Source organism: Catenuloplanes niger, assembly GCF_031458255.1.
Lineage (GTDB): Bacteria > Actinomycetota > Actinomycetes > Mycobacteriales > Micromonosporaceae > Catenuloplanes > Catenuloplanes niger.
In genome coordinates this window covers 3,789,517-3,904,859 of sequence record NZ_JAVDYC010000001.1, presented here as the reverse complement: position 1 = coordinate 3,904,859, position 115,343 = coordinate 3,789,517, and the positions used below count along the sequence as shown (strand labels likewise).

At 72.4% G+C, this 115,343-nt stretch carries 101 protein-coding genes, 1 tRNA gene and 1 pseudogene (2 of these 103 only partly in view); 72 read left to right on the top strand and 31 right to left on the bottom strand.

Annotation, left to right across the window (positions count from 1 at the left end; genetic code table 11):
- Positions 1-690 carry the beginning of a HelD family protein gene (locus tag J2S44_RS17020; RefSeq protein WP_310414635.1) on the bottom strand. Its footprint begins 1,284 nt before the window's first position, so only the first 690 of its 1,974 coding nucleotides appear in the window; the start codon lies at positions 688-690; the stop codon falls past the left edge of the window.
- A gap of 232 nt (positions 691-922) precedes the next feature.
- Here J2S44_RS17020 and J2S44_RS17015 point away from each other — a divergent pair, with 232 nt between their 5' ends.
- The 4 genes from J2S44_RS17015 (at position 923) to J2S44_RS17000 (ending at position 4,660) form a co-directional block, all read left to right on the top strand.
- Positions 923-1,516: an ArsR/SmtB family transcription factor gene (locus J2S44_RS17015; protein WP_310414633.1), complete on the top strand. Its 594-nt coding sequence runs from the start codon at positions 923-925 to the stop codon at positions 1,514-1,516.
- A gap of 131 nt (positions 1,517-1,647) precedes the next feature.
- A complete protein-coding gene (locus J2S44_RS17010; protein WP_310414629.1) occupies positions 1,648-2,880 on the top strand; it encodes an MFS transporter in 1,233 nt (410 codons plus the stop codon).
- Between the two features lie 110 nt (positions 2,881-2,990).
- A complete protein-coding gene (locus J2S44_RS17005) occupies positions 2,991-4,085 on the top strand; it encodes a hypothetical protein (protein WP_310414626.1) in 1,095 nt (364 codons plus the stop codon).
- Positions 4,086-4,213: 128 nt separating this feature from the next.
- Positions 4,214-4,660: a GNAT family N-acetyltransferase gene (locus J2S44_RS17000; protein ID WP_310414620.1), complete on the top strand. Its 447-nt coding sequence runs from the start codon at positions 4,214-4,216 to the stop codon at positions 4,658-4,660.
- Between the two features lie 208 nt (positions 4,661-4,868).
- Here J2S44_RS17000 and J2S44_RS16995 read toward each other — a convergent pair whose 3' ends face one another.
- A complete protein-coding gene (locus J2S44_RS16995; RefSeq protein WP_310414616.1) occupies positions 4,869-5,717 on the bottom strand; it encodes a menaquinone biosynthetic enzyme MqnA/MqnD family protein in 849 nt (282 codons plus the stop codon).
- Positions 5,718-5,780: 63 nt separating this feature from the next.
- Complete coding sequence (locus J2S44_RS16990) at positions 5,781-6,701, bottom strand: hypothetical protein (RefSeq protein WP_310414610.1); 921 nt, start codon at positions 6,699-6,701, stop codon at positions 5,781-5,783.
- A gap of 150 nt (positions 6,702-6,851) precedes the next feature.
- On the opposite strand from J2S44_RS16990, the pseudogene paaA reads away from it, so the two are divergent.
- From paaA to J2S44_RS16965, 5 genes and pseudogenes are all read left to right on the top strand, one after another.
- Positions 6,852-7,733: pseudogene (gene paaA / locus J2S44_RS16985) on the top strand (1,2-phenylacetyl-CoA epoxidase subunit PaaA); the annotation flags it as partial.
- Positions 7,730-7,999: a 1,2-phenylacetyl-CoA epoxidase subunit PaaB gene (paaB, locus tag J2S44_RS16980; protein WP_310414607.1), complete on the top strand. Its 270-nt coding sequence runs from the start codon at positions 7,730-7,732 to the stop codon at positions 7,997-7,999. The pseudogene paaA and the gene paaB, both read left to right, overlap by 4 nt.
- The gene (gene paaC / locus J2S44_RS16975) at positions 7,996-8,736 is read left to right on the top strand and encodes a 1,2-phenylacetyl-CoA epoxidase subunit PaaC (protein ID WP_310414605.1); all 741 of its coding nucleotides are present in this window, start codon (positions 7,996-7,998) and stop codon (positions 8,734-8,736) included. Before paaB ends, paaC begins: the two co-directional genes overlap by 4 nt.
- Positions 8,733-9,185 (top strand): 1,2-phenylacetyl-CoA epoxidase subunit PaaD, encoded by a 453-nt coding sequence (paaD, locus tag J2S44_RS16970; protein ID WP_310414602.1) that lies wholly within the window; start codon positions 8,733-8,735, stop codon positions 9,183-9,185. Before paaC ends, paaD begins: the two co-directional genes overlap by 4 nt.
- Complete coding sequence (locus J2S44_RS16965; protein ID WP_310414599.1) at positions 9,182-10,267, top strand: 2Fe-2S iron-sulfur cluster-binding protein; 1,086 nt, start codon at positions 9,182-9,184, stop codon at positions 10,265-10,267. The genes paaD and J2S44_RS16965 overlap by 4 nt, the downstream gene beginning before the upstream one ends.
- 14 nt (positions 10,268-10,281) lie before the next feature.
- Here the strand turns inward: J2S44_RS16965 and J2S44_RS16960 are convergent, their stop codons facing one another.
- From J2S44_RS16960 to J2S44_RS16950, 3 genes are read right to left on the bottom strand one after another with little or no spacing between them, the layout of a single operon-like run.
- Positions 10,282-11,226, bottom strand: a complete 945-nt coding sequence (locus J2S44_RS16960) for an aldo/keto reductase (protein WP_310429731.1) — start codon at positions 11,224-11,226, stop codon at positions 10,282-10,284.
- A 24-nt stretch (positions 11,227-11,250) separates the two neighbouring features.
- Entirely contained in the window at positions 11,251-12,084 is an 834-nt protein-coding gene (locus J2S44_RS16955) for an SWIM zinc finger family protein (RefSeq protein WP_310414594.1), read from the bottom strand.
- Positions 12,084-15,035 (bottom strand): DEAD/DEAH box helicase, encoded by a 2,952-nt coding sequence (locus J2S44_RS16950; protein WP_310414591.1) that lies wholly within the window; start codon positions 15,033-15,035, stop codon positions 12,084-12,086. The genes J2S44_RS16955 and J2S44_RS16950 overlap by 1 nt, the downstream gene beginning before the upstream one ends.
- A gap of 93 nt (positions 15,036-15,128) precedes the next feature.
- Here J2S44_RS16950 and mqnC point away from each other — a divergent pair, with 93 nt between their 5' ends.
- From mqnC to lysS, 20 genes are all read left to right on the top strand, one after another.
- Positions 15,129-16,319 carry a cyclic dehypoxanthinyl futalosine synthase gene (mqnC, locus tag J2S44_RS16945; protein ID WP_310414588.1) on the top strand — a complete coding sequence of 397 codons (1,191 nt, stop codon included), beginning with the start codon at positions 15,129-15,131 and terminating at the stop codon, positions 16,317-16,319.
- 385 nt (positions 16,320-16,704) lie between these two features.
- Positions 16,705-17,835 (top strand): hypothetical protein, encoded by a 1,131-nt coding sequence (locus J2S44_RS16940; protein WP_310414585.1) that lies wholly within the window; start codon positions 16,705-16,707, stop codon positions 17,833-17,835.
- Positions 17,836-18,154: 319 nt separating this feature from the next.
- Positions 18,155-18,856, top strand: a complete 702-nt coding sequence (locus J2S44_RS16935) for a demethylmenaquinone methyltransferase (protein WP_374727989.1) — start codon at positions 18,155-18,157, stop codon at positions 18,854-18,856.
- Positions 18,857-19,363: 507 nt separating this feature from the next.
- Positions 19,364-20,644 carry a geranylgeranyl reductase family protein gene (locus J2S44_RS16930; protein WP_310414579.1) on the top strand — a complete coding sequence of 427 codons (1,281 nt, stop codon included), beginning with the start codon at positions 19,364-19,366 and terminating at the stop codon, positions 20,642-20,644.
- A 111-nt stretch (positions 20,645-20,755) separates the two neighbouring features.
- On the top strand, positions 20,756-21,121 hold the full coding sequence (locus J2S44_RS16925) for an NADH-quinone oxidoreductase subunit A (RefSeq protein WP_310414576.1): 366 nt from the start codon (positions 20,756-20,758) through the stop codon (positions 21,119-21,121).
- A 63-nt stretch (positions 21,122-21,184) separates the two neighbouring features.
- The gene (locus J2S44_RS16920; RefSeq protein WP_310414573.1) at positions 21,185-21,856 is read left to right on the top strand and encodes a NuoB/complex I 20 kDa subunit family protein; all 672 of its coding nucleotides are present in this window, start codon (positions 21,185-21,187) and stop codon (positions 21,854-21,856) included.
- Complete coding sequence (locus J2S44_RS16915) at positions 21,853-22,575, top strand: NADH-quinone oxidoreductase subunit C (protein WP_310414571.1); 723 nt, start codon at positions 21,853-21,855, stop codon at positions 22,573-22,575. The genes J2S44_RS16920 and J2S44_RS16915 overlap by 4 nt, the downstream gene beginning before the upstream one ends.
- Positions 22,572-23,912 (top strand): NADH-quinone oxidoreductase subunit D, encoded by a 1,341-nt coding sequence (locus J2S44_RS16910; protein ID WP_310414568.1) that lies wholly within the window; start codon positions 22,572-22,574, stop codon positions 23,910-23,912. The genes J2S44_RS16915 and J2S44_RS16910 overlap by 4 nt, the downstream gene beginning before the upstream one ends.
- The gene (nuoE, locus tag J2S44_RS16905) at positions 23,913-24,902 is read left to right on the top strand and encodes an NADH-quinone oxidoreductase subunit NuoE (RefSeq protein ID WP_310414565.1); all 990 of its coding nucleotides are present in this window, start codon (positions 23,913-23,915) and stop codon (positions 24,900-24,902) included.
- 25 nt (positions 24,903-24,927) lie between these two features.
- Complete coding sequence (gene nuoF / locus J2S44_RS16900) at positions 24,928-26,244, top strand: NADH-quinone oxidoreductase subunit NuoF (protein WP_310414561.1); 1,317 nt, start codon at positions 24,928-24,930, stop codon at positions 26,242-26,244.
- 100 nt (positions 26,245-26,344) lie between these two features.
- Positions 26,345-28,828, top strand: a complete 2,484-nt coding sequence (locus J2S44_RS16895; RefSeq protein WP_310414558.1) for an NADH-quinone oxidoreductase subunit G — start codon at positions 26,345-26,347, stop codon at positions 28,826-28,828.
- The gene (nuoH, locus tag J2S44_RS16890; protein ID WP_310414555.1) at positions 28,828-30,177 is read left to right on the top strand and encodes an NADH-quinone oxidoreductase subunit NuoH; all 1,350 of its coding nucleotides are present in this window, start codon (positions 28,828-28,830) and stop codon (positions 30,175-30,177) included. Before J2S44_RS16895 ends, nuoH begins: the two co-directional genes overlap by 1 nt.
- 10 nt (positions 30,178-30,187) lie before the next feature.
- Positions 30,188-30,757: an NADH-quinone oxidoreductase subunit NuoI gene (gene nuoI, locus J2S44_RS16885; protein ID WP_310429729.1), complete on the top strand. Its 570-nt coding sequence runs from the start codon at positions 30,188-30,190 to the stop codon at positions 30,755-30,757.
- Between the two features lie 70 nt (positions 30,758-30,827).
- Positions 30,828-31,574, top strand: a complete 747-nt coding sequence (locus tag J2S44_RS16880; protein ID WP_310414552.1) for an NADH-quinone oxidoreductase subunit J — start codon at positions 30,828-30,830, stop codon at positions 31,572-31,574.
- The gene (nuoK, locus tag J2S44_RS16875; RefSeq protein WP_307241413.1) at positions 31,575-31,874 is read left to right on the top strand and encodes an NADH-quinone oxidoreductase subunit NuoK; all 300 of its coding nucleotides are present in this window, start codon (positions 31,575-31,577) and stop codon (positions 31,872-31,874) included.
- A gap of 61 nt (positions 31,875-31,935) precedes the next feature.
- Positions 31,936-33,804: an NADH-quinone oxidoreductase subunit L gene (gene nuoL, locus J2S44_RS16870; protein WP_310429727.1), complete on the top strand. Its 1,869-nt coding sequence runs from the start codon at positions 31,936-31,938 to the stop codon at positions 33,802-33,804.
- Positions 33,801-35,327, top strand: a complete 1,527-nt coding sequence (locus tag J2S44_RS16865; protein ID WP_310414549.1) for an NADH-quinone oxidoreductase subunit M — start codon at positions 33,801-33,803, stop codon at positions 35,325-35,327. The genes nuoL and J2S44_RS16865 overlap by 4 nt, the downstream gene beginning before the upstream one ends.
- A gap of 2 nt (positions 35,328-35,329) precedes the next feature.
- Entirely contained in the window at positions 35,330-36,862 is a 1,533-nt protein-coding gene (gene nuoN, locus J2S44_RS16860) for an NADH-quinone oxidoreductase subunit NuoN (RefSeq protein WP_310414546.1), read from the top strand.
- Positions 36,863-36,938: 76 nt separating this feature from the next.
- On the top strand, positions 36,939-37,934 hold the full coding sequence (locus J2S44_RS16855) for a polyprenyl synthetase family protein (protein ID WP_310414544.1): 996 nt from the start codon (positions 36,939-36,941) through the stop codon (positions 37,932-37,934).
- Positions 37,935-38,107: 173 nt separating this feature from the next.
- Positions 38,108-39,856 (top strand): lysine--tRNA ligase, encoded by a 1,749-nt coding sequence (gene lysS / locus J2S44_RS16850; protein WP_310414542.1) that lies wholly within the window; start codon positions 38,108-38,110, stop codon positions 39,854-39,856.
- 78 nt (positions 39,857-39,934) lie between these two features.
- Here the strand turns inward: lysS and J2S44_RS16845 are convergent, their stop codons facing one another.
- Positions 39,935-41,095 (bottom strand): MFS transporter, encoded by a 1,161-nt coding sequence (locus J2S44_RS16845; RefSeq protein ID WP_310414539.1) that lies wholly within the window; start codon positions 41,093-41,095, stop codon positions 39,935-39,937.
- 151 nt (positions 41,096-41,246) lie between these two features.
- Between J2S44_RS16845 and J2S44_RS16840 the strand changes: the two genes are divergently transcribed.
- Positions 41,247-42,044, top strand: coding sequence for an IclR family transcriptional regulator (locus J2S44_RS16840; protein ID WP_310429725.1), 798 nt, complete (start codon positions 41,247-41,249; stop codon positions 42,042-42,044).
- 52 nt (positions 42,045-42,096) lie between these two features.
- Here the strand turns inward: J2S44_RS16840 and J2S44_RS16835 are convergent, their stop codons facing one another.
- Entirely contained in the window at positions 42,097-44,211 is a 2,115-nt protein-coding gene (locus J2S44_RS16835) for a PhoX family protein (protein ID WP_310414536.1), read from the bottom strand.
- Between the two features lie 243 nt (positions 44,212-44,454).
- On the opposite strand from J2S44_RS16835, the gene J2S44_RS16830 reads away from it, so the two are divergent.
- Together J2S44_RS16830 and J2S44_RS16825 are read left to right on the top strand one after the other, a co-directional pair.
- A complete protein-coding gene (locus J2S44_RS16830; RefSeq protein ID WP_310373650.1) occupies positions 44,455-44,970 on the top strand; it encodes a sigma-70 family RNA polymerase sigma factor in 516 nt (171 codons plus the stop codon).
- Complete coding sequence (locus J2S44_RS16825; RefSeq protein ID WP_310414532.1) at positions 44,967-45,680, top strand: anti-sigma factor family protein; 714 nt, start codon at positions 44,967-44,969, stop codon at positions 45,678-45,680. Before J2S44_RS16830 ends, J2S44_RS16825 begins: the two co-directional genes overlap by 4 nt.
- A gap of 1 nt (position 45,681) precedes the next feature.
- Here J2S44_RS16825 and rarD read toward each other — a convergent pair whose 3' ends face one another.
- Entirely contained in the window at positions 45,682-46,593 is a 912-nt protein-coding gene (rarD, locus tag J2S44_RS16820) for an EamA family transporter RarD (RefSeq protein ID WP_310414529.1), read from the bottom strand.
- Positions 46,594-46,705: 112 nt separating this feature from the next.
- Positions 46,706-47,083 (bottom strand): phage holin family protein, encoded by a 378-nt coding sequence (locus tag J2S44_RS16815; protein WP_374727855.1) that lies wholly within the window; start codon positions 47,081-47,083, stop codon positions 46,706-46,708.
- A 240-nt stretch (positions 47,084-47,323) separates the two neighbouring features.
- On the opposite strand from J2S44_RS16815, the gene eccB reads away from it, so the two are divergent.
- The 3 genes from eccB (at position 47,324) to J2S44_RS16800 (ending at position 49,522) form a co-directional block, all read left to right on the top strand.
- Positions 47,324-48,640 carry a type VII secretion protein EccB gene (gene eccB / locus J2S44_RS16810; RefSeq protein WP_310414526.1) on the top strand — a complete coding sequence of 439 codons (1,317 nt, stop codon included), beginning with the start codon at positions 47,324-47,326 and terminating at the stop codon, positions 48,638-48,640.
- 283 nt (positions 48,641-48,923) lie between these two features.
- Positions 48,924-49,241, top strand: a complete 318-nt coding sequence (locus J2S44_RS16805) for a WXG100 family type VII secretion target (protein ID WP_310414524.1) — start codon at positions 48,924-48,926, stop codon at positions 49,239-49,241.
- Positions 49,241-49,522, top strand: a complete 282-nt coding sequence (locus J2S44_RS16800) for a WXG100 family type VII secretion target (protein WP_310429721.1) — start codon at positions 49,241-49,243, stop codon at positions 49,520-49,522. The genes J2S44_RS16805 and J2S44_RS16800 overlap by 1 nt, the downstream gene beginning before the upstream one ends.
- Before the next feature lie 377 nt (positions 49,523-49,899).
- On the opposite strand, the gene mycP is transcribed toward J2S44_RS16800, so the two are convergent.
- A complete protein-coding gene (gene mycP / locus J2S44_RS16795) occupies positions 49,900-51,024 on the bottom strand; it encodes a type VII secretion-associated serine protease mycosin (RefSeq protein ID WP_310414521.1) in 1,125 nt (374 codons plus the stop codon).
- A gap of 306 nt (positions 51,025-51,330) precedes the next feature.
- Between mycP and J2S44_RS16790 the strand changes: the two genes are divergently transcribed.
- Together J2S44_RS16790 and J2S44_RS16785 are read left to right on the top strand one after the other, a co-directional pair.
- The gene (locus J2S44_RS16790) at positions 51,331-54,996 is read left to right on the top strand and encodes an SseB family protein (RefSeq protein ID WP_310414518.1); all 3,666 of its coding nucleotides are present in this window, start codon (positions 51,331-51,333) and stop codon (positions 54,994-54,996) included.
- Positions 54,993-55,358, top strand: coding sequence for a UCP033725 family protein (locus J2S44_RS16785; RefSeq protein ID WP_307248873.1), 366 nt, complete (start codon positions 54,993-54,995; stop codon positions 55,356-55,358). Before J2S44_RS16790 ends, J2S44_RS16785 begins: the two co-directional genes overlap by 4 nt.
- A 73-nt stretch (positions 55,359-55,431) precedes the next feature.
- Here the strand turns inward: J2S44_RS16785 and J2S44_RS16780 are convergent, their stop codons facing one another.
- Both J2S44_RS16780 and acs read right to left on the bottom strand, forming a co-directional pair.
- Positions 55,432-56,340 carry an alpha/beta fold hydrolase gene (locus J2S44_RS16780; protein WP_310414515.1) on the bottom strand — a complete coding sequence of 303 codons (909 nt, stop codon included), beginning with the start codon at positions 56,338-56,340 and terminating at the stop codon, positions 55,432-55,434.
- 113 nt (positions 56,341-56,453) lie between these two features.
- Positions 56,454-58,415 (bottom strand): acetate--CoA ligase, encoded by a 1,962-nt coding sequence (gene acs / locus J2S44_RS16775; protein ID WP_310414512.1) that lies wholly within the window; start codon positions 58,413-58,415, stop codon positions 56,454-56,456.
- Between the two features lie 224 nt (positions 58,416-58,639).
- Here acs and J2S44_RS16770 point away from each other — a divergent pair, with 224 nt between their 5' ends.
- Positions 58,640-59,380 (top strand): Fic family protein, encoded by a 741-nt coding sequence (locus tag J2S44_RS16770; RefSeq protein ID WP_374727854.1) that lies wholly within the window; start codon positions 58,640-58,642, stop codon positions 59,378-59,380.
- A gap of 177 nt (positions 59,381-59,557) precedes the next feature.
- Here J2S44_RS16770 and J2S44_RS16765 read toward each other — a convergent pair whose 3' ends face one another.
- The 3 genes from J2S44_RS16765 to J2S44_RS16755 all read right to left on the bottom strand — a co-directional run bounded on the left by J2S44_RS16765 (position 59,558) and on the right by J2S44_RS16755 (position 61,822).
- Positions 59,558-60,043 (bottom strand): PH domain-containing protein, encoded by a 486-nt coding sequence (locus J2S44_RS16765; RefSeq protein WP_310414509.1) that lies wholly within the window; start codon positions 60,041-60,043, stop codon positions 59,558-59,560.
- A gap of 330 nt (positions 60,044-60,373) precedes the next feature.
- Positions 60,374-61,174, bottom strand: coding sequence for an HAD family hydrolase (locus tag J2S44_RS16760; protein WP_310414506.1), 801 nt, complete (start codon positions 61,172-61,174; stop codon positions 60,374-60,376).
- Positions 61,175-61,456: 282 nt separating this feature from the next.
- Positions 61,457-61,822 carry an STAS domain-containing protein gene (locus tag J2S44_RS16755; RefSeq protein WP_310414503.1) on the bottom strand — a complete coding sequence of 122 codons (366 nt, stop codon included), beginning with the start codon at positions 61,820-61,822 and terminating at the stop codon, positions 61,457-61,459.
- 205 nt (positions 61,823-62,027) lie between these two features.
- On the opposite strand from J2S44_RS16755, the gene J2S44_RS16750 reads away from it, so the two are divergent.
- The 8 genes from J2S44_RS16750 (at position 62,028) to J2S44_RS16715 (ending at position 69,527) form a co-directional block, all read left to right on the top strand.
- Positions 62,028-63,056 (top strand): nucleotide-binding protein, encoded by a 1,029-nt coding sequence (locus tag J2S44_RS16750; protein WP_310414499.1) that lies wholly within the window; start codon positions 62,028-62,030, stop codon positions 63,054-63,056.
- Positions 63,053-64,303 carry a TadA family conjugal transfer-associated ATPase gene (locus tag J2S44_RS16745; RefSeq protein WP_310414496.1) on the top strand — a complete coding sequence of 417 codons (1,251 nt, stop codon included), beginning with the start codon at positions 63,053-63,055 and terminating at the stop codon, positions 64,301-64,303. Before J2S44_RS16750 ends, J2S44_RS16745 begins: the two co-directional genes overlap by 4 nt.
- The gene (locus tag J2S44_RS16740) at positions 64,300-65,457 is read left to right on the top strand and encodes a type II secretion system F family protein (protein WP_310414492.1); all 1,158 of its coding nucleotides are present in this window, start codon (positions 64,300-64,302) and stop codon (positions 65,455-65,457) included. The genes J2S44_RS16745 and J2S44_RS16740 overlap by 4 nt, the downstream gene beginning before the upstream one ends.
- Complete coding sequence (locus J2S44_RS16735) at positions 65,454-66,113, top strand: hypothetical protein (protein WP_310414489.1); 660 nt, start codon at positions 65,454-65,456, stop codon at positions 66,111-66,113. Before J2S44_RS16740 ends, J2S44_RS16735 begins: the two co-directional genes overlap by 4 nt.
- Positions 66,114-67,231: 1,118 nt before the next feature.
- Positions 67,232-67,882, top strand: coding sequence for a type II secretion system F family protein (locus J2S44_RS16730; RefSeq protein WP_374727988.1), 651 nt, complete (start codon positions 67,232-67,234; stop codon positions 67,880-67,882).
- Between the two features lie 24 nt (positions 67,883-67,906).
- Complete coding sequence (locus tag J2S44_RS16725) at positions 67,907-68,110, top strand: DUF4244 domain-containing protein (RefSeq protein WP_310414486.1); 204 nt, start codon at positions 67,907-67,909, stop codon at positions 68,108-68,110.
- Positions 68,111-68,250: 140 nt separating this feature from the next.
- On the top strand, positions 68,251-68,691 hold the full coding sequence (locus tag J2S44_RS16720; protein WP_310414484.1) for a TadE family type IV pilus minor pilin: 441 nt from the start codon (positions 68,251-68,253) through the stop codon (positions 68,689-68,691).
- The gene (locus J2S44_RS16715) at positions 68,688-69,527 is read left to right on the top strand and encodes an Rv3654c family TadE-like protein (protein ID WP_310414480.1); all 840 of its coding nucleotides are present in this window, start codon (positions 68,688-68,690) and stop codon (positions 69,525-69,527) included. The genes J2S44_RS16720 and J2S44_RS16715 overlap by 4 nt, the downstream gene beginning before the upstream one ends.
- A gap of 233 nt (positions 69,528-69,760) precedes the next feature.
- Here the strand turns inward: J2S44_RS16715 and J2S44_RS16710 are convergent, their stop codons facing one another.
- Positions 69,761-69,979 carry a hypothetical protein gene (locus J2S44_RS16710; protein ID WP_310414477.1) on the bottom strand — a complete coding sequence of 73 codons (219 nt, stop codon included), beginning with the start codon at positions 69,977-69,979 and terminating at the stop codon, positions 69,761-69,763.
- Between the two features lie 127 nt (positions 69,980-70,106).
- Positions 70,107-72,842, bottom strand: coding sequence for a DNA 3'-5' helicase SftH (sftH, locus tag J2S44_RS16705; protein ID WP_310414474.1), 2,736 nt, complete (start codon positions 72,840-72,842; stop codon positions 70,107-70,109).
- A 133-nt stretch (positions 72,843-72,975) separates the two neighbouring features.
- Here sftH and J2S44_RS16700 point away from each other — a divergent pair, with 133 nt between their 5' ends.
- The 6 genes from J2S44_RS16700 to topA all read left to right on the top strand — a co-directional run bounded on the left by J2S44_RS16700 (position 72,976) and on the right by topA (position 81,299).
- Complete coding sequence (locus J2S44_RS16700) at positions 72,976-73,347, top strand: STAS domain-containing protein (RefSeq protein ID WP_310414471.1); 372 nt, start codon at positions 72,976-72,978, stop codon at positions 73,345-73,347.
- Positions 73,344-73,784, top strand: coding sequence for an ATP-binding protein (locus J2S44_RS16695; protein WP_310414468.1), 441 nt, complete (start codon positions 73,344-73,346; stop codon positions 73,782-73,784). Before J2S44_RS16700 ends, J2S44_RS16695 begins: the two co-directional genes overlap by 4 nt.
- Before the next feature lie 614 nt (positions 73,785-74,398).
- Entirely contained in the window at positions 74,399-76,756 is a 2,358-nt protein-coding gene (locus tag J2S44_RS16690; protein WP_310414465.1) for a sodium-translocating pyrophosphatase, read from the top strand.
- Between the two features lie 79 nt (positions 76,757-76,835).
- A complete protein-coding gene (locus J2S44_RS16685; RefSeq protein WP_310414462.1) occupies positions 76,836-77,369 on the top strand; it encodes a hypothetical protein in 534 nt (177 codons plus the stop codon).
- A 172-nt stretch (positions 77,370-77,541) separates the two neighbouring features.
- Positions 77,542-78,096 (top strand): hypothetical protein, encoded by a 555-nt coding sequence (locus J2S44_RS16680; RefSeq protein ID WP_310414460.1) that lies wholly within the window; start codon positions 77,542-77,544, stop codon positions 78,094-78,096.
- A 341-nt stretch (positions 78,097-78,437) separates the two neighbouring features.
- Positions 78,438-81,299, top strand: a complete 2,862-nt coding sequence (gene topA / locus J2S44_RS16675) for a type I DNA topoisomerase (protein WP_310414457.1) — start codon at positions 78,438-78,440, stop codon at positions 81,297-81,299.
- A gap of 15 nt (positions 81,300-81,314) precedes the next feature.
- Here the strand turns inward: topA and J2S44_RS16670 are convergent, their stop codons facing one another.
- A complete protein-coding gene (locus J2S44_RS16670; RefSeq protein ID WP_310414454.1) occupies positions 81,315-82,634 on the bottom strand; it encodes a D-arabinono-1,4-lactone oxidase in 1,320 nt (439 codons plus the stop codon).
- Between the two features lie 136 nt (positions 82,635-82,770).
- On the opposite strand from J2S44_RS16670, the gene J2S44_RS16665 reads away from it, so the two are divergent.
- Complete coding sequence (locus J2S44_RS16665) at positions 82,771-83,400, top strand: TetR/AcrR family transcriptional regulator (RefSeq protein ID WP_310414452.1); 630 nt, start codon at positions 82,771-82,773, stop codon at positions 83,398-83,400.
- Positions 83,401-83,749: 349 nt separating this feature from the next.
- Here the strand turns inward: J2S44_RS16665 and J2S44_RS16660 are convergent, their stop codons facing one another.
- Entirely contained in the window at positions 83,750-84,964 is a 1,215-nt protein-coding gene (locus J2S44_RS16660; RefSeq protein ID WP_310414449.1) for an amino acid deaminase/aldolase, read from the bottom strand.
- 260 nt (positions 84,965-85,224) lie between these two features.
- Here J2S44_RS16660 and tmk point away from each other — a divergent pair, with 260 nt between their 5' ends.
- The 7 genes from tmk to J2S44_RS16625 all read left to right on the top strand — a co-directional run bounded on the left by tmk (position 85,225) and on the right by J2S44_RS16625 (position 91,583).
- On the top strand, positions 85,225-87,216 hold the full coding sequence (gene tmk, locus J2S44_RS16655) for a dTMP kinase (protein ID WP_310429717.1): 1,992 nt from the start codon (positions 85,225-85,227) through the stop codon (positions 87,214-87,216).
- The gene (locus J2S44_RS16650; RefSeq protein ID WP_310429715.1) at positions 87,213-88,436 is read left to right on the top strand and encodes a DNA polymerase III subunit delta'; all 1,224 of its coding nucleotides are present in this window, start codon (positions 87,213-87,215) and stop codon (positions 88,434-88,436) included. Before tmk ends, J2S44_RS16650 begins: the two co-directional genes overlap by 4 nt.
- A 202-nt stretch (positions 88,437-88,638) precedes the next feature.
- Entirely contained in the window at positions 88,639-88,962 is a 324-nt protein-coding gene (locus J2S44_RS16645) for a YbaB/EbfC family nucleoid-associated protein (RefSeq protein ID WP_310414445.1), read from the top strand.
- 20 nt (positions 88,963-88,982) lie between these two features.
- Positions 88,983-89,282: a type VII secretion target gene (locus tag J2S44_RS16640; protein WP_310414443.1), complete on the top strand. Its 300-nt coding sequence runs from the start codon at positions 88,983-88,985 to the stop codon at positions 89,280-89,282.
- A 25-nt stretch (positions 89,283-89,307) separates the two neighbouring features.
- Positions 89,308-89,976, top strand: coding sequence for a hypothetical protein (locus tag J2S44_RS16635; protein WP_310414440.1), 669 nt, complete (start codon positions 89,308-89,310; stop codon positions 89,974-89,976).
- 54 nt (positions 89,977-90,030) lie between these two features.
- Entirely contained in the window at positions 90,031-90,459 is a 429-nt protein-coding gene (locus J2S44_RS16630) for a DUF1801 domain-containing protein (RefSeq protein ID WP_310414437.1), read from the top strand.
- A 278-nt stretch (positions 90,460-90,737) separates the two neighbouring features.
- Positions 90,738-91,583 carry a PSP1 domain-containing protein gene (locus J2S44_RS16625; protein ID WP_310414434.1) on the top strand — a complete coding sequence of 282 codons (846 nt, stop codon included), beginning with the start codon at positions 90,738-90,740 and terminating at the stop codon, positions 91,581-91,583.
- 10 nt (positions 91,584-91,593) lie between these two features.
- On the opposite strand, the gene J2S44_RS16620 is transcribed toward J2S44_RS16625, so the two are convergent.
- Positions 91,594-93,315 (bottom strand): metallophosphoesterase family protein, encoded by a 1,722-nt coding sequence (locus J2S44_RS16620; RefSeq protein ID WP_310414432.1) that lies wholly within the window; start codon positions 93,313-93,315, stop codon positions 91,594-91,596.
- Between the two features lie 91 nt (positions 93,316-93,406).
- Positions 93,407-93,913, bottom strand: coding sequence for a DUF2231 domain-containing protein (locus J2S44_RS16615; protein WP_310414429.1), 507 nt, complete (start codon positions 93,911-93,913; stop codon positions 93,407-93,409).
- Positions 93,914-94,470: 557 nt separating this feature from the next.
- Here J2S44_RS16615 and J2S44_RS16610 point away from each other — a divergent pair.
- A complete protein-coding gene (locus J2S44_RS16610; RefSeq protein ID WP_310414426.1) occupies positions 94,471-95,151 on the top strand; it encodes a hypothetical protein in 681 nt (226 codons plus the stop codon).
- A gap of 136 nt (positions 95,152-95,287) precedes the next feature.
- On the opposite strand, the gene J2S44_RS16605 is transcribed toward J2S44_RS16610, so the two are convergent.
- Positions 95,288-95,360: transfer RNA gene (locus J2S44_RS16605), tRNA-Thr, on the bottom strand.
- A 157-nt stretch (positions 95,361-95,517) separates the two neighbouring features.
- Between J2S44_RS16605 and J2S44_RS16600 the strand changes: the two genes are divergently transcribed.
- Positions 95,518-96,081 (top strand): type 1 glutamine amidotransferase domain-containing protein, encoded by a 564-nt coding sequence (locus J2S44_RS16600; RefSeq protein ID WP_310414423.1) that lies wholly within the window; start codon positions 95,518-95,520, stop codon positions 96,079-96,081.
- Here J2S44_RS16600 and J2S44_RS16595 read toward each other — a convergent pair whose 3' ends face one another.
- Entirely contained in the window at positions 96,082-97,701 is a 1,620-nt protein-coding gene (locus J2S44_RS16595) for a fatty acid--CoA ligase (RefSeq protein ID WP_310414420.1), read from the bottom strand.
- Between the two features lie 67 nt (positions 97,702-97,768).
- Here J2S44_RS16595 and J2S44_RS16590 point away from each other — a divergent pair, with 67 nt between their 5' ends.
- Both J2S44_RS16590 and J2S44_RS16585 read left to right on the top strand, forming a co-directional pair.
- Positions 97,769-98,263: an NUDIX domain-containing protein gene (locus J2S44_RS16590; protein ID WP_310414417.1), complete on the top strand. Its 495-nt coding sequence runs from the start codon at positions 97,769-97,771 to the stop codon at positions 98,261-98,263.
- A 37-nt stretch (positions 98,264-98,300) separates the two neighbouring features.
- Positions 98,301-99,557 (top strand): MFS transporter, encoded by a 1,257-nt coding sequence (locus J2S44_RS16585; protein WP_310429713.1) that lies wholly within the window; start codon positions 98,301-98,303, stop codon positions 99,555-99,557.
- A gap of 57 nt (positions 99,558-99,614) precedes the next feature.
- Here J2S44_RS16585 and ku read toward each other — a convergent pair whose 3' ends face one another.
- Positions 99,615-100,679 carry a non-homologous end joining protein Ku gene (gene ku, locus J2S44_RS16580; RefSeq protein ID WP_310414414.1) on the bottom strand — a complete coding sequence of 355 codons (1,065 nt, stop codon included), beginning with the start codon at positions 100,677-100,679 and terminating at the stop codon, positions 99,615-99,617.
- Positions 100,680-100,795: 116 nt separating this feature from the next.
- On the opposite strand from ku, the gene ligD (J2S44_RS16575) reads away from it, so the two are divergent.
- Complete coding sequence (gene ligD, locus J2S44_RS16575) at positions 100,796-101,728, top strand: non-homologous end-joining DNA ligase (protein WP_310414412.1); 933 nt, start codon at positions 100,796-100,798, stop codon at positions 101,726-101,728.
- Entirely contained in the window at positions 101,721-102,626 is a 906-nt protein-coding gene (gene ligD / locus J2S44_RS16570) for a non-homologous end-joining DNA ligase (protein ID WP_310414410.1), read from the top strand. The genes ligD (J2S44_RS16575) and ligD (J2S44_RS16570) overlap by 8 nt, the downstream gene beginning before the upstream one ends.
- Before the next feature lie 10 nt (positions 102,627-102,636).
- On the opposite strand, the gene J2S44_RS16565 is transcribed toward ligD (J2S44_RS16570), so the two are convergent.
- On the bottom strand, positions 102,637-104,295 hold the full coding sequence (locus J2S44_RS16565) for a DNA repair helicase XPB (protein ID WP_310414407.1): 1,659 nt from the start codon (positions 104,293-104,295) through the stop codon (positions 102,637-102,639).
- A gap of 214 nt (positions 104,296-104,509) precedes the next feature.
- Here J2S44_RS16565 and J2S44_RS16560 point away from each other — a divergent pair, with 214 nt between their 5' ends.
- Positions 104,510-104,845, top strand: a complete 336-nt coding sequence (locus J2S44_RS16560) for a hypothetical protein (protein ID WP_310414404.1) — start codon at positions 104,510-104,512, stop codon at positions 104,843-104,845.
- Here J2S44_RS16560 and J2S44_RS16555 read toward each other — a convergent pair.
- The gene (locus J2S44_RS16555; protein ID WP_310414401.1) at positions 104,820-107,279 is read right to left on the bottom strand and encodes a helicase-associated domain-containing protein; all 2,460 of its coding nucleotides are present in this window, start codon (positions 107,277-107,279) and stop codon (positions 104,820-104,822) included. The two genes, J2S44_RS16560 and J2S44_RS16555, sit on opposite strands and share 26 nt — an antisense overlap.
- A gap of 121 nt (positions 107,280-107,400) precedes the next feature.
- On the opposite strand from J2S44_RS16555, the gene J2S44_RS16550 reads away from it, so the two are divergent.
- The 3 genes from J2S44_RS16550 (at position 107,401) to J2S44_RS16540 (ending at position 108,692) form a co-directional block, all read left to right on the top strand.
- The gene (locus J2S44_RS16550; RefSeq protein ID WP_310414400.1) at positions 107,401-107,586 is read left to right on the top strand and encodes a hypothetical protein; all 186 of its coding nucleotides are present in this window, start codon (positions 107,401-107,403) and stop codon (positions 107,584-107,586) included.
- A gap of 1 nt (position 107,587) precedes the next feature.
- Positions 107,588-108,202 carry an HAD family hydrolase gene (locus J2S44_RS16545; RefSeq protein ID WP_310414395.1) on the top strand — a complete coding sequence of 205 codons (615 nt, stop codon included), beginning with the start codon at positions 107,588-107,590 and terminating at the stop codon, positions 108,200-108,202.
- Positions 108,203-108,305: 103 nt separating this feature from the next.
- Positions 108,306-108,692 (top strand): cold-shock protein, encoded by a 387-nt coding sequence (locus J2S44_RS16540; protein ID WP_306837240.1) that lies wholly within the window; start codon positions 108,306-108,308, stop codon positions 108,690-108,692.
- A gap of 42 nt (positions 108,693-108,734) precedes the next feature.
- On the opposite strand, the gene J2S44_RS16535 is transcribed toward J2S44_RS16540, so the two are convergent.
- The 3 genes from J2S44_RS16535 to J2S44_RS16525 form a co-directional block, all read right to left on the bottom strand.
- Positions 108,735-109,553: a 1,4-dihydroxy-6-naphtoate synthase gene (locus tag J2S44_RS16535; RefSeq protein WP_310414393.1), complete on the bottom strand. Its 819-nt coding sequence runs from the start codon at positions 109,551-109,553 to the stop codon at positions 108,735-108,737.
- A gap of 325 nt (positions 109,554-109,878) precedes the next feature.
- Positions 109,879-110,637, bottom strand: coding sequence for a futalosine hydrolase (locus J2S44_RS16530; protein WP_374727987.1), 759 nt, complete (start codon positions 110,635-110,637; stop codon positions 109,879-109,881).
- A gap of 13 nt (positions 110,638-110,650) precedes the next feature.
- On the bottom strand, positions 110,651-112,636 hold the full coding sequence (locus tag J2S44_RS16525) for an MFS transporter (RefSeq protein WP_310414385.1): 1,986 nt from the start codon (positions 112,634-112,636) through the stop codon (positions 110,651-110,653).
- Positions 112,637-112,658: 22 nt separating this feature from the next.
- Between J2S44_RS16525 and J2S44_RS16520 the strand changes: the two genes are divergently transcribed.
- Positions 112,659-113,522 carry a DUF3027 domain-containing protein gene (locus tag J2S44_RS16520; RefSeq protein WP_310429711.1) on the top strand — a complete coding sequence of 288 codons (864 nt, stop codon included), beginning with the start codon at positions 112,659-112,661 and terminating at the stop codon, positions 113,520-113,522.
- Here the strand turns inward: J2S44_RS16520 and J2S44_RS16515 are convergent.
- Positions 113,513-113,794, bottom strand: a complete 282-nt coding sequence (locus J2S44_RS16515) for a DUF2530 domain-containing protein (RefSeq protein WP_310429709.1) — start codon at positions 113,792-113,794, stop codon at positions 113,513-113,515. The two genes, J2S44_RS16520 and J2S44_RS16515, sit on opposite strands and share 10 nt — an antisense overlap.
- 171 nt (positions 113,795-113,965) lie before the next feature.
- Here J2S44_RS16515 and J2S44_RS16510 point away from each other — a divergent pair, with 171 nt between their 5' ends.
- On the top strand, positions 113,966-115,343 hold the 5' portion of the coding sequence (locus J2S44_RS16510; protein WP_310414382.1) for an NCS2 family permease. It continues 68 nt past the right edge of the window; the window shows 1,378 of its 1,446 coding nt (coding positions 1-1,378); its start codon is at positions 113,966-113,968; its stop codon lies beyond the right edge, outside the window.

The window sequence follows — 115,343 nt, the reverse complement described above, 5'->3', positions numbered from 1 at the left end:
GACGATCAGCACGCCCGAGCGGCGCAACCGCTCCCGGTGCAGATACAGCAGGTACGCGGCCCGGTGCAGGCCCACCGCGGTCTTTCCGGTGCCGGGCGCGCCCTGCACGCAGAGCGAGTCGGCCAGATCCGCGCGGACCAGCTCGTCCTGCTCCGGCTGGATCGTCGCCACGATGTCCCGCATCGGCCCCACGCGCGGCCGCTCGATCTCCTGCGTCAGGATCTTCGACGCGGTGCCCAGCTCCTCGCCGCGATCCAGGTGCTCGTCCTCGAACGACGTGATCACGCCCTCGACGAAGCCGAACCGCCGCCGCACCGCCACGCCCCGCGGGTCCTTCACGCTGGCCCGGTAGAACGAGCGCGAGATCGGCGCCCGCCAGTCCAGCACCATCGGCTCGCCGGCCTCGTCCGTGACGTGCCGGCGCCCCACGTGGTAGCCGTGCCCGGCGTGCTCGCCGTCGCCGAAGTCCAGCCGGCCGAAGAACAACGGCGTCGACGGGTCGTCGGCCAGCTCCAGCACCCGCCGTGCCATGTGCCGGCCGAGCTGCTCCGCCGTGTACGAATCCCCGGCCACCTTGTCACCGGTGGCGAACAACGCCTCCGCGTGCTCCCGCATCCGCCGCAACGCGGACCGGGACGCGGCCAGGTGCTCCCGTTCGGCCGTCAACTCAATCTCAAGATCTGCGGGCACGCTGCATCCTCACGCATCTTCGCCGCTGCTCGCTCGCGTATCCGCAGCCCGTCACCTCCGGGCCCGGCGCGTGGGACGTCCGCTCCGGTGCCGTGCACCGCGGCCGTCAAGCGGTCATCCACCTTACGCCCCGTCCCTTCCCTTCTCCACCGATTTACGGCTCGACGCGACCCGCCGGGCCGGACACGGGCGGGCGGCTGGGATGATCGGGGTGGCTGAGGGAGGGGTGCTGATGACCGACGCGGAGCGGCGCGGGTCGCAGCGGGTGACGATCTCGGACCCGCGGGTCATGCGGGCACTGGCGCATCCCGCGCGGCTGGCCATCATGGAGCACCTCGGCTCGACCGGGGAGTCGGTGACCGCGACCTCGTGCGCGGAGGTGGCCGGGCTGTCGCCCAGCGCGACCAGTTACCACCTGCGCGCGCTGGCCAAGGCCGGCATGGTCGAGGCCGCGCCGAGCCGGGGCGACGGGCGGGAGCGGCTGTGGCGGGCGGCGGCCCCGTCGTTCAGCATCGACGCCGGACAGGACGCGTCCGACGACACCCGGGCCGCCGAGATCGCGCTGGTCGACGCCTACCTGCAGCGCGACTTCGAGCGGATCCGGGCCTATGTCCGGACCGCGCACCTGGCGCCGCCCGAGTGGTACAACGTCGGCCAGCTCAGCAGCATCGTCTGCACGATGACGGCGGACGAGGCGCTCAAGCTCAACCAGGCCATCATGGACCTGATCGACCCCTACCGCCGCCGCGGCCGCACCGATCCGCCGGCCGACGCCCGCACCGTGGTCATCCACTACGCCGCCACCCCGCAGGACGTCACGGACTGACCGGGCGTCCGGGCCGGCCGCCGCGCGCGGCCGTCCCGGCGTGCCCGCGTCCACGTCCGGCCGGGCCACTGCGTCAACCTCGCGGTCGAACGGCATTGCGCGGGCAAGATATGAAGCGTTACTTTCGAAGCATGTCTTTCACACCTGGGGCGGGCCGGCGGGACGTCTACCTGGCGGCGGGCGCGCGGGGGCTCTCGGTGGCCGGGGACCTGACGGCGGCCACGACGCTGGTGCTGACGTTGCAGTCGGCCGGGGCCGGCGGGTTCGCGGTGTCCGGGCTGATGCTGGCGGGCGTGCTCCCGCTGGTCGCACTGGCGCCGCTCACCGGCCGGGTCGTCGACCGGATGGACAGCCGACGGCTGCTGGTCGGCGTGGGGCTGGCGCAGGCGGCGGTCTGCGCGCTGCTGTCGTTCGTCACCACGCCTCTGCTGATCATCGCGCTGGTGGCGCTGATCGCCTGCGGTCTGGCGCTGACCCACCCGACGCTGGCGGCACTGCTGCCGGCCATGGTGAGCCGCGACGACCTGCCGCGGGCCATGGCGCTCAGCCAGACCGCGACCTCGATCGGCGCGCTCGCCGCGCCGGTGCTGGCCGGCGTGCTGGTCGGCCGGTTCGGCGCGCGGGTGCCGCTGCTGCTGGTCACCGTGGCGTTCCTCGCGCTGGCCGCGACCGGGCTGCTGATCCGCACGCGCCGGGGGCGCACCGGCGACACCGCCGCGGGCCCGGACGGGGCCGGGCAGCGGCAGTTCCGCTACTGGCGCGACCCGCTGCTCGGCGCGATCACGGTCGCGATCGCGGGCGTCGTGCTCGGCGTCGGCGCGATCAACGTGGTGGCCATCTTCTACCTGCGGGAGACGCTGGGCGCCTCCACCACGGCGTACGGGCTGATCGAGGCGCTCTGGGCCGCGGGCCTGCTGGCCGGCACGTGGGTGACGGTCCGGCTGGTCCGCCGGATGCGGGACGACGGCGCGCTGGTCTACGGCACGCTGTGCACGCTCGCCGCCACCTGCCTCGCCGTCGCCGCGATGGCGGTCTTCCCGGCCGTCCTCTGGGTGGCGCCGCTCTACCTGGTCGGCGGCTTCTTCAACGGCGGCCTGAACGTGCAGCAGAACGTGCTGGTCGCACGCCGGGTGCCGGCCGAGTCGCACGGGCGGGCGTTCGCGATCCTGGGCGGCTGGGTGCAGGGCGCGGGCCTGGCCGGGTACGCGCTGGCCGGCTTCCTGCTCGAGGCGCTCGCCCCGCGCACGCTGGTGTTCGCGCTCGGCACGGCCGGCGTCCTGATCTGCGCGCTGGTCGCGGTGCCGATCGTGCGCACGATCCACCGGGAGCGCCGGCCGGCCGCGCCCGCCCTGGTCACGGCCTGACACCCGTACCCAAATGTCGTGCTTCTCGGTTCCTGAAACGGTGGTCGTCGATGACGTGGCCGCCGGGAGACGATCAGGTGCCGTAACGGACGATCGGGGTGGGTGACGGGATGACCGGCAGACGAGGGACCACAGCCCGGGAGGATCTGGTCACCGTGGCGCTGACGACGGTCCTGGTGGCCGGCGGCATCACCGACGGGTGGGCGCACTCCAACCTGCCGTCCACGCTGGAGACGTTCTTCACGCCGTGGCACGGCCTGATCTACGCCGGCTTCGCCGGGCTCGCCGCCTGGACGTTCTGGCTGGCCTACCGGGTCCGGGCCGACGCGCCGCGCTGGTGGCGCGACGGCTGGCCCGCGGGCTATCGCGCCGGCGCGGTCGGCGTGCTCGTCTTCGGGGCGGGCGGTCTCGGCGACATGATCTGGCACGAGACGATCGGCATCGAGGTCGGCCTCAACGCCCAGTTCAGCCCGAGCCACCTGCTACTCGTGATCGGCGCGATCCTGCTGGCCGGCAGCCCGGTGCGCGCCTGGTGGGCCACCGCGGAGCACGGCCTGCGCACGGTCACCGGCGTCGCCGCGCTCGCGCTCGCCACCGCGCTCACCACGATCCTGCTCAGCCACTCCAACGCGTTCCTCACCGACGCGCCGACCCGGGAGTTCGTGCCGGGCAACGCCGCGTCGAACGGTGGCCTGGACGCGGCCGGCGGCTCCGTGGCGCTCCTCGGCGTGGACGCCTACGTCTTCACCACGCCGATCATCGCGATCCCGTTCCTGCTGGCGCACCGCCGCCGGCCCACACTCGGCGCCGGCGCCGCGATCGTCGCGGCCACGGTCCTGTTCGGGATGCTGATGTTCGAGTTCCCGGCCCCGATGGCGTTCGGCTCACTCGTCGCGGTGCTCGCCGCGCTGCTCGCCGACGTGATCGTGGTCTGGCTGGACGCGGTTCGCGGTCCCCGCGCGGCGCTGCGGCTGCCGATCGCGGGCGCGGTCCACGTCGCGCTGGTCTGGTCCGGCATGCTGCTCGGCCTGCACCTCGACGCGGGCCTGCGCTGGCCGCTCGAAATGATCACCGGGATCGTGGTCATCACGGCGGCCCTCGGCGCGCTGCTCGGCGGCCTCGCGACCCCACCCGCGGCACACCGCACGCCGGAACCGCATCGCTCCCCGGTCATGCCGGAGGAAAAGGCGCAGGTCACCACCTGACAGGCAATGATCTGCCCGCTTCCGGCGCGGTCACCTTCCCAGAGCTCCCGCGGGCTCCGGTCCCGCGGCGGTCGCCCGAGGCAACCCCATGGAGATCAACGGGAGGCGGGCCTGGCACCATGCCCCGCATGTCGCAGATCTCCCTCGTGCCGGTCGACTCCGGCAACTGGCGAGCCGTCGCCGGCCTGACCGTGGCCCCGCACCAGCGGGAATGGGTCGCACCACCCACCTACTACCTCGCGCTCTGCCAGTACGGCGACGCCGGCTGGCGCCCGCTCGCGGTGAGCGCGGACGGCGAGATCGTCGGCTTTCTGATGTGGACGATCGACCCGGAGGACGACGCCGCCTGGATCGGCGGCGTGATCATCGACGCGGAGCGGCAGGGCACCGGCCTGGGCCGCGCCGCGATCACGGCGCTGATGGAGAAGGTGCTGGCCGAGGAGCCGCAGGTGACCGGCTTCGCGCTCTCCTACGAGCCGGACAACGAGGCGGCCCGTCGCGCGTACGCCAGCGTGGGCTTCGCCGAGACGGGTGAGACCGAGGACACCGAGGTCGTCGCCCGCCTCAAGCGCTAGGCGCGCTCGGCCCCGACCGTCGCGGCCGCGTCGGGCGGTCCCGGATGACCGAGGCGGTGCCCGTGTCGGGCGGTCCCGGCTGACCGAGGCGGCCCGTGTGGGGCGGTTCCCGGGTGATCGGGACCGCCCGCGTCGTGCGGTTTCGGGTGGTCGAGGCGGTCCGCGCGTCGTTCCTGCGGGCCGGCTCGACCACCGTCGTGGTGCGGCGTCAGCCGGGGAAGAACGCCGGCCCGTCCGCGGGCAGGGCCGGCGCCTCGCCGCGGGCGGTGGCGCGGCGGGCGAACTCGCGCAGCCCCTCCACCTGGCGCTCGCCGAGCGAGAAGTCCAGCGCCCGGAAGTACGTGGCGAGCGTGGCCGCGTCGAACGGCTCCCAGCGCGCCGCCGCCTCCGCCACGTCGTCCAGCTCGGCGAGGCACAGGTCGCGCGAGCGCAGGAACGCCTCGTGCACGTCCTTGACCCGGCCCGGGTGCTGCGCGGCGAAGTCGCGGCGAGCGGCCCAGACCGCGAAGACCATCGGCAGGCCGGTCCACTCCCGCCAGGCCTGGCCCAGATCGGTGACGAACAGGCCGCGGCGCGGTGCCTCGTACATGCCGCGCAGCGCCACGTCGCCGATCACGACCGCGGCGTCCGCCTCCAGCAGCATCGCGGTCAGGTCCGGCGGGCAGGTGAAGTACTCCGGCCGCACGCCCCAGCGCTCGGCGAGCATCATCCGGGCGAGCAGCACGCTGGTGCGGGACGCCGAGCCGAGTGCCACCCGGGCGCCGTCCAGCTCCTCCAGCGGCTTCTTCGACACGATGTTCACGGAGAGCACCGGCCCGTCGCTGCCGACCGCGATGTCCGGCAGGAGCAGCAGCTGGTCCGCGTGCCGCAGGTACTCCAGCAGCGAGATCGGCCCGATGTCCAGGTCACCCGCGACGAGCGCGTCGTTGAGCGCGTCCGGGCTGTCCTTGTGCAGGTCGACGTCGAGGAGCGCGCCGGAGCGCATCAGACCCCAGTAGATCGGGAGGCAGTTGAGAAACTGGATATGGCCGACCCGGGGCCGCTGCGCCACGCTCATGCCCGCCACCGTATCCGTCGTCTCGTGCGGAACGCCCGTGAAGGTGTTTCAGAACGCAATCCCTCAGGCGCGCAGCTGACGGCCGATCCTGCGGCAGATCGAGGCGCCGTAGGCGTACCCGCGGGCGGCCGGGTAGCGGGTCAGCACGCCGATGCTCCAGCCGTCGCCGACCGCGAGGCAGTTCACGTGCCACTCGCCGAGCGCGTCGCGCACCACCCAGCCGTTCTTGATCGCGATGCCGGACCGCGCCGCCGGCGGGAACGCCTTGCGGATGCCGAAGTCGCCGACGCCGCGTACCGCCCGCATCTCGCGCATCAGCCACGGCGTCCAGGTGGCCCCGGCCGCGCGGCCGTCCGCGATGCAGCGGCCGAGCAGCACCACGTCGCGGGCGGAGAGCCGGGTGTTGCTCCACATCTGCCGGTGCGGCCCGCCGTCCATCAGCTGGCAGACGTGCCGCAGCCGGCGGATGGACTCGGCGCGCCCGACCGCGGCCCACAGCGCCTCCGCGGCCTGGTTGTCACTGTCCCGCAGCATGATCCGCAGTTGCCGCATGCGCCGGTCGCCGGGCCGGCGCCCGGCCTCGTCCGCGAGCCGCAGGAAGTCCGCGCCGATCCAGGCCTTGATCAGCGACGCGGTGGTGCTGGTCTCGCCGAGGTTGGGCGAGCCGGAGAGCGTGCCGGTGCGGTGGTCGAGCAGCGCCCAGGACCACCACGCGTCGCCGGGGACGCGCACCGCGGCCGGGCGTACCGGGAACACCGGCCCGGTCTCCAGCACGCGCGGCGACAGCGGCGGGACGCCGCCCTTCTCCAGGATGCGTGGCGGGCTCGACGCGGGCGCGTGCCAGATCGGGGCCGCCGCCCGGGCGTCGTCGGAGGACGCCACCACGCGCGCGATACCGGCGCCGGCCGCGAGCACCGCCAGCACGGCCGCGGGCACGATCATCCGGTTGGCCCGCTGCCGCGATGCGGCCCGTCGCTTCCCCACAGCGAGGGATCTTATCCCACAAAAGGGTCAAACCGCCCAAAGCGCCACGTGTGACAGTCTATTGCGTGGTGCCGTGACCGGTGTAACACTCGGATGATGGACGGCATCGATGAGCTGACCCGTGTGGAACGCTTCGACGCCCTGGTCGCGGCCGAGGAAAAGGTCGAGCCGGCCGACTGGATGCCGGAGGCGTACCGGAAGGGGCTGATCCGCCAGATCGCCCAGCACGCCCACTCCGAGATCATCGGCATGCAGCCGGAGGGCTCCTGGATCACCCGGGCGCCGAGCCTGAAGCGCAAGGCCATCCTGCTGGCGAAGGTGCAGGACGAGGCCGGCCACGGGCTCTACCTCTACGCCGCCGCCGAGACGCTCGGCATCACCCGCGACGAGCTGGTCGACGCGCTGCTGACCAAGCGGCAGAAGTACAGCTCGATCTTCAACTACCCCACGTTGAGCTGGGCCGACATCGGCGCGATCGGCTGGCTGGTGGACGGTGCCGCGATCGTCAACCAGGTGCCGCTCTGCCGTTGCTCCTACGGGCCGTACGCACGGGCCATGGTCCGCATCTGCAAGGAGGAGTCGTTCCACCAGCGCCAGGGCTACGAGCTGCTGCACACGCTGGCGCACGGCACCGCGGCCCAGCACGCGATGGCGCAGGACGCGCTCGACCGGTGGTGGTACCCGTCGCTGGCGATGTTCGGCCCGCCGGACGCGGAATCGACGCACTCCGCCCGCTCGATCCAGTGGAAGATCAAGCGGTTCTCCAACGACGAGCTGCGCCAGCGCTTCGTGGACATGTGCGTGCCGCAGGCGGCGGTGCTCGGCCTGCGCATCCCCGACGACGGCCTGCGCTGGAACCCGGACCGCGGTGCCCACGACTTCACGCCGCCGGACTTCGACGAGCTGACCCGGGTGATCAACGGCGACGGTCCGTGCAACGCGGAGCGGATGGCGCACCGCCGCGCGGCGCACGACGACGGTGCCTGGGTCCGCGAGGCGGCCGCGGCCTACGCCCGGAAGCAGGCGCGGTGAGCGAGGGCTGGCCGCTGTGGGAGGTGTTCGTGCGCCCGCGGCGCGGGCTGTCGCACACGCACGCCGGCAGCCTGCACGCGCCGGACGCCGCGATGGCGCTGCGCAACGCCCGCGACCTCTACACCCGGCGGCAGGAGGGCGTCTCCGTCTGGGTCGTCCCGAGCACCGCGATCGTCGCGTCCGGGGACGAGGTGGACCCGGCGCCGGACAAGCCCTACCGCCATCCCACGTACTACTCGGTCCCGGACGGAGCGCCGCACCTGTGAACGACGTGGCCCGCTACGCGCTGGGGCTGGGCGACGACGCGCTGATCGCGGCCCAGCGGCTCGGGGAGCTCTACGCCGGGAGCCCCGAGATGGAGGAGGACGTGGCGCTGGCCAACATCGCGCTCGACCAGCTCGGCGCGGCCCGGCTGCTGCTGTCCTACGCGGCGGAGCTGACCGGCGACGGTGACGAGGACACGCTGGCGTACCTGCGCGGCCCGGCGGAGTTCCGCAACCACGTGCTGGTCGAGCTGCCCAACGGGGACTTCGCGGTAACCGTCGCCAAGCTGCTGTTCCTCGCGGCCTGGCAGCGCCCGCTCTACGCCCGCCTGGCGGAGTCGCGGGACGAGCGGCTCGCCGGGATCGCGGCCACGGCCGGGCTGGAGACCGCGTACCACCTCGACCACGCGGCACAGTGGACGATCCGGCTGGGCGACGGCACCGAGGAGTCGCACCGGCGCATGCAGGACGCGGTCGACGGGCTCTGGCCGTACGCCCGGGAGCTCTTCGTCCCCGATCCGGTCGCGCGGCGACTGCCGGGCGTCGCGGGCGACCCGACGGCCGCGGAGTGGGCCGGGATCGTCGAGGCCACGCTGACCACGGCCACGCTGCGGATCCCGGCCGGTGTCGAGGCCCCGGCGGCGCTGGACGGCCGGGCCGGGCGGCACACCGCGCACCTCACCGGCCTGCTCGACGAGATGCAGGCGCTGCACCGCGCACACCCGGGAGCACGCTGGTGACCCCGGCCGAGACCGTGGCCGCCGGGGTCGTCGACCCGGAGCTGCCGTTCGTGACCATCGCGGAGCTGGGCATCCTGCGCGCGGTCGAGGAGCGGGACGGCCGAGTCACCGTGACGATCACCCCCACCTACACCGGCTGCCCCGCGGTGTCGGTGATCCGGGACGACGTCCGGGCCGCGCTGGCCGGTGCGGGCTTCCCGGACGCGGTGGTCGAGACCCGGCTGAACCCGCCGTGGAGCACGGAGTGGATCAGCGAGGCCGGGCGCCGCAAGCTGGCCGAGGCCGGTGTCGCGCCGCCGCGCCCGGTGCTGCTGACCATCTCGGTGCGCTGCCCGCGGTGCGGCTCGCCGGAGACGGAGGAACTGAGCCGGTTCGGCTCCACCGCGTGCACCTCGCTGTGGCGCTGCCGGGCCTGCGCCGAGCCGTTTCCCCGGGTCAAGGAGCGATGACCATGACCTCGGTGGTACGGGTGGCGCGCCGCCGCCCGGTCTGGCACCCGCTGCCGGTGGACCGCGTCGAGCGGCTGACCGCGGAGGCGGTGACGATCACGTTCGCGGTCCCGCCGGAGCTGCGCGCGGAGTTCGCGTTCCGGCCGGGCCAGCACCTGACCGTGCGCTACGCCCCGGCCGTCCGCCGCTCCTACTCGATCTGCTCCACCCCACGGGAGCTCGACCGGACCGGGCTGATCCGGATCGGCGTCAAGGAGGTGCCGGGCGGCGCGTTCAGCAGTCAGGGCGTCCGGGGCCTGCGCGCCGGGACCACGCTGGAGGTGCTGCCCCCGCTCGGCACGTTCACCACCGACCTCGACCCGCTGCGCACCCGGCGGTACGGCGCGATCGTGGCCGGTTCCGGCATCACGCCGGTGCTGAGCCTGGTCGCCACCGCGCTCGCCACCGAGCCGCACAGCACGTTCACGCTGCTCTACGGCAACCGGGCGGCCGCGAGCGTGATGTTCGCCGACGAGCTGGGCGCGCTGAAGGACCGGTACCCGTCCCGCCTGCAGATCCTGCACGTGCTGTCCCGCGAGCCCGGCCTGTCGCCCGCGCTCTCCGGCCGCCTCGACCGGGATCGCCTGGCGCTGCTGCTGGACACCGCGGTCCCGGCCGGCGTCGACGAGTGGTTCCTGTGCGGCCCGGCCGCGCTGGTCGAGACGGCCGAGGAGTTGCTGCGCTCGCGCGGCGCGCCGGCCGTGCACACGGAGCTGTTCTACGCCGGCCCGGTCCCGGTCCCCACGCCGCCGGTCGGCAACGCGGACGACGTCGCGCTGACCGTGCGGCTGGACGGCCGGGAGTCCCGCACCACCATGCCGCGCGACGGCCGGGTGCTGGACGCGGCGCTGGCCGTCCGCGCCGAGCTGCCCTACGCCTGCAAGGGCGGCGTGTGCGCGACCTGCCGGGCCCGGGTGGTCACCGGCGAGGTGGCGATGGCCCGCAACTACGCGCTGGAGCCCGACGACGTCGCCGCCGGGTACGTCCTCACCTGCCAGTCCGTCCCGCTCACCCCGGACGTCACGGTCGACTACGACGCCTGACCGGCCCCGCCCGGTCAGGGGTGGATCGCGTCCAGTTTCACCAGGTCGTCGACGGTGAGGCGCCAGGCGCCGGCGGCCGCGTTCGCGCGGATCTGCTCCGGGCTGGTCGCGCCGGTTATCACGCTGGAGACGCCGCGCCGCGAGGTCAGCCCGGCGATCGCCACGTCCAGCAGCGTCCGGCCGCGCACCTGGGCGAAACTCTCGATCGTCTCGATGACGTCCCACGGCGCGGACTTGAGCAGCGTCGCGTACCGCTCGTCGGAGAGCCGGCCACCGGACGGCGGCGGCGTGTCCCGCCGGTACTTGCCGCTGAGCAGGCCGCTGTCCAGCGGGAAGAACGGCAGCAGGCCCAGCCCGAAGTGCTGGCAGGCGGGCAGCAGCTCGGCCTCCGGGTCGCGGTGCAGCAGGCTGTAGCGGTTCTGCGCGCTGATGAACGGCGTCCGGTGGGTGGTGCGCGCGGTCCAGGCCGCGTCCGCGATCTCCCACGCCGAGAAGTTCGAGCAGCCGAGGTAGCGGACCTTGCCGGCCCGGACCAGGTCGTCGAGCGCGGCCAGCGTCTCCTCTATCGGCGTCGCCGGGTCCGGGCGGTGCAGCTGGTAGAGGTCGATGTAGTCGGTGTCCAGCCGGCGCAGCGACGCCTCGACCGCGCGCGTGACGTATCTGCGGGAGGCGCGGGCGCCGAAGTCCTGCCCGTTGGCGCCGGCCATGTCCATGCCGAACTTGGTGGCGATCACGACGTCGTCCCGGCGGCCCTTGAGCGCGGCGCCGAGCAGCTGCTCGGACGTGCCGCGGGGCTCGCCGTAGACGTCCGCGGTGTCGAAGAGGTTGATGCCGGCGTCGAGCGCGGCGTCGACCACCGCACGGCTGCCGTCCGCGTCCAGCCGCCGCCCGAAACTGCTGCACCCGAGGCCGATCGCGGAGACGGTCAGCCCTGAGTCGCCCAGCCGCCGATAACTCATCTCGTCCCGCCCCATTCGCGCAGCTTAAGTCCCCGTTCCCGCCGGGCCGTCGTGGCCGTCAAGCGAACGGTAGGCCGCGCGCAGCAGATCCACCAACGGAATATGACGGACCCGCACATCGGGCGGGTCGAACGCGCGAAGCAGCAGGTCAGAGGGGGCCGTGACGCGGTTCACGCCGTGTTCGCGGAGCTTGGCCGGGGACGCGCCGGGCGCGTAGAAGCCGTCCAGCGCGTCGGCCAGCGGCACGTGCTCGACGGCCAGTGCGTCGAAGACCGGGACGGTGCCCAGCGAACCCAGCAGCTCCTCCCGGGTACGGCCCCGCCACGCCAGAACCAGGAAGGGGTCGTCGTCGAACGCCTCGGCCAGCAGGTAGAGCGCGGCGGACAGGTGCTTGCACGGGAAACCCCAGTCCGGGCAGCTGCACTCCATGTCCAGCTCGGCCGGGAACAGTGGCGCCCCGAGCGCGTCGAAGACCCCGACGATCTCCGTGGGCATCTCGCCGGCCAGCAGCTTCGCGCGGTAGAGCGCCTGCGACGCGATCTCCTTCTCGATCGCGGCCCAGCGCGGCGCGTCGTACCGCTCGATGCCGACGGTGACCTCGTACGGCGTCGGCCGGGAGCCCTGCACCAGGGCGGTGACCGTGCCCGGCGCCACGGACAGGCTGATCACCTGGCCCTTGCGGGCGTAGGCGCGACCGCGCGCCAGCCGGCCCGGGTCGCAGATGTCCTCCAGGATCTCGATGAAGTGCCGCGACCACCACTGCTCGCCGATCTTCCCGCGCTGTGATCTCGCCCGGATGCCGCCGTCCACCGCGATCGGCTTGCCGGCCTCGAAGAACCCGTCCCGGCCGACCGGCATCAGGCCACCGCCGACGGGTCGAGCGCGAACAGGTCGCGCAGCGCGTCCGTGGACAGGTCGGTGATCCAGTCCTCGCCGGTGCCGACCACGGCGTCCGCCAGCGCCTTCTTCCGCTCGATCATCTCGTCGATCCGCTCCTCCAGCGTGCCGGTGCAGATGAACTTGCGGACCTGCACGTTCTTGCGCTGGCCGATCCGGTACGCCCGGTCCGTCGCCTGGTCCTCGACCGCCGGGTTCCACCACCGGTCGACGTGGATCACGTGGTTCGCCGCGGTCAGGTTGAGCCCGGTGCCGGCCGCCTTCAGCGAGAGCAGGAAGATCGTCGGCTCGTCGCCGGTCTGGAACCGCTCGACCAGCTCGTCCCGCCGCGCCTTGGTCAGCCCGCCGTGCAGCCAGAGCACCGGCCGGTCCAGCTTCGCCTGCAGGTACGGCTGGAGCAGCGTGCCGAACTCCGCGTACTGCGTGAAGACCAGGCCCTTCTCGCCGTCCGCGACGATCTCCGCGCACAGCGCTTCGAGCCGGTCCAGCTTGCCGGACCGGCCGGGCAGTGCGGAGCCGTCCTTGAGCAGGTGCGCCGGGTGGTTGCAGACCTGCTTGAGCCGGGTCATCGCGGCCAGCACGTTGCCGCGGCGTTCGATGCCGGTGGTGGACGAGATCGTCGCCATCATCTCCTCGACCACGGCGGCGTACAGCGTGGCCTGCTCCGGGGTGAGCGTGCACCACACCTTGACCTCCAGCTTCTCCGGCAGGTCGGAGATGATCGACTTGTCGGTCTTGAGGCGGCGGAGTATGAACGGGCCGGTCGCGCGCTTGAGCGCGGCGGACGCGTACTCGTCCTGCCGCGCCTCGATCGGTTCCTGGTAGCGGGACCGGAAGTGCTTGACCGTGCCGAGCAGGCCGGGGTTGCAGAACTCGAGCAGCGACCACAGCTCGGCCAGGTGGTTCTCCACCGGCGTGCCGGAGAGCGCCAGCCGGGTCCGGGCCGGGATCGCGCGCGCGGCCTGCGCCTGCCGGGTGCCGCTGTTCTTCAGCGCCTGCGCCTCGTCACAGACCACCCGGTCCCACTCCACCTCCCGCAGCACGTCGAGATCGCGCAGCGCGGTCCCGTAGGTCGTGATCACCAGGTCGTGCTTGTCCAGCGCGGCCGGATCGCGGCCGGCGCCGTGGTGGACGTGGACGGACAGGCCGGGCGCGAAGCGTTCCGCCTCCTTGCGCCAGTTCGACACCAGCGACATCGGGCAGATCAGCAGCGTCGGCCGGTCGGACCGCTCCGCGACCAGCAGCGACAGCGTCTGCGCGGTCTTGCCGAGGCCCATGTCGTCGGCCAGGATCCCGCCCAGGCCCAGCCGGGACAGGAACGACAACCAGGACAGACCCCGTTCCTGGTACGGGCGGAGCCTGCCCACGAAGCCCTCCGGCGTCGGGATCGGGGTCAACCGCTCGGACGCCTCGCCGGACAGCAGGTCGCCCAGTGGGCCGTCCGCGTCCACGTCCACCAGCGGCAGCTCCGGCTCGCCGCCGTCGACGACCCGCGCCAGCACGTCCGCCGCGGTCAGCTCGCCCTCGCGCCGCCGGCCGACCGCCCTCAGCGCGGCCTTGAGCTGCCGGTCGTCCAGTTCCACCCAGCGGCCGCGCACCCGGATCAGCGGCACCTTGCTCAGCGCCAGCTGTTCCAGCTCCGCCGGGTCGATCGTCTCGTCGCCGACCATCAGGTCCAGCCGGTAGTCGACCAGCTCGGACATGCCGAAACCCTGTGCCACCACGGCTTTCGGGCCGGACTTCTTCGTCCGGGTGGTGAGCTTGAGGCCGAGCCCGCGCTTGCCGGCCCACGACGGCAGCTGCACGCCGTACCCGGCCGCCTGCAGCAGCGGCGCCGCCGTGCTGAGGAAGTCGAACGCGCCGGCCGTGTCCAGCTCCATCCCGTCCGGCCGCGGCTTGCGCAACGACTCGTAGAGCGCGGGGAACAGCCGGACCGCGCGGCCCAGGCCGGCCAGCAGCGTCTCGTCCGCGCGCGGCCACTCCGCACCGCCCTCGAAGACGTCCGCCGCGGCCACGTAGTGCGCCGGATCGTCCGTGGACTGCAGCGCGAACTCCAGCCACCACTCGTCCATGCCCTGCACCGGCTCGTCCAGCCGGAAACTCACCCGGGCCGGGCCGTTCGCCGCCTGCGCCGCGTCGTACCACTCGGTCAGCGCCCGGCGCAGCGCGTCGGCCTCGTCCGGCCGCGCGCCGGGCAGCGTGGGGTCGTCGCCGGTGAGCGCCACCATCCAGCGGTCGGCCAACGGCGCGCGTCCGCCGGGCCGGTGGCCGAGCAGCAGCCGCTCCGGGAACGCGCGCCGCGCGGCGGCGTCCACCAGCAGATCGAGGGCCTGCCGCAGTACGTCGTCCGCGCGGTTGTCGGTGTCGCCGAGCGCGCGGCACACCGGCGGCATGGCCTGCGCGAACGTCCGGAACGCCGCCGCGTCGGAGCCGGTCAGCACGGCACGCCAGCGGGCCTCGCCGCGCACCAGCTGCGGCAGCATGCGGCCGCGCCGCACCAGGTCCTCGGCCAGCTCCGCGACCGCGCCCAGGTAGCGCAGCGACTCGGCCGGGGCCCAGGTCCCGTCCGGGGTCGCGCGCAGGAACGGCGACGCGTCCATCGGCGCGACCAGCAGCGCCGGGACGCTCCAGCGGGTCAGCCGGGCGGCGCGGGCCGTGCCGGTCAGGCCGGACTCCGGCGACGGCAGCGGCGCGCGGGTGGAACCGGGGAGCGCGACGGTGAGCACGGCCTCCTCGGCCGGCACGGGCAGCGCCTCCGCCAGACCGGGCGCTCCCGCGGCGTACCGGTGCGGCCTGATCCTGGTCTTGCTCTTGGTTGCGCTCTGTTCCGGGTTCTCGCCGGTCAGACGCTCGGTGTCCTCGGCCCAGAGCGCGAGGCGGCCGTCGTGCCAGCCACCGTGCACCACCAGCATGCGCTTTATCTCCTCCGCGTGGACCGTCCGACGATACCGGCATGGTGACCTGGGACGCGGCAGGCCGTGACCCGATGGACGTACGCTCGTGGGGTGACGGTGAACAGGGAGATCGACGACATCCTGCAGCGTGGCGCGGACGGTGGGCGGATCACGCCCGAGGAGGCGCTGCTCATCTACACCGACGCTCCGCTGCACGCGCTGGGCGAGGCCGCGGACGCGGTGCGCCGGCGACGCTACCCGGACGGGATCGTCACCTACCTGATCGATCGCAACATCAACTACACCAACGTCTGCGTGACCGCGTGCAAGTTCTGCGCGTTCTTCCGCGCGCCGAAGCACAAGGAGGGCTGGTCGCACCCGATGGAGGAGATCCTCCGCCGGTGCGGCGAGGCCGTCGACCTGGGCGCCACCCAGGTGATGTTGCAGGGCGGTCACCACCCGGACTACGGCACTGCCTACTACGAGGAGCTGTTCTCCTCGGTCAAGGCGGCGTACCCGCAGCTGGTGATCCACTCGATCGGCCCGTCCGAGATCCTGCACATGGCGAAGGTCGACGGCATCTCGATCGAGGACGCGATCCTGCGGATCAAGGCGGCCGGGCTGGACTCGATCGCCGGCGCCGGCGCGGAGATGCTGCCGGAGCGGCCGCGCAAGGCGATCGCGCCGCTCAAGGAGTCCGGCGCGCGCTGGCTGGAGGTCATGGAGACCGCGCACCGGCACGGCATCGAGTCGACCGCGACCATGATGATGGGCACCGGCGAGACGCACGCGGAGCGGGTGGAGCACATCGCCATGATCCGGGACGTGCAGGACCGCACCGGCGGTTTCCGGGCGTTCATCCCGTGGACCTACCAGCCGGAGAACAACCACCTCAAGGGCCGCACCCAGGCCACCACGCTGGAGTACCTGCGGTTCGTCGCGATGTCCCGGCTGTTCTTCCACAACGTGGACCACCTGCAGGCGTCCTGGCTGACCACGGGCAAGGAGGTCGGCCAGCTGTCGCTGCACATGGGCGTGGACGACCTGGGCTCGATCATGCTGGAGGAGAACGTGATCTCCTCGGCCGGCGCCCGGCACCGGTCGAACCTGCACGACCTGATCTGGATGATCCGGTCGGCCGGCCGCGTCCCGGCGCAGCGCGACACGCTCTACCGCCACCTGGCCGTGCACCGGACGCCGGCGGAGGACCCGACGGACGACCGGGTGGTCTCGCACTTCTCGTCGATCGCGCTGCCCGGCGGCGGCGCCGGCCGGTCGTTGCCACTCGTCGAGGCACACTGAGCGTATTCATTCCGCAGCGCGGTTCCCTTTCCGGGGACCGCGCTGTTTTCTTTTGCTCGCCGAATGTAGTTGCGGCGCGGACTTTTCTGCTCATAAATGCGTTGGGTGACGGCTCGACTGCTGAGAGCGCTTGTTTTCCTGGGCCGGCCGGCTCTCTCCGTCCCCCGTTCGGCCGATTTTTCTGCTGCCGTTCGGAGAATCTTAGGGAAATACAGGTGATCCAAAGGTCCACTTAAGCCCGATTTAAGATCACCCAAATCCGGACATTTGTGGAACTGCGTGGTATGGCGCACGGCGCAGTGTCCGATTTGTGCAGTAGACGAATTGATATGTCTTCGTTAACGTCCCTCCGTCCCGACCGTCCTCGTACCCGAGGAGTCAAACAATGGCGTTCCGCACGCGGAACTTCGCCCGTCTCTGTGCCGCCACTGCGCTGGCTGCGGGCGCTACCGGGTTCTTCGCGGCCCCGGCCCTCGCCGCCCCGAGCGGTACCGATTTCAGCATCGTCACCGAGGACATCACCGGGCCGGACGGCGCTCCGCTCGCCCCCGGTGCGTCCTCCGAGGTGATCACCACCATCACCAACGTCGGTGACGAGGTCATCACGGGCTTCAAGCTCTCGGTGACGCTGCCGGAGAGCGTGTCCTTCAAGAACCAGGTCGCGGCCGAGTTCTGCGCCTACGAGGGGCAGACGGTCACCTGCACCTTCGACGACGGCTGGGCGCTCGTCCCGATCGGCGCGGAGGACCCGGAGAACGACATCTACTCGGCGTGGGAGGTGCCCTTCGAGGTCACCGTCGCGGCCGACGCCAAGGGCCCGACGCTCAACGGCGGCAAGTCCACCGGTGAGATCTCGTACTACGCGGACCTCGAGACCGGTGTCGAGAAGGACGCCGAGACGAACGCGGTCACCGGCACGTTCCAGCCGGCGGCGTTCTCCGCGGCCGAGGCCGGGACGATCACCACGGTGTCGTACAAGACCGCCGCGAACCTGAAGACGACCGGCGGCAAGGGCCACAAGGGCAAGGACCGCTGGAAGCAGAACGACGACTGGTCGAAGGGCCGCAACTGCGGTCACCCGCCGAAGCCGCCGAAGCCCCCGAAGACGCCGACCCCGCCGCCGGCCACCACGCCGCCGGCCACCACGCCGCCGGCCACCCCGCCGGTGACGACGCCGCCGGCCACCCCGCCGGCCACCACGCCGCCGGCCACCCCGCCGGTGACCACGCCGCCGGCCACCACGCCGCCGGCGACGCCGCCGGTGACCACCCCGCCGGCCTCCCCGTCGCCGCAGCTGCCGACGACGATCCAGCACGAGGACGCGTTCGTGGCGCTGGTCAGCGTGCCGGGCGGCAATGGTGGCGGCGAGCCGGGCCTGCCGGTCACCGGCCCGCAGACCGCGATCATCGGTGGCGTCGGTGCCGCGGTGCTCGTCGGTGGCGCCGTGGTCTTCATGATGGCGCGTCGTCGTAAGGTCGTGACGGTTACCCCGGGCGACGGTAACTCCGCGCTCTGAGGTCACGATAAGGTGGCTTTGAGTCACCGCTAAAGCAACAGAAAGACAACGCCGCGGGCCCTCGGGCTCGCGGCGTTGTCGCTTTCCGGTCATCGGTCGGCGACGTAGTGTCGCAAGTGGGCGAATTACCCCGCTAGCTGCGTGATCGCCGCCGGGAAATGTCGCATGAGCGTCATGATTTCGGGGTCCCGCCGAGTCCGCATCGTTACCGGAGGGCCCCAAGATAATGCTCTGACCCGCCAATGAGGCGTTGACATAGAGAATGAACCGCGGACCCGGTGCGAGCCTGGTCCGCGGCTTTTTTGTGTCCTCTGGCAGAGTGGTCCGGGTGAGCCGCGCAGACTTGGACAAGCAGCCCCACGAGGTCGCCTCGATGTTCGACGGCGTGGCGCGTAACTACGACCTGACCAACACGGTGCTCTCCTTCGGGCAGGACCGTGGCTGGCGCCGGGCCACGCGGGACGCGCTGCAACTCAAGCTGGGCCAGCGGGTGCTCGACGTGGGCGCCGGCACCGGCGTCTCCACGCTGGAGCTGGGCCGGTCCGGCGCGTTCGCGGTCGGCCTCGACCTCTCGATCGGCATGCTGCGCGCGGGCCGCCGAGCCCGCCCGGACGTGCCGCTGCTGGCCGGTGACGCGCTGGCGCTGCCGTTCGCGGACGAGACGTTCGACGCGGCCACCATCTCCTTCGCGCTGCGCAACGTGGTCGACGTGGACGGTGCGCTGGCCGAGCTGGCCCGCGTGGTGCGCCCCGGCGGGCGGCTGGTGGTCTGCGAGTTCAGCCACCCGGTCAACGGCCCGTTCCGGAGCGTCTACCTGCAGTACCTGATGCGCTCCCTGCCGACGGTGGCGCGCGCGGTCTCCAGCAACCCGGAGGCGTACGTCTACCTCGCCGAGTCGATCCGCGCCTGGCCGGACCAGGCCGCGCTGGCGGACCGCATCGGGAAGGCCGGCTGGACCGCGGTGGCCTGGCGCAACCTGACCGGCGGCATCGTCGCGCTGCACCGCGCCACCAAGCCCTGACGTCCCGGCGGCGGGTGCTCACGGAGACTCGCTCCGTCACCGGCCACGGCTCGCTCGAACGAAGAGCGGCCCGCTGTGGCTCGGGCCGGACGGCTGTGGCTCGGGCCGGACGGAAGCGGTGTCGGCCGAGCGGGGCGGGTCGGCCGGGCCGGGCGGGTCGGCCGGGCCGGGCGGGTGGTGCGGGAGCGGTGGGGGCCGAACCGGACGGTGCGGGCCGGGGGAGTGCGGGCGCGGCCGGGGCGGGCGCCGGACGTACCGCCGGTTGATTGTGATCTTGAAAACGGTGAATGTGGCGTGGCCCAACGAGGCGGACTTATCCGCCCAAGTCGGACGGTCGGCGACCGAGTTGGACGTTTTTGTCACCCAGAAGGGTGATCTATCTAGATCTCTTTAACGGGTTGGAAATAATAAGGGTGGCCTAAGCCACACAAAGATCAGCCGTAGGCATACACTGCCCTCGCACATGCTTGTGAAGTCTTTCACTAGCACATGCGAGGAGGTATGGCCGTGACCCAGGTTGTGGCCGAACAGGCCGACGTGATCGTCGTGGGCGCGGGCCCGGGTGGCTCCGCGACCGCATATCACCTTGCCCAGCACGGTGTTCGGGTCCTGCTGCTCGAGAAGACCGAGTTCCCCCGGGAGAAGGTCTGCGGCGACGGGCTCACCCCGCGCGCGACCAAGCAGCTGATCAAGATGGGCGTCGACACCTCCGAAGAGGCCGGCTGGCTGCGCAACAAGGGCCTGCGGGTGATCGGTGGCGGCGTCCGCCTGGAGCTCGACTGGCCGGAGCTGGCCAGCTTCCCCAACTACGGTCTGACCCGCACCCGGCTCGACTTCGACCAGATGCTCGCGAAGCGCGCGGCCGAGGCCGGCGCGATCGTCCGGACCAGCACGAACGTGACCGGTCCGGTGTTCGCCGAGGACGGCCGGATCATCGGCGTGACGGCCGAGTCCGGTCCCGGAAAGGAGCCGGTCGAGTTCCGCGCGCCGCTGGTGGTCGCGGCGGACGGGGTTTCCGGCCGGTTCCCGCTCGCGCTGAACATCCGCAAGCGTGACGACCGGCCGATGGGCGTCGCGGTCCGGCGCTACTACAACTCGCCGGTCAAGCACGACGACGACTACCTGGAGTCCTGGCTGGAGCTTCGCTCCCGGGAAAATCCGGACAAGCTGCTCCCCGGGTACGGATGGATCTTCGGGATGGGCGACGGCCGGGTCAACGTGGGTCTCGGCGTGCTCAACTCGTCCACCGGCTACGGCAAGACCAACTACCGGCACATGCTGCTGGACTGGCTGGCCACCACGCCGGCCGAGTGGGGCACCGCGGACGAGGAGAACGCGGACGGCCCGATCCTCGGCGCCGCGCTGCCGATGGGCTTCAACCGCACGCCGCACTACTCGCGGGGCATGCTGCTGGTCGGCGACTCGGGCGGCATGGTGAACCCGTTCAACGGCGAGGGCATCGCGTACGCGATGGAGTCCGGCGAGCTGGCCGCGGAGATCATCACGCAGGCGCTGGCGCGCGCGGAGGGCGCCGAGCGGGAGCGCGCGCTGCAGGCGTACCCGGCGGAGCTGAAGCTGCGCTACGGCGGCTACTACCGGCTCGGCGGCGTCTTCGTGAAGCTGATCGGCCGGCCCGAGATCATGAAGATGGCCACCCGGTACGGCATGCCCCAGCCGCTGCTCATGCGGTTCGTGCTGAAGCTGCTGGCCAACCTGACCGACCCGCGTGGCGGCGACGCCATGGACAGGGTCATCAATGCGATGACGAGGGTCGCCCCGGCCGTTTGACCACCCCCGGTAGCAAGCCGATTTCAGAGCGCTAATAGTGTCACTGTCACAGAGATCACATAGGTAACACCACGAACCATCCCCCACCCCCGTCCGGACCCAGGAGACGACATGTCGTTCTCGCCGTACGTGCCCATCGTTCTGCTGTTCGTCCTCGGCGCGCTGTTCGCGCTGTTCTCCGTGTCGATCGCGCCGATCGTGGGCCCGCACCGGTACAACCGGGCCAAGCTCGACGCCTACGAGTGCGGCATCGAGCCGACTCCGCAGCCGGTCGGGGGTGGGCGTTTCCCGGTCAAGTTCTACCTGACCGCGATGCTCTTCATCATCTTCGACATCGAGATCATCTTCCTCTACCCGTGGGCCGTCCAGTTCGACGCGCTCGGCCTGTTCGGCCTGGTCGAGATGGTTCTCTTCATCGGCACCGTCTTCATCGCGTACGCCTACGTCTGGCGTCGCGGCGGTCTCAACTGGGACTGAGCCTCACCCCGCACAACCCCTGCACAACCCGCACATGAACGGATTGGGAAGGAGGGCCGGGCAATGGGTATCGAGGAGAAGCTGCCGAGCGGGATTCTGCTGACCAGCGTGGAGAAGCTGTCCAACTGGGCGCGCAAGTCGTCGTTCTGGGGCGCCACCTTTGGCCTGGCATGCTGCGCCATCGAGATGATGGCGGCCGGCGGACCCCACTACGACCTGGGCCGGTGGGGGATGGAGGTGTTCCGCGCCTCGCCCCGGCAGGCCGATCTGATGATCGTCGCGGGCCGGGTCAGCCAGAAGATGGCTCCGGTCGTCCGGCAGATCTACGACCAGATGCCGGAGCCGCGCTCGGTCATCTCGATGGGCGTGTGCGCCTCGTCCGGCGGCATGTTCAACAACTACGCGATCGTGCAGGGCGTCGACCACATCGTGCCGGTCGACATCTACCTGCCCGGCTGCCCCCCGCGGCCGGAGATGCTGATCGACGCGATCCTGAAGATGCGCGAGAAGGTCATGGTCGCGCCGCTCGGGCCGAACGGGCGCAAGATGCTGGAGCAGCGTCGGGCCGACGGCAAGCTGCCGCTGGTCGCGCCGGGTGCGATGCCGTCCTCCTACCGGGCCGACCCGAAGCGGCGCGCCGAGTGGGAGCAGGCCGTGCGCGAGGGCCGCGAGGAGCAGCTGCGCATCGAGAACTGGATGAAGGCGCAGAACCACCTGCGGGAGGGCGCGCGATGACGGCGCCGCAGAACCCGAGTTCGACCGCGGCCACGCCGGCCGGCGCGACCACCACCGCACCGGCGGACTACCCACCGTCCACCCGGGCCGGCAAGGGCCTGTTCGGCGTGGCCGGCACCGGTGACACGTCCGGCTTCGGCGGGCTGGTCCGGCAGCGCCCGGTCACGGACGCGCCGCCGCGCCCGTTCGGTGGCTACCTCGACGAGGTCCACGACGCGCTGGAGGAGGCGTACCCCCAGTTCGGCGAGGCGATCGAGAAGGTCGTCGTGCACCGCGGCGAGCTGACGCTGCACATCGTGCCGGAGCGGATCGCCGAGGTGTGCCGGGTGATGCGCGACGACCCGGCGCTGCGCTTCGAGCTCTGCTCGTCGGTGAACGGGGTGGACTACCTCGGCCAGGACGAGCGGCGGCTGCACGTGGCGTACCAGCTGACGTCGATGACCTTCCGTCGCCGCGTGCGGCTGGAGGTGGCGGTCAGCCCGGCCGCGCCGCAGGTGCCGAGCGTGACCGGCGTCTATCCGACCGCCGACTGGCAGGAGCGGGAGACGTACGACATGTTCGGCGTGATCTTCGTCGGCCATCCCAACCTGACCCGGATCATGATGCCGGACGACTGGGAGGGCCACCCGCAACGCAAGGACTACCCGCTCGGTGGGGTCCCGGTGGAGTACAAGGGCGCCGAGATTCCGCCGCCGGACTCGCGGAGGACCTACCAATGACGCAGTCCAGTCATGCCACCTCGGGGTACGCCACCGAGCGCGAGACCACCGAGGGCAAGGTCTTCACCGTCACCGGTGGGGACTGGGACCAGGTCGTCGCCGGCATCGACCCGCTCACCGACGAGCGGATCGTGGTCAACATGGGGCCGCAGCACCCGTCCACGCACGGCGTGCTCCGCCTGGTGCTGGAGCTGGAGGGCGAGACGGTCACCGAGGCGCGTCCGGTCGTCGGTTACCTGCACACCGGCATCGAGAAGAACCTCGAGTACCGCAACTGGGTGCAGGGCTCGACGTTCGTGACGCGGATGGACTACCTGGCGCCGCTGCACAACGAGACCGGGTACGCGCTGGCCGTGGAGAAGCTGCTCGGCGTCGAGGAGCAGATCACCGAGCGCGCCACCACGATCCGGGTGCTGATGATGGAGCTGAACCGGATCAGTTCGCACCTGGTCTGGCTGGCCACCACCGGCATGGAGCTGGGCGCGATCTCGATGATGCTCTACGGCTTCCGCGAGCGGGAGTACATCCTGGACATCTTCGAGGAGGCCTCCGGCCTGCGGATGAACCACGCGTACATCCGGCCGGGCGGCGTCGCGCAGGACTTCCCGGAGTCCGCGGTGAAGAAGACGCGCGACTTCCTGAAGTACCTGCCGAAGAAGCTCAAAGAGTACGAGGACATGCTCAGCGGCCAGCCCATCTGGCACGAGCGGACCAAGGGCGTCGCGGTGCTGGACGTGACCGGGTGCGTGGCGCTCGGCATCACCGGCCCGGTGCTGCGCTCCGCCGGCCTGGCCTGGGACCTGCGGAAGACCATGCCGTACTGCGGGTACGAGACGTACGAGTTCGACGTCCCGACCGCGACCACGGCCGACGTGTGGGGCCGCTACCAGGTGCGGCTCGCCGAGATCCGCGAGTCCATGAAGATCGTCGAGCAGGCGCTGGACCGGCTCCGGCCCGGTCCGGTGATGATCCAGGACAAGAAGATCGGCTGGCCCGCGCAGCTGGCGATCGGCGTGGACGGCATGGGCAACTCGCTGGAGCACGTCGCCAAGATCATGGGTCAGTCGATGGAGTCGCTGATCCACCACTTCAAGCTGGTCACCGAGGGCTTCCGGGTCCCGGCCGGCCAGGTCTACGTGCAGATCGAGGCGCCGCGCGGCGAGCTCGGTGTGCACGCGGTCTCCGACGGTGGCACGCGCCCGTACCGGGTGCACTACCGCGAGCCGAGCTTCGTCAACCTGCAGGCCATTCCCGCGATGGCCGAGGGCGCACTGCTGGCGGACGTCATCGCCGGCGGCGCATCGCTGGATCCGGTCATGGGTGGATGTGATCGCTAGATGACGACGACGGTCTTCACGGAAACGGTCTACGAGCGGGCGCGGGCGATCCTGGCCCGCTTCCCCGAGGGGCGCGAGCGGTCGGCGCTGCTCCCGCTGCTGCACCTGGTGCAGAGCGAGGAGGGGTACGTCAGCCCGGCCGGTGTGGCGTTCTGCGCCGAGGTGCTCGGCATCAACAAGGCGCAGGTCGGCGCGGTCGCCACGTTCTACACGATGTACAAGCGCCGGCCCACCGGCGACTGGCTGGTCAGCGTCTGCACGAACACCATGTGCAACGTGCTCGGCGGCCAGGAGGTCTACGACACGCTCACCGAGACGCTCGGCGTCGGGCACGACGAGACCACGGCGGACGGCACGATCACGCTGGAGCACGCGGAGTGCCTCGCGGCCTGCGACTACGGGCCGGTGATGACCGTCAACTACGACTTCTTCGACAACGTCACGCCGGACTCGGCGGTCGAGGTGGTCGAGGCGCTGCGGGCCGGCAACCCGCCCAAGCCCAGCCGGGCGCCGCGGCTCTGCACGCTCAAGGAGATGGCGGTGCAACTGGCCGGCTTCTCCGACCCGCGCGAGGGCGCGGTGGGCGAGGGTGTCGCCGGCGCGCCGACGCTGCGCGGTGTCACGCTGGCGCAGCAGCACGGCATCTCGGTCGCCGGATTCGACCTGGACACCCCGATCCCGCGCAAGGCGGCGGACGGTTCCCCGGCCCCGGCGAAGTCCGCTCCGGCGAAGGTGGCGGACGCGGTCAGGTCGGCCGTCTCGACCGCCAAGGACGCGGTCACGCACCGCAGGCCGAGCGACAGCTCCGGCGGGGACGTCAAGGATCCCGAGGTCCGCGCCGCCGAGTCCCGCAACCCGGACGCGAAGACGCCGGCTCCCGACGCCCCCGGCCGCGAGGTTCCGGGGCAGACCGGCGACGCGGCCGGTGACGCGAAACCGGCCGGCGACGACCCGGGCCCGCAGCGGCAGAACCTCAAGGACGCCCAATGAGCTTTTCGGACTCTCGGGAGGAACGGTGACCTCTCCTCGACGTGAGGTGCTGGAGAAGCTGACTCCGGTGCTGACCAAGCGCTGGCTTTCGCCGGACGCGTGGGATATCGACGTCTATGAGCGGTTGGACGGCTACGCGGCCCTGCGCAAGGCGCTCGACGTCCACCCAGATGATCTTATCCAATTGATCAAGGATTCGGGGCTTCGCGGGCGAGGTGGTGCGGGCTTCCCGACCGGCCTGAAGTGGGGCTTCATCCCGCAGGGCGACGGCAAGCCGCACTACCTGGTGATCAACGCCGATGAGGGCGAGCCCGGGACCTGCAAGGACCTGCCGCTGATGACGCACGACCCGCACGCGCTGGTCGAGGGCGCAATCATCGCCTCCTATGCGATCCGGGCCGAGCGCGCGTACATCTACATCAGAGGTGAGGCAGTTCACGCCGCGCGGCGTCTGCGGAACGCGGTCGACCAGGCCTACGCCCGGGGATATCTCGGACAAAACATCCTCGGGTCGGGTCTGAACCTCGACCTGGTCGTGCACAGCGGTGCCGGCGCGTACATCTGCGGCGAGGAGACCGCGCTGCTCGACTCGCTGGAGGGCTTCCGCGGCCAGCCCCGGCTGCGGCCGCCGTTCCCGGCCACGCACGGGCTCTACGCCAGCCCGACCGTGGTCAACAACGTCGGGACGATCGCCAGCGTGCCGTACATCGTGCTGGGCGGCGCCGCCTGGTGGAAGAGCATGGGCACGGAGAAGTCGGCCGGCCCGATGATCTACTCGCTGTCCGGGCGGATCAACAACCCCGGCCAGTACGAGTGCGGCCTCGGCATCACGCTGCGCGAGCTGATCGAGCTGGCCGGCGGCATGCAGCCGGGGCACGAGCTGAAGTTCTGGACGCCGGGCGGCTCGTCCACGCCGCTGCTGGCCGCGGAGCACATCGACACCCCGATGGACTTCGAGGGCGTCGCCGCGGCCGGGTCGATCCTCGGCACCACGGCCACCCAGATCTTCAGCGACCAGGACTGCCCGGTCTACGCGACGTACCGCTGGCTGGAGTTCTACCACCACGAGTCGTGCGGCAAGTGCACCCCGTGCCGCGAGGGCAACTACTGGATGGTCCGGGTGTTCCGCCGGATCCTGGCCGGCGAGGGCACCCACGCCGACCTGGACACGCTGCTGGACACCTGCGACAACGTGCTCGGTCGCTCGTTCTGCGGCCTCGGCGACGGCGCGACCAGCTCGGTGACGTCCTCGCTGAAGTACTTCAAGCAGGACTACCTGGACTACATCGAGGGCCGGAAGGCGCCTCGACTCTCCGCCAAGCAGCTGGTGGGGGCCCACTGATGGGTGCGAGGAGTGCAGCGGCGCCGTCGGCACCGCAGCTGAGTATCGGGACGGGACCGCGAAGCGGAGCCCCGCAGTCGCCCATCCGGGAGGCACGGTCATGACGGATGTAGCGAAGAAGGCCGACACCGTCACGCTGACGATCGACGGCATCGAGGTGACCGCGCCGAAGGGCGCGCTGCTGATCCGGGTCGCGGAGCAGCTCGGGATCGCCATCCCGCGCTTCTGCGACCACCCGCTGCTCGCCCCGGCCGGCGCCTGCCGCCAGTGCCTGGTCGAGGTGGAGGGGCAGCGCAAGCCGGTCGCGTCGTGCACCCAGACCGTCGCGGACGGCATGGTCGTGAAGACGCAGCTCACCTCGCCGGTCGCCGCGAAGGCGCAGGGTGGCGTGATGGAGCTGCTGCTGATCAACCACCCGCTCGACTGCCCGATGTGCGACAAGGGCGGCGAGTGCCCGCTGCAGAACCAGGCGATGTCGACCGGCCGGTCCGACTCGCGCTTCGTCGAGCAGAAGCGCGAGTACCAGAAGCCGATCAACATCTCCAGCCAGGTGCTGCTGGACCGCGAGCGCTGCGTGCTCTGCCAGCGGTGCACGCGGTTCTCCGAGGAGATCGCCGGCGACAAGTTCATCGATCTGATGGACCGGTCGTCCGGGGAGCAGATCAACACGTACCGGGACGACTTCTTCGGCGGCACCGGGACCGGTGACGTCACGTCCGAGGGCGACGTGCTGTTCAACTCGTACTTCTCCGGCAACACCGTGCAGATCTGCCCGGTCGGCGCGCTCACCGGTGCGCAGTACCGCTTCCGGGCCCGGCCGTTCGACCTGGTCAGCACGCCGAGCGTGTGCGAGCACTGCTCGGCCGGCTGCGCGATGCGCACGGACTGGCGGCGCGGCAAGGTGATGCGGCGGCTGGCCGGCGACGACCCGGCGGTCAACGAGGAGTGGAACTGCGACAAGGGCCGGTGGGGCTTCCGGTACGCGACCGCGTCCGACCGGCTCACCAACCCGCTGATCCGGGAGAACGGCGAGCTGCGCGAGGCATCGTGGAGCGAGGCGTTCGCGGTCGCGGCCGACGGGCTGCGCGCGGCCCGGGACGCCGAGCGGGGCATCGGCGTGCTGACCGGTGGCCGGCTCACGGTCGAGGACGCGTACGCGTACGCGAAGTTCGCCCGGGTCGCGCTGCGGACGAACGACATCGACTTCCGGGCCCGGCCGGTCTCCCCCGAGGAGACCGACTTCCTGGCCTCGTCCGTGGTCGGCCGGACCGACGTGCAGTACAGCGACGTGGACACCGCGCCCGCCGTGGTCTTCGCCGGGCTGGAGCCGGAGGAGGAGTGCCCGATCCTCTTCCTGCGGGTCCGCAAGGCGTTCACCAAGCGCCGGCTGCCGGTGCTGGCGCTCGCGCCGTTCCTGTCCCGCGGCTTCGAGAAGCTGGGCGCGGTGCTGGTCGGCACCGTGCCGGGCGACGAGGCGCGGCTGCTCGGCGAGGACGCGTCGGTCGCGTCCGCGCTGTCCCAGCCGGGCGCGATCCTGTTCGTCGGCGAGCGGCTGGCCGGCGTGCCGGGTGCGCTCTCCGCGGCGGCCGCGCTCGCCGACCGTACCGGTGCGAAGCTGGCCTGGGTTCCGCGACGGGCCGGGGACCGGGGCGCGATCGACGCCGGGTGCCTGCCGCACCTGCTGCCCGGCGGCCGGCTGGTCACCGAGGCGGCCGCGCGCGCGGAACTCTCCGCGGCCTGGGACGTCGAGCCCGGCGTGATCCCGTCGATCCCCGGCCGGAGCACCGACGACATCATCGCGGCGGCCGCCACCGGCCGGATCGGCGCGCTGGTCGTGGCCGGTGTCGACCCGGCCGACCTGGCCGACCCGCGACAGGCCGAGGCCGCGCTGGACGCGGTGCCGTTCCTGATCAGCCTGGAGCTGCGGGCGACCGCGGTCACCCGGCGCGCGGACGTGATCTTCCCGATCGCGCCCGTGGTGGAGAAGGCCGGGTCGTTCGTGGACTGGGAGGGGCGGCTGCGCACGTTCGAGGCCGTGCTGCGCACCACCGCGATGACCGACGCGCGGGTGCTCGACGCGCTCGCCGCCCAGCTCGGCACCGCGCTGAACACCGGTGACGTCAACGAGGTCCGCCGTGAGCTGGGCAGTCTGCCGGTCACCCGGGCGCGGCGCCCGATGGCCCCGGCGGTGGCCCCGGTCGCTCCGGCCCAGCCGGGTGAGCACGAGGCCGTGCTCGCCACCTGGCACCAGCTGATCGACCTGGGCTCGCTGACCGACGGCGACGAGCACCTCAACGGTACGGCCCGGCCGCCGGTGGTCCGGCTGTCCCGCGGCACGGCCGCCGCGCTCGGCGTGCGCGACGGCGCGCCGGTCACGGTCGGCGCGGAGCGCGGCTCCGTCACGCTGCCCGTGCTGATCACCGAGATGGCCGACGGCGTCGTCTGGCTGCCGACGAACTCGCCCGGCTCGACCGTGCGGCGCTCGCTCGGCACGGCCGGGTCGATCGTCCGGCTGTCCGCGGCGGCATCACCGAACGGGGCCGGCCCGCTCCTGGCCCAACGCACCGCGGGAGGTGACTCGTAATGGATCCCACGCTCCAGACCTTCGAGAACGACGTCTGGTGGATCGCGCTGATCAAGGTGCTCGGCGTCTTCGTCCTGCTCCTGCTGCTGACGCTGTTCACCATCAACTACGAGCGCAAGGTCGTGGCCCGGATGGCGGTCCGGCCCGGACCGAACCAGGTCGGGCCGAAGGGCTGGCTGCAGAGCCTCACGGACGGCCTGAAGCTGCCGTTCAAGGAGGAGATCATCCCGCGTACCGCGGACAAGGTGATCTACTTCATCGCCCCGGTCATCTCCGCGACCTGCGCGTTCACCGCGTTCTCGGTCATCCCGTTCGGCCCGGTGGTCTCGATCTTCGGGCAGCAGACCGCGTTGCAGGTCACCGACGTACCGGTCTCCGTGCTGGTCGTGCTGGCCTGCGCGTCGATCGGCATCTACGGCGTGGTGCTGGCCGGCTGGGCGTCCGGGTCGACGTACCCGCTGCTCGGCGGCCTGCGGTCGAGCGCCCAGATGATCTCGTACGAGGTTGCGATGGGTCTGTCGATCGTGGCGGTCTTCATGATGGCCGGCTCGATGTCGACGTCGCAGATCGTGGCGGCGCAGGCGAACGGCCGCGAGGTCGCGCTGTTCGGGCTGGAGTTCACCGCGCCCGGCTGGTACGCGATCCTGCTGGCCCCGAGCTTCGTCATCTACGCGATCTCCGCGGTCGGTGAGACGAACCGGGCGCCGTTCGACCTGCCCGAGGCGGAGTCCGAGCTGGTCGGCGGCTTCCACACGGAGTACTCGTCGTTCAAGTTCGCGCTGTTCTTCCTGGCCGAGTACATCAACATGATCACCGTCTCGGCGCTCTGCACCACGCTCTTCCTGGGCGGCTGGCGGGCGACCTGGCCGATCACGCTCTGGTCCGGCGCGAACACCGGCTGGTGGCCGCTGATCTGGTTCCTGGCGAAGGTGCTGCTCTGCCTGTTCGTCTTCATCTGGCTGCGGGCCACGCTGCCCCGGATGCGCTACGACCAGTTCATGCGGTTCGGGTGGAAGGTCCTGATCCCGGTCAACCTGGTGTGGATCCTGCTGCTCGCCACCGTGCGCGTGCTGCAGACCTCGGACCTGGGCTCGCAGACCCGCTGGACGCTGATCGGCGGTGCCGTCCTCGTGGTGGTGCTGGTCGCGGTGCTCTGGCCGTCCGGAAAGAAGGCCGCCGCGCCGAGCCTGGCCGACCAGGTCGCGGCCCGGCCCCAGGGCAGCTTCCCGCTGCCGCCGCTCGACCTGCAGGTGCCGCCGAGCCCGCGCGCGGTCCGCCAGGTCGCGCAGCGCCAGCCGGCGGACGTCTCGTCCTCCGAAGACAACTCCGCTGAGAAGAGTGAGGTGTGACGTGGGCGTGATGGACCCCTTCAAGGGCTTCGGCGTGACCTTCTCGCACATGTTCCGGAAGGTCATCACCACCGACTACCCGTTCAAGCCGCCGGTCTCCGCGCCGCGCTACCACGGCCGGCACATCCTCAACCGGCACCCGGACGGCCTGGAGAAGTGCATCGGCTGCGAGCTGTGCGCCTGGGCCTGCCCGGCCGATGCGATCTTCGTCGAGGGTGGGGACAACACCGAGGACGAGCGCTACTCGCCCGGTGAGCGGTACGCGAAGAACTACCAGATCAACTACGCGCGCTGCATCTTCTGCGGGCTCTGCATCGAGGCCTGCCCGACCCGTTCACTGACCATGTCGAACGAGTACGAGCTGGCCCGCGACAACCGGCAGGACCTCATCTTCACCAAGGAGCAGCTGCTCGCGCCGCTGCTGGAGGGGATGAGCAAGCCGCCGCACGCGATGTTCCTCGGCGACACCGAGAAGGACTACTACGTCGGCGCGCTGGAGAACCCGGGCACCTCCGCCGGGGCCGAGCGTGCCCCCTGGTCCGACGCGGGCACCGCGGACGCGGCGGGGAGTGCGGCATGAGCGAGCTTGCGAACGAATCATCGGCTCAGCGCCGACCACACGGACACCGCAGCGGTGAGAGGAGTCCGGCATGATCACCGAGCTCTCCGGCGGGGAGACCGCGCTGTTCTGGATCCTGGCGCCACTCGCGGTGATCGGCGCGCTCGGCATGGTGCTGGCCCGCAACGCGGTGCACTCCGCGCTCTGGCTGGTCGTCACCATGCTGTGCCTCGGCGTCTTCTACGTCGCCCAGGCCGGCCCGTTCATCGGCATGGCCCAGATCATCGTCTACACCGGCGCGATCATGATGCTGTTCCTGTTCGTGCTGATGCTGGTCGGCCGGGACGCGTCGGACTCGCTGATCGAGACGTTGCGCGGCCAGCGGGTCGCCGCGATCGTGCTCGGTCTGGGCTTCGCCGGCCTGGTCGGCGCCGGCCTGTCCCGCGCGCTGGCCGGCACCGGCGCGGTCGGCCTGGCCGCGGCGAACGAGGGCGGCAACCTGCAGGGCATCGCGAGCCTGCTGTTCACCAGGTACGTCTTCGCGTTCGAGGTCACCTCCGGGCTCCTGATCAGCGCCGCGGTCGGCGCGATGATCCTGGCGCACGTCGAGCGGGCCAAGGGCGAGAAGCCGTCGCAGGTGGAGCGGATGAAGGCCCGGTTCGCGCCGGGCAGCTACCCCGGGCCGAAGGCCGGCCCCGGCATCTTCGCCACCTCGGACTCGGTCGCCACGCCGGCCCGGCTGCCGGACGGCACGTTCGCCGAGCGCAGCATCTCGAAGATCCTCCCGGTCCGCGAGCTGACCTCCCAGGAGTCGGCGCCCAAGGGGACGGAGAAGTAGATGTCACCCTCCGCCTACATCGTGCTGTCCGCGATCCTGTTCACGATCGGCGCGTCCGGCGTGCTGATCCGCCGCAACGCGATTGTGCTGTTCATGTGCATCGAGTTGATGCTCAACGCCGCGAATCTCGCGCTGGTCACCTTCAGCCGGATCAACGGAAACCTCGACGGCCAGATCATGGCGTTCTTCGTCATGGTCGTCGCGGCCGCCGAGGTGGTGGTCGGCCTGGCGATCATCATGTCGATCTTCCGGACCCGGCGTTCCGCGAGCGTCGACGACGCCAACCTCCTGAAGTACTAAGGGGCCGACTGTGGAACAACACACGGTGGAGTACGCCCAGGCCACGGGGCTGCTGGGGCAGATGTGGCTGCTGGTGGCGATCCCGCTGGCCAGCGCCGCGGTGCTCCTGCTGCTCGGCCGCCGCGCCGACCGCTGGGGCCACTGGCTCGGCGTGCTGGCCCCGGCGGCGTCGTTCGTCCTCGGGCTCGTCCTCTTCGCGCAGCTGCGCGGGCTGGAGAACAAATCCGTCGAACTGTCGCTGTGGCAGTTCATCGACGTCTTCGCGCTGCAGGTCGACTTCGGTCTGCTCTACGACCCGCTCTCCGCGGTGTTCGTGCTGCTGATCACGGGCGTCGGCTCGCTGATCCACCTGTACGCGGTGGAGTACATGCGCCACGACGAGGGGCGTCGCCGGTTCTTCGGCTACTTCAACCTCTTCGTCGCGGCCATGCTGCTGCTGGTGCTCGGCAACAACTACGTGATGCTCTACGTCGGCTGGGAGGGCGTCGGTCTCGCGTCGTACCTGCTGATCTCGTTCTGGTACACCAAGCCGGCCGCCGCGACCGCGGGCAAGAAGGCGTTCCTGATGAACCGGGTCGGCGACGCCGGCTTCGCCATCGCCATCTTCCTGATGTTCGCGGCGCTCGGCACCACGCAGTACGACGAGGTCTTCAACGGCGTCTCGGCGCTCAGCGCGGGCATGGTGCTCGCCATCGGCCTCCTGCTGCTGCTCGGTGCGACCGGCAAGTCCGGCCAGTTCCCGCTCCAGGCCTGGCTCCCGGACGCGATGGAGGGCCCGACCCCGGTCTCCGCGCTCATCCACGCGGCCACCATGGTCACCGCGGGCGTCTACCTGATCGCCCGCTCCAACCCGGTCTTCTCCGCGAACACGACGCTGCAGACCACGGTCGTCGCGATCGGCGCGCTGACGCTGGTGATCGGCTGCATCATCGGCTGCGCCAAGGACGACATCAAGCGCGTGCTGGCCTGGTCGACGGTCTCGCAGATCGGCTACATGTTCCTCGGCGTCGGGCTCGGCGGCGGGGCGTACGCGCTGGCCATCGTGCACCTGCTGGCGCACGGCTTCTTCAAGGCCGGCCTGTTCCTCGGTGCCGGCTCGGTGATGCACGGGATGAACGACCAGACCGACATCCGGCGGTTCGGCGGGCTGGCGAAGCACATGCGGATCACCTGGGCCACGTTCGGCCTCGGCTGGCTGGCGATCATCGGCATGTTCCCGTTCTCCGGCTTCTTCTCCAAGGAACCGATCATCGCGGCCGCGTTCGAGCGGGAGGACTGGACGGCCTGGCTGTTCGGCGGCGCCGCGCTGCTCGGCGCCGGACTGACCGCGTTCTACATGACGCGGCTGTTCGTGCTCACCTTCCACGGCCCGAAGCGCTGGACGGCCGATGTGCACCCGCACGAGTCGCCCACGTTGATGACGGTCCCGCTGATCCTGCTGGCGGTCGGGTCGGTCGCGTCCGGTTTCCTGCTCTCCACGAGCGTGCCGGACTGGCTCACGCCGACGCTCGGCACGCACGAGGGCGAGCACCACGCGGTCCTGTCGCACACGGTCATCACGATCCTGTCGCTCGGCGTCACCGTGCTCGGCGCGGGTCTGGCCTGGCTGCTGTTCCGCAACGGCACGCAGGAGCAGGAGCAGCCCGCGGGCGTGCTGGTCACCGCGGCCCGCCGGAACCTCTACGCGGACACGTTCAACGAGTGGGTGTTCGAGCGTCCCGGCCTCTACCTGACCCGCGCGCTGGTGTTCCTCGACAACCGGGGCGTCGACGGTGTGGTCAACGGGCTCGCGGCCGCGGTGGGCGGCGGGTCCGGCCGGCTGCGGCGGATGCAGACCGGCTTCGTCCGCTCCTATGCCATGTCGATCCTCACCGGCGCGCTGGTGGTCACGGCGGCGTTCGTCGCGCTGCAGTTGGGGTGGTTGGTGTGAGCTCCTTTCCCTACCTGTCGGTGCTGACCGTGGCGCCGCTGGTCGGCGCGCTGGTCGTGGCGTTCCTGCCACGCAGCCGGCCCGAGCTGGCGAAGTGGCTCACGCTCGCCTGGTCGCTCGGCATCCTGGCGCTGACCGTGGCGCTCTGGGTCGCGTTCGAGGCCGGCGGCGAACGGCTCCAGCTGCGCGAGTCGTACCCGTGGATCCCCGGCTGGGGCGCGAACTTCACGTTCGCGGTGGACGGCATCGCGCTGGTCATGCTGATGCTGATCGCGGTGCTGGTGCCGATCGTCATCCTGGCGGCCTGGCACGAGGCGGACGCCAGTGGACGGTCGGTGCCGGTCTACTTCGCGCTGCTGCTGGCCCTGGAGTCGACGATGATCGGCGTCTTCGCGGCCGCCGACGTCTTCCTCTTCTACGTGTTCTTCGAGGTCATGCTGGTGCCGATGTACTTCCTCATCGGCTCCTACGGCGGTGCCAAGCGGCAGTACGCGGCGGTCAAGTTCTTCCTCTACTCGCTGGTCGGCGGCCTGTTCATGCTGGCGGCCGTGGTCGGGCTGTGGGTGGCCGGCGGCAAGACGTTCGACTGGGCGGCGCTGACCCAGATCGACATGTCGACCGGGACCGAGCGGTGGCTGTTCCTCGGCTTCTTCCTCGCGTTCGCGATCAAGGCGCCGTTCTTCCCGTTCCACACCTGGCTGCCGGACGCCGGCGGGGTGGCGCCGGCCGGCGCGGGCGCGCTGCTCGTCGGGATACTCGACAAGGTCGGCACGTTCGGCATCCTGCGGTACTGCCTGCCGCTCTTCCCGGACGCGTCCCGGTACTTCGCGCCGCTCGCGCTGGTGCTCGGCGTGATCGGCATCATCTACGCGGCGCTGCTCGCGGTCGGGCAGAACGACCTCAAGCGGCTCGTGTCGTACACGTCGATCGCGCACTTCGGCTTCATCGGCGTCGGCATCTTCGCGTTCACCACCCAGGCCGGTACCGGCGCGGTGCTCTACATGGTCAACCACGGCCTCGCCACCGGCCTGCTCTTCCTGGTCGTCGGCATGCTGGTGGCCCGTCGCGGCTCCGCGTTGATCACCGACTTCGGCGGCGCCGGCAAGTACGTCCCGATCCTGGCCGGTGTGCTGTTCTTCGCCGGCCTGGCGTCGCTGGCGATGCCCGGGACCGCGCCGTTCGTCTCCGAGTTCCTGGTGCTGGTCGGCACGTTCACGGTGAACAAGCCGATCGCGATCATCGCGACGCTCGGCATCGTGCTCGCGGCCGCGTACGTGCTCTGGATGGTCCAGCGCACCGTGCAGGGCACCCCGAACCCGGCGCTGGCCGAGGTCGAGGGCATGCGCCGGGACATCACGCTGCGCGAGAAGGTCGTGGTCGCGCCGCTGATCGCGATGATCATCGTGTTCGGCTTCTACCCGAAGCCGATCACCGACGTCATCAACCCGGCCGTGCAGGCCACCATGCAGGACGTCGGCGCGACGGACCCCGCACCCACGGCGATCACCGAGGCGGCGAAGTGACCATGGACGAACTCAAGGCACCATCCATCGACTACGCGGCCGTCGCGCCGATCCTCATCCTGTTCGGCGCCGCCTGCCTCGGCGTGCTCGTCGAGGCGTTCGTACCCCGGCGGGCGCGGCACGCGGTGCAGCTGAGCCTGGCCCTGCTCGGCACGGTCGCCGGGCTGGTCGTCGTGGTCACCCAGGCCTCGACCCGGGCCACCACGGCCGCCGGCGCGCTCGCCATCGACGGTCCCGCGGTCTTCCTGCAGGGCGCGATCCTGGTGCTCGCGCTGGTGTCACTGCTGCTCATGGGCGAGCGGAAGCTGGAGGCCGGCGGCGCGTTCGTGCCGCAGGCCGCGATCACGGTCGGCTCCGACGCGGACGTCCGGCAGGCCGCCCGCGCGCCCGGCCTGACCGAGGTCTACCCGATCGCGCTCTTCGCGATCGCCGGCATGCTGCTCTTCGTGGCCGCGAACGACCTGCTCACCATGTTCATCGCGCTCGAGGTCTTCTCGCTGCCGCTCTACCTGCTCTGCGCGCTCGCCCGCCGGCGGCGGCTGCTCAGCCAGGAGGCCGCGCTGAAGTACTTCCTGCTCGGGTCGTACGCGTCCGCGTTCTTCCTGTTCGGCGTGGCGCTCATCTACGGCTTCGTCGGCGCGGTCGACTTCGGCAGCATCCACGCCGCGGCCGCCGAGTCCGACCGCGACCCGCTGCTGCTCTACGCGGGCCTGGCGATGCTCTCCATCGGCCTGCTGTTCAAGACCGCGGCGGTGCCGTTCCACGTCTGGACGCCGGATGTCTACCAGGGCGCGCCGACGCCGATCACCGCGTTCATGGCCGCGTGCACCAAGGTTGCCGCGTTCGGCGCGCTGCTGCGCGTGCTCTACGTCGGGTTCAACGGCCTGAGCTGGGACTTCACGCCGATCCTGGGCGTCATCGCGGTGCTCACCATGATCATTGGTGCGGTGCTGGCGGTGACGCAGACCGACATCAAGCGGCTGCTGGCCTACTCGTCCATCGCGAACGCCGGGTATCTGCTGGTCGGCGTGCTGGCCAGCGGCGAGGCCGGGCTCGCCAGCACCATGTTCTACCTGGTCGCCTACGGGTTCACGGTGCTCGGCGCGTTCGCCGTGGTGATGCTGGTCCGGGACGCGGACGGCGAGGCCGGTCACCTGTCCCGCTGGGCCGGGCTCGGCCGCCGGTCACCGTTGATCGCCGGGCTCTTCACGTTCATCCTGCTCGCGTTCGCCGGGATTCCGCTGACCAGCGGATTCATCAGCAAGTTCGCCGTGTTCGGCGCCGCGATCGAGGGCGGGCAGACCTGGCTCGTGATCGCCGGTGTGATCAGCAGCATCGTGCTCGCGTTCCCGTACCTGCGGGTCGTGGTCATGATGTGGCTCTCCGACCCGAGCGAGGCCACGCCGACCGTCTCCGTCCCCGGCGTGTTCACCACGGTCGCGCTGACCATCGGTGTGGCGATGACGCTGCTCCTCGGCGTGGCCCCGTCCCTGCTCCTGGACCTGACCAGCGGCGCCGCCGAGTTCGTCCAGTAGCGCCGTGTTCCCCCACAGGGCTGGCCTGCCACGCATATGGCATCGTAGAGTCGTGGCAGGCCTTACCCCAGGTGCAGTGCATGCGAGCGGGATCGACTTCGTCGACCCCGCCATCGAGGCGTCGGTGTCGGCGATCCTCGAGGAGGTCGAGGCCAGTCTCCGGGACAGCGTCGACAGTGCGGATCCGCTGGTCCGCGAGGCGTCGATGCATCTCGTCTCGGCCGGCGGCAAACGCTTCCGGCCGCTGCTCGTCGCGGTCGGCGCCCACCTCGGCGACCCGACCGAGGCGCGCGTGACCCAGGCCGCGGTGGTCATGGAGATGACCCACCTCGCCACGCTCTACCACGACGACGTCATGGACGAGGCCGCCGTCCGGCGCGGTGCGCCCAGCGCGAACAGCCGCTGGACGAACTCGGTCGCGATCCTGGTCGGCGACTACCTGTTCGCCCGCGCGGCGGACATATCGGCCGACCTGGGCACCGAGGCGGTCCGGCTCCAGGCGCGGACGTTCTCGCAGCTCGTGCAGGGTCAGCTGGCCGAGACCGTGGGTCCGCGCGACGGCGACCCGATCGCGCACCACCTCAAGGTCATCGAGGACAAGACCGCCTCGCTGATCGCCACGTCCGCCCGGTTCGGCGGTCTCTTCGCCGGTGCGCCGGCCGAGCAGGTCGACGCGCTCGCCGGCTACGGCATATCGATGGGCATCGCGTTCCAGCTCTCCGACGACCTGCTGGACATCGCGTCCGAGTCGATCCAGTCCGGCAAGACACCCGGCACCGACCTGCGCGAGGGCGTGCCGACGCTGCCGGTGCTCTACGCACTGGCGTCGGACGACGCGGACGCGGCCTCGGTCCGGCTGCGCGAGCTGCTCTCGATGGGCCCGCTGGTCGACGACGCGCTGCACGCGGAGGCGCTCGGCCTGCTGCGCGAGTCGCCGGCGATGAAGCGCGCGCGGGAGACGGTCCGCGCCTACGCGGACGAGGCCCGCAACCGGATAGCGGTCCTGCCGGAGGGCCCGACCCGCCGCACGCTCGAGGGCCTCTGCGACTTCATCTCCGACAGAACCTCTTAAAAACCTTCAAAGCGGATATTCCCGCTTCCGGCGTGGTCCGGCCCGCACGCTCCCGCGGGCCGGCGGTGCCGTCGTCGGTCACCGAAACCCCGCCCGGCGTCGCCCAGCTGCGGGTCGGGCGATGTGATCGGGGACAATGGCCGTGTCGGTTCTCCGGGAGGGTGTAACAGGTCGTGGCTGCTGGCAGCGATGTTGACTGGGTCAATCGGTTCGCGGACGAGGTGATCGCCGAGGCGGAGCGTCGTGCGCCGGGCAAGCCGATCGTCTGTGCGAGCGGGCTCAGCCCGTCCGGGCCGATCCACCTCGGAAACCTGCGCGAGGTGATGACGCCGCATCTGGTGGCGGACGAGATCCGCCGGCGCGGCCACGACGTCGTGCACATCATCTCCTGGGACGACTTCGACCGTTACCGGAAGGTGCCGGTCGGCATCGCGGGCGTCGACGAGAGCTGGGCCGAGCACATCGGCAAGCCGCTGACCCGGGTTCCGGCGCCGGCCGGCTCGGAATATCCGAACTGGGCCGCCCACTTCAAGGCCGCGATGATCGAGTCGCTGGCGGAGCTGGGCGTGGAGTACCGGGGCATCAGCCAGACCGAGATGTACACCTCCGGTGCGTACCGTGACCAGGTTCTGCTCGCCATGCGGGAGCGGGGCCGGATCGATGCGATCCTGGACCGCTACCGCACGAAGAACCGGGACGGTGCCGCGCCGAAGAAGGGCCCCAAGCAGCAGGGCCCGAAGCTGGACGAGGCCGACCAGGCCGCGGCCGCCGACGCCGCCGAGGGCTCGGGAGCGGCCGGCGAGGACGACGGCGCGACCGCGACCGGCTACTACCCGTTCAAGCCGTTCTGCGCGGAGTGCGGCAAGGACTTCACCACCGTCGTGGCGTACGACGACGACAGCACCGAGCTGACCTACACCTGCGTCTGCGGGCACACCGCGACCGTGCTGTTGAGCGAGTTCACGGACGGCAAGCTGGTCTGGAAGGTCGACTGGCCGATGCGCTGGGCGCGCGAGGGCGTCGTCTTCGAGCCCTCCGGCGTGGACCACCAGTCGCCGGGCAGCTCGTTCGTGGTCGGCGGCCAGATCGTCACCGAGATCTTCGGCGGCGAGCAGCCGATCGGGCCGATGTACGCGTTCGTCGGCATCTCCGGACAGGCGAAGATGTCCAGCTCCAAGGGGGGCGTGCCGACGCCGGCCGACGCGCTGGAGATCATGGAGGCGCCGCTGCTGCGCTGGCTGTACGCGCGCCGCCGGCCGAACCAGTCGTTCAAGGTCGCGTTCGACCAGGAGATCCAGCGGCTCTACGACGAGTGGGACGCGCTGGAGAAGCGGATCGCGGCCGGCGAGGCGAACGAGGTGGACGCGGCCGTGCACGCCCGGGCCGCGAGCACCGCGGCCGGAGTGCTGCCGGTGACGCCGCGGCCGGTGTCGTACCGGACGCTGGCCAGCGTCGCGGACATCACCACCGGCGACGAGGGCCAGATGCTGCGAATCCTGCACGACCTGGACCCGGCGGCGCCGATCACCGGCCTGGCCGAGGTGCGCCCGCGGCTGGACCGCGCCGCCACCTGGGTGGCCACGTACGTGCCGGCCGAGCAGCGCACCCGCCTGCGGGACGAGCCGGACCTCGACCTGATCAAGAGCCTGGACGACACCCAGCGCGAGTCGCTGCGGCTGCTGGTGGCCGGGCTGGACGAGCACTGGTCGTTGGACGGCCTGACCACGCTGGTCTACGGCGTGCCGAAGGTGCTGGCCGGGCTGCCGCCGGACACCAAGCCGACGCCGGAGCTGAAGGTGGCGCAGCGGTCGTTCTTCGCGCTGCTCTACCACCTGCTGGTCGGCCGGGACACCGGCCCGCGCCTGCCCACGCTGCTGCTCGCGGCCGGCGCCGACCGCGTCCGCCGGCTGCTGTCCGCCTGACGTCCCGTTCCGTCGTCGAGGCGTTCCCCGTGTCGTTCCGGCGACACGGGGGACGCCTCGACCGGTGTCCGGGGCGAGTCAGGTGGCGGGGTGGGCGCGGCGGAGCAGGGCCGCGCCGAGCGCCATGCACAGCGCGGCCCCCAGCATGGCGCTGGCGGCCGCGAGCCACATGGTGGTGTATCCGAAGTGGGTGGCGACGAATCCGAGCGTCAGCGGGCCCAGGCAGCCGCCCGCGTAGACGCCGGTCTGGGTGACCGAGGTGGCGGCGGCCGGTGCCTGCGGGTGCAGGCGCACCACCGCGAAGTTCATCAGGCCGGGCCAGGCCCAGCCGAGCCCGAAGCCGAGCACCACGCCGGTGATCAGCACGAGGTTGCCGCCGAGCGTGAGCAGCGCCAGCCCGCCCGCACCGACGATCAGCTGGGCGGAGATCACGGTGAGCTGCCGGTCCGGCAGCCGGTCCGCGAGGTAACCGCCGAGCACGCGCGCGGCCACGCAGACCGCGCCGCCCAGCGTGAGCGCGAGCCCGGCCGGGCCGGGGTCGACGCCGCGCGCCACGGTCGCGTCGACCAGGAACGTGCCGAGCGCGTTCGCGGAGCCGGCCGCGAGCGTGGCCGCGACCGCCACGACGACGAGCCCGGCGGCGGCTCCCCGGCCGGACGCGGCGCCGGGAGCACGCCGGGACGCGGGCGCGGACGGCGCGAGCGGCAGCGCGCTCAGCGCCAGCAGGGCCGCCAGCACGAACGCCCACCGCCAGCCGAGCGTCAGCGCCACGGTCGGCACGGCCGCGCCGGCCAGTAGCGTGGAGAGCGGGATCGCGGCCTGCTTGGTGCCGAAGGACAGCCCCTGCCGTCCCGGGGGCGCGTGCCGGGCCAGGGCCGCGTTGCCGGCGATCTGGCCGAGCGCGTTCGCGCCGGCGCCGGCCGCGAGCAGCAGCGTGAGCGTGAGCGCGGAGTTCGCCAGCAGCGCCACCGCGAGCAGCGACGCGGCGGAGAGCAGGATGGCGGCGCGCGCGGTGGGGCCGGAGCCGTGCCGTTCGACCAGGCGCCCGGCCGGTACGGAGGCGAGCGCGCTCACGCCGAAGTAGACGGAGATGGCGATGCCGAGCTGGGCCGGCGAGAGCGGGAACGACTCACCGATCTGGACCGCGAGCCCGCCGACCAGGAATCCGGGTAGGACGACCGCGATCGTGGTGGCGAGCACGCCGCCCACCGGACCAGGGGTGAAGCGGATCTTGGTCATCTCGGCAAATGCTACTGGAAACGGGCGTACCACCCAAAGTGTTAGCTTGGCCACCCAAGGTCACGAGATATCTGGGTTTCTCAATCCATTCGGGCATTCCCTCATCGAAGCCTTTTTCATATGGTGTAAGTCCATGGCTACGGAGGTGGGTGTGCGCGACCCCTTAGCGGAGCCGTCCGACCTGATTCGTAGCGTCTCGCGTGCGCTACGTGTCTTGGAATCGGTCGGGCGGGCACCGCGTGGACTGACGGTGAAGCAGATCGCACGGCGGTGCGAGCTGACGGTGGCGACGACGTATCACCTGGTCCGGACCCTCGCCTACGAGGGCTACGTGATCAGGCGGGAGGACGGCACCTACATCGTCGGGCTCGAGATCGCCGACCGGTACCGGGAGCTGGTCGCCGCGTTCCGCGGGCCGCCCTCGGTCGGCGACGCGTTACGGCGCGCCGCGGCGGACAGCGGTTACAGCCACTACTTAGGCCGCTTCGTCGGCAACAAGGTGGCGATCACGGCGGTGGCGGAGGGCCCCCGTTCGCCCTATGTGGAGGATCTCGTCCCCGGCTTCGACGAGGGGGCGCACGCGACCGCGCTCGGCAAGGCGCTGCTGGCCACGCTCACCCCCGACCAGCGCGGGCGATACCTGCGGGACTTCGGCATGCGGCAGTTCACCGCGCAGACGCTGATCTCGGCCGAGCAGCTGGAGAACGACCTGGCCGCCGGCGAACGACGCGGCATGCAGATCGAGATGGGCCAGTTCCGGCAGGGCGTCGCCTGCGCCGGCCTGATCGTGACCCCGGACCGGGATCTGGAGCGGCGCGTGGTGATCGCCTGCGCGCTGCCGGCCGCGGAGCTGATGACGTCCGCCCGTGTGCTGCGCACCCGGCTGCAGGCGACCGCGCGGGTGGTCGCCGACGCACTGGCCGCGGGCGAGCCCAACGGGACGAGCTGACCGAGAAAGCCGGCGGGGGTACGGTACCCCCGCCGGCCTCGGATCCTCGGCGTCAGGCGCCGATGAAGCCGCCGTCGCGGCGCCAGGTCACCACGACGCCCGGCTTGGCGATGTCGCCGTCCGGCCAGTTCGAGGCCGGGTTCTCCACCGAGGCGCCGGTGAGCTCACCCGGGTGCTGCACCGCCACGAAGACCGACCGGTCGTCCTCGGTGATGAACGGGCCGCAGGTCTCCGCGCCGCGCGGCACGGTGAGGAACTGCTTGAGGTGGCCCTTCTCCGGACCCTCGATCGGCGTGGCGAAGAGGCCGTCGTTGCCGCCCAGCGCGTTGCCGTCGGTGGAGATCCAGAGGTTGCCGGTCGAGTCGAATGCGACGTTGTCCGGGCAGGAGATCGGCGAGACCTTTGTCTTGTCGTAGCCGGAGAAGTACGTCGCGGAGTCCGCCGGGTCGCCGCAGACGATCGGCAGCGCCCAGGAGAACGACTCGCTGGTGTGGTCGCCACGGTCCTCGGTGATCTCGAAGATGTGACCGTGCTTGTTGGCGTTGCGGGGGTTCGCCTCGTCGGCGGCCGCGTTCGTACCGACACCGCGGTTGGTGTTGTTGGTCATCGCCGCGTAGATCTTGCCGGTGACCAGGCTCGGCTGGACGTCCTCGGGCCGGTCCATCTTGGTGGCGCCGACCTTGTCACCGGCCAGGCGCGTGAAGACCAGCACGTCCGCCGCGGTCATGCCGTCGACGAACGACTTGTTGCCGCTGACCAGCTTGATCCACTTGCCGGTGCCGTTGAACGCGCCGTCGCTCGGCAGCTTGCCGGTGCCGTCGATCTCGGCGGCACTGGTGTAGCTGAGCTTTGCCACGTAGAGCGTGCCGGACTCGAGCAGCGACAGGTTGTTCTTCCGCGCGTACGACGAGTCGCCCGCGATGTACTTCTTGTCGGAGACGAACTTGTACAGGTAGTCGAACCGCTCGTCGTCGCCCATGTACGCCACGACCTTGCCGTTCTTCGCCACGATGACGTTCGCGCCCTCGTGCTTGAACCGGCCCAGCGCGGTGTGCTTGCGCGGCTTCGACTCCGGGTCGAACGGGTCCACCTCGACGATCCAGCCGAAGCGGTTCGCCTCGTTGGGGTGCTTGGCCAGGTCGAAGCGCTCCTGCACGCGGTCCCACTTGCGGCTGTCGCTGGGGTAGCGGGCCGTGGTGGAGATGCCGTAGCGGGCGTAGCGCGGCTTCAGCTCGGCCGGGACCGCGTCGCCGCCCACGAAGTACTGGTTGAAGTTCTCCTCGCCGGAGAGCACGGTGCCCCACGGCGTGACGCCGCCGGCGCAGTTGTTGAGCGTGCCGATCGGCGTGGTGCCGCGCGGGTCCGCCGCGGTCCTCAGCCAGGCCGAGCCGGTGGCCGGGCCGGTGAACTGGAACGCGGTCTCGGACGCGGTGATCCGACGGTTGTACGCGCGACGGCCGCGGTCGACCACGACCCACTCGCCGGTCTCGTCGACCCGCTCGATCTCGACCACCGACAGGCCGTGGGCGGCCATCGCGACCTTGATCTGCTCCGTGCTCAGCGCGTCCAGCGTGGTGAAGCCCGGGAACATCAGGTTCTCGTTGGTGTACTCGTGGTTGACCACGAGCAGCGCCTTGTCGCCGCCGCGGCCCAGCGGGATCACGCCGACGAAGTCGTTGTTGTAACCGAACTGCTTCGACTGCGCCTTGCCGGTCTGCTTGGCCAGGTCGAAGCGCGGCGCACCGGGGACGACCTCGTCGCCCCACTTGATCACCACGGAGTGGTCGTAGCCGTTCGGGACCACGAAGCTGTCCAGCGTGTTCGGCGGGATCGGCTTGAAGTCCAGCTTGCCCTTCGTGCCGCCGTTGCCGGGCTTGCGGGTGGCCGCGGGCACGAAGCCCTCGGCGGCCGGGGCAGCCGTCGCGGGCGTGGCGGCGGCCGCCGCGGCACCACCGAAACCGAGCACCATGGCGCCGATCGCGCCGGCGCGCATCACGCCGCGACGGGAGACCTCACCGGAGACCAGGTCGCCGAAGTACTCGTTCCCGGACTCGTTCGGAACCGGGTGGTCGCACGCGTTGCCGCAGCGGTAGAGGCACGTCATCGAGCTACGGCCGGCGTGGCCGGACTGGCCGAGCAGCGGCAGCAGGCGTGGGCGTTCGGACATGTGGTGAAGCCTCCTCGTCGGGTCAGACATATCGGTTCTCCACGTCCGAAGGCAGGGGGCGTGGACGAGCGCGGCCACCCTGTTACCGGCCGTGCGTGCCGCACGCTGCCAGAACCCGTGATCCCTTCCGAGCACCGACGGTGGCTGGCGAATGAACCAAAGGTGAATTGCAGCGCGTGAGCTGGCCTTTGAACCGTTTCCGGGCCGGGCCGCGTACCTAGAGCCAGGAAAGGGGGGTGGCCGTTGACGGACGAGGGCACCGCACTGCTGCGGGTCTTGCACGACGAGCACGGGGACGCGCTGTTCGCACACGCGCTTCGGCTCGCCGGAGGAGACCGTCAGCGCGCCGAAGATCTCTGTCAGGAGACGTTGCTTCGCGCGTGGCGACATCCGGAGGCGCTGGACCCACAGCGGGGTTCGGTACGGGCGTGGCTGTTCACGACCGCACGGAACCTGGCGATCGACGCGTGGCGACGGCGGTCCGCACGACCCGGTGAGGTGATCACCGACGTGCTGCCGGAACCACCACCGACGGAAGACGAGGCTGACCGCGCAGTGGAGGCGTGGACCGTCGCCGAGGCTCTGTCCCGGCTTTCCCCCGCACACCGAGAGGTCCTGGTGGAGTGCTTCTACCAGGGACGATCGGTGTCGGAGGCGGCACAACGGCTGGGCGTCCCGCCCGGCACGATCAAGTCCAGGACCCACTACGCGTTGCGAGCTCTGCGCATGGCGCTGGAAGAAATGGGGGTGATGCGGTGAGGTGCGATTACGCGTACGACGACGGCGCTTACGTCCTCGGCGCGCTCTCCCCCGGAGAACGGGCCGCCTACGAGCGGCACCTGTCCACCTGTTCGTTCTGCCGGGAGGCGGTCGCGGAGATCGCGGTCCTGCCCGGCCTGCTCGGACGGCTCGACCCGGCGGACTTCGCCGAGCTGGCCGTCCCGGCGGAGCGGTCCCGGCTGCCCCGCGTGATCACGGCCGCCACCACGGAACGCCGCCGCAGCCGGCGCACGAGCCGATGGCGGTACGCCGGAACGCTCGCCGCCGCGGCCGCGCTCGCGCTCGTGGTGGGCTTCGGCGCGGACGCGCTGCGCGGCAGCGGTTCCTCGGCTCCACCGGTCGCGCTCCCGAGTTCCTCGTCCGAGCCGCCACCGGAGCTGAAGGAGATGAAACCGGTCGCCGCCACCGTGCCGGTCTCCGCCGCGGTGGGGATGACCAGCAAGGAGTACGGCACCGCGATCGCGATGGAGTGCGCCTACGAGTCGACCGGCAAGGAGGGCAAGGCGATCCTGTTCCGGCTGATCGCCAAGGGCGCGGACGGGACCCAGGACCAGATCGGTTCGTGGTGGGCGGCGCCGGGGGACCGGGTCGAGTTGACCGGCCTGACCCACTACACCGGGGATGAGCTGGACCGGTTCGAGCTGGTCCGGTCCGACGACACGACGCTGCTGACGTACGTGGTGCCCTAGCCTAGACGGGGGCCGTCTCCGGCGCCGCCGTGCGGCGCGCGGCGCGGCTCGACCGGATGCCGTCCACGGTGAAGATGATCAGCGCGACCCAGACCAGCGCGAAGCCGGCCAGCCGGGCCGGTGGCATCGGCTCGTGGAAGACGAACACCGCGACCACGAGCTGCAGGATCGGCGCGACGTACTGGAGCATCCCGACCGCGGTCAGCGTGAGCCGGTTCGCCGCGCTCGCGAACATGATCAGCGGAATCGCGGTCGCGGCGCCGGACAGCACCATCAGCGCCAGGTGGCCCGCGCCCTCGGTGCCGAACGTGGCGCCACCGGTCACGGCCAGCCAGCTCAGATAGGCGAGCGCGGGCAGCGCCAGCACGGCCGACTCGACGAACAGGCCACCGGACGGCGGCAGTGCCAGGTTCTTCTTGACCAGGCCGTACGTGCCGAAGCTCGCGGCCAGCGTCAACGCCAGGTACGGCAGCCGGCCGTAGTCGACCGTCAGCACCAGCACCGCCAGCGCGCTCACGCCGAGCGCGGCCCACTGCGCGGGGCGCAGCCGCTCGCGCAGCACCAGCACGCCGAGCAGCACCACGACCAGCGGCGTGATGAAGTAGCCGAGCGCGGTCTCGACCACGCGCTCGGTGTGGACGCCGTAGATGTAGCCGCCCCAGTTGATGCCGATCAGCACGGCGGCCAGCGCGATGCCGCCGAGCCGCTTCGGCTGCCCGCGCAGCGCGCGCAGGAACGACCAGCCGCGGACGAGGGTGAGCAGCGCGGCGACGAACGCGACCGACCAGATCACCCGGTGGGCCAGGACCTCCACCGGGCCGGCCGGCTCCAGCAGCCGGATGTAGAGCGGGAAGAAACCCCAGATGGCGTACGCGGCCAGGCCGTACGCGAGTCCGCGGCGTGTCTCGTCCATGGGGCCTACCGTAAGGCCCTCCCGCGCCGGCGGTCCTTGCGTGTGAGCAAGGCCCCGTATCGAAGCGGAGGGCCGGGCCGCGCCTCGCCTCGGCCCCACGCCGATGCCGGGCCTAGTCGTTGCCGTCCGGCACGAACAGGTTCAGCGCCCAGCTCGCGATCGAGACCAGCAGCGCGCCGAGCACGGCCGGCCAGAAACCGTCCACCACGAACGGCAGGCTCAGCTCGCCGGCGATCCAGCCGGTCAGCATGAACAGCAGACCGTTCACGACCAGCGCGATCAGGCCCAGCGTCAGCAGGTAGAACCCGCAGCCGACCACCTTGATCAGCGGCCGCAGCACCGCGTTGACCAACCCGAAGATCACCGCGACCGCCACCAGCGTGCCGACCGCGCCGCCGAGCGACCCGGTCTCCAGCGAGATGCCCGGAACGACCAGCGTGGCGATCCAGAGTGCCAGCGCGCTGATGCCGAGCCGAATGAGGATGCCCACGATCCGATCTTCGCACAGCGTCACCAGCGGCTACGTCGCTGCGCGGTCGACTGCTCGCCGAGCGTCGCTGCCCGGCGACGCGCGGTGTGCCGTCGCCGGGCCGGAACGGGTGGCCCCGGTGGTGCGGCCGGGCGGTCCGCGCGACGGCGGCCGTCGCGCTAACCTGCCTGCCGGTAGCCGGTTGCGTACCCATAACGATCGATGTGGGGTGTGGCCGGCCGGAGCGATGTGGAGGGTGCGGTGCCGTCGCGGCAGGACCAGCTTCAGGCGTACCGGTTCGCGGTCCAGCGGGTGGTCGCGGCGCTGGTCACACGCGAGACCGACCCGGTGCGCACGCCGTTCGCGCGGACCGGCGGCGCGGTGCTGGCCGGGCTGCTCGTCGCCGCGATCGGCGCCGGAGCGGTGCTGATCTACGACCTGTTCACCGGCGGCGGCGCCACGAACTGGCGGAACGAGCGCGCGGTCGTGGTGGAGAAGGAGACCGGCGCGCGGTACGTCTACCGGGACGCCCGGCTGCACCCGGTGGTCAACTACGCGTCGGCGCTGCTCATCGCGGGAGCACCGGAGGCGGCCACGGTCCTGGTGTCCCGGCGGTCGATCGAGGAGGTGCCGCGCGGCGTACCGCTGGGCATCGTGGACGCGCCGGACTCGCTGCCGCCGGCCGACCGGCTGGCCGGGGCGCCGTGGTCGCTCTGTTCCGTCGCCGGCTCGCCGGTGCTGCTGGCCGGGCCGGCCGCGGACGGCGGGACCCGGCTGGACGAGTCCGGCGCGCTGGTCACCGCCGCCGGTGAGACGCACCTGCTCTGGCGCGACCGGCGGCATCCGGTCGCGTCCGAGGCGGTGCTGTCCGCACTCGGCTGGGGTGCGGTGCGGCCCGCCCTGGTGAGCACCGCGTTGCTGAACACGGTGCCGCTCGGATCCGCGCTGGCCGCACCGCCGATCCCGAATCTCGGCGATCCGTCCGTGGTGACCGGCGCGGTCGTCGGGAGCGTCTTCGTGGTGGCGACGCAGGGCGGCGCCCGGGAGTACGCGGTCGCGCTGACCGGAGGGCTGGCCGCGATCACGCAGGTGCAGGCCGATCTGCTGCTCGGCGACCCGCGGATCGGCCAGTCCGGGCCGGTCGAGCTGCCCCAGGCGGCGTACGCGGCGGCGCCCCGCGCGGGCGACCTGCGCCCACCGGACGGACCGGCGACGACACCCGCGCTGATGCCGGTGGAGGACGCGCTCTGCGGCGTCGCGGACTCGGACGCCGGCCTGCACGGGCTGCGGGTCGGCGTGCGGTTGCCGGCCGCGTCCGGGTACGCGTCGGCCGCGGTGCGGGTGGAGCCGGGGCGCGGTGCGCTGGTCGAGGCGACGGCCGCGCCGGGCGCCGGTGGCGGCACGATCAGCCTGGTCACGGCCGCGGGCCGGCGGCACGCGCTCGCGTCGCCGGACCTGCTGCCCACGCTCGGCTACCCGGACGCGACGCCGCTGCGCCTGCCGGCCGCCCTGGTCGAGCTGATCCCGGAGGGCGCGGCCCTCGACCCGGCGGCGGCGACCCGCCCCGCTCAGCCGTAGGGGCGACCCGCCCCGCCCTGCTGTGGGGCGGCGCCTCGCCCGGGTCACTCGTTGGCCCGAGCGGTGGGCAAGGTGACCGATTGCCGTGTCGGATCGTGCCGTTCGGCGCACTCCCGCCGCCCGCGGTGCCGTCCTTCGCGCTGGTGACGGACGTGCGCACGGTGCGGTCATTGCCGGGAAACGCCGGGGCGCTCCCGGCTTGCCGCTATTGATCCGTGGGCCCGGCGAAGACCGGCGGCGCTGGATAGCGTGCGACGCCTGGAGGGCACGGAAGGGGCGGCAGATGACAGAGACGACCACGGTGGACCCGGCGGCGCTGGCGGGCGCGGCGGCGAGGTGCGACGACGCGGCGACCGAGCTCCGGGCGTTGCTGGACGGCATGCTCGCCCGGCTGGACAGCGGCCGCGCGGCCTGGCGTGGCGCGGGCGGCACCGCGTTCGAGGAACTGCGCGCGGCCTGGGCACACGACCAGGAGACGCTGGTGGCCGCGCTGACCGGCACGGCGGTGCTGCTACGGGCCACCGCGGCCGCCTACGTCGCGGCCGACGACGACGCGGCCGTCGAGCTGGCGGCTCTGTTCGGTGCCTGGGGCCGATCGTGATGGTCGACGTCGGCGCGGTGCGCGGGATGGGCGGGGAGATCGCCGCGACCGCGGCCGCGCTGCGATCGACGCTCGACGCGCTCGACGAAGCGTCGCGTCTGCCGGCGGAGGCGTGGAGCGGCGAGGCACGCCGCGCCTTCGTGGAGCGACGGGACGCCTGGCGGCGCGCGGCCGACGACCTGATCGCGCTGCTGCACGAGATCGGCCGCGCCGTCGACGACGCCGCGGCCGACTACCTGGCCACCGAGGCCCGGAACCGGTCCCTGTTCGATCCGTGCTGAGCCCCGTCACGCCGGTCCGGAACCGGAGACCGCACGCGGCCGGGCGGACCATCGTCCGGCCCGCGTCGCGTCACGCGGTCGCACGGTGGCCGAGCCGGTGAGCGGACCGGCTCCGCGCGCTGAGGTGCGGGTCAGTTGTTCGGCCGGCCGGCGGCCGGTCGCCTCCGGTCCGTCGCGCGGTGCGCGGTGCGGTTTCGGGTGCTGAGGCGTGTGTCAGTCGTTCGATCGGCCGGCGGCCGGTCGCCTCCGGTCCGTCGCGCGGTGCGCGGGCCGACTCCGGGTGCTGAGGCGTGGGTCAGTCGTTCGGCCGGCCGGCGGCCGGTCGCCTCCGGTCCGTCGCGCGGTGCGCGGGCCGACTCCGGGTGCTGAGGCGTGGGTCAGTCGTTCTTCGTGGTGGGTGGGCGCCAGCCGCGGCGGCGGGCGCGGGGAAGGACCGTGGCGAGGACCAGCGTGACGGTGACGGCGGCCAGGCCGGCGGCCGCGAGCGTGAGCGCGCGGGGCGTGCCCGGGTGCCCGGCCGCGATCGCCTCGGCGGCCGGGACGGCCGGCGTCACGGCCGGTCCGGTCCGGGCGGGCGGCGGCGCGGGCACCGTGTCGGTGACCGCTCGGTACGGGTTGAGCACGCCGTAGCCGTACGCCTCACCGGCCGGGCCGCCCGGCGCCGGATCGGCCGTCGCGACCAGGCGCGCGATCACGTCGGTGGCGCTCAGGTCCGGCCGGCGCTGCCGGACGAGCGCGGCGGTCGCGGCGCCGAACGGGGCGGCGTAACTGGTGCCGTCCGCGTAGGCGTGGCCGCCGCCGGGCACCGCGGTCAGCACGTGACCGCCCGGCGCGACCAGGTCGACGTAGGTGCCGGTCTGCGAGAAGCCGGCGGCCCGTCCGTCCTCGGTGATCGCGCCGACGCCGAGCACACCGGCGTAGGCCGCGGGATACGGCGTGGGATCCGTGGCCGGGCCGGGCACGTCGTGCTGGTTGCCGACGGCCGCGACCACGATCACGTCGTTCGCGACCGCGTAGCCGATCGCGGCCCGGAGCGCCGGATCGTCGAGGTAGAGCACGACGGACATGTTGAGCACGTCCGCGTCGTTGTCCACGGCCCACCGGACCGCGGCGGCGAGCCGGTCGGGCGGGACCGTGCGGCCGGTCTGCGCGCCGTCCACGATCTGCTGCTCGCTCACCCGTACCGGCAGGATCTGGGCTTCCGGCGCGACGCCCCGGAACGCGACGCCGGGCGCGGGACCGGCCGCGATCAGGCTGGCGACCGCGGTGCCGTGCCCGACGCAGTCGAGCGCGCCCTCGCCGCCGTCGTCCAGGAAGTCGGTGCCGTGCAGCACCCGGCCGGCCAGCTGCGGGTGGGTGGGGTCGACGCCGGAATCGATGACGGCGACCACCGTGCCGGTGCCGTCCGCGATCGGGACGAGGCGGTCCAGGCCGTACCGTTGCTGTGCCCATGGCTCTTCTCGGACGACACCGGACGGCGCAGCGGTGCTTTCGCAGGACAAAGCGGTCGCGGAGACTGACCTAAGGGGTACTGGCGCGGGAGCGGAGAGTTGTGTTCTGATGCCCGCCAGGTGCGTCACGGTTTTCTGTGGCATGGTGGGTTCTGAGGGGATAAATCCGGTCAAAGCCCACAGCATGGTGACTGCGGCGATGCCAGCTCGGCCACGCATCCCGCCTCCTTCGCCTGGGCGATGGTATCCGCGGGGACGCTGACTCTGTGACCCTGTGCGGCCGCGCGTTGTGATCTTGGATCTACCTTGTAGGTTGTACGCGAATGCGTCTGGCCTGATGGGTGAAGGGAGGTGGCCGTGACCGACTGGGAGCCGGCCACCGAGGCCGAAGCGGCCATGCGGGAGGCCCTCCGGAAGGAGGACCAGGAAGCCTATTTCCAGGTGCTCGCGCGCACGGAGCTGCTGCTGCCGGTCTCCGGTGACGCGCCGGCCGGTGGACCGCCGAGCTGGGGCACGTGGACCACCGGTGGCCGCACGCACGTGCTCGCCTTCACCTCGGCCGCGGCCCTCGCGGCCTGCCTCGCCCAACACGCCGGGTCGACGCGTCACGTGGCCTACCGGGACCTCGCGTCCGGCTGGCCCAATGAGGACTGGTGGCTCGCGGTCAACCCCGGCCTGTCGATCGAGGGTTACCTCCCGGCCTGGTTCGTGGCTCAGCTCGCCAGCGGCGACGTGCGGCTGCCGGGCCGCACCATGGGCGCGCGCGCCCGCCTGATGAAGGCGGACAGCGCGAACCGCGCCCGGGCCACCGCGTCCGTGCCCGGCATGACCCGGCCGAGCGAGGACGAGGTGGCGGCCGCGCTGGCCGCGCCCGGCGCGAGCCACTCGCCCGGCACGCTCAGCGGCAACGGGCTGATCACCAGCAGCGAAGCGCCCGCGAGCCCGGAGGCGGAAGCCGCCCCGGCAGCAGACTTCTCCGGCCCGTCCCGCTGGGCCGCGGCACCGGCGAGCACGCCGCCGTCCCGCCCGGAACCGGAGTCACCGGCCGCGTTGCTCGCGCCCGCGATCGGGCCGGACGGGTTGCCGCGCCGGCCGGCCGGTGGCGACGCCAAGCCGGGCGAGGCCACACCGGCCGTACGCCCGACGCCCGTGACACCGCTGGCACCGCCCGGATCGCCCGGTTCTCCCGCGTCGAGCGGCGGGTTCCCGGTGCTGCCCGGCGGCCCCGCGCCGGCGGCGGAAGAAGGCACGTTCGCGTCCCGGCCCGGCGGCGTCGAGCCGTTGCCGACCAGGCCGACGGAGACGTTCGGGCCGAACGGGGACAACACACCGCCACGGTACGGTGCCCGCTCCGGTGCGGCGGACGCGTTCCCGCCCCGGGCCGAAGGGGACGGGCTGCCACGGCGGCCGCTCCCGGGTGCGCCGGGTGCGCGGTCGCAGGCCGACGCGCCGGCCGCGGACACCCGCCCGCCGGGGTTCGCGCCGCTGCCGCCCGCGGGTGCGCTGCCGTCCCGCCCGGCGCCGTCCGACCCGGCGGCGAGCGGTGGATTCCCGGTTCGGCCCGGTGGTGGCGACCCGCCGCGACCGGAGAACGGTGCTCCGGCGCCGTTCCGGCCGGCGGGGTACGACCCGCTGACCACCCGTGCCGACGCGCCGCGGCCGGACGGTAACGGTCTTCCGCAGCGCCCGGAGCCGGGCGGCTTCTCGCCGCGTCCCGACGCCGGTGGGTTCCCGTCCCGGCCGGAGGCCGGCGGTGGGCTGCCGCAGCGGCCCGAGCCCGGTGGGTTCCCGGCGCCTTCGGAGGCCGGCGGTTTCCCGCAGCGCGCGGAGTCCGGTGCCTTCGCCGGCCGTCCGGAGAGCAACGGCGTCTCGCCGCGCCCGGAGTTCGGTGGCCTGCCGCAGCGTCCCGACGCGGGCGGTCTGCCGGCGCGGCCGGACACCAATGGACTCTCGGCACGGCCGGACATCAACGGCTTCCCGGAGCGGTCCGGCAATGGCTTCCCGGAGCGATCCGGCGCGGACAGCAGCCTGGAGCCGTTGCCGAAGCGGCCGCCGAACGGCGAATCGCTGCCCAAGCGCCCGTCGGCTGCCGATGCGCTGGGTTCCCGGTCGTCGGCCGCGGACGCGCTCGGGTCTCGGTCGTCAGCTGCTGATGCGCTGGGTTCCCGGCCCTCAGCGGCGGACGCGCTGGGCGCCCGGTCGTCGGCTGCGGACGCGCTGGGGTCCCGGTCGTCGGCTGCTGATGCGCTCGGATCTCGTCCGGCCTTCGGGTCCGGCCCCTCCGCGGACCCGCTGACGGCCGGTTCGGCCGCCTCCGGCGGGCTGCCGTCCCGTCCCGTCCCCGCCTCACCGGCCGGCCCGGGCCCGGATGCGTTGTCCCGCCCCGGGTTCGACTCGCCGCTGTCTCGGCCGGGCGCCGAGCCGCTGCCGACCCGGCCCGGTGGCGACGCGCTGACCGGCCGTCCGGGCAACGACCCGTCGCCCGCCTGGCCGGGCGCGGATCCCGTCCCGTCCCGTTCCGGCACGGACGCCCTTCCCTCCCGTCCGAGCGAGGACGCCGTCCCGTCCCGTCCGGGTTCGGATGCCTTCCCGTCCCGTCCCGGTGCGGAGGCCCTTCCGTCCCGTCCGGGTGCGGATCCGCTGCCGTCCCGGCCGACGTCGCCCGCGCCCGGTGCGCCGGCGTCAGAGGGCACCGAGGCGTCGGCGGCCGACGAGGCGCCCGCGGTCGGCCCCGGCGGCCTGCCGCGCCGGCAGGCGAGCAGCACGCCGACCGTCTACGGCGGTGCGGTGCCGGTCGAGGAGGCCACCGACTACCTGCGGGGCTCCACCCAGCCGAGCCCGGCTCCGGCGGAGCAGCGCGCGCCGCACGTCTGGGCCGCGCCCGGCGAGGCACCCGCCTACGGTGCCGGCGCGCCCGCCTACGCCTCGGCGCAGCCGGACGCCGGCTACACCCCGGACCCGGACCGCCCGTTCTCGCCGGCGCCGACGCCCGCGTACCGGCCGGAGTCGCAGAGCGCGCCGCCGCCGGACCTGGCCGGTTTCGTGCCCGCGAACGAGGTCGAGGAGGAGCTCCTCGCGGCCGCCGGTGACGGCAGCACCGACTCGTTCCTGTCCACGCTGCTGCTGGCCCGCGTCATGCTGCCGCTCAAGCCGGGCACGTCCGCGTCCGGTGGGCGTCCGGGCGACCCGGACTTCGCGTGGCGCACCGACATGCTGGACGGCGAGCGGTACGTGGTGGTCTACACCTCCGCGGAGCGCCTCGCCGAGCACCTGTTCGGCGGTGAGGCGATCGAGACCGTCTCGGTGAAGTTCGCGCACCTGATCCGCCACTGGCCGGACCCGGGCCTGTCGTTCGCGGTCAACCCGGGCAGCCCGGTCGGCGCGACGCTGCCGGGCAGCCAGATCGTGGCGCTGGCCAGCTGGGCCAAGGAGGTCGGCCTCGGCGAGGAGAGTGAGCCGGAGGAGTTCGTCGAGCCGACGCCGGAGCCGGTGCGTGTGGCGGAGACGCCCGCGCCGGTGTCCCGCCCGCCGGATCCGAACACGCCGACCGTGATGCAGAAGGCGGTCTCGCCGGAGCAGGTCGACTACTTCCTGAACCGCGGGTACGACCGGGTGTCCGGCTTCCTGCACCGGGCGAACGAGGTCGAGCACCTGAGCACGCCGGGTCAGCTGCTGGCCGCGCTGGGCCTGCTCTACCCGGGCTCGCCGTTCCGGTCGGACGCGGACTCGGTGCACGTGCTGCGCTGGCCGGCGTACCGGCCGACGCTGTACCGGATCCCGTACGGCGGCCAGAACGAGAACGCGATGCGCGCGATGGAGGGCTGGGTGATCGAGCGCCCACCGTTCCGCGGCAACGGGTTCGCGCCCGGCGACAGCTCCGACGTGATCGCCGAGTTCAAGGTCGACAGCGTGCGCCTGCCGCACGGCTCCGAGCTGTGGATCATGGACCGGTCCGGCCGGCAGACGCTGCTCGCCCTGCTCGACACGGACGCGATGACGTGGCGAAAGGTCGGCGAGAACTGATGCGCGACGGCTACGTGGCCCGCTACCAGGGCCGCGAGTACGAGGCCAGCCCGGACGGCGACAACGTGCGCATCTACCAGCCGCAGGCCGGCGACGGGTTCTCCGAGGTGCGTCCGGGACGGTACGTGCGGGTGCTGAACGCGTCCGAGGTCGACGACCTGATGTACGTGCGGACCACCTGCACCTGGCAGGGCGAGCCGTTCATCGTGCTGGGCGAGGCCGACGGCTGGCTGCGGGTGGAGTACACCGGCGGCAAGGCCCCGACCGCGCGGGCGCTCGGCCTGGAGGAGTTCGACTTCGGCGTCTACCAGGGCTGGGCGCCGCTGTCCGCCGTCACCGACCTGCGCGAGAACCGCATCTGAAGGCCGCCCACCCACCGCCTGCACCGCCCACGTGAGGCCCGGCGCCGAGCCGGAGGAGCGGAGCGACGACCAGTCACTTAGCCCAGCGCAGGATCTCGGACGTGACCAGCTCCGGGACCTCCTGGTGCGGGAAATGGCCGACGCCGCGCAGCGGGAGCCACTCGTAGGAGGACCGCACGTACCGGCTGGAGCCCTGTGCGGTCCGGGGCAGGATCGCCTGGTCCTGGGTGCCGTGCAGCTGCAGCGTCGGGGTGACCAGCGGCTTCTGCATCAGCTTCACGAACCGGTAGCCGTGCAGGCGCAGCCCGGCCCGGAACGCCCACCGGTAGCCCTCCATCGCGCAGAACGCGGCCTGCGGGATGGTGATCGCCTCCCGGCAGCGCGCCTCGTAGTCGGCGAAGTCCGCGCTGTTCACCCACTCGCGGCCGCCCCAGCGTCGCAGCAGGTTGCCGACCTCGGCGCCGTTGTCCCGGGTCAGCACGTGCTCGTACCGCGGGAGCTGGTATTTGAGCGTGTGGGTGGCGGCGGCGACCTGGCCGCGCGGGTCGGAGAAGAGCGCGGCGCGCAGCCGCAGCGGGTGCGCGGCGCCCATCACGACCAGCCGGCTGACCATCTGCGGGTGGAACGACGCGGTCGTCCAGCCGATCATGCCACCGGCCCCGGCGCCGACCAGGACGGCGGATCGCTCACCGAGCGCGCGGATGGTGCCGGCGACGTCCGCGGCGAGCGTGTATCCGTCGTACCCGCGCGGTGGTTTGTCGCTGGCGCCGTAGCCGCGCAGGTCCATCGCGACCGCGCGGAACCCGGCGTCCGCGACCATCGGCAGGATCCGGTGCCAGGCCCACCAGAACTCCGGAAATCCGTGCAGGAACAGCACGAGCGGTCCGGTGCCGGCCTCGACGACGTGGAACCTGCTGCCGTTGGCGCCGACGAACCGGTGCGTCCACGGCCCTTCGATCAGCACGCTAGCGTCGTCAGTCATGGGCTAAGAGTAGGGCCGCGACCAAAAACCGCATCCGGGGTGCCCACTAGGAGAACACCGAAAAACAATTCGAGGGTACGGATTCGAATCCGTACCCCCGATCGGGTTTTGGGTCAGTCGTCCGACTTGCTGTCCTGCATGCCGCTGGCGATCAGGTCCATCACCGTGGAGTCCTGGAGCGTGGTGACGTCGCCGAGTGAGCGGTGCTCCGCCACGTCACGCAGCAGACGACGCATGATCTTGCCGGAGCGGGTCTTCGGCAGCTCCGCGACCAGCATGATCTGGCGGGGCTTCGCGATCGGGCCGAGCGTCTTCGCCACGTGGTTGCGCAGCTCCTGGATCAGCGCCTCGCCGGCCTCGCCGGAGGTGTCGACGTTGCCGCGCGGGATGGTGAACGCGACGATCGCCTGCCCGGTGGTCGGGTCGGTGGCGCCGACGACCGCGGCCTCCGCGACCGACGGGTGCGAGACCAGCGCGGACTCGACCTCGGTGGTGGAGATGTTGTGCCCGGACACCAGCATCACGTCGTCGACCCGGCCGAGCAGCCAGATGTGGCCGTCGTCGTCCTTCTTCGCGCCGTCACCGGCGAAGTACATGCCGTCGAACCGGGACCAGTACGTCTCCACGAAGCGGTTGTCGTCGCCCCAGATCGTGCGCAGCATCGACGGCCACGGCTCGCGCAGCACCAGGTAGCCACCGCCGCCGTTCGGCACGGACTTGCCCTGGTCGTCGACCACGTCCGCGGAGATGCCGGGCAGCGGCGTCATGGCCGAGCCGGGCTTGGTCGCGGTCACGCCCGGCAGCGGGGAGATCATGATGGCACCGGTCTCGGTCTGCCACCAGGTGTCCACGACCGGCGTGGTGCCGTGCCCGATCGTCTCCCGGTACCAGATCCAGGCCTCCGGGTTGATCGGCTCGCCGACGCTGCCCAGGATGCGCAGCGAGGACAGGTCGAAGCCGGCCGGGATGTCCGCGCCCCACTTCATCATGGTGCGGATCAGCGTCGGCGCGGTGTAGAGGATGGTGACCTTGTACCGGTCGACGATCTCCCAGAACCGCGACTTGCTCGGCGTGTCCGGCGTCCCCTCGTACATCACCTGGGTCGCGCCGTTGGCCAGCGGGCCGTACACGATGTAGGAGTGCCCGGTCACCCAGCCGATGTCCGCGGTGCACCAGTGGACGTCCGTCTCCGGCTTCAGGTCGAAGACCGCGTGATGGGTGTACGCGGCCTGGGTGAGGTAGCCGCCGCTGGTGTGCAGGATGCCCTTCGGCTTCGCCGTGGTGCCGGACGTGTAGAGGATGAACAGCGGGTGCTCGGCGTCGAACGCCTGCGCCGTGTGCTCGGCCGGCGCCCGCTCCACGGTCTCGTGCCACCACAGGTCCTTCTCGCCCCAGGCGACCTCCTGCCCGGTGCGGCGGACGACCAGCACGTGCTCGACGCTCGGCGTGCTCTGCAGCGCCTCGTCCACGATCGACTTGAGCCCGGACGGCTTGCCGCGGCGGTAACCGCCGTCCGCGGTGATCACCAGCTTCGCGCTCGCGTCGTTGATCCGGTTGCTCAGCGAGTCGGCCGAGAAGCCGCCGAAGACCACGCTGTGCGTGGCGCCGAGCCGCGCGCAGGCCAGCATCGCGACCGCGGCCTCCGGGATCATCGGCAGGTAGATCGCGACCCGGTCACCGGCGGTGATGCCCAGCTCGGTGAGGTAGTTCGCCGCCTGCGAGACCGACGTCAGCAGGTCGTCGTAGGTGATGGTGCGGGTGTCGCCGGGCTCGCCCTCCCAGTGGATCGCGACCTTGCCGCCGTTGCCGGCCGCGACGTGGCGGTCCAGGCAGTTGTAGGCCACGTTCAGCTCGCCGCCGACGAACCACTTCGCGAACGGCGGGTTGGACCAGTCGAGCACCTGGTCCCACGGCTTCGACCACTCCAGGCGGCCGGCCTGCGTCTCCCAGAACGCCAGCCGGTCGTCCGCGGCCTGCTGGTATGCGGCGTCGGTGACGTTGGCCTCCGCGGCGAGCGCGGCCGGCGGCGGGAACGTCCGCTCCTCCTTGAGAAGGTTCGCCAAGGTCTCACTCATCGATGAACTCCTCGTCAGACGTCCGTGTGATCCAGGTCTCCGCCGAGACTAGCGTCGGTCCTGGTGAGCAGCCATAAGCGGGCACCGTACGCGCCGAATGGCGCACGGTGAGCGCCCACCGGTTGATCTTTGCACCGCCCCCGCCCCGGTGAAAGAACTGTTACGGATCGATTTCCCCTAAGTCTTTCCTAATCGTCCCCACCAGCGCGGTAGCGTCTCCCTCCGTGGATCCCCTCGCACCCCTGCTCGACCTGGCCGACGTCGCATCGGCGGTGACCGCCGCGCGTGATCACGTGGACGCCGCGATGCGGCACCGCGCCCTGCGCCGCAAGGGTGGTCAGGTCGCCGCGGAGGTCGGCCTGCGCGCGGCGGTGGCCAGTGCCGCCCTGGAGGGCGCGGATCAGGACCTGGAGACGGTACGGCGGGGCGCCGTCACCGACCCGGTCGTGCAGGGCGCGCTGCGGGTCACCGGTGCGCTGGACGGGCTCGCGCCGCGCTGGCAGACCGCGCCCCGTCAGGTGCTGGCCCGGCTGCACGTGCTCGCGGCGCGTGGCGTGATCGCGGACGGCGACCTGGGCCGGCCGGTCGCGGATCCGGTGGTCGCGGCGCGGCTGGACACGCTGATGGGCCTGGTCGCGGGCGGCACGAAGGCGCCGCCGCTGGTGCTGGCCGCGATCGTGCACGGTGAGCTGCTGAACCTGCGGCCGTTCGAGGGCCCGTCCGGCGTGGTCGCGCGCGCGGCCGCCCGGCTGACGCTGCTGTCCACCGGCTTCGACCCGCGCGGCCTGGTCGCGGTCGAGGTGGGACACCTGCGCCGGCAACCGGAGTACGTCGGCGCGGCCGGCGCGTTCGCCACCGGCACGCCGGACGGCCTGCGCTCCTGGCTGCGGCACTACGCGGCCGCGGTCGAGGCGGGCGCGGACGAGATCGCCCCGATCGGCGACGCGGTCCTCGCGGCCGCCTGAACCGGGCACCCACCACCGTGGGCTCGCGCGCCGCCGGCCTCGGTCACCGGCGGGCGGTGGTGGGGTTCGGTGACCACCCGCGGATCGTGCAGGGAGGCCGCCCGCGGCCGACCGGTGCCCGCGGGAGCATGCGGACGGTGACCACGCCGGAAGCGGGAACATCCGCTCTTGTCGGTGTCAAGCGTTGTTCGTGGCGAGCTGAAGGACGTGGCGCTCGCGCAGCTCGTGGAAGACCTGGCGGAAGAGGCCGGGGCGGGAGTGGAAGTCGACGCCCTGCGCCCACAGCTCGGTCTTGATCTCGGTGCCGTCGTGGCGGTCGATCACCACGGTCAGGCCACTCGGGATGCGGAATGTGCCGATTCGGTACGTCACGTCCTGCATCCGGAACCGGTGGATGTCGGACCAGGGGACCGTGCGGGTCCAGAACAGGCCGCGGACCCGGACGCCGGGATCGCCGACGTAGACGCCCATCCGCGCGATCCGCACCGCGCCGACCGCCCAGGCCGCGGCCAGGATCAGCGAGAAGATGACCGTTGCGGTGGTGTCGAACCCGAAGAGCCGGTCGCTGGTCCAGCCGAGGGCGGTGATGCTCGCGGCCTCCCAGGCGATCACGAGCCACCGGCCACCGCCCGGAGGGTAAGGCCGGGTCCAGTGTGTCTTCATTTGCGCAAGTATGCCTTTATTTCCAGGCCCCGATCGGACGCTCGGGTGGTGGCACGTGGACGGCGCCTCGATCACGAGGCGCCGTCACCACACGTCCGGTCCGGGTTATCAAGCGTGTCCGTATGTCGTGTGCACCGGTCCCGGAGGAGCCGATGCCACGTGCCTATCGCGGCGGGCCGCGCGTGGGTGCCCGGTGGCCGTGAGCGGGGCTGGTCTCCCGTGCCCGCTCCCTTTTTCTACGCCGCCCCAGGCTTGATCGCCAGGGCCTTGGCGGATCGTGTTACCCGTGGTGCTGGATTGGTTTTCCCAGCTCAGACAGGTTGTAGGAGCTTATGCGGTGGCGGTGCGGGACTTGCGCATCCGGCCGTACCACGCGATGCCGATGGCGACGCCGACCCCCACGCTGAGCGCGGCGGCCGTGATCGGGACGGCCGGCTGGGTGCGCAGCCGACGGCCGATCGCGATCGGGTGACGGAACTCGAGCACCGGCCAGCCGCGCTCGATCGCGACCCGGCGCAGCGTGCGGGACGGGTTGACCGCGCTCGGGTGGCCGACACACTCCAACAGCGGCAGGTCACTGCTGGAATCCGAGTACGCATAGCACTCGGACAGGTCGTAGCCGCGCTCCTCGACCAGCCGGTTCACGCCCTCGACCTTGGCCGGCCCGGCCGCGTAGAACTCGACCCGCCCGCTGTACCGCCCGTCGACGATCTCCATCCGGGTGGCGATTACGTCGGTGATGCCGAGCAGCTCGCCGATCGGGCGGACCATCTCGTCGCCGGACGCGGAGACCAGCACGACGTCCCGCCCGGCCGCCTGGTGCTCCGCGATCAGCGCGGTGGCCTCGGCGTACACGTACGGATGGATGAGCTCGTGCAGCGTCTCCGTGACGATCTGGCCGACCTGCTCCACGGACCAGCCCTTGCAGAGCTGCGCCAGGTAGTCCCGGGTGCGCGCCATGGTCTGCTCGTCGGTGCCACCGAGGCGGAACATGAGCTGGGCGTACGCCGACTTCACGACGTCCCGCCGGGTGATCAGCCCATCACGGTAGAAGGGACGGCCGAACGCCAAGGCGCTTGACTTGGCGATGACCGTCTTGTCGAGATCGAAAAACGCGGCGCTTCGGCCCACGGCAGCAGAGTTTAACGTGACCATGCGAACGGCCCGGCACGGCGGCGTGGATTGCCTGTGATGTTGTACGCAAACCGGCGTGTCGCGCGTCATAAGGCGATCGCCACTCGACGTGTGCGGTCGACGTCAGGCATCCTTAGTTTGCGACGCCGATTCACGTCTCTCCAGGCGTCGCCCGAAGACCCTCGGCGGTTGCACCCCCCGTGACTGCCGAGCGGGTTCGGCTCGACCCCCCCGGAGTCGGACCCCCGGACGGCCCCCGTCACCCCCCGACGGGGGTCGTCACCTTTCTACAGTCCTTTGTGGTTCCGCGGGTTCCGGTGGTTCATCCACCCCGAAGAGATCGCTGAGGCCGGTGATCGACAGGACCCGGCGGAACGCGGGGCTCGGTGCCGCGACCGTGAACGCGCAGCCCGCGTCCGCCGCCGCGCGGTAGGCGGCGATCAGCGCGCCGAGACCGGTCGAGTCGATGAACGTGGCCTCCGCGAGGTCGACCCGGATCGCGGCCGGGGCGTGGCGCGCCAGCACGTTCCAGATCTCGCCGGCCATCTCGTCGGAGTTGGTGTAGTCGATGTCGCCCGCGACCGTGACCACGACGAGAGGCCCGGCCGGGACCGGCTCCGCGGACAGCTCGCTTGCAATCTCCATGGGCACCACTCCAACGCCGAACTGGCGACCAACATACCCAACATCATTCACGTTCGCTCAGTGGGTGCTGGCGGGCCTTTAGCAGATCAACCCATGGTTTCGGACGGTGTCCACAGGTCCGGCGCCCGTCCACAGGCGGGTCCTGGCGGGGTGCGCGAACGGCGAGTCTTCCCTCGACGTCCGTCCCGGTCCATGGGGGTTCTCGATGGCTCGCACCGGCTTCCGGCCACTCCTCGTCACGGCCGACGAGGCACTCCTCGACGATGTGCTGCGGCTCGCCGCGGTGGCCGGCACCGAGCTCCAGGTCGCCACCGACCCGGTCGCCGCCCGCCCGCACTACGCGCACGCGCCGGTCGTCCTGATCGGCCCCGACCAGACCGTCCCGCTCGACCGCGCCCGCCTCCGCCGCCGGGCCGTCGTGCTCGTCGGCCGCACCGCCGTCGCCGATCCACCGGCCGACCTGGCCGCGCGGCTCGGCGTCGAGCACATCGCGGTGCTCCCGGCCGCCGAGCGCTGGCTCGTTGACCGGCTCGGCACGCCGCCGCCCGCGCCACCCGGCCGCGTCCTCGCGTTCATCGGCGCACGCGGCGGTGCCGGCGTCAGCACGCTGGTGGTCACCCTCGCGGTCACCGCGGCCCGGTCCGGCAAGCGGGTGCTGCTGCTCGACACCGACCCGATCGGCGGCCGGCTCGACCTCATGCTCGGCCGGCCGCAGGTCGACCGGCCCGGCCCCGGCGAGCTGGTGCTGCTCGGGCTCGACCGCACCGACCCGTTCGGCCGCACCGGCCCGCTCGGCTCCCTGCCCGCCGGCGCGGTCGTCACCGGCGTCGACGTCGGCCGGCGCGAGCGCGACCTGGTGATCGTGGATCTGCCCCGGCACCTCGGCGAGGCCGGTGCGGCCGCCCTGCGCGGCGCCGACCGGACGTTCGTCGTGGTCCCCGCCGAGCTGCGCGCCTGCCTCGCCGCGAGCCGGGTCGCGGCGCTCGCCCGGCCGCACAGCCGGCGTCTCTCCGCGGTCGTCCGAGACGCCTCCGCCGACACGCTCACCGAGGACGACGTGGCACGCACCACGCTCCTCCCGGTCGCCGGGTCCTACCGGAGCGATCCCATGCTGCGCGCGTCCCTGGCCCGCGGCGAAGTGCCGTCCGCCGACGGGCACGGCCCGCTGGCGGACCTCTGCCGCCGCCTCCTCGCGGTTCCCCCGGGCCGCGGCACCGAGGGGACGGCGGCATGAGCGGCGCGGCCGGGCTCTCCGCCCGGGTGCGGGAGCGATTCACCGTGGTCGGGGCGGACGCGACCGAGGACGCCGTGGTCGCGGCCGTGCGCACCGATCCGGACGCGGCCCGCCTCGACCCCGGGGCGGTGCTGCGCCTCGCCGAGCGGGTCCGCGGTGACCTGGTGGGTGCCGGGCCGCTGACGCCGCTGCTGGCCGACGAGACGGTCACGGACATCCTGGTCAACGCGACCGACGTGTGGGTCGACCGGGGCCACGGCCTGGTCCGCGCACCGGTGCGGATGGGCGGGGCGGACGACGTGCGCCGCCTCGCGCAGCGCCTCGCCGCCGGCTGTGGCCGCCGCCTCGACGACGGGCAGCCGTTCGTCGACGCCCGGCTGCCGGACGGCACCCGCGTGCACGCGGTGCTGCCACCGGTCGCCACCACGGGGCCGTACCTGTCGTTGCGCACGTTCCGGCAACGCCCCTACCGACTCGCGGACCTCGTGCTCGCGGGCACGCTGCCCGGGCCGGTCGCGGAGATCCTCCTCGCCGTGGTCTCCGCCCGGCTCGCCTACCTGGTGGTCGGCGGCACCGGCTCCGGCAAGACCACCATGCTGAACACGCTGCTCGGCCTGGTGCCGCCCACCGAGCGCATCGTCCTCGTCGAGGACGCGGCCGAGCTGCGGCCCCGGCACCCGCACGTCGTCGCGCTGCAGTCCCGCACGTCCAACGTGGAGGGCGCCGGCGCGGTCGACCTCCGCACACTGGTCCGGCAGGCACTGCGGATGCGCCCCGACCGGCTGATCGTCGGCGAGTGCCGCGGCGCCGAGGTCGTCGACCTGCTCGCCGCGCTCAACACCGGCCACGACGGTGGCGCCGGCACCCTCCACGCGAACGCGCCGGCCGACGTGCCCGCCCGGCTGGAGGCGCTCGGCATCGTCGGCGGTCTGCCGCGGGCGGCGCTGCACGCGCAGGTGGCGGCCGCGCTGCAGGTGGTGGTGCACCTCCGCCGCACCACCCGGGGCCGAATGCTGGACTCGATCTCCCTGCTCGCCGCGGACGGCCCGGAGCGGCTGCTGACCACCCGCACGGTGTGGCAACGCGGGCGCGGTCCGGGACCGGCCGCGACCGAGCTGGCCCGGTTGCTCGACGACCGGCAGACACCGGTGCCGCACCTGCTGCGGGTGCCGGTGTCGGCGCCCGTCACGGCCGCCGTGACTCCACTGCGGCCCCGGCCGCGCCCGGGCCGCGGGGACGTGTCGTGAGCACGTTCTGGGCGGCGATCTCGGTGCTCGCCGCGACGGTGGCGGCGCTGGCCGGTCTGGTCGCGTTCCGGTTCCGCCCCCACACCGGTCTCGAGCGGCACACCGCGCCGGCCCGGCCGGGTCTCTTCGCGGAGGCGGCGGCGAAGGACACCGCCAGGACCGGGCTGCCGGCCGCCTTCCGGTTCGACGGCGCCACCGGCCGCTTCACCCCGATCGACGACGAGCGGCCCTCCACGGCACCCGACCCCGATCCGGCAGGGCCGATTCCGGCCACACCGTCCGCCTCCGACGACGCACCGCGGGAAGTGGGCGGAGACCACCTACCTCGGTCCGGTGCGAGCGCACCGGGCGAGGTCGGCGGCGACGCACGTCGGTCTGGGGTGGGGGCACCGGACGAGCTCGCCGGCATCCCGCCGCGTGCCGCTGGCATCCCGGCGCGTGCCGGCGGCCTGTCGGAGCACGTCGATGACGGCCGGCCGGACGCATCGCCGGGCCCGTCGCCGGCTCCGTCCGGCGCGCGGGACGGGGGACGGCCGGTGTTCCGCGGGCCGGTGAGGATGCCACGCACCCGTGGCGGTCAACGGTTGCTGGTGTCCGCCGTCGCCGGGATGGGCGCACTGGCCGGGCTGGCCGTCGCCGGGCCGGTGGGCATGCTGGTGGCCGTCTACTGCCGCCTCGGCATACGCGGCGTGCTGCGCCGGGAGGCGGCACGATCCGCCGTGCGGGCCCGCACCCGGACGCTCGACATGCTCTGCACGCTCGCTGCGGACCTGCGGGCCGGGCTGCCGCACACCGACCCGCCCGCGCTGCCGGACCCGCGCATCGGGCGCCTCACCACGGCGGCCTGGCGACTCGCGGAACGCACCGGCGCCCCCTTGGCCGACCTCGTCGAGCGCATCGAGTCCGACACCCGCGCGATGGCACGTGGCCAGGCAGCCGCGGCCGCCGAGGCAGCCGGTGCACGCGCCACCGCGTGGCTGCTCGCGGCGTTGCCGGCCGGTGGCCTGGTCCTGGGCGCGTTCATCGGCGTCGACCCGCTGCACGTCCTGCTGCACACCCCGATCGGTGCCGCCTGCGCCACCGGCGCGGTGATCCTCCAGTCGGCCGGGCTGGCGTGGGCCAACCGGCTCGCCACCTCAGGGAGCACGCCATGACCACACTCTCGCCGACCCCGTTCGCACCGTCCTGGCCGCCACCGCCGCCGAGATCGCGGACCCTGACGCTGCCGGCCGGGTGCGGCACGCCGATGCCGTTCTTCCCGCGCCGCACTGCCACCGGCTGCGTCAGCGGCCTGCCGATCGCCGGCGCCCGTCAACCCGGTTGCGACGTGCCCCTTCCGCTCCTCACCGACCTGCTGGGACGCCGCACCCGGCAGCCGTCACCACCGGGCACCTTCCGGCCATCCCGCCCAGCCGTACGGGCCGCCATCCCACGCGTGCCGGTGACTCCCCACCCGGCGGCGGCTCTGTGCGTGCCGGCGGTTCTGGGGGTGCTGACGGTTCTGCGAGCGCCGCAGGTTCCGCACGTGCCGGTGGCTCTGCGCCTGTCGGACGTTATGCGTCTGTCAGAGGTTCTGCGCGCGGTGGCGGCTCCGCGAGTGCCAGCGGCTCCGCGAGTGCCAGAGGATCTGCGCCTGGTAGCGGTGTTCGGTGCGGTGTGGGCAGCCTTCGTGCTGGTGGCTTCCGGCGCCGCGGTGGTCTCTCGCACGGTTGCCGCCGTCGCGCGGACGGTGCCCGACCGCGGGACGTCGATGCGCGATGTTCCGAAGTCGGCGTGGGTGAGCGCCGTGACCAGGGGACCGGCGTCGTGAGCTGGGTGATCGCGCTGTCGGCCGTGGCGGGAGCGGCATTGCTGGCCGGTGTGTGGGCACCGGAGCTGCTTCGGCACAGAAGACTTCTCCGAGCCCCGCGCGGCGTCGCACGGGCCGAGCCCATCTCCGCCGAGTACGCCGGCGACCAGGGCTCGCCCGATGCGACCCCGCGCGGGGCAGCGAACCGGAAGCGCACAGCCGCCGACACCCACGACCTGCCGATCGCCTTCCTCAGAACCGGCCGGGCGTCGGACATCGACCAGCCGTCGGTGCCGCACGTCGCGCGCGACGATGACGCGTCTCGGCGCCGGTCGGCGGCCGGGGTCGAGACGGCAGGTCGTGCCCAGGGGGCTTTGATGCCCGGCCTCATCACTGGGCGCCTCAACACCTCTCCGAGCACACTGCGAGCGGCATTCTGCGCCGGCGTTCAGCGTCGGTCCGACAGACCCGGGGACCGAGCATCGGTGCGACTCCGCGAGGCGGTGCCGCTTCCAGGCACGGCGCGGCTTTCGGGTGCGGCCCGTCCGTCGGAGGCGGCCCATCCGTCGGGTGCGGCGCGGCTCTCCGGTGCGGGCTCACGTCCGGGCACGGCGTCACGTCCAGATGCGCCACGGCTTCTTGCGGCGGCAAGGGTTCCTGTGGCGGCACGGGTTCCGGTGAGGGCCGAGGACGGAGACCCGCCGAGCGCCGCATCCGCACCGGCAGCAAATCTCGGAACCCGAGACCGGGATTACGCCGCGCGTGGCGACGAGGAGTGGATCAGCCGCACGCCCGATCCGAACGCGGCCGACCGGGATGCCGCCTCGCGGGAACGAGATGGCTGGAATGCCATGCCGGCCAGCGGGAGCGAACATGCGATGTCGCTCAGTGGCGGCGGGCACGCGCCGCCGATCAACGTCGGCGTTCACGCGATGCCGGCTCCCGGTGTGCCTGAGGTGCCGACCGTTGGTGGGCACGGGATGCCGGACATCGACAAGCATGCGGTGCCATTCGGAGACGGCGAACAGTTCGTCTCCCACCACGACGGTGGGCAGTTCGTTTCGGGCCGCGGTGGTGGGCAGTCGGTTTCGGATTCCGGTGGGGGACAGGCCGTTGCAGGCTCCGACGGTGGGCGGGGGGTGCCGGGTGGTGGCGGGCGAGCCGCTCCGCGGCGCGGTGACGGGGGTGAGCGGCCGCGGCCGCTCATGCTGATCGCCGGTGCGCTCGGCGGCGGCATTGCGGCGGCGTTGCTGGTCGGCGGGCCGGCCGGGATCGGGTTCGGTGCCGCTGCGGCTGTCGGGACGTTCCTGATGCTGCGCCGGCTGGAACCCGCCGGCATGCGTGCGCTGCGACTTCAGGCGATCGCCGATCTACCGCTCGCCGCGGACCTCCTCTCCGCCACGCTTCGCGCGGGGGCGCCGGTCGACCGCGCCGCCGACGCGGTCGCGGACGCGCTCGGCGGACCGCTAGCCCTTCATCTCGCGCGGGTGGCTCGGTCACTGCGGCTCGGCGCTCCGGCGGAAGAGGCGTGGGCCTACCTGTCGCCGGTGCCGGGCGCGGGCCGTCTGGTCGCGGCCGCGATCCGGTCCAGCGCGAGCGGTGCCGCGCTGGCGGGCGCGCTCACCCGGCTCGCCGACGACCTGCGAGCCGATCGTTCCATCGCCGCGCAGGTGGCGGCCCATCGCGCCGGCGTGCTCGTGGTGCTGCCACTCGGCCTCTGTTTCCTGCCCGCCTTCGTCCTCGCCGGCCTCGCGCCGGTGATCATCGCCGTCCTCGACGACCTGCTGTGAACAGCCAGAAGAAAGGAAACATCCATGATCACATCGCTCCTCGCCCCGATCAGAACCCGCATCCGTTCGCTCTCCCGCCGGCTGCGCGGGGACGCCGGGATGAACACCGCCGAGTACGCCGTCGGCACACTCGCCGCAGTCGCGTTCGCCGCGGTCCTACTCAAGGTCTTGACCAGCCCGAACATCCAGAAGTCCCTCGCGGAGATCATCGAAAGGGCACTCAAGTGAGCGCGTTCGACCTCGCCGCCCTTCGCTACCGGGGCCGCCACCATCACCGTGGCCGCATCGTGCCGGTGATCCACGCCGTCACGTCGGCCCTTCACCTTCGCCCGCCGGTCTTTCGCCGTCGCCTGTCGGCTTCGCCCGGCATGCCCGTCGCCCCGCCGGGCTCAGGCCCGTCGCCGGCCGGGTGGGCGGCAGACCCGCCGCTCGCAAGCTCGACCGGCGGTACGGTCGCCGCCGGTGCGGACCGGGGTGCGTTCACCGCGGAGTTCGCGGCGGCGCTGCCGGCACTGGTGTTGCTCCTCGGGGCGGGCCTCACCGCCGTGACGGCCGTGACCGATCGCGGTAGGTGCTACGACGCCGCACGGGATGCCGCACTCGCCGCCGCGCGCGGCGAGTCCGGTATGGACGCCGGAGCGGCCACGGCACCACCGGGCGCGACCGTCACGGTGGTCCCCGAGGGCGAGCACGTCCGGGCCGTGGTGACGGTGCCGGTCCGTGCGCTGGGACTGAGAATCCCGGACATCACCGCGACCGGCGAGGCGGTCGCCGCCATCGAACCCGGCGTCTCGGTGACCGCCGAATGAGCGGCCCCCGACCGATGCCGCCGACCAGCACGTCACACGGCCCGAACACACCCGCCCGGCCGACCATGACCGCCGACCGCACCGGGAACCGACGCAAAACGCCTCAGGGCCCGGCGTCTCAGGGCCCGGCGCCTCAGGACGCGGCGCCTCAGGACGCGGCGCGCAACGGCGCGGTACCTGAAGGCTTGGCGCCTGAAGGCTTGGCGCCTGAAGGCTTGGCGCCTGAAGGCTTGGCGCCTGAAGGCTTGGCGCCTGAAGGCTTGGCACCTGAAGGCTTGGCGGTTCGGTGCATGGAGCCTCACGGCCTGGCACCTTCGGGCGTGGTGGCGCCGGATCGAGGTGCAGCGTCTCTGCTGGTTGCGGCCGTGGGGCTGTTCCTCGTGTGCGCCGGGGTGGTCGGCGCCGCCGTGATCGGTGCTGAGGCCGCGGTCCGGCGAGTCCGGATCGCGGCGGACCTCGGCGCGCTCGCGGGCGCACCGTTCGTCCCGCGGGGCGAGTCGATGGCCTGTGAGCGCGCCACCCGCGTGGTCGCGGCGAATGGCGCACGCACCGCGTCGTGCGATGCGGAAGGCCTGATCCTGACCATCCGTGCGGCGCTCGACGCCGAGCCCTGGCCCGGTCTTCACGCGACCATCCACGCCGAGGCGAGGGCCGGTCCCGCTACGGCCCCCGCCGAACCGGACGATCTCCCGGCTCCGCCGGCGTCGGTCACCGACACCCCGCACCCTCAACTGATACCCGCCGTCGGCCATCGGCACCCCGCCGTCGGCCACCGGCGGCCCCGGCGTCGGTCACCGGCACCCCGCCGTCGGTCACCGGAGCCCCGCCGTCGGTAACCGGAGCCCCGCCGTCGGCCATCGGCGGCCCCGGCATCGGCCACCGAAGTCCCGGCGTCGATTACCGGGCCCCGAGGTTCGGTTGGCGGTCCTCTGCCGCCGGCGGGCCGACGAGGTCCGCTACCGGCTGCTTGTGCGGTTCGTGCCGCGGGCCGACTCGTTTGCTGTTTCACGGGTTGGCCCGCGGGGCGTCGTCGTGGAGCGGGTGCCCGGGGTGCGCCGGGTGGTACGAGTCAGGCGGCGTGGGAGGTCGGTGACGGAGCCGGCGTGCGGACGTTGATGGCCAGCAGGATCTGGTGGATCTTGTCGAGACGCTGGAAGATCCAGTCGAGGCGCTCGGCCTGGGCGAGGGCGGCGTAGGCCTGGGCCAGGGCGATCTGCTGGTCGACCGTGAGCGTGTCGGGGTCGATGCTGTAGACGAGCTCGACGGTGTCGGACATGGTGTTCGCCACGGAAGGGCTCCCTTGGGGCTCGGGCGGGACGCGCGGTGTCGGGAGACGCATGGTAGCGCTCCCATAGATGGATGCCCATGTTGAGCGAGGTTGCTCCGCGCATCCCGCGATTTGAGACGTGGCGACGTCAGCCCGCAGCGGTGGGGAGGGCGGCCAGCACGGCGTCCAGGACCCGTACGGCGGCGTCCTTGGCCAGTGGGTTGTTGCCGTTTCCGCACTTCGGCGACTGGACGCAGGCGGGGCAGCCGGTCTCGCAGGCGCACGAGTGGATGGCCTCGCGGGTGGCGCGGAGCCAGTCGGCGGCGACCGCGTGCGCGCGTTCCGCGAAGCCGGCACCGCCGGGGTGCCCGTCGTAGACGAACACGGTCGGCAGGCCGGTGTCGGGATGCGCGGCGGTGGAGATGCCGCCGATGTCCCAACGGTCGCAGGTGGCCACGAGCGGGAGGAGGCCGATGGCGGCATGTTCGGCGGCGTGCAGGGCGCCGGGTACGTCGGCGGGCTCGACCCCTGCGGCCTCCAGCGCCTCGGGAGTGATGGTGAACCAGACCGCGACGGTGTGCAGCTCGCGCACGGGCAGGTCGAGCGGCCGGGTGTCGATGACCTCGCCGGAGCCGATCCGGCGACGCTGATAGGAGACGACCTGCCCGTGTACGTCGACCTCACCGAGGAAGAGCCCGACCGGGCCGGCGTCGAAGCGCTCGCGGACGGACGTGACGGCCAGCGACGTGACGTCCCGGGCGTGCGTGGTCCAGTCCGGCTCCTCCGCGCGGACCAGCGCGACCGCGTCGTCGAGGTGCAGTTCCTCGACCACGAACGAGCTGCCCTGGTGCAGGTAGACGGCGCCGGGGTGAACGATGAAGTGCGACGACGCCGGGTCCACGGTGCCGAGCAGCCGGCCGGTGGCGGACTCGACCACGTTGACCGGCGAGCCGCCCTCGCCGCGCAGGTCCACGTCCGGGCGGGTGCGGTGGGTCCAGAAGAAGCCGGTGGGGCGGCGCCGCAGCGAACCGGACCGGACCAGCGCGGCCACGGTCGCCTCGGCCGGTGCGCCGCCGAAGAGCTCCAGGTCGTCGGCAGTCAGCGGAGCCTCGTTCGCGGCGCAGCAGAGTTGCGGACCGAGCACGTACGGGTTGGCCGGGTCCAGCACCGTCGCCTCCACCGGGCGGCCGAAGAGCGCGTCCGGATGGTGCACCAGGTAGGTGTCCAGCGGATCATCGCGGGCGACCAGTACGGCCAGCGCCTCACCGCCGGAGCGGCCCGCGCGGCCGGCCTGCTGCCACAGCGACGCGCGGGTGCCGGGGTAACCACAGATGATCACGGCGTCCAGGCCGACCAGGTCGACGCCGAGCTCGAGCGCGTTCGTGGACGCCATGCCGAGGAGTTCGCCGGTGAGCAACGCTCGTTCCAGCGTGCGCCGCTCCTCGCGCAGATACCCGGCGCGGTAGGCGGCGACCCGCCTGCCCAGGCCGGGCACGGCCTCGTCGAGCGATCGGCGCGCGATCGACGCGACCACCTCGGCGCCACGCCGGGACCGGACGAAAGCCAGCGTCCGCACGCCGTGGGTGATCGCGTCGGTGAGCAGGTCCGCGGTTTCCCGCAGCGCGGACCGCCGGACCGACGGGGCGGCGAGCGAGTCGTCGTCCGGGTCCAGTTCCGTGGGATCACCGGACAGGCCGGGTGGCAGCAGCGGCGGCTCCCACAGTGCGAACGTGACACCGCCGCGCGGCGACCCGTCCGCCGTGACCGCGGTCACCGGCAGCCCGGTGAGTCGTTCCGCGGCCGCCGCCGGATCGCCGGACGTCGCCGACGCCAGCACGAACACGGCCCGGCTGCGCCGCACCGCCCTTCCACGCCGCCGCGGGCCGGCCTGTCCGCGCGCTCCCGCTCCCCGCCCGGCGCGCGTATCCGCCCGCGCCGGATCCGCGGCATGCCGCCGCGCGTCACCCGCGTGCTGTGCCGGAACCGCCGCCTCCGGCGCGGACCGCGTGACCTCATGTGCCGGGTCGCCTGCGTGCCGCGGGGTGTCACCCCCGTGCTGCGCCGGAACCGTTGCCTCTGAGACGGACAGCGAGACCTCATGCGCCGGGTCACCGGCGTGCCTCGCGACGTCAGCACCACGTCGTGCCGGAACCGCCGCGGTCGGCGGCTTCTCGCCGAGCGTGTTCGGCGGCTCTTCGCCGACGGCGTTCGGTGGCGCCGTGTCGGCCGGGTCCGGGCCGAACGGCACCGGTGCGTAGCGGTCGGCCATCCGGCGCAGCCGGCGCAGTACGTGGGCCACGTGGGAGCCGAACAGGCCGCGGTAGACGTGGCATTCGTCGACGACCACGTACGTCAGGCGGCGCAGGAACGTGGACCACAGGTGGTGGTGGGGCAGGATGCTGTGGTGCAGCATGTCCGGGTTCGTCAGGATGAACCGCGAGTTCGCCCGGATCCACTCCCGCTCCTCCGACGGTGTGTCGCCGTCGTAGCAGGCCGGCCGCACCTGCGGGGCCAGTGCCGTCACCGCGCGCAGCTGGTCGGCCGCGAGCGCCTTCGTCGGTGCGAGGTAGAGCACGGTGGCCTTCGGGTCGGCGTCGAGCGCGGTCAGCGCCGGCAGCAGGTAGGCCAGGGACTTGCCGGACGCGGTACCGGTGGCGATCACCACATGCCGGCCGTCCCGGGCGAGCGTCGCGGCCTCGGCCTGGTGTCGCCACGGCCGCGTGACGCCGCGCGCGGCCAGTGCCGAGCGGAGCGCGGACGGGACCCAGGAAGGCCATTCGACGGGGTCACCGGCGGCGGGCGGCACGATCTCCACGTGCGTCACGGAGGGGGAGGTGTGCAGGCGCCGCAGCAGTTCGGCCGGGGCGACCGCGGTGTGGCTCACGTCGTGCACTCTCGCACTGGTGTGCGGAAAACCCAAACGTCGACGCGGAAGCACGGGGCCGCGCGATGCGGCCGTGGCCGCCCGATGGTTAGATTCGATTGGGCGTAACCGCCGAAGTCACCGAGGAGGACTGATGGAGCTGCAGCTGGCGACCCGCACCGTCGCCGGGCACACGGTCCTGGAGGTCGGTGGCGAGGTCGACGTCTACACGGCCCCCCGACTGCGCGAGCGGCTGGTCGAGTTGATCGACGGCGGCGTGCGCGGCGTGATCGTGGACCTGGGCGGCGTCGAGTTCCTGGACTCCACCGGGCTCGGGGTGCTGGTCGGTGCGCTGAAGCGGCTACGTCCGATCGGCGGCACGTTCGGCCTGGTCTGCGCGAAGGAGCCACTGCTCAAGATCTTCCGGATCACCGCGCTGGATCAGGTCTTCCCGATCTACCCGTCGGTCGACGCGGCCGTGCAGGCCGCGGGCGGGACGGGTGCGGACTCCGGTCCGACCGCGTGATGGCGACTGTCCGGCTGGCGTTCTCCCCGGCGCCTGTGCACGTGCGCACCGCCCGGCTGGTCGGCGTGGCCGTGGCCCGTCGCGCCGGCGTGGCCGAGGAGCTGCTCGACGAGGTGCGCCTGGCGATCGGTGAGGCGTGTGCCCGCGCGGTCGCGCTGCACCGGCAGTACGGCGTGTTCGAGCCGGTCCAGGTGGTGATGTCCGACGCGGACTCGTACACCGTCCGGGTGATCGACCGCGCGCCGATAGAGGCCGGTCTCGGCATCCCGTCGATTCCGCCGGACGAGCTGGCCAACGAGTCGCTCTCCGATGACGAGCTGACCACGGGTGTCGGATTTGCCCTGTTGGCCGGTTTTGTGGATGATCTCCAGGTGCGCCCGGTCGAGGAGGGTGTGGGCACCGAGGTCCGCATGGCCTGGCCCACCCACGCCGCCTGACGGCACGGGCGCCTGCCCGCGCACGCCGCAAGACCCAAACAAGATCAAACCAAGTTCATCCAGCGGTACGCCCGGACTCTGCCATGCTCCGCACGGAGTGCCACCGGCCACCGCGCTCCACCGTGCCGGCGCGCCGCCGCGCGGGGTGAAGCGGCGAGCCCGGACGCACCGGAGCGATCCGGGCGAGACGCAGATCACATCGCGTGGTCGAAACGCACCGTCGAATGCCACGCCCCTCCGGCCATCACCGCAAAGGCCGGTAAAACCCGATAAACGCCGGTAGATGCGCCTGATGCGCGCCCGGCCACGTACCCCCTGGTCAGGGTTTGATCTTGTGGCGTCCGGTTGCGCGTGACGACCCGATGACCTTGACTGTGCCTACAGACAAGCCCCGATGAAGGCGCTCGGCTAACACAGTGGCCAACATCATCACGACACGACGGCTCCGGCTGTGACCCTCGACACGGGTGACCGCTACAGTACGCGGGTCATTACGTACTGTTCCCGGCTCCGCTCGATCGGGTGAGGGCCGGACGCTGCCACGGCCGCGTGGCCGCAACCACCGGTTCGTCCGCCGGATGGTGCGCGCACGGTAGGAATTGAGGAGGACATCGATGTCCGGGTTCAGCCCTGTCGCCGCCGGCGACGGCCTGTCCCTTACCGGTACGAATCTCACGTACGTCGTCGTCGCCGCGGTCATCGCGCTGGTGGCGCTGGGCTTCGCACTCGCGCTCGTGCGCGGCGTGCTGGCAGCCGGTAAGGGAACGACCAACATGCAGGAGATCGCCGGCGCCGTGCAGGAGGGCGCGTCGGCCTATCTCTTCCGCCAGTTCAAGACGCTCGGCATCTTCGTGGTGATCGCCCTCGTCCTGCTCTTCCTGCTGCCGGTGCACGACACCGACGGCAACGAGACGCTGGTGAAGATCGGCCGTTCCGCGTTCTTCGTCGTCGGCGCGGTCTTCTCCGCGTTCATCGGCGGCGCGGGCATGGCGCTGGCGACCCGCGCGAACCTGCGCGTCGCCGCCGCGGCGAACGAGGCGACCGGCGGCCGGGAGAAGGCGATGAAGATCGCGTTCCGCACCGGCGGCGTGGTCGGTTTCCTCACCGTGGGTCTCGGCCTGGTCGGCGCCTCGCTGGTGGTGCTGCTCTACAAGGGCGACGCGCCGACCGTGCTGGAGGGTTTCGGCTTCGGCGCCGCGCTGCTGGCCATGTTCATGCGGGTCGGCGGCGGCATCTTCACCAAGGCCGCGGACGTCGGCGCGGACCTGGTCGGCAAGGTCGAGCAGGGCATCCCGGAGGACGACCCGCGCAACGCCGCGACCATCGCGGACAACGTGGGCGACAACGTCGGTGACTGCGCCGGCATGGCCGCTGACCTGTTCGAGTCGTACGCGGTGACGCTGGTCGCCGCGCTGATCCTGGGCCGCGCCGCGTTCGGCGAGGACGGCCTGGTCTACCCGCTGATCGTCTCCGCGGTCGGCGTGCTGATCGCGATCATCGGCGTGTTCATCACCCGGCTGCGCGCGTCCGACCGCAGCGGCCTGACCGCGATCAACCGGGCGTTCTACATCTCCGCGGCGCTGTCCGCGGTGCTGGTCGCCGTGGTCACGTTCCTCTACCTGCCGAACACGTTCGCCGGGTTCGACGACCCGAACGTGAGCGCGGACTTCACCGGCAACCCGCAGTTCCTGGCGATCGGCGCGGTCGTGATCGGCATCGTGCTGGCCGCCGCGATCCAGGCGCTGACCGGCTACTTCACCGAGACCGAGAAGAAGCCGGTGCAGGACATCGGCAAGTCCTCGCTGACCGGCCCGGCGACCGTCATCCTGGCCGGCATCAGCGTCGGTCTGGAGTCCGCGGTCTACTCCGCGCTGGTGATCGGCGCCGGCGTCTTCGGGGCGTACCTGCTGGGCGGCGGCTCGATCATCCTGTCGCTGTTCGCGGTCGCGATGGCCGGTATCGGCCTGCTGACCACGGTCGGCGTCATCGTCGCGATGGACACGTTCGGCCCGATCTCGGACAACGCGCAGGGCATCGCGGAGATGTCCGGCGACGTGGACGAGGCCGGTGCGCGCACGCTCACCGAGCTGGACGCGGTCGGCAACACCACGAAGGCGATCACCAAGGGCATCGCGATCGCGACCGCGGTGCTGGCCGCGACCGCGCTGTTCGGGTCGTACCGGGACACTATCACCACCGCGATCGGCGACGCCGGCGCGGATCTGTCGATCGACGCGCTGCTCAACGTGTCCGACCCGCGCAACCTGGTCGGCCTGCTGATCGGCGCCGCGGTGGTCTTCCTCTTCTCCGGCCTGGCGATCAACGCGGTCTCCCGGTCGGCCGGCGCGGTCGTGGTCGAGGTCCGCCGGCAGTTCCGGGAGAACCCGGGCATCATGGCCGGCACCACCCGCCCGGAGTACGGCCGCGTGGTCGACATCTGCACCCGGGACGCACAGCGTGAGCTGCTCACCCCCGGCCTGCTGGCGGTCCTGGCGCCGATCGCGGTCGGGTTCGGCCTCGGCGCGGGCGCGCTCGCGTCGTACCTGGCCGGCGCGATCGGCACCGGCACGCTGATGGCGGTGTTCCTGTCCAACTCCGGTGGCGCGTGGGACAACGCGAAGAAGCTGGTCGAGGACGGCGCGCACGGCGGCAAGGGGTCGGAGGCGCACTCCGCGACGGTCATCGGCGACACGGTCGGCGACCCGTTCAAGGACACCGCGGGCCCGGCCATCAACCCGCTGATCAAGGTGATGAACCTGGTCAGCCTGCTGATCGCACCCGGCGTCGTGATGCTCAGCATCGGCGACGAGGCGAACACGCCGGTCCGGATCGCGATCGCCGCGGTGGCCACGCTGGTCATCGTCGCGGCCGTGGTCTGGAGCAAGCGGAAGCCGGTCTCCATGGGTGAGGAGCCGCCGGCCGGTACGTCCGGCACGCCGGTCCCGCCCAAGCAGGAGGCCGTGAGCGCCTAGTGGGAGATGCCGCCGGGGGGATCAGTAGGCTCCCCGGCGGCATCGCGCGCCGATGACCCGCAGTCGTACGCTGCTCTCCATGCGCACCCCCCGCATGGTGTCCATCACCGCGGTCCTCACCTCCCTTCTCCTGCTCGCCGCCGGCTGTGGCGGTGGCGCCTCGCCGAGTGCGTGGGCGTCCGCGGTCTGTGAGGCGCTGGGCCCGTGGCGCACCGAGATCAGCACGTTGGCCGACCGGACGAACCAGCAGATGAGCGCGGAGACCACGCCGAGCGCCGCGCGGGAGAACCTGGCCCGGTTGTTCCAGGGCGCCCGGGACGCCAGCGAGGCCGCGCGTCAGGGCGTGGAGCGGGCCGGCGTGCCGGACGTGGAGAACGGCGAGAGCGTGGCGCAGGGCTTCCTGACCTCTCTCGACGGCGTGCGGGCCGCCTACGACAACGCGCACCGGGCGATCATCGCGCTGGACACCACCCAGGCGGACGCGTTCTACACGGGCGTCGAGCAGGTGGTCAGCACGCTCGGCACGGAGTACGACAAGGCCGCGCTGGACACGTCGTCGCTGCAGTCGGAGGAGCTCCGCGAGGCGTTCGACCAGGTGCCGGAGTGCCGTTGACGTGTCCGTCAACCCGCCGATCCCGGGCCTCCCGGACGTACCCCCGCAAGATCTTGATCTTGGTAAGGGTCGGCGTCGTGCTCCCCGGGATCGCGATCGAGCCCCCGCGGAGGGGCGGCCGTCAGGCGTTCCCGGGGCGGGTGGCCGGGGGGAGGAGCCCTCGCTCTTCGGGGTGGAGGCGCACGATCCGGGCGTCGCGGACCTGGCCGGGCTGCTCGCCGGGCCCGGGGAGATCGTCCGGATGGGCGGCACCGCGCGCGTCTCGGTGATCGTGGCCGAACCGTGGCGGGTGCACGTGCTGGTCCCCGAGATCGCCCGCCGGGGCCTGCAGGCCACCTGGTCGCGCACCGAGGACGAGCGACTCGAGGTGCGCACCGCCTACGCCACCACGCTGATGCCGCTGGCCCGCGCCTGGCTGCGGGAACCCGGCGACCCGAAGCGCCCGCCGCGCGCGTTCTTCCTCAACGGCTTCCGCCTGCGGCTCTGGGTCGCGGCGGCCGGCGCGCCCGACCCGTCCGGATATGTGCTTCGGCTCGGCCGTGCCGACGCACCGATCTGGGAGACGGTCCGCGCCGCGCTGCACGCGGCCGGCCTGCCGAGCCGCCTCACCGTGCCGCGTGACGGCGACCCCGGGCTGCGCATCTCCGGACGCCGCCGGATCGCCCGCCTGGCCGGCCTGGTCGGGCCACGCCCGGACGCCGCGCCGGAGTCCGCGTGGCCGTCCTGACCGCCGGTGTACTGTCTAATCTCCGACAGTTACGGTGACTGGATGACCGAGACATAGACCGGCACGATGGTGCTGGTCCGTGCCGATGTTTTCCGGCAGCGGACACCGTTGGGGGGAACAGCGGTCGCTCGGACGGCGTTGCCGATCCGTGGCGCCGGCAGCCCGGTAGCGTGGGGTCGCCGGCGGTCCCGCGCGACCCGCCGGCCACCGACCGCGTTACCGTGGATCGGTTGGCGCAGCGGCGCGCATGATCAGCCGTGGCCGATCGGAGCCACGCGCTGCCAGCCGCCAATAGATCAGGCGATCCACGTCGTAAGGGATCCACCGAGGTCAGGAGTAACGTGCCGAGCAACGCCAAGAGCACCCGTCTGGTCATCGTCGAGTCACCGGCGAAGGCTAAGACGATCTCGGGCTACCTTGGCCCGGGCTACGTCGTCGAGGCCAGCTTCGGGCACGTGCGCGACCTGCCTCGCAACGCGGCCGAGGTCCCGTCCGGTTACGAGGACAAGCCGTGGGCCCGGCTCGGCGTCGACGTGGACAACGGTTTCACCGCGCTCTACGTCGTCTCGCCGGACCGGAAGAAGCAGGTCACCAAGCTCCGCTCGCTGGTCAAGGACGTCGACGAGGTCCTGCTCGCCACGGATGAGGACCGCGAGGGCGAGGCCATCGCCTGGCACCTGATCGAGACGCTGAAGCCCAAGGTCCCGGTCCGGCGGATGGTCTTCCACGAGATCACCAAGCCGGCCATCCAGGCCGCCGTCGCGAACCCGCGCGAGCTCGACCGCGACCTGGTCGACGCGCAGGAGGCGCGCCGCATCCTCGACCGTCTCTACGGCTACGAGGTCTCCCCGGTGCTGTGGAAGAAGGTGCGCACCGGTCTCTCCGCGGGCCGCGTGCAGTCCGTCGCCACCCGCATCGTGGTCGAGCGCGAGCGCCAGCGGATGGCCTTCCGCACCGCCGACTACTGGGACATCCTGGCCCGCCTCGCCGTGCAGGGCCAGGTCGAGGGCCCGCGCACGTTCAACGCCACGCTCATCGCGCTGAACGGTGACCGGGTGGCCACCGGTAAGGACTTCGAGCCGACCACCGGGCAGGTGCGGCCCGGCGCCGGGGTGATCCACCTCGACGGCGACGGTGCCCGCGGCCTGGCCGCCCGCCTCGACGGGCGGCCGTTCCAGGTCACCCGCGTCGAGGAGAAGCCGTACCGGCGCCGGCCGTACGCGCCGTTCATCACGTCCACGCTCCAGCAGGAGGCGGCCCGCAAGCTGCGCTCCGGCTCCCAGCAGACGATGCGCACCGCCCAGCGGCTGTACGAGAACGGCTACATCACCTACATGCGTACCGACTCGGTGAACCTCTCCGAGTCCGCGCTCTCCGCCGCGCGCACCCAGATCGCCGAGCTCTACGGCCCGGCGAACGTGCCGCCCCAGCCGCGCCGCTACACCGGCAAGGTGAAGAACGCGCAGGAGGCGCACGAGGCGATCCGCCCGGCCGGTGACGTGTTCCGCACCCCGGGCGAGGTGGCGAACGAGCTGTCCGGCGACGAGTTCAAGCTCTACGAGCTGATCTGGCGGCGCACGATCGCGTCCCAGATGACCGACGCGGTCGGCTCGTCCGTCTCGGTGCGCATCCGCGCGGTCTCCACCGCCGGCGAGGAGGCCGACTTCGGCGCCACCGGCAAGACCATCACCGACCCCGGCTTCCTGCGCGCCTACGTCGAGTCCTCCGACGACGAGAACGCGGAGGCGGAGGACGCCGAGCGCCGGCTGCCCAACCTGGCCAAGGACCAGCCGCTGACCGCGGAGCAGCTGGACGCGGTCGGCCACACCACCCAGCCGCCGTCCCGCTACACCGAGGCGTCGCTGGTCAAGGCGATGGAGGAGATGGGCATCGGCCGTCCCTCCACCTACGCGTCGATCATGCAGACCATCCAGGACCGCGGGTACGTGACGAAGCGCGGTCAGGCGATGATCCCGTCGTTCCTGGCGTTCGCGGTGGTCGGCCTGCTGGAGCGGCACTACCCCGGCCTGGTCGACTACAACTTCACCGCCGCGATGGAGAACCAGCTCGACGAGATCGCCGGTGGGGACGCGCGGTCCGCGGACTTCCTCACCGCGTTCTACTTCGGCAGCGGCGCCGGCGCCGAGGCGTCGATCGCCCGCGCCGGTGGCCTGAAGAAGCTGGTCACGGAGAACCTGGCGGAGATCGACGCGCGCAGCGTCAACTCGATCCCGCTGTTCCGCGACGACGAGGACCGCGACGTCGTGGTCCGGGTCGGTCGCTACGGGCCGTACATCCAGCGCATCCACCACACCGACGACCCGGCCGCGGAGTCGTCCGAGGAGGGCCGCGTCTCCATCCCCGAGTCGCTGGCTCCGGACGAGCTGACGCCGGAGAAGATCGACGAGCTGTTCCTCGGCGGTGGCAGCGGCGAACGCAAGCTCGGCGAGCACCCGGAGACCGGCGAGCCGGTGCTGCTCAAGTCCGGCCGGTTCGGGCCGTACGTGTCCAGCGGCGACAAGAACTCCTCGTTGCTGACCAGCCAGAAGCCGGACGAGTTGACGCTCGCCGACGCGCTGCGCCTGCTCTCGCTGCCGCGCCTGGTCGGCGTGGCCCCGGACGGCGCCGAGGTCTTCGCGCTCTCCGGCCGCTACGGGCCGTACGTGAAGAAGGGCGACGAGTCCCGCTCGCTGGACAGCGAGGAGCAGATCTTCACGGTCACGCTGGACGACGCGCTGGCCCGCCTCGCCGCGCCCAAGACCCGCGGTGCCCGCCGCGCCGCCGCCCCGCCGCTGCGCGAGATGGGCAACGACCCGGCCACCGAGAAGCCGCTGGTGATCAAGGACGGCCGGTTCGGGCCGTACGTCACGGACGGCGAGTTCAACGCGTCCCTGCGCCGCAGCCAGACCGTGGAGGCCCTCACGCTGGAAGAGGCCTCCGAGATGCTCGCCGAGAAGCGCGCCAAGGGGCCGGCCCCGGCCAAGAAGCGCGCCGCCAAGAAGGCCCCGGCCAAGAAGGCGGCGGCCGGCGACGCCACCCCGGCGAAGAAGACCGCCGCGAAGAAGACCACCGCGAAGAAGACGGCCACCAAGAAGGCCACCCCGGCCAAGAAGGCGGCCGCGGCCAAGACGACGACCGCGGCGGCGAAGAAGGCCCCGGCGAAGAAGGCCGCCCCCGCGAAGGCCGCCACCGACGCCTCCTGAGCGGGCGGCGGTGGCTCAGGCGCCGAGGACCTGCCTGGTGTAGGCGTTCTGCATGACCCGGCCGGGGTCGAGGCGGTCGCGGACGGCGCGGAAGTCGTCGAAGCGGGGGTAGGCCGCACGCAGCGACTCCGCGTCGCGGTAGTGCAGCTTGCCCCAGTGCGGGCGGCCGCCCAGCGCCGTCGCGACCCGCTCGAACGCGCGGAAGTACGGCTCGTACGGCGCGCCCTGGAACTGGTGCAGGGCGAGGTACGCGGAGTCGCGGCCGTACCCGTGGGAGAGCCAGATGTCGTCCGCCGCGGTGAACCGGACCTCGACCGGGAACTGCACCCGGAACGGCAGCGCCGCCAGGATGCGCTCCAGCGCGGCCAGCGCCTCCGGTAGCGCGGCGCGGGGCACCGCGTACTCCATCTCGGTGAACCGGACCCGCCGGGTCGTGCAGAAGACGCGGTCGGAGCGGGCCGTATAGGTGCGCTCGGTGAGCCCGCGGGCGGCGACCTCGTGCACGCTCGGGACCAGCGCGGGAACGGCCCGGCCGAGGCGGCAGAGGCCGCCGTAGACCGTGTTCGACAGGAACTCGTCGTCGAGCCAGGCGCGGAACCGGGGCAGCGGCGCGTCGTCCAGCGGCACCCGGTTGCTGGTCTTCGCCTGACCCCGGCCGGTGTACGGGTACCAGAAGAACTCGAAGTGGTCGTTCCCCGCGATCAGGTCGTCCACGCCGGCCAGCACGTCGGCGAGCAGCACCGGCGTCTCGTGCGCGCGGAGCACGAACGCGTCCACGCAGCGCAGCGTGACCTCGGTGATGACGCCGAGCGCGCCGAGACCGACGCGGGCGGCCGCGAACACGTCCGGGTGCCGGTCCGCGGCGCAGTGCAGCACCTCGCCGGCGGCGGTGACCAGCGTCAGCCGTTCCACGAACGTGGAAAGACACCCGACCGTGGCACCGGTCCCGTGCGTACCGGTGGAGATCGCCCCGGCGACGGTCTGCACGTCGACGTCGCCGAGGTTGGGCAGCGCGAGACCGTGCCCGGACAGCACGTCGTTGAGCGTGTGCAGCCGCGCGCCGGCCTGCGTGGTGACGAGCCGGGCCGCCCGGTCGACGGACACGATCCGCGACAGACCGCTCGTATCGATCTGGATGTCGTCCGCGACGGCGACGGCCGTGAACGAGTGACCGCTACCCACGGGCTTGACGCGGTGCCCGGTCGCGGCGGCATCCTGGAGGAGGGCGGACATCTCGTCGGTGCTGGTCGGCTTCGCCACACGCACGGGCCTGACCTGCTGGTTGCCGGACCAGTTGGACCAGGTGGCGATCGGTGCCGGTGCTGTGCGGGCCATCTCAGTCCCCCGAGGTCACACCTGACGTGAATTGAATTCATATCAGCACGGAGACGGAGAGTAAACACTTTGCGGCGACTCGCTCGTTAAGCCGAGTAACCTTTGTTTTCTCTCTGCCGAAAGGGAGTTGCGACGCGTGTCGACAACAGCTGTCACCGCCGGACCCCTACGCCGCGTCCCCGTTCAGGGGCGCAGCGTAGCGCGGGTCCAGCGCATGCTCGACGCCTGCGCTGAGCTTGTCGACGAGGTCGGATACGAGGGACTGACCACGACCCTGCTCGCCGAACGCGCCGAAGTGGCGATCGGCTCGGTCTATCAGTTCTTCCCGGACAAGCGGGCCATCGTGCAGGCACTCGCCCTGCGCAACATGGAGGCCTACCTCGAGCGACTGTCCGCCCGGTTCGCCGCCGGCAATCTCGCCCACTGGTGGGACGGGGTGGACGCGGCGATAGACGAGTTCATCGGCATGCACCGCACCGTCGCCGGGTTCCGCACGCTGCACTTCGGCGACGTCGTCGACGTGCACCTGCTGGACGAGGAACGCGACAACAACGTGGTCATCGCCAACCGGATCGCCGAGGTGCTGCACGAGCAGTTCGCGGTCGCGGACACGCCCACGCTGCGGTTCGCCCTGGAGATCGCGGTGACCACGGCGGACTCCCTGATCAAGCTCGCGTTCCGCCGCGACTCGGACGGCGACCCGCGGATCATCCAGGAGTCCAAGACGCTGATCCGCGACTATCTCCAATCCCACGTCGGCGTCTGACGACCGAACCCGGCGGGGGTTCGACCACGAACCGCGCCCCCGCCACCGAGCGGCTCGGCCCTCGCGGTGCCGGACGGCTTCGGCACTCTTCGGTGGCGGATGCCGGCCTCGCGGCCGATCGGAGCGGTCCCGTTCCGCCGTGGCTGGGCAGCCGCTCGGCAAAACCTGTGCGATTCGATCGCCGAGATTTCGGGCGCTCCGCGCCCGAAATTTCATCCTTTATCGCCCCGGGCCATCGCGCAACAGCCGGGGCCGGGGTGAGCCGCCGCACAACGGCCGAGTTGAGCGGGGCGGAGCCGGACGCGGCAGGTGCCCGCAAGGCTCGCTTCCCGGAGGCGCCGCGCGGCGCTCAGCCCAGGAACGCGTGCCCCTCGCCGCGATAGGTCGGTGCCGTGGCGACGACCCGGTCGTCCTCGATCAGGTGAAGCTCGTTGAGGTGTTCGCAGAGCTCTCCGGCCTTGGCGTGTCGGAACCAGACCCGGTCGCCGGGGCGCAGCGAGTCGGCGGCGGGGCCGGACAGCGGGGTCTGGACCTCGCCGGGCCCCTCGGAGCCGACGTAGCCGAGGCCCTCGGGCAGCCACGGCAACGGGAGCCGGCTCTTCTCCGCGGGGCCGGACGCGACCCAGCCGCCGCCGAGCACGGTGGCGAAGCCGTCGGCCGGGCGGCGGACGACGGACAGGCCGAAGAACGCGGCCGGTACGGGCCGCCACGCGCGGTACCCGTCGAACAGCGCGGGACCGTAGAGGCCGGAGCCGGCGGTCACCTCGGTGACGGACGGGTCCTGTGCGGTGGCGGCGACGCTGCCGGTGCCGCCGCCGTTGACGAATTCCAGGTCGGCCAGCTCGCGCACGGCGGCGACCGCGGCCACCCGCCGGGGGAGCAGCTCGGTCCCGGACCGCTTCTGCACGGCGCGGATGATCAGGCCGCGGGCGGCCTGCCGGGGCGGCGCGTCGCCGAGCCCGGCGATCTGCGCCTCGTAGGCCATCAGCCCGACCAGCCGGAAGCCCGGGCGCCGCACCACGTGCTCGGCGAACCGGCCGGCCTGCGTGGCGGAGTGCACCGGCGAGCGGCGCACGCCGAGGTGCAGCCGGCCACCGAGCGGTCGCCAGGACGCGTCCAGGTCCAGGCAGACGCGGATCTCCGCGCGCCGGTCCGGTGCGGCGACCGAGTCCACCAGGTCGAGCTGCGCGGGGCTGTCCGCCATGATCGAGATCGCGGCGGCGAGTTCCGGGTCGGCGCCCAGCTCGGCGAGCGCGGCCCGGCTCACCGTCGGGTAGGCGACCAGCACGTCCTCGCTCACGCCGGAGCGCACCAGCCAGATCGCCTCGGGCAGCGTGTACGCCATCACGCCCGCCCAGCCGGGCCGGGCCAGCACCCGCTCCAGCAGTGCCCGGCAGCGTACGGACTTCGCGGCGACCCGGATCGGCTTGCCGGCCGCCCGGGTGGTCAGCGCGTCCGCGTTCGCGTCGAACGCGGTCAGGTCGACCACGCCGACCGGCGGGTCGAGGTGGGCGGTGGCGCGGTCCAGTCGCGCGCGCAGCGCCTCGCGGTCCGTGGGGGGCACGTGCGTACCGTATCGGGACAGGCCGGACAATGCGAGCCTGCTTCACGTATGGCTGACCGCCGCCCCGGCACGATCAGGGGAAACTGGGGGCAGGGCGGAAAAGGCACCGCGGCTAGAGTGTTCTGCCGGGGGCGCCCAGCGAGGGGCCGGCACGCGGAGGTACGGCCATCGAGACACAGGCGAGCGGACAGGTTGACCTGTCCGGCATGAAGGCGCTGCGGTCGGTCATGCGGATCAGGCCGTTCCGGCGTCTCTGGATCGTGCTCGGTGTCGCGTCGCTCGGCGATTGGCTCGGCCTGCTGGCCACCGCGATCTTCGCGTCCGCGCAGGTCACCGGTTCCGCGGCGAAGGGACTGGTGTTCGGCTCGACGATCGCGGTGCGGCTGCTCCCGGCGCTGGTGCTCGGCCCGGTGGCCGGTGTGCTGGCCGACCGGTTCGACCGCCGGCTCACCATGGTCGTCTGCGACCTCCTCCGCTTCCTGCTGTTCCTCTCCATCCCGCTCGTCGCGCTGGCGGTGGACAACCCGGGCCTCATCGTGACCTGGGCCGCGATCGCCACGTTCCTGATCGAGGCGATCACGCTGATCTGGATCCCGGCCAAGGAGGCCGCGGTCCCGAACCTGATCCCGCGCGCCCGGCTGGAGATCTCCAACCAGCTGTCGCTGATCACCACGTACGGGATCACCCCGGTGATCGCGGCGCTCAGTCTCTCCGCGCTGGACGCGATCGTCCGCTCCGGCGTGGTGCCGCAGCCGCCGGAGTGGGGCGGGCCCGCGCAGCTGGCGCTCTACTTCAACGCGTTCTCCCGGCTCGCGCTCGCGGCCGTGGTGTTCTTCGGGATCAAGGAGATCAGCGGCCGCGGCGACCGGCGTGAGCAGCAGGACCAGGGCATGCTGCGCCAGTTCGCCGAGGGCTGGAAGTACGTCGGCAAGACCCCGATGGTCCGCGGCCTGGTGCTCGGCATCCTCGGCGCGTTCGGCGGCGGCGGCATCGTGATCGGCACCGCCCGGTTCTTCACCGCCTCGCTGGGTGCCGGTGACGCCGCGTTCTACCTGCTCTTCGGCACGCTCTTCATCGGTCTCGGTGCCGGCATCGGCCTCGGCCCGGTGATCATCCGGGATCTGTCCCGGCGCCGCTGGTTCGGCATGAGCATCGTGCTGGCCGCCGGCTCGGTGATGTTCCTGGCGTTCGCGATCCACCTGGCCATGGCGATCCTGGGCGCGCTGCTGGTCGGCGCGGGCGCCGGCATGGCGTTCCTGGCCGGCACCACGCTGCTCGGCGGCGAGATCGGCGACGACGTGCGCGGCCGGGTCTTCGCGGTGGTCAACACCGGCACCCGGATGATCCTGATGATCGCGATTGCGCTCTCCGGCGTGATCGTCGGCGCCGGTGGGTCCCGCCGGGTGGAGATCGCCGGGCTGAGCGTCTCGTTCTCCTCCACCCGGGCACTGCTGCTGGTCGCGGGCGCGGTCGGGATCGTCGCCGGGATAAGCGCGTTCCGGCAGATGGACGACAAGCGCGGCGTGCCGGTGCTGGCCGACCTGTGGGGCTCGATGCGCGGGCGCCCGCTCTCCGCGGCCGAGCCACGGCACGCCGCCGGCCTCTTCGTGGTCTTCGAGGGTGGCGAGGGGGCGGGCAAGTCCACGCAGGTCAAGGCGCTCGCCGCGGGGCTGCGCCAGCACGGCCGGACCGTGGTGGTCACGCGCGAGCCGGGCGCCACCGAGATCGGTGCGGAGATCCGCAACCTGGTGCTGCACGGCTCGCCGCCGGCACCGCGCGCGGAGGCGCTGCTCTACGCGGCCGACCGGGCCCACCACGTCGCCACCGTGGTCCGGCCGGCACTGGGCCGGGGCGAGGTGGTGATCAGCGACCGGTACATCGACTCGTCGCTGGCCTACCAGGGCGCCGGCCGGACGCTGCCGGTCGAGGAGATCTCCTGGCTGTCCTCGTGGGCCACCGGCGGGCTCAAACCGGACCTGGTGGTGCTGCTGGACGTGGACCCGAGCGTCGGGCTCAGCCGGGTCTCCGGCCGGGGCGAGGGCACCGACCGGCTGGAGAGCGAGGCGACCGCGTTCCACGAGCGGGTGCGGTACGCGTTCCTCGACCTCGCCGCCGCCGACCCGCGCCGCTACCTGGTGCTGGACGCGTCCCGTTCGCCGGAGGAGCTCTCCGGCGCGATCATGGACCGGGTGCTCGGCATGACCCAGGAACCCGACGAGTCCGCGGCCACAGTGGAGAGGAGCGCCGCCTGATGGACGTCTTCGCGGCACTGATCGGCCAGGACGAGGCCACGACCACGTTCCGGCGCGCGGCCGCCGAGGCGCACGCGCTGGTCGCGGCCGGCCGCGGTCTCGGCAACGAGGAGAAGGCCGAGGGCGGCGCCCGCACCGGCGCGATGACGCACGCCTGGATCATCACCGGCCCGCCCGGCTCCGGCCGCCTGGAGGCCGCCCGCGCGTTCGCGGCCGCGCTGCAGTGCCGCACCGGCACCGGCTGCGGCGAGTGCGACGGTTGCCACACCACGCTGACCGGCACCCACGCGGACGTGCGGATGGTGGTCCCGGACGGCCTCTCGATCGCGGTCAAGGACATGCGTGCGCTGGTGCTGCGCGCCGCCACCGCGCCGTCCGGCGGGCGCTGGCAGGTGGTCGTGGTGGCGGACGCGGACCGGCTCACCGAGGGCGCCGGCAACGCGCTGCTGAAGGCGATCGAGGAGCCCTCGCCCCGCACCGTCTTCCTGCTCTGCACGCCGTCCACCCACCCGGACGACATCTCGGTGACGATCCGCTCCCGCTGTCGCGTGGTGCCGCTGGTGCAGGCCCGCCCGGAGGCGCTGGCCGCCGCGCTGGCCGCACAGCAGGGCGTGCCGGCGGACGTGGCCGAGTGGGCCGCCTCGGCCGCGCAGGGCGACGTGGAGCTGGCCCGGCGGCTGGCCGGGGACCCGGACGTGCGCAAGCGGCGCGAGGCGGTGCTCGCGGTGCCGCGCAAGCTGACCAGCGTGGGTGCGGCGTTCGACGCGGCGTCCGCGCTGATCGAGGCCGCGGAGGCGGAGGCGGCCGCGCTGGTCGCGGAGCTGGACGCCACCGAGCGGTCCGACCTGGAGCGTGCGCTGGGTGCGGGTGGCACCGGCCGGGGCGCGTCCGGCGCGATCCGGGGCGCGGCCGGCCAGCTCAAGGAGCTGGAGAAGCGGCAGAAGTCGCGGGCCACCCGCGCGCAGCGGGACGCGCTCGACCGCGCGCTGGTCGACCTGGCCGGCTTCTACCGCGACGTGCTGACCGCGCAGTTCGGCGCGCCGGTCCGGCCGGTGCACGGCGACACCGCGGCGGGCGCGCGGGCCGCGGCCGAGAAGTGGTCGGCGGAGAGCACGCTGCGCCGGCTGGAGGCGGTGCTCGGCTGCCGCGAGGCGATCACGCTGAACGTGAAGCCGCGGATCGCGGTGGAGGCGATGATGCTGTCGCTCTGGAAGGGCTAATCCCATTAACGGGATTTTCATTCTTCGATAGGTTCGTGTGCGGAGGGATTACATCGGCGGCCGTTGACCGGTAGTGTGCTCAGCCGTAACGGAGGGCACACATTGAGCCATCTTCACCCTGGCCCGTGCGGCCGGCCGACGCGGTGCCGGTCCGTGGTCCGGGTGCGCCGGGTGGAAAAGGTCATCGGTGAGGGAGCCGTGCATGCCCCGCGAGATCGACGAGGCGTGGGTCGACGAGGCCATCACGCGCTATCGCCGAATCCAGACCGCGCAGGCGGATTTCGACCGCGCCGCGGCGATGGTCGCGGTGACCGTCCGCTCCTCGGACGGCACGGTGGAGGTCGACGTCACCGCGACCGGCGTGATCACGGAGGTGCGGATTCTCGGCTCGCTGCACGGCCGCACCGGCCGGGACCTGTCCGCGGCGGTCACGGCCGCCGTCACCGCCGCGACCGAGGCCGCACGCTGGGCGCGGGAGAAGCTGCGCGCCGAGGCCTTCGCGGACTACCCGTCCCTCGCGGACTGACTGACTTCAGGGAGCCACGGATGGAGAGCATGCGCGAGGCCGCCGACCGACTCGACGGCGCCGCGTCGACCCTGGACTCGGCGTACCGGAAGCTCGTCGACCTGGAGGCGCCCACCTGGATCGGCGCGGACGCGCCGGGCCGCCTCGGCGAGCTGCACCGCTCGCTGCGCACGCAGTGGACCCGGGTGGTCGAGGGGCACGCCCGGGAGGCCGCGTCCACCGCGGCCCGGCTCGCCGGTGCGGCCGAGTCGTTGCGCATCGCGGCGGCCGCGTACGCCGAGACCGACCACGCCGCCGCCGCCCGATTCCGAAGCCGATAACCGATTTATCGAGGCATTTCCTGAGATGGACCAGCTGGACGCGCTCGCCGAGCCCGCCGCCGACCTGTTGCACCGGGTCGACGACGCCCTCCACGCCCACGGCGCCCCCACCGAGCACGACCTCTGGCCGCTGCTGCGCCGCCTCGGCGCGCTCACGCTCCCGTCCGTCGAGGCGATCATCGCGTTGCGGCCCGCCCCACTGCTCGCCGCCGGCGCGTCGCTGCGCCAGGTCGCCCGGGAGTACGCGGAGGCGCGCGACACCATCGGCACGCCGCAGGACTGGGCGGGCGCGGGCGCGGAGGCGTTCGAGCGGTACCGGGCCGGGCTCGCCGACCACCTGGCCGGCGACAGCGCCAGCCTGGCCGGTCACCTGGCGGCCACCGCGGACTACACGGACGCACTCGACTCGTGGATCACGTCCTCCCGGACCGCGCTCGCGTCGGTCCTGGCCGCGTCGCTGGCCTCCGCGGAGGCGGTCACGCTGGTGACCGGCGCCCCGGACGACGAGGTGGCCACCGCGACCGCGGCCGCGGAGATCGCGGCGCGGGTGCTGGGCGTGGTCGCGGAGACCGTCGAGGCCGGCGAGGTGCTGCACGCGGAGTGGACCGAACGGCTGGCCGACATCGGCTACCGCGAACCGGCCGACGAGCCGCTGCCCCGCCCGGACGGTCGCGTGCTGCGGACCCGTTACTGACCGCTGTGCGAATCTGTGCGACAGCGGGACCGCATCCGGCCTACGGTGGGCGGCATGGCTGAGCCGAAGACCCGGCGGACCGCGGCGAGCGTGCCCGGCTTCCTCGCGTCCGTCACCGACGCCCGCCGCCGGGAGGACGCGGAGACCGCCTGCGCGCTGATGGCCGACGTCACCGGCGCCGAGCCGGTCCTGTGGGGGACCAGCATCATCGGCTTCGGCGCGTACCGCTACGAGTACGCGTCCGGCCGCAGCGGCGACTGGCCGGCGGTCGGCTTCGCACCCCGCCGCGCGGCGCTGACGTTCTACCTGCTGCCCGGCTTCGACGGCTACGACGAGATCCTGACGCGGCTCGGCCCGCACTCACTCGGCAAGTCCTGCCTCTACGTCAAGCGGCTCGCGGACCTGGACGCCGAGGCGCTGCGCGAACTGGTCGCGGGCGCGTTCACCCACGTCAACGGGCGAACCCTCACCTCGGGGACCTGACCCACACGCCTCCACGGGGTGACGGCGGCGCCGCGGGGCGGGACGGCCGGTGCCAAGAGCCGCTCCGGCCGCGACGCCGCCGCCGTTTCCTGCACCCCCCGCAGGTCCTGTGGACATCTGCGCAACCGCGCGCCCGCCGGATCCGACACGGCTCGCCCGACTGTCCTGCCCGGACGGTCGGCAGATATTGACCGACCGGCTTGAATCGCGTGTATGAGGACAAATGAGGGTGCTCCGCACCACTCCCCGATGCTCGTTCCACGACGTAGGGTGAAGGGATGGGGATGCTGTGTGCGGTGAGTTTCAACCGTTATGGGCGCCTGTATTACCTCGATCCGGGCGATTTGCGCCCCGCCGTGGGCGACAAGGTGCTGGTGCCCACGGACGACGGGCCCGAGGTGGCCGAGTGCGTGTGGGCCGCGCAGTGGGTCAGCGAGGACACCGACGGCTTCCCCCGGCTGGCCGGCCTGGCGACGGAGACCGACCTCAAGCGTGACGAGGCCCAGCGCCGCCGCAAGGCCGAGGCCAAGGTCGCCGCGAAGCGCCTGATCCGCGAGCACGACCTGCCGATGAAGGTGGTCGCGATCGACCACGTGCTGGAGTCCACCGGCGGCAACGGCGGCGCCCGCACCACCATCTACTTCACCGCGCCGCACCGCGTCGACTTCCGTTCGCTGGTCCGCGACCTCGGCGCCACCCTGCACTGCCGCGTCGAACTGCGGCAGCTCTCCGCCCGCGACTCCGCCCGCGTCCAGGGCGGCATCGGCTCCTGCGGCCGCGACCTGTGCTGCGCCACCTTCCTCACTGACTTCGAGCCGGTCACCATCCGGATGGCCAAGGACCAGGAGCTCCCACTCAACCCGCTGCGCATCTCCGGCGCCTGCGGCCGCCTGATGTGCTGCCTGAAGTACGAACATCCCCTGTACCAGAAGTTCCAGGCCACCGCGCCCGCGATCGGTTCGCGGGTCACCACGGACCACGGCGACGGCAAGGTCGTCGGCCACAGCGTCCCGCGCGACGAGGTCGTGGTGCGGCTGGACGCCGACGGCTCCCGGTGCTCCTGCTCCCGGGCCTCGGTCTGCGGCCCCCGCCAGGCCCACGACGCGGCGTACCCGCAGGCCTGACGGGCCGGGCTCAGACGCGGATCGGCCGCTCCTCCGCCAGGTGCGGGCGCAGCGGGGTGGCCGGGACGATCCACGGGGAGTGCTCGGGGGCGTCCGGTGCGGCGGCCCAGCGGCGGTTGACCGTGCGCAGCGCGATCGGATAGACGGTGAGCGTGCCGTCCGCGGCGAGGTGCATGCGGAGGAACGACTTGGCGTCGTCGATGCCCTGGCCGGCGAAGAGCTCGTTGACGTTGACGGTGAAGAAGTTGGCGATCACCAGGTAGAGCGCGAGCAGTTCGGTGCCGAGGAAACCCGCGACCGGGCCGTAGACGACCGCGGCCGTGACGACCTGCCACTCCCAGGTGGACAGCGGGCTGCTCAGCCAGGCCCAGGTGCCGAGCGCGGCCGCCGACAGGTGAGCCAGGCCGTGCGCTATGCCGATCAGCCAGTGTTTGGCGTACCCCCGTTGGCCGATTCTCGGGGGTTTCGCGAACGCGATCGTGGCGCCGAGCACGAAGCAGAGCATCAGGCCCAACGGCAGCGTCAGGAGCTGGGGTGACGACTCCTCGCCACGCACGGCGCCGCTCATGGTGAGCATCAGCATCGTGTGCACGATGCCGATGAACGTGGCGAAACCCGGGTTGTTACGTGGCAGGCGCCAGAAGATCCCCGGCAGGTGACGGCGGGACTCCCGTACCGTGGGGAATCGGCCCTTGATCGTGTAATCGCGGGGCGTGCTGGCGTTCCGGACCAGGGTGTCGCGCGGCGGCACCGTGATCGTCTCGGGCAGCGTGTGCGTCGCGACCAGGTACGCGCCGCCGCCACCGCAGGTGATCAGCTCCCGGTCCGGGCCGGAGTAGCGCGCGTAGTGGTGCAGGTCGCCGCTGAGCATCAGGCGCACCGGTGCACCGGTCGGCGCCAGCACCTTGCGCACGAAGTAGTCGACCGAGTCGTACGCGCCCGGCCGGTCCGCCGCCTTGACCCAGGTCGGCGCCGGCACCGCGAGGATGATTCGGTCCTCCGGCCGGATCCGGTCCGCGACGTCCTGGAAGTACTCGAGCTGCGGGTCGTCGATGTACGACCCGGCCTGCTCGTCCAGGCCCAGCAGCCACCAGCCGTGCGGCAGCTTGACCGCGAAGTAGGACCGACGCTGCTCGGTGCGCCAACCGCCGAACTTCGCGTCCCGCCGCCGCGCGAACAGCCGCAGGAACGCGGTGAGCCCGTCGTACCAGTCGTGGTTGCCCGGCACCGCGAACAGCGTCGGCTGGACGCCGTCCGGCGGCGCGACCGGCAGCGCGGCCTCGTAGGGCCCCTTCGACCGGTTCTCGTAGGCCTCCCCGCTCGCCGTCGGATAGACCTGGTCACCGCCCATCACCAGCAGCCGGCCGCGGGGCAGCGGCCGGTCCACGCCGTCCGGACGCAGCTCCGGCTGCGCCAGCAGATAGGCGATCGAGTACGTCGCGTCGAACCCGTCGCCCAGGTCCGCCACGTAGTCGATCCACAGCTCGTCGGCGTCGCTGTGGTCGTGGTCGGGTACCGGGCCGAGCGCGATCTGCATCTCGCGCTTGTCCAGATAGGCACCGAACAGATGCGCCAGCAGCGTACGCAGGCCCGCGTTGATCAGCAGCAGCGGCGACAGCCAGGGCACCGGCGGCTGCGGGGTGAACCCGAGCTCGCGTGGATCGAGGGACGCGGGACGGCGCCGGACGCGGGGCTGGGCCTCCGCCGGCACCTCAGTCGGATCGACGGTCACCCCGAAGAATCTATCGGGAATCGTTAACAGTCACTCGACACGCACTCGACGCCGGTCGATCCCCGCGCCCGGCCACGGGCTGGAGATCTGCTCACCGCGCGCCGACGATCGCCCCGATCGCCCGCACCGCACGTCGCCGCAACGTCGCCGGCCGCGCCTCGTCCTCGGCCGGCGTCTCCTCGACCAGCTCGCCCGCGAGCCACGCCGCGACCGCGCCGCCCAGCAGCACCAGCGTCTCGACCGCCACCAGCATCGCCCCGGCGGCCCGCTCCGGGTCGCCGACCCGGACCAGCCAGATCACCGCGAACATCGCCAGCACGCCACCGTTGATCAGCCCGTGCGCGATCGCGACCCGCCGGGCCCGCGTCCCCGGCTGCAGGAACAGCAGATCGACGAGGCCGGCCAGCCCCGCGATGCCGGCCGCGAGCAGCCCACCCACCACCTGCCAGTACCCGGCCATCGCGAGCAGCGCCGGCCCGCCCATGAGGTGGAAGAGATCGAAGATGATCCCGGTGACGAACAGGCCCATCGGCAGCATGAAGAGCATCAGGTGGACCGAGTGCCCGGAGACCTTGAGTCGGCTTTCCACGATCGTCACCCGCTCCCACCCGCCCGGCGTGCCGTCGTGAGGTTCGGTACCCGAGCCCGTATGGACCAAAACGCTGACCTGAGGTGATGCGATACGCACAGATGGTAGTACCGCCTGGGCGTACCCGCGATTCTCGTACGGGTGCCGACCCGGCGCACGGTCCGGTGACGGACAGACGCCCGCATAGTCACGGAGCGATACGGAGCGTAGGGTCGGCCTTGCCTTCGATGCATCGGAGGACCTGATCCGGCACCGGTGTACAGCCCGTGTTCCCACGGCCTGAAGACGTCCCGGACCTCGGTCACCGCGCTGTCGTCCTCGCCATCGGGACCGCGTCAACCGTGCACGGCACGTAACCACGAGCGGCCCGGAACGAGGCCGTCGCGGCCCGTGCGGCCGACCACCGTCGTGCTCGGTCACGTCCTCACAGTCGTGGAGGTTTTCCCATGGTCCGAACCCCTGTTCGTCGATATCGACCCGGCTCGTACAGTCGTCGCCGCGACGTTTTCACCCGGTGTGGCGCGCCGACCACCACCTCACCGCGTACCGGCGCGGTCCGCCTGGCCGTGACGGGTCTGCTGGCCGGCGTCATGATCGTCACGCTCGCCTCCGCCGCCGGCGCGGCCACCCCGACCGGCCGGCAGGCCGCCGAGGCCGCCGTCGGCGTCACCGGGATCACCGCCGGCGTCGCGACCGACCGGGGTGGCCCCGGCTCGGCGCGTGGCATTCCCGGCACCGCCATGCTGCAGCCGGAGGATCTCGGCGGCGCGGTGACCTCACCCGTCGACGCGGACCGGTGGAATGCGCTGCGGCCACCACGGCCCTGCGCCGAGACGAATCGCTACGGCGGGCTGCCTCCGCGCCGGGACCGGGCGATCTCCGCCATGGTCGCGGTCGGTGAGTCCCCGACGGTCGTCGTCGAGTGGGTCGGCAGCTTCCGGGCGAACGGCGCGCAGCGCTACCTGCGTGCGGCCGTGACGAACTGCGACGACACCGATCAGGGCGGCGGCCGGTGGACCGTGCTGTCGACCGGCACCGCGGGCGCGGAGTCGCTGCTGCTCCGGCTGACGGAGACGTTCCAGTACGCCGGCGAGACGATGACCAGGAACACCTATCTCGTGGTGGTCCGCACCGGTCGCACCGTGGTGATGGTGGCAGACGTCGGGTGGGAGATCTCCGACGGCCAGCGGTCGCTCGTCGAGCGACTCGTCACCCCGGCGATCCAGCGCGCGCGCACTTTGCGCTGACCGGCTCGCGCCGCTCCGTGAGCCGCGCCGTGCCGGTCTCGGGCCGCACCACCGCGGCCGGGCCGGCGGCGCACGACCGGGACGGTGCACGACGAAGCCCCTGGCCACCGAGGTGACCAGGGGCTTCGCTCTGCTGAGCCGCCTGACGGAATCGAACCGTCGACCTTGTTATTACGAGTAACACGCTCTACCGACTGAGCTAAGGCGGCAACGCCCACTCAATATACGTCACGCCCTCGGCCACCCGACACCGAGATCCCCCTCCGCGCGCCGGGCCGGGTCAAGGCAGGTCACAGCGGGCGCTGGTTTCGGCGGGGGAGGGGCGGGAATGCCGGAGGCGTAGCCGAACGGAAGGGATGAACCGAGATGACTGCGGTGCTGGAGGGCAAGCGGGTCGCGTTCCTGGCGACGGACGGCGTGGAGGAGGTCGAGTACACCCAGCCGCGGCAGGCGGTGATCGACGCGGGCGGCGTGGCCGAGCTGGTGTCGATCAAGTCCGGTGAGATCCAGGCGATGGAGCACATGGACAAGTCGAAGACGTACCCGGTGGACAAGGTGGTGAGCGACGCCAGCGAGCAGGAGTACGACGCGCTGGTGCTGCCCGGCGGCGTGGCGAACCCGGACTTCCTGCGCACGGACCCGGACGCGGTGCGGTTCGTACGGTCGTTCTTCGACGCGCACAAGCCGGTCGCGGCGATCTGCCACGGGCCGTGGACGCTGGTCGAGGCGGGCGTGGTGGACGGGCGCACGCTGACGTCCTGGCCGAGCCTGCGCACCGACCTGGCGAACGCGGGCGCGACCTGGGTCGACGAGGAGGTCTACGTCGACAACGGCCTGGTGACCAGCCGCAACCCGGACGACCTGCCCGCGTTCTGCGCGAAGATGGTCGAGGCGATCGCCGAGGGCCCGCACGTCCGCCAGCACGCCTAGCTAGCCCAGGGTCGAGACGGGCAGCGAACCGTCGGCGTACGAGGAGCGCACCCGCTTCTTGTCGAACTTGCCGACCGACGTCTTCGGGACCGCGGGGATGAACGCCCACCGCTCCGGCAGCTGCCACTTCGCCACCCGTGACGACAGGAACTCCCGGAGTTCCGCGGCGGTGGCGGACACTCCCTCGCGGAGCACCACGGTGGCGAACGGGCGCTCTCCCCAGCGGTCGTCGGGCACGCCGACCACGCACGCCTCCAGGACGGCGGGGTGTGCCATCAGGTGGTTCTCCAGCTCGACCGAGGAGATCCACTCGCCGCCGGACTTGATCACGTCCTTGGCGCGGTCGGTGAGCGTGAGGAAGCCGTCGGCGGAGAGCGTGCCGACGTCGCCGGTGCGCAGCCAGCCGTCCCGGAACTTCTCCGGGTCGGGCCGGTCCTCGCCGAGGTAGCCGGCGGTCACCCACGGGCCGCGGACCTCCAGCTCGCCGACCGCCTCGCCGTCGGACGGCACCACGTCGCCGAGCGGGCCCACGATCCGGGCGGCCACGCCGGCCGGCACCCGGCCCTGCGTGTACCGGTAGGGCCACGGGTCGACGCCGGCCGGCGGCCGGGACACCGAGCCGAGCGGGGACGTCTCGGTCATCCCCCAGGCGTGCACGATCGTGATCCCGAACCGCTCCTGGAACGCGTGCATCAGCGCGGGCGGGCACGCCGACCCGCCGACGATCACCTCGCTCATCGAGGACACGTCGGTGGGTTCCGCGTCGAGGTGGGCGAGCAGGTCGGTCCAGATGGTCGGCACGGCCGCGGCCTTGGTCGGGCGCTCGGCCGCGATCATCGGCGCGATCGCGGCGCCGGCCATGAACCGGTCCGGCACGACCAGCGACGCGCCGGACATGAAGCACGCGTACGGCAGGCCCCAGGACATCGCGTGGAACATCGGCACGATGGCGAGCATGGTGTCGAGCGCGCTCAGCCCGAACGACTCCGGCGTGCACACCTGCATGGAGTGCAGCCAGATCGAGCGGTGCGAGTAGGCGACGCCCTTCGGGTGGCCGGTCGTCCCGGACGTGTAGCAGAGCGCGGCCGCGTCCTGCTCGTCCAGCTCCGGCCAGTCGAACTCGGTGGGGCGCCCGGCCAGCAGCTCGGACCAGGAGTGCACCTGCCAGGGGCCGGCCGGGACCGCGGCGGCCGAGCCGTTGACCACCACGTGCTCGACCGTCTTCATCGTCGGCAGCACCTTGGCCAGCAGCGGGACCAGCGTCTCGTCGACCAGGACCACCCGGTCCTCGGCGTGGTTCGCGATGTAGGTCAGCTGCTCGGGGAAGAGCCGCAGGTTGAGCGTGTGCAGCACCGCGCCCATGCTCGGCACCGCGAAGTAGGCGGTCAGGTGCTCCGCGTTGTTCCACATGAAGGTGGCGACGCGCTGGTCACCGGTCACGCCGAGCTCGTCGCGCAGCGCGTGGGCGAGTCGTGCGGCGTCCGCCCCCACCTGGGCGTACGTCGTGCGGCGGGAGCCGGAACCGGTCCAGGTGGCAACGTGGGCGCGGCCGTGCACGGTGCTGCCGTGCTCGAGCAGGCGGGAGACGAGCAACGGATTCGCCATCATCGTGCTACGCATGCGCACCAACGTTAGGTGACCGGGGTCACAGTGCGGAAGGGTTCGGGCGCTGTGAAAAACTGCGGTCATGGTCAGCATTCCGTGGGCGGACTCGTACATGGGCCAGATTCGCGAGCTGGCCGGCGATCGGGTCCTGATGTTCATCGCGGCGCGTGCGGTGCTGCACGACGACCGCGGCCGGGTGCTGCTGATCCAGCGGTCCGACAACGGGCACTGGGCGCTGCCGGCCGGCGCGATGGAACTGGGCGAGTCGATCACCCAGTGCGCGATCCGCGAGGTGCGGGAGGAGACCGGGCTGAACGCGCACCGCGTCACGCCGTACGCGATGTACTCCGGCGCGGACTACACGTTCACGAACATGTGGGGGCACACGTACCAGCACTTCGTGACCGGCTTCCGGGTCGACGAGTGGGACGGTGAGCTGCAGCGCGTGACGGACGAGAGCCTGGACGCGATGTGGTTCGACCTCGCCGACCCGCCGTTCCCGCTCCCCGGCACGGTGGCGCGCACGCTGGACGACCTGACCGAGTTCGAGCGCACCGGAATCCTGGTAATGAAGTAGCCCGTTCCCGCAAGATCGGGCAGCATGCCGGTACGTGATGGACCTGTCCCCGCTGCGGATCTCGCGCGACTTCCGGCTGATCTTCTCGGCGTCCACGGTCTCCGGCTTCGGGTCCTACATCAGCCTCATCACGATCCCGTACCAGGTCGCGCAGATGACCGACGACCCGCTGATGGTGGGGTTGCTCGGGGTGGCCGAGCTGGTGCCGCTGATCATCATGTCGTTCGTCGGCGGCGCGCTCGCCGACTACGTGGACCGTCGCCGGCTGGTGCTGATCAGTGAGGCCGCGCTCGCCGTGCTGGCACTGGTCCTGCTGCTCAACTCGCTGCTCGCGGACGCGCACCTGTGGGTGCTGTTCGGGGTCGCCGGGCTGACCGCCGCGTTCGAGGGCATCCAGCGCCCGGCGCTGGAGGGCACGATCCCGCGCGTGGTGCCACTGGAGAAGCTGCCCGCGGCGATCGCGCTGAACTCGCTCAGCGGCCAGGTCCGGCAGCTGGCCGGCCCCGGCCTGGCCGGGGTGCTGATGGCGACCGTGGACCTGCACTGGGTCTACGCGTTCGACCTGCTCACGTTCGTGGTGTCGCTGTGCTGCCTGTGGCTGGTCCGGGCGGTGCCGCCGCCACCGGCCGCGGAACGCCCGTCGGTCCGCTCCGTGATCACCGGCATCCGGTACGCGCGCAGCCGCCCCGAGCTGCTCGGCACCTACCTGGTGGACATCAACGCGATGTTCTTCGCCATGCCGTCCGCGCTCTACCCGTTCATGGCCGACGATCTCGGCGGCCCCGAGGTGCTGGGGTTGCTCTACGCCGCGCCCGCGATCGGGTCGATGCTGGCCTCGCTCACGTCGAGCTGGACCGGGCGGATCCACCGGCACGGCCTGATGGTGGTGCTGGCGGCCGGTGCCTGGGGCGTCGGCATCATCGGCGCGGGCCTGGCGACCTCGCTGTGGCTGGTGGTGGCGTGCCTGGCGTTCGCCGGCGCGGCGGACATGATCTCCGGCGTGTTCCGGATGACGATCTGGGGCCAGACCGTCCCGGACCACCTGCGCGGGCGCCTGGCCGGCATCGAGATGATCTCGTATTCGGTCGGCCCGCTGCTCGGCGGCACGCGTGCCGGACTGGTCGCCCGGGTCACCGGCGTGAGCGGCTCGATCGTCACCGGCGGCATCCTGTGCGTGCTCGGCACGGTCGTGCTCGCGGCCGCGCTGCCGTCCTTCCTCCGGTACGACGGACGCGACGGCCTGGAACGCAAGCGCGCCGCCGACCGGGAGTGGGCGGCGCGCTCAACCGCCTGACCGCGCGGCCGGGAGCGGCACGGACGTCCGCGTCGCCCGGCCCGGGGCACCGGGCCGTCAGGACGCCTTCTTCGAGGCGGTGCTCTTGGCGGCCGTGGTCTTCTTCGCCGCTGTCGTCTTCTTGGCCGCGGCGGTCTTCTTCGCCGCTGTCGTCTTCTTGGCCGCGGCGGTCTTCTTCGCCGCCGCCTTCTTCGCCGGGCCGGCCTTCTTGGCGGGAGCCGCGTCATCGCCGGTCTTCTTCGCGGCCGTCTTCCGCCCGCCCGAGCCCGAGGTGGACGACTTGGCGGCCGGGGCGGCCTTCGCCGTACCGTCGCCGTCGCTCGTGCCCGATGACGCCGATTCGCCGCGCGCGGCGCGGGCCCGTTCCACCGACGCGCGCAACGCGGCCATCAGGTCGGTCGCGCCCGGTGCCGCCTCCTCTTCCTCCTCCGGCGCGACGATCTCCCGGCCCTCGACCTTCGCGTCGATGACCTCCTGGAGCGCCGCGCGGTAGTTGTCGCTGTAGGCCTCCGGGTCGAAGTTCGCGGCCATCGAGTCGATCAGCGACGAGGCCATCGCCAGCTCGGCCGGGCGGACCTCGATGTCGTCGTCGAGGAAGCCGAACTCGGGCGCGCGCACCTCGTCCGGCCAGAGCATCGTGTTGAGCAGCAGCACGTCGTCGTGGACGCGCAGCGTGGCGAGCTGCTCGCGCTGGCGCAGCGCCACCTTGACGATCGCCACCCGGTCCGCGTCGCCGAGCGCCTCGCGCAGCAACACGTACGGCTTGGTCGCGGCGCCGTCCGGCTCCAGGTAGTACGCCTTGTTGTAGAGGATCGGGTCGACCTGGTCGGCCGGCACGAACTCCAGCACCTCGATCGCGCGCGAGGTGGAGAGCGGCAGGTCCGCGAAGTCGTCGTCGGTCAGCACCACCATCTCGCCGCCGCCGATGTCGTACCCCTTGGCGATGTCGTCGTACTTGACCTCTTCGCCGTCGACGGAGCAGACCCGTTTGTACTTGATCCGGCCGCCGTCCTCCCGGTGCACCTGATGGAACCGGATGTCCTTCTCCTCGGTGGCCGAGAACAGCCGCACCGCGATCGACACCAGGCCGAACGAGACGGCACCCTTCCAGATAGCCCGCATTGTCGCTCCAAACCGCTGCTGACCGGCCGGAACCCCCGCCCGACGTTTGGCCCGGTATCTACGAGGATCGCACCGATCGGCACATCGCGCGAGGTTTTGGGCCTAGGCTCCAGAGCATGGCGGCCGGGCCACGCCCGATGCTGGCCACGTCGGGTGAGCTGCCCGCCGGTGCCGGCTGGGCGTTCGAGTTCAAGTGGGACGGCGTTCGCGCGCTCGCCGACGCCGCCGGCGGTGTACTGCGTCTCGCGGCCCGGTCCGGCGCGGACATCACGGTCGCCTACCCGGAGCTGACACCGCTCGGTGGCCTGCTCGGCGACGCGCTGCTGGACGGCGAGATCGTGGTGCTGCACCAGGGCCGGCCGTCGTTCCAGCTGCTCGCGGAGCGGATGCACGTGCGCGATCCGGCGCGGGCCGCGCGGCTCGCGGCGACCCGGCCGATCACCTACATGATCTTCGATCTGCTCCGGCAGGACGGCGTGGACCTGACGGGCCTGCCCTACACGGAACGGCGGGCCCGGCTGGAGGCGCTGGTCTCGGACGGGCCGCGCTGGGCGGTGCCGCCGACGTTCCCGGACGGGCCGGTCACCCAGGCGGTGGCGGAGGAGAACCGGCTGGAGGGCGTGGTCGCGAAGCGGCTCACCTCGACCTACCTGCCGGGCACCCGATCGCCGGACTGGATCAAGATCAAGATGGATCTGACCGGCGACTTCGTGATCGGCGGCTGGCGGCCGGGCGTGCGCCGGATCGGTGGCCTCCTGGTCGGCGTGCCGGGACCGGACGGCCGGCTGCTGTTCCGCGGCCGGGTCGGCGGCGGCATCGGCGCCGCGACCGAAAAATCGCTGTTGGCGCTGCTGGAGCCGCTGGTAACCGGCGCGTCACCGTTCGTCTCGGTGCCCCGCGAGGATGCGCGGGGCGCGATCTGGGTAGACCCCGTGCGGGTGGTCGAGGTCAAGTACGGGCAGCGCACGCTCGACGCCCGCCTGCGTTTTCCGCGTTTCCTGCGTCTTCGTCCGGACAAGTCGCCCGGGGAGGTGACCGACGATGCCTGACCGGATGCTGGTCGAGGTGGACGGCCGCGAGGTGGAGCTCTCCAACCTCGACAAGGTGCTCTACCCGGACGCCGGCTTCACCAAGGCCGAGGTGATCGACTACTACACCCGGGTCGCGCCCGCGCTGCTGCCGCACCTGCGCGGGCGCCCGCTGACCCGGATCCGCTACCCGAACGGCGTCGGCGGCCAGTTCTTCTTCGAGAAGAACGCGCCGCCCGGCAAGCCCGGCTGGGTGCACACCGAGACGTTGCCGGTGCCGAACTCCACGCACGGCCGCGAGACGATCGACTTCGTGGTCGTCGACGACCTGCCCACACTGGTCTGGGTCGCCAACATCGCGTCGCTGGAGCTGCACACGCCGCAGTGGCGGGTCGGCCTCGACCCGGACCTGCTGGTCGTCGACCTGGACCCCGGCGCGCCGGCCGGGCTGCGCGAGTGCTGCGCGGTCGCGGTGCTGATGCGCGACCGCCTGGCCCGCGACCACATCGAGTGCTATCCGAAGACGTCCGGCAAGAAGGGCATGCAGCTCTGCTGCCCGATCGCCGGGACACAGAGCGCCGAGATCATCAGCGGGTACGCGAAGCGGGTCGCCGAGGAACTGGCACGCGCGGTCCCGGGCGGCATCACGGCGCGGATGGCGAAGCAGCTGCGCCCCGGCAAGGTCTTCATCGACTGGAGTCAGAACAACGCGTTCAAGACCACGGTCGCGCCCTACTCGCTGCGCGCGCTGCCCACCCCGACCGCGTCCGCGCCGCTGACCTGGGACGAGGTCGAGTCGATGGCGTGCGGCGACGCGGCGGCCCGGCAGCTGTCCCCGTCGGAGGTGCTCGCCCGCCTCGAATCCGACGGGGACCTGCTGCATCCGCTGCTGTCCGGCGGCCCGGAGGTGCCGCCCTAGGCGCTCCTCGCTAGAACTCGGGCAGCTTCGGGCCGAGGATGTCGTCCGCGTCCGTGATCGTGTACGCGTACCCCTGCTCGGCCAGGAACCGCTGCCGGTGCGCCGCGTACTCGGTGTCGATCGTGTCCCGGGACACCACCGTGTAGAAGTGCGCCTGCCGCCCGTCCGCCTTCGGCCGCAGCACCCGGCCCAGCCGCTGCGCCTCCTCCTGCCGCGACCCGAACGTGCCGGACACCTGGATCGCCACCGCCGCCTCCGGCAGGTCGATCGAGAAATTGCCGACCTTCGAGATGACCAGCGTGGAGATCTCGCCGGCCCGGAACGCGTCGAACAGCCGCTCGCGCTCCTTGTTCGTCGTCGACCCCTGCACGATCGGCGCGTCCAGGAACTCGCCGAGCTGGTGCAGTTGGTCGATGTAGCCGCCGATCACCAGCTTCTGGTCGTCCGGGTGCCGCTCCAGCAGCGCCTTCACCACCGGCAGCTTGGTCCGCGCGGTCGCGGCCATCCGGTACCGCTCCTCCGCCTCCGCGGTCGCGTAGCTCATCCGCTCCGCGTCGGTCAGCGTGACCCGAACCTCCATGCACTCGGCCGGCGCGATCCAGCCCTGCGCCTCGATGTCCTTCCACGGCGCGTCGTACCGCTTCGGGCCGATCAGCGAGAACACGTCGCCCTCGCGGCCGTCCTCGCGGACCAGCGTGGCGGTCAGGCCCAGCCGGCGGCGGGCCTGGAGGTCCGCGGTGAACCGGAAGATCGGCGCCGGGAGCAGGTGCACCTCGTCGTAGACGACCAGGCCCCAGTCGCGCGCGGAGAACAGGTCCAGGTGGGTGAACGCGCCGTTCCGCCGGGACGTGAGCACCTGGTACGTCGCGATGGTGACCGGCCGGATCTCCTTGCGCTCGCCGGAGTACTCCCCGATCTCCTCCTCGGTCAGCGACGTGCGCGCGATCAGCTCCCGCTTCCACTGCCGGCCGGCGACCGTGTTCGTCACCAGGATCAGCGTGGTCGCCTTCGCCTCCGCCATCGCGGCCGCGCCGACCAGCGTCTTCCCGGCGCCGCAGGGCAGCACCACCACGCCGGAGCCGCCGGCCCAGAACGTGTCGACCGCCTCCCGCTGGTACGTCCGCAGCGTCCAGCCGTCCTGCGCCAGGTCGATCTGGTGCGCCTCACCGTCCACGTAACCGGCCAGGTCCTCGGCCGGCCAGCCGAGCTTGAGCAACGCCTGCTTCAGCCGGCCGCGCTCCGACGGGTGCACCACGATCGTGTCGTCGTCGATCTTCGCGCCGAGCATGCCGGCCAGCTTCTTCGACTTCGCGACCTCGATCAGCACCACCCGGTCCAGCGCGCGCAGCGTCAGGCCGTGCTGCGGGTGGTTGACCAGCTGGAGCCGGCCGTACCGGTCCATCGTCTCGGCCACGTCCACCAGCAGCGCGTGCGGCACGGGGTAGCGGGAGAAGCGGATGAGCGCGTCCACCACCGCCTCCGCGTCGTGCCCGGCGGCCCGCGCGTTCCACAGGCCCAGCGGCGTCAACCGGTACGTGTGCACGTGTTCCGGTGACCGCTCCAGCTCGGCGAACGGCGCGATCGCGATCCGGCACGCCTGCGCGTCCTTGTGATCGACCTCCAGCAGCAGGGTCTTGTCCGATTGCACGATCAGTGGTCCATCGGCCACAGCTGTGACTCCCTCCGCACGCGACCCTCCAGTCTGTCACGCGATCGGCCGGACCGTGGAATTCGAGTGCAACCAGTCACCGGCCGAGAGCGTCTCCACACAGGGATGCCGCGCGTTCGTGTGATCAACGGGGGCGAACGCGCGTTTTCCCACTGTTCCGCCCGGCGCATAGGTGTCACCCTCGATATGGGTGGTCACCTGTGCGGGGGTGGACATGGATTCCGACGAGCAGGCACCGGTGTCCTGGGCGACCGTGGCGGGCTACACGATGCTCGGCGTCGTGCTGTTCGGCTGGTTCCTGCACGGCGTGTTCATCGAACGCCAGGGACTCGTCGACTCGATGGGCGAGTCGCTCGGCTCCGCCGTCACCGCGCTGCTGATCGTCTCCGTGGTGGCGTCGTTCCGGGCACCCGGTCGTCGCTCCGTCCCGCCGGCGCGCACGCCGCAGGACGGTGCCGGGCCACCCGTCCCGCCGGTGGCGAGCGCACCCCCGAAGAAGCGGGCGTCCCGGCACCGTCGCGCGCTCACGAGGGAAGGACCGCCGCGGTGATCCGGTGCAGCGCCATCGTGTGCAGCATCTCGGTGCGCTCGTCCTCCGCGCGCAGGTAGCCGGCGCCGATCGACACCGGCCGGACCAGGCGGGTCGCGGTGGCGCCGTGCGCGTCGACGTACCCGACCCAGACCAGCGCCTTGTCCCGGACCGCCTGTTGCAGCACGGCCAGCGCCTGGGTGTGCGCCTGGCCCTCGGCGTCCCGGACCGTCGCCGGTGCCCGCCGCGCGGCCCGGGCCGCCGCGTCACCGCGCCGGATCTGCTCCACGAGGCCGAGCAGCCGGGGCCGGGTCAGCCGGGACGCGATCAGCGAGTCCGACGCGGTCGCGGCCAGCGAGCCGCGCGCGGCCGCCCGCTTCGCCTTCGGCCGGTTCAGCACGGTGGCGCCGGACGCGTCCTCCGGCACCGGCGCGTACCCGGCCTCGCGCAGCGCGGGCAGCAGCCGGCCCGGCGCGTACGGGCTGCACAGCACGGTCGGGGCCAGCCGGCGCAGCGCCAGCGCGGCCAGCCGCTTGTCGGCCAGCGCCTCGGTCAGCAGCGACTCGTCGTCGCTGCGCAGGTACGCCCCGGCCGTACCCACGCGCAGGCCGCCGTGCTTGCGCGCCACGTCGTCCACCAGGTACGTCAGCGCCTGCGGCACCGGCGTGCGGGACCGCCGCTTGAACAGCCGGTGCAGCTCGTCCGCGGAGTAGCCGGCGTCCAGCGCCCGCCGGATGCTGGCCGTGGTCAGCCGGTGCACGCTCGCGCCGCCCGCGGACTCGTGCTCGGCCACCGTCTCCAGCTCCGTGGCCAGCTCCGGCTCCGGCGGGCCGGGCACCACCACGGACAGGTCGGCCTGGATCAGCACGTGGTCGACCGGTGCGGGCAGCAGGCCGTCCAGCGCGCGCACCACCTCCGGGTCGCCGGGCTCCCGGTCGGCCTCCGCGCGCAGGCCCAGCGGGTCACCGGCGATCGCCGCATCGCGCGCCGCCGTGGACGCCTCCTCCTCGACCAGCAGCCGGCCGAACGAGGTCAGCGCGCCCAGCCCGGTCACGCCCAGCGCCGCGGCCTCGGCCAGCGTCAGGTGCGCCGCGCCCTCCCAGCCGCGGGTGCGCCGCGGCGCCCGCCACACCATGATCGACAGGATCTCCTCACCGGTCGGCGCCGCGCCCGGCTCCAGCCCGGCCAGCACCTCCAGCACCACCCGCCGGTTCGCCGGTGCGCCCGGGCGCTCGCCGTCCGTGGAGAGCGCGTTGAGCGGCTTGTCCCGCTCGTCGCGCTGGCCCGGCTGCACCACCTGGCGCGGCATGGCCAGCCAGGCACCGGCCAGATCGGTCCAGCGCCGGGCCAGTGACGTCGCGCGCCACACGTCGTAGGCCGCGGTCGGCAGCCAGATCATCTCGCCGGGCGGGCCACCGACCCGGCGGCTCTTCGCGGTGGCCGCCTCCGCGTCGCCGAGCAGGCCGGCCGCGTACGCCACCTCCAGCAGCAGGATCGACGTGCCCTCGTCCACGCCGGCCGCCCGCGCCAGCCGGCGGATCTCGCGCACGCCCAGACCACCGGCGCGCAGCACGCCCGGCGGCTCGGCCGCGACCGCCTCCAGCAGCGCCTCCACCCGGCGCACCGTCTCCATCGCCTGGCCCGCGCCGGCGGAGTCCGCGGCCTTCGGGTCCCGGCCGAGCGGCGTGATCACCGGCGGGTGCGGGCGCAGGACGCCGAGCGGGCCGGTGTCCCGGCGCAGCAGCAGGCCGATCTCGCGGGGCAGCTCCACGGTCTCGGCCGAGACCGGCACCAGCAGCCCGGCCTCGACCAGCCGGCGCACCGGGCCACCCGGCTCGTCCGCGGCGTCGTCGTCCGGGGCGGCGTCGACCATCCCGATCGCGGAGCCCGGCGTCACCCCGGCCAGCGCGGCCGCGGAGACCGTGCCCACGGGCGGGCCCGCGGCCAGGCGGTCCAGCACCGCGCGGGCGGCCGGGGACACGGCCAGCACGGCCCGCCGCAGCTTCGCCGGGTCCGCGCAGAGCGCCTCGGTCCGCGCGTTCAGGTCCCCGGCCGGCCGGCCCAGGCCCGCCGGGTACGGCGAGGACACGTCGTCCAGCGCGGGCGTCAGCTCCAGCGCGTCATCCGGGCCGTAGAGCAGGAACAGCGCGCGCAGCTCGGCCAGCGCGCCGTGCACCGCCGTCGCGTCCGCGCCCACCGTGGCCATCGCCATGATCGCGTCCACCGAGGTCAGCCCGTCCGGGTCCCGGGTCAGCCGGGCCGCGTCCAGGATCAGCAGCGAGAACTGGGTGAGCCCTTCCAGCACCCGGGCGGTCGACACGCGCGACTGCGCGCGGGCGGCGAGCGCGGAGACGTCCACGGGGACGGGCACGGTCAGATCCGGGCGGCGGCGGAGCAGGTCGCTCAGCTCGTCGTCCGTACGGGAGCGCAGGTGATCCGCGAGTGAGGTGGTCATCGTCCTTCAACGCTATCCGGCCGCGCCCGGCGCTGGAGATCCATGGGACGATGATCCCCGGACGAGGACCCGGTGGGAACATTCTCATCGGAAGCATCACCGACAGCTAGGGAGCAGCAGCATGGCACGGACGGAGAAGCCCGCCGCCCAGGAGAAGGTGCGGTCCAAGACGCCGAAGCCCGGTCACCTGCCGATCTCCGAGTTCGCCGCGGACCGCCCGGGCGCGCCCTCGCCGTTCGGCGACGACCAGACGTTCCCGCTGCCGGTCGACCGCCTGACGTACCACCGCAGCGACTCCGGGCACTGACGTGATATCGGTCGGCTTCGACCTGGACATGACGCTGATCGACTCCCGGCCCGGCCTCGCCGCGAACTACCGGGAGCTGACCGCGCGCACCGGTGTCCCGGTCGACGCCGACCTCGCGGTCAGCCGGCTCGGCCCGCCGCTGCGCACCGAGCTGGCCCACTGGTTCCCGCCGGACGCGGTCGAGGACGCGGTCACGCTGTTCCGCGCGCTCTACCCGGACCACGCGGTCCTCCCGAGCCTGCCGATGCCCGGTGCGCTGGACGCGCTGGCCGCGGTGCGCTCCCGGGGCGGGCGTGTGGTGGTCGTCACGTCCAAGCTCGGCCGCCTGGCCCGGCTGCACACCGACCACCTCGGCCTGCCGGTTGACGAGATCGCCGGTGACCTCTTCGCCGAGGGCAAGGCGACCGCGATCCTGGAGCACGGCGTCGGCCTCTACGTCGGTGACCACATCGCCGACATGGTCGCCGCCCGCACCGCCGGGGTCCCCGGCGTGGGCGTGGCCACCGGTCCGTGCTCGGCCGCGGAGCTGCGCGACGCCGGAGCGACCGCGGTCCTCACCGATCTCGCGGAGTTCCCCGGCTGGTTGGACGATCATCTGGCCCACCGGGTCGACTGAGGCGGCCGGGATTGCGGTTGGTCCGCACCGGCGCGGTCAGTAGCCTTGTGGGCACAGGGCGGCACTCCGGCCGCCCGTCTGTCCAACGGAGTTGAGGTCCGCGGTGCCTACGGGTCGAGTGAAGTGGTACGACGCGCAGAAGGGCTACGGTTTCGTCACCAGTGATGAAGGCGGCGACGTGTTCCTGCCCAAGGGCGCGCTCCCCGCGGGTGTCACGGAGCTCAAGGGCGGGCAGAAGATCGAGTTCGGGGTCGTCGACAGCCGCAAGGGCGCGCAGGCGATGGGCGTCAAGCTGCTGGAGGCCCCGCCCTCCGTCTCCGAGCTGCGCCGACGCCCCGCCGAGGAGCTGCACGGCCTCATCGAAGACATGATCAAGGTGCTGGAGGCGAAGATCCAGCCCGACCTGCGCCGGGGCCGTTTCCCGGACAAGCGCAGCGCGCAGAAGGTCGCCCAGGTCGTCCACGCGGTCGCCCGCGAGCTGGAGATCTAGGCCCGGTTCCGGTGGGGAAGGGGCCCCTCGGGGCCCCTTCTCTCATCGCCGCAGCGGCGGCACCGCGGGCGTGAACCCGGCCTTCGCCGCCCGCCCGAGCAGCGCGTTCACCGCCTCGTAGCCCTCGTCGCCCAGCTCCGCGGTGAACTCGTTGACGTACAGCGCGATGTGCTGTTCCTGGACCGCCGGATCCATCTCCTGCGCGTGCGTCATCACGTACTCCCGGCTCGCCGCCGGATCCGCCCACGCGGCCCGCACCGACTCCTGGATCCACGCGGTCGCGGCCGCCGGGTCGACCTTCCCGCGCCGCGCCAGGATCGCGCCCAGCGGGATCGGCAGCCCGGTGTCCGACTCCCACCACTCGCCCAGGTCGACCAGCGACCGCAGCCCGTGGTTCTGATACGTGAACCGCGCCTCGTGGATCACCAGACCCGCGTCCCAGCGCCCGGCCGCGACCCCCGGCATGATCTCGTGGAACGGCACCACCTCGACGTTCGCCGGCTGCCGGTCACCGGCCCAGAGCCGGAACAGCAGGTAGGCCGTGGTCCGGTCGCCCGGCACCGCCACGGTCGCGCCGGCCAGGTCCGCCCGGTCGTCGTTGACCAGCAGCAGCGGGCCGCAGCCACGGCCCAGCGCACCGCCGCACGGCAGCAGCTCGTACTTGTCCAGCAGCCAGGGCAGCGCCGCGTAGGAGACCTTCACCAGGTCGAACTCGCCGCGTTCCGCCGCCGTGTTGGTCACGTCCACGTCCGCGAACGTCACGTCCACCGGCGGCGCGCCGGCCACCAGTCCGTGCGCCAGAGCGTGAAAGACGAACGTATCGTTCGGACACGGCGAATACGCCACAGACAGCGGTTCCATCCCGCAACGGTAACCAGCCCGGCCGCCGGTTCCGCTGTGGCGTTCGGCTATTTTCCCGCTCCCGGCGTGGTGCCGCCGGGTGTGCTCCCGCGGGCACCGGTCGTCGCTGGCGCTCCTCCCTGCCGGTCCCGGCCCGGTCACCGAGAACCACCACCGTCCCCGGACACGCCACGCGCCGTGCCGAGGGGCAGCCCGGGCCCGGCGTGCCGGCCGAGGGCGGGGATCGGGCGTGCCTACCGGGGCCGGCCGAACTCGTCGGCGGGCTCGCGCGCGACGTCGTGCCCGGTGACCCGGCCGGGCCCGGGCGGGAGCGCGCCGAAGGCGGTCAGCGCGGTGAAGGCGGCCGGGAGGTTCTCAGCGCGGTGAAGGCGGCGGTCAGCGCGGTGAACGCGGCCGGGAGGTTCCAGGCGGCACGGTCGCGGGGGCCGACCGGATTCGAGATCGTGCGCAGTTCGGCGAAGGGCAACCCGGCCGCGCGGGCGGCCACGGCGACGCCGTAGCCCTCCATCGCCTCGGCCAGCGCGGCCGGGTGCCGGGCGGCCAGCTCGGCGGCGCGGGCGGCGGTGCCGGTCACCGTGTTGACGGTCAGCACGTCGCCGGCCGGCGCGCCGGGCAGGGCGGCGCGCAGCGACGCGGACAGGCCGTCGTCGGCGACCGCGGTGCTGTTGCCGAAGCCCAGCCGCTCGATCGGCAGGTAGCCGTCGGGCGAGTCGGCGCCCAGGTCGGCGGCGACGCTGCGGGTGGCGATCACGGTATCGCCGACGGCTGCGCGCCCGGGCAGGCCGCCACCGATCCCCACGGACAGCACGGCGGCGTAGCGGCGGCCGGCGGCCTCCGCGAGCGCCAGCAGACGCGCGGTCCCGGCCGCGGCCTCCGCCGACCCGACCCCGACCACGGCGACCACGACGTCCGTCCGGGCCGCGGACGCACCCGGAGCCGCGGGCGCACCGGGAGCCGCGGGCGCACCGGGAGCCGCGGGGGCGCCGGGCGCCGCCGGTCCGCCGCGACCGGTGAGTCCGGCGCGGACCGCGTCCGCCTCGGGCTCGACGGCGGTCACCACGAGGAGCGGGCCCGGGTATGAGATCAGCACCGCCTGATCATGCCTGGCCGCTGTCGCCGGAGTCCGGCGGGCGGTTCCGGCCGGACGACGACGGGCGGTAGACGTGGAAGCCGGGCGGCGGCGCGTCCCGGCCGTCGTCGACCCGGGTGGGCGGGGTGTCGACGCGGGTCGGCGGCAGGTCCGGATCGTGCGGCCGGGACGTGCCACGTCCCGCGGCCGGGCTGGCCGGCGGTGCCGTGGTCCCCGGCGGGGTTCCGGTGGCCGCCCGGGACGTGGCACGGGGCAGGTTCGGCACCGTCGGGGCGTCCGGCGCGGCGCGCTTCCGGCGCTGCCACCACCGCGTCCGCCCGCCGGCACCCACGCTCCCGGAACCGCCCGCGCCGCCGGCCTCCCCGCCGCCGGCCTCCCCGCCGCCGGCCTCCCCGCCGGCGGGGGCGGGCGGACCGGGCGGGGCCGACGGCCGGGACGCGGTGCGTGTGTCGGTGGTGCCGCTGCGGTACGGCGCCGGGCGGCGCGGCGGCGGGGCCCACGGGTCGGCCGGCGTGACGTCCTCCGGCGGACGGGCCGCGGCGGGCGGCTCCGCGTCGGCCGGCGCGCGGGTATCCGTACCGTCGAAGGGTTCCGCGGTGAGTTCCGGTGTGCCGAGAGGCGCGGCCGGGAGGCCGGTGAGGCGTTCGCCGCGCAGGCTGGTGACGGTCCAGCCGGCCCGGATCGCGGCGAGGACCGCGAAGATCGCCGGGACCGCGAGGCCGGGCTGGATGCCCAGCGGGATCAGCGCGACCGCGCCACCGGCCACCCAGGCCAGCATCAGCAGCGTCTCGGAGTGGGCGAACGCGCTGGCCCGGAGCCGTTCCGAGATGCGCTCCTGGATGGTGGCGTCCACGGTGAGCTTCGCGATGCCGGACATCGCCGCGGTGACCAGCGCCAGCAGCGCGAGCATCGTCAGCGTGGGCCGGATGACGGTGAGCACGGCCAGGCCGGCGACGAGGACCAGGCCGGTGGACTGCAGCCAGAGCGGCCGGTGGATGCGCAGCCGGGTGCCGGCCGCGGTGGCCAGGAACGTGCCGAGGCCGAGCGCGGCGCCGACCACCCCGAGCGCGGCCTGGTCGCCGATGGCACGGCCGAACAGCATCGACGCCAGCTCGTCGCCCTTGATCGCGAAGGCGGAGAAGAGCAGCAGGAAGCCGTAGACCGCGCGCAGCGAGGACGCGCCGACCACGGCGGCGAGGACGAGTGGGCCGTCCAGCGCGCGCGGGCCGCCGCGCCGCATCCCGAAGATCGCGGTGATCGGGCGCGGTACCGCCTCCGGCGGCTCCGAGTCGGCCTTGGGCGGCAACCGCAGCGCGATCACCATGCCGGCCAGGAAGATGATCGCGGCGACGCGCAGCGGCCACTGCGGGCCGACCCAGACCGCGGCGAGGCCGAGCGGCAGCACGACGGTGCCGGCGATGGTGCCGTAGACGCTGCCGCGCGCGCCGGCCTGGGAGAGGCTGAGCCCGGCCGGCAGCAGGCGGGGAACCGCGGCGGCGCGGGCCACGCCGTACGCCCGGGACAGCGCCAGCACGCCGAACGCGGCCGGGTAGAGCGCGAACCCGTCGAGGTTGTCGGAGATGAGCCAGGCCAGGAACGCGCGGCCGAGCATGGTGGTGGCCAGCGCGTACCGCCGGCCGTGCCGGAAGTGGTCGAGCAGCGGGCCGACGACCGGGGCGAGCAGCGCGAACGGCACCATGGTGATCAGCAGGTAGAGCGCCACCTTGCCGCGCGCCTCACCGAGCGGGACCGCGAAGAAGATCGTGCCGGCCAGGCCCAGCGTGATGAGCGTGTCGCCGGCGACGGACGCGGCGTGCAGGTCCATCAGGCGGATCATGCCGGTCTCGCCGCCGGCGCCCTTGGCGCGAACCACTCCGGCATGCCGCCCGGCCCACCTGGTGCCGGAGACCGCGCCGCGGAGGAGGAGCCGGACGCCCCGGATCAACAGCGCCAGGAAATCCATGCCGTCCATCCTCGCCCATCCGGGCCACATTCGCCCCACGCGGCCGGGCCCGATCGGGGTCAAGTGGGAGAGCGACCGATGCGTAGGGAAGAATGGACGGGTGAGCAGGATCGCCGCCCGGCCCGCAAAACTCGACCAGGTCTGCGCCGATGCCGTCGACATCGCGCGGGACGCCATCACGGATGTGGACGTGTCGGAGGTGGGCGAGCATCTTGAGGTGATCGCCGAAGGGGATCGGCTGGTCACACACCTCTTCGAGTGTCACCTCGCCGGCTACCGCGGCTGGCGGTGGGCGGTCACGGTGACGCGTGTCTCACGCAGCAAGCACGTGACGGTCTGCGAGACCGTGCTCCTGCCCGGCCCGGACGCGCTGCTGGCGCCCGGCTGGCTCCCGTGGAACGAGCGGTTGCAGCCCGGCGACCTCGGCGTGGGCGACCTGCTGCCGACCGCGCCGGACGACGAGCGGCTGGCGCCCGGCTACCTGGAGTCCGACGACCCGGCGGTCGAGGAGACCAGCTGGGAGCTGGGCCTGGGCCGGGCGCGGGTGATGTCCCGGTTCGGCCGGCAGGACACGGCCCAGCGGTGGTACGACGGCGACGCCGGCCCGGAGGCCCCGATCTCGGTCGCCGCCCCGCGCGCGGCCCGGTGCGGCTCGTGCGGGTTCTACCTGCCGCTGGCCGGCGCGCTGCGGCAGGCGTTCGGCGTCTGCGGCAACCTCTACGCGCCGGACGACGGCCGCGCGGTCAGCATCGATCACGGCTGCGGCGCGCACTCCGAGACGTTGCAGGAGCCGGAGACGCACGTCGAGGAGCTGCCGACGATCTACGACGACAGCGAGGTCGAGGCCGTGGCGGTCAGCCGCGCGTCCGGCTCGGTCGAGGGCGACGAGCCCGCCGAGCCGTACGGTCACGGCTGATCGGGGTCGGTGCGCCGCCGGCGCCGGCGTGCGTCGTGACGCATCATCGTGGCCGTGCCCGGGAAGCCGAGCAGGAAGCCGGTCAGGCAGATCCACAGCCAGTCGGCCCGGCCGGTGGACTCCAGCCAGTCGCGGAAGAAGACGAACAGGACCAGCCCGGCGACGGCCCAGGCGATGGTGCCGCCGACCGCGAACGGGACCATCGGCGGGTCGAGCGGTCGCGGTCGGGGACGCGTCGCCGCCGTATCGGAGGGCCGATCGTCCGGCGTCATGTCGGACGTCGGCAGCGGAACTGAGGATCGGGCCACTACCCAAGGGTACGGCCACGGCCGTCCGTGCCAGGTCAGCGGTACGTATCCGAAACATTTGTGAGCTTTTGCGGACGCAGTGTGTTTGGGACTATGACGCCTTCCGTACGTCTCGATCATCCCAGTGAGGTGCCCATGGCCGGTTCACCGGCAGAGGCAACGACGCCCCGCAACGCCTTCGACCGATTCTTCGAGATCTCCGCGCGCGGCTCGACGCTGAGCCGCGAGGTGCGCGGTGGTTTCGCCACCTTCTTCACGATGGCCTACATCGTGGTGCTCAACCCGCTGATCCTCGGCGCCGCCGTCGACGGTGACGGCGCGTCGCTGGCGATCCCGGCGATCGCGGCCGCGACCGCGCTGGTCGCCGGCCTGATGACGATCCTGATGGGCGTGGTGGCGCGTTTCCCCCTCGCGCTGGCCGCCGGTCTGGGCGTCAACGCGCTCGTCGCGTACGAGATCGCGCCGCAGATGACCTGGGCCGACGCGATGGGCCTGGTCGTCATCGAGGGCGTGATCATCGCGCTGCTGGTGCTGACCGGCTTCCGGCAGGCGGTGTTCCACGCCGTGCCCACGGAGTTGAAGACCGCGATCGGTGTCGGCATCGGCCTGTTCCTGGCGCTGATCGGTTTCGTGGACGCCGGCTTCGCCCGCGGCTCGGCCGGCTCGCCGCCGCTGCTGCTCGGCATCGGCGGCCAGCTCGTCACCTGGCCGGTGCTGGTCTTCGTGCTCGGGCTGCTGCTCACGCTGATCCTGATGGTGCGCAAGGTCAAGGGCGCGATCCTGATCGGCATCCTCGCCTCCACCGTGCTGGCGCTGATCGTGGAGGCGGTCGCGAAGGTCGGCCCGGCGGGCGGCCCGGCCGGCAACCCGCACGGCTGGTCGCTGAACGTGCCGAGCCTGGACAAGGACTGGTCGGTCACGCCGGACCTGTCGCTGATCGGCAACTTCAACCTGTTCGACTCGTGGAGCCGCGCGGGCGTGCTGGTCTGCCTGATGTTCGTCTTCACGCTGCTGCTGACGGACTTCTTCGACACGATGGGCACCATGGTCGCGGTCGGCCAGGAGGGTGGCCTGCTCGACGAGAGCGGCACCCCGCCGCGTACCCGGGAGATCCTGCTCGTCGACTCGATCGCGGCCGCGGCCGGTGGTGTGGCGAGCACCTCCAGCAACACGTCCTACATCGAGAGCGCGGCCGGTGTCGGCGAGGGCGCCCGGACCGGCGTGGCGAACCTGGTGACCGGCGCGCTGTTCCTGGTGGCGGTGCTGGTGTCGCCGCTGGTGCAGATCGTGCCGTTCGAGGCCGCGTCCGCCGCGCTGGTCGTGGTCGGCTTCCTGATGATGACCGCGGTCCGCACGATCGACTGGAGCGACTGGGAGATCGCGATCCCGGCGTTCCTGACGATCGTGCTGATGCCGTTCACCTACTCGATCTCGAACGGCATCGGCGCCGGCGTGATCACCTACGTGGTGCTCAAGGCGGTGTCCGGCAAGGCGCGTCAGGTGCACCCGCTGC

Bases quoted from the DNA above. Each gene is read 5' to 3' on its own strand.
- J2S44_RS16700 (WP_310414471.1), top strand. From the start codon at position 72,976: ATGGAGCTGCAGCTGGCGACCCGCACCGTCGCCGGGCACACGGTCCTG.
- J2S44_RS16555 (WP_310414401.1), bottom strand. From the start codon at position 107,279: ATGACCACCTCACTCGCGGATCACCTGCGCTCCCGTACGGACGACGAG.
- J2S44_RS16690 (WP_310414465.1), top strand. From the start codon at position 74,399: ATGTCCGGGTTCAGCCCTGTCGCCGCCGGCGACGGCCTGTCCCTTACC.
- acs (WP_310414512.1), bottom strand. From the start codon at position 58,415: ATGAGTGAGACCTTGGCGAACCTTCTCAAGGAGGAGCGGACGTTCCCG.
- J2S44_RS16585 (WP_310429713.1), top strand. From the start codon at position 98,301: ATGGACCTGTCCCCGCTGCGGATCTCGCGCGACTTCCGGCTGATCTTC.
- J2S44_RS16645 (WP_310414445.1), top strand. From the start codon at position 88,639: ATGCCCCGCGAGATCGACGAGGCGTGGGTCGACGAGGCCATCACGCGC.
- J2S44_RS16960 (WP_310429731.1), bottom strand. From the start codon at position 11,226: ATGAGTTATCGGCGGCTGGGCGACTCAGGGCTGACCGTCTCCGCGATC.
- nuoH (WP_310414555.1), top strand. From the start codon at position 28,828: ATGGATCCCACGCTCCAGACCTTCGAGAACGACGTCTGGTGGATCGCG.
- J2S44_RS16995 (WP_310414616.1), bottom strand. From the start codon at position 5,717: ATGAGCGTGGCGCAGCGGCCCCGGGTCGGCCATATCCAGTTTCTCAAC.
- J2S44_RS16560 (WP_310414404.1), top strand. From the start codon at position 104,510: ATGGATTCCGACGAGCAGGCACCGGTGTCCTGGGCGACCGTGGCGGGC.
- nuoN (WP_310414546.1), top strand. From the start codon at position 35,330: ATGGACGAACTCAAGGCACCATCCATCGACTACGCGGCCGTCGCGCCG.
- nuoE (WP_310414565.1), top strand. From the start codon at position 23,913: ATGACGACGACGGTCTTCACGGAAACGGTCTACGAGCGGGCGCGGGCG.
- J2S44_RS16805 (WP_310414524.1), top strand. From the start codon at position 48,924: ATGACAGAGACGACCACGGTGGACCCGGCGGCGCTGGCGGGCGCGGCG.
- J2S44_RS16835 (WP_310414536.1), bottom strand. From the start codon at position 44,211: ATGTCCGAACGCCCACGCCTGCTGCCGCTGCTCGGCCAGTCCGGCCAC.
- J2S44_RS16880 (WP_310414552.1), top strand. From the start codon at position 30,828: ATGATCACCGAGCTCTCCGGCGGGGAGACCGCGCTGTTCTGGATCCTG.
- J2S44_RS16915 (WP_310414571.1), top strand. From the start codon at position 21,853: ATGACGGCGCCGCAGAACCCGAGTTCGACCGCGGCCACGCCGGCCGGC.
- J2S44_RS17015 (WP_310414633.1), top strand. From the start codon at position 923: ATGACCGACGCGGAGCGGCGCGGGTCGCAGCGGGTGACGATCTCGGAC.
- J2S44_RS16625 (WP_310414434.1), top strand. From the start codon at position 90,738: ATGGGGATGCTGTGTGCGGTGAGTTTCAACCGTTATGGGCGCCTGTAT.
- J2S44_RS16780 (WP_310414515.1), bottom strand. From the start codon at position 56,340: ATGACTGACGACGCTAGCGTGCTGATCGAAGGGCCGTGGACGCACCGG.
- J2S44_RS16525 (WP_310414385.1), bottom strand. From the start codon at position 112,636: ATGTGGCCCGGATGGGCGAGGATGGACGGCATGGATTTCCTGGCGCTG.
- ligD (WP_310414410.1), top strand. From the start codon at position 101,721: ATGCCTGACCGGATGCTGGTCGAGGTGGACGGCCGCGAGGTGGAGCTC.
- J2S44_RS16955 (WP_310414594.1), bottom strand. From the start codon at position 12,084: ATGCCGGTCGGCCGGGACGGGTTCTTCGAGGCCGGCAAGCCGATCGCG.
- ku (WP_310414414.1), bottom strand. From the start codon at position 100,679: ATGCGGGCTATCTGGAAGGGTGCCGTCTCGTTCGGCCTGGTGTCGATC.
- J2S44_RS16630 (WP_310414437.1), top strand. From the start codon at position 90,031: ATGGCTGAGCCGAAGACCCGGCGGACCGCGGCGAGCGTGCCCGGCTTC.
- J2S44_RS16590 (WP_310414417.1), top strand. From the start codon at position 97,769: ATGGTCAGCATTCCGTGGGCGGACTCGTACATGGGCCAGATTCGCGAG.
- rarD (WP_310414529.1), bottom strand. From the start codon at position 46,593: ATGGACGAGACACGCCGCGGACTCGCGTACGGCCTGGCCGCGTACGCC.
- J2S44_RS16640 (WP_310414443.1), top strand. From the start codon at position 88,983: ATGGAGAGCATGCGCGAGGCCGCCGACCGACTCGACGGCGCCGCGTCG.
- J2S44_RS16920 (WP_310414573.1), top strand. From the start codon at position 21,185: ATGGGTATCGAGGAGAAGCTGCCGAGCGGGATTCTGCTGACCAGCGTG.
- J2S44_RS17005 (WP_310414626.1), top strand. From the start codon at position 2,991: ATGACCGGCAGACGAGGGACCACAGCCCGGGAGGATCTGGTCACCGTG.
- J2S44_RS16715 (WP_310414480.1), top strand. From the start codon at position 68,688: ATGAGCGGCCCCCGACCGATGCCGCCGACCAGCACGTCACACGGCCCG.
- J2S44_RS16720 (WP_310414484.1), top strand. From the start codon at position 68,251: ATGCCCGTCGCCCCGCCGGGCTCAGGCCCGTCGCCGGCCGGGTGGGCG.
- J2S44_RS16910 (WP_310414568.1), top strand. From the start codon at position 22,572: ATGACGCAGTCCAGTCATGCCACCTCGGGGTACGCCACCGAGCGCGAG.
- J2S44_RS16735 (WP_310414489.1), top strand. From the start codon at position 65,454: ATGACCACACTCTCGCCGACCCCGTTCGCACCGTCCTGGCCGCCACCG.
- nuoL (WP_310429727.1), top strand. From the start codon at position 31,936: ATGTGGCTGCTGGTGGCGATCCCGCTGGCCAGCGCCGCGGTGCTCCTG.
- J2S44_RS16755 (WP_310414503.1), bottom strand. From the start codon at position 61,822: ATGGAGATTGCAAGCGAGCTGTCCGCGGAGCCGGTCCCGGCCGGGCCT.
- J2S44_RS16940 (WP_310414585.1), top strand. From the start codon at position 16,705: ATGGCGTTCCGCACGCGGAACTTCGCCCGTCTCTGTGCCGCCACTGCG.
- J2S44_RS16635 (WP_310414440.1), top strand. From the start codon at position 89,308: ATGGACCAGCTGGACGCGCTCGCCGAGCCCGCCGCCGACCTGTTGCAC.
- J2S44_RS16550 (WP_310414400.1), top strand. From the start codon at position 107,401: ATGGCACGGACGGAGAAGCCCGCCGCCCAGGAGAAGGTGCGGTCCAAG.
- J2S44_RS16670 (WP_310414454.1), bottom strand. From the start codon at position 82,634: ATGGCCCGCACAGCACCGGCACCGATCGCCACCTGGTCCAACTGGTCC.
- J2S44_RS16925 (WP_310414576.1), top strand. From the start codon at position 20,756: ATGTCGTTCTCGCCGTACGTGCCCATCGTTCTGCTGTTCGTCCTCGGC.
- nuoI (WP_310429729.1), top strand. From the start codon at position 30,188: ATGGACCCCTTCAAGGGCTTCGGCGTGACCTTCTCGCACATGTTCCGG.
- J2S44_RS16725 (WP_310414486.1), top strand. From the start codon at position 67,907: ATGATCACATCGCTCCTCGCCCCGATCAGAACCCGCATCCGTTCGCTC.
- nuoK (WP_307241413.1), top strand. From the start codon at position 31,575: ATGTCACCCTCCGCCTACATCGTGCTGTCCGCGATCCTGTTCACGATC.
- J2S44_RS16845 (WP_310414539.1), bottom strand. From the start codon at position 41,095: ATGACCAAGATCCGCTTCACCCCTGGTCCGGTGGGCGGCGTGCTCGCC.
- J2S44_RS16595 (WP_310414420.1), bottom strand. From the start codon at position 97,701: ATGCGTAGCACGATGATGGCGAATCCGTTGCTCGTCTCCCGCCTGCTC.
- J2S44_RS16895 (WP_310414558.1), top strand. From the start codon at position 26,345: ATGACGGATGTAGCGAAGAAGGCCGACACCGTCACGCTGACGATCGAC.
- J2S44_RS16950 (WP_310414591.1), bottom strand. From the start codon at position 15,035: ATGCTGGTGGTGCACGGTGGCTGGCACGACGGCCGCCTCGCGCTCTGG.
- J2S44_RS16600 (WP_310414423.1), top strand. From the start codon at position 95,518: ATGACTGCGGTGCTGGAGGGCAAGCGGGTCGCGTTCCTGGCGACGGAC.
- ligD (WP_310414412.1), top strand. From the start codon at position 100,796: ATGGCGGCCGGGCCACGCCCGATGCTGGCCACGTCGGGTGAGCTGCCC.
- J2S44_RS16800 (WP_310429721.1), top strand. From the start codon at position 49,241: ATGGTCGACGTCGGCGCGGTGCGCGGGATGGGCGGGGAGATCGCCGCG.
- J2S44_RS16515 (WP_310429709.1), bottom strand. From the start codon at position 113,794: ATGACGCCGGACGATCGGCCCTCCGATACGGCGGCGACGCGTCCCCGA.
- J2S44_RS17000 (WP_310414620.1), top strand. From the start codon at position 4,214: ATGTCGCAGATCTCCCTCGTGCCGGTCGACTCCGGCAACTGGCGAGCC.
- J2S44_RS16765 (WP_310414509.1), bottom strand. From the start codon at position 60,043: ATGAAGACACACTGGACCCGGCCTTACCCTCCGGGCGGTGGCCGGTGG.
- J2S44_RS16965 (WP_310414599.1), top strand. From the start codon at position 9,182: ATGACCATGACCTCGGTGGTACGGGTGGCGCGCCGCCGCCCGGTCTGG.
- J2S44_RS16685 (WP_310414462.1), top strand. From the start codon at position 76,836: ATGCGCACCCCCCGCATGGTGTCCATCACCGCGGTCCTCACCTCCCTT.
- J2S44_RS16750 (WP_310414499.1), top strand. From the start codon at position 62,028: ATGGCTCGCACCGGCTTCCGGCCACTCCTCGTCACGGCCGACGAGGCA.
- J2S44_RS16745 (WP_310414496.1), top strand. From the start codon at position 63,053: ATGAGCGGCGCGGCCGGGCTCTCCGCCCGGGTGCGGGAGCGATTCACC.
- J2S44_RS17010 (WP_310414629.1), top strand. From the start codon at position 1,648: ATGTCTTTCACACCTGGGGCGGGCCGGCGGGACGTCTACCTGGCGGCG.
- J2S44_RS16535 (WP_310414393.1), bottom strand. From the start codon at position 109,553: ATGGAACCGCTGTCTGTGGCGTATTCGCCGTGTCCGAACGATACGTTC.